A 115,343-nucleotide genomic window follows, 5' to 3' on the forward strand; every position below is an offset into this window, starting at 1 on the left:
CGCCCATTGTCCAATATTCCCCACTGCTGCCTCCCGTAGGAGTCTGGGCCGTGTCTCAGTCCCAGTGTGGCGGATCATCCTCTCAGACCCGCTACAGATCGTCGCCTTGGTAGGCCTTTACCCCACCAACTAGCTAATCCGACTTAGGCTCATCATTTAGCGCAAGGTCCGAAGATCCCCTGCTTTCTCCCGTAGGACGTATGCGGTATTAGCATTCCTTTCGGAATGTTGTCCCCCACTAAATGGCAGATTCCTAAGCATTACTCACCCGTCCGCCGCTAGGTTAGGTAGCAAGCTACCCTTCCCCGCTCGACTTGCATGTGTTAAGCCTGCCGCCAGCGTTCAATCTGAGCCATGATCAAACTCTTCAGTTTAAAATCATTAGTAGCTTATGGCTACAAATCTTGGCTCATCAATTTTCTGACTAAAAATTCGCTCAAATAAACTTCGAGAAATTTCTACTCTTCAATCAATGAAATATTTTCGATTGATCAACCAGTAAAAATCCACACAAGTTGTTCTTCTATTCTCTTAATGATCTTCTCGATGATTCGTCATCATCAAGCTAGGTCGGCTATATTACTCTCAATTTCTTAAAAGTCAACAGGTAATTTAGATATTTATCAAACTTATCAATCAACCCAAGAATTCAACCACTTTAAGCCAAATCCTTGTTTCTCAACAAGTTTTTATCTGCATCACCGCCGATGGATGTGCATTCTACAGCATTTCTGACCCGTTGCAACTGCTTTATTCAAATTTATTTAAATTATTGCATCGACCGATTATTTTTTACACAAATACGGCTGAAAATGTGCGATTTGGTCGATTATTTGCTCAGTTTTATTTTTTTCTTGCCAGTGTAACGGCCTGCAATCGATATATTCACAGTATCCAGTGCCCTCATAGTTTTCATTTCCCCATAAGAGTTGATAGTGAAAGCTGCCCACATAGCCTGCAGCCAAACCAAATTTATAATCGCCCCGACTTTGGGCTTTCAATTGAAAGACAACTTCATCCTTTTCCGAATATTGCCAGATAAATTCTCGTGGTAAATACATGTCACGTCCATTCGGTGTTTGCACCTTTGGATAAACACGGCTGACATCAAAAATCACTTGATGATCATAAAGTACAGAATGTTGTTCATTCGACTGAATTTCAATGCGAGAAAAAATGATGTTATTCCATTGATTTCTAAGTTCAGACAAGATGATCTGAAAGTCTGAATTGACCTGAATAATTTGATAGGTAAAAAAGTGAAAAGCAATAAAAGGTAAATAGATGGCTCGGGCATGTTTTAAAATTCCTTGCGCCTCAATTTGATATTTTTGTTTTTTATAGGTGATTTCACCTTCACATTGGCAACGCACATACCAGTAATCCCCGACTCCCCATTGCAAAGCCGAATGGTTTTCAATGTCTGTACCAATATTTACTTTGAGCTGGCAACTGAATTCTTCATCATCACGCTTAAAATAATAATTAGGGAAATCCACCTGAATATGATCGACATCCAAAAACTGATAACGATCTTGCTCTAATTGGCACTGCTCTTTGGCGCTATAACTTTTGAGATGTCCGACTGTTGATAAACTACTGGCAACTAAAACGGTCGCAGTATCAATTGCAGTCGTGGTAATGGCACTGGCGTTATAACAAATGGGGATGCGAGGTTGGCCGATTAGGCTAATAAAATTTAAATAATGAAAGGGTTCAGGTAAATTGGGCAAGATCAAAGCCTGATAGACGATCTTAAATAAGCCTTTAGGTGGGTGAAAGGTTAAAGCATCTGACTTATTGAGGTTCAGCTGCTTTAATTGATTGTTATTCATCAATATTGGCATACTGAACCTCCGTATTTTAACTTGTTATTTTGGCATCATTTTTTTTGGCAAATAGTGTCGTTACAAATCCTGAAAGGACGTAGATGATACAGACAATCAGTATCCCTACAGGAATGTTGTACGTGATTGCAGCAAAAATCAAGACCACAGGTAACATCACGACGAAAGGTACACGCTTACGATCCATTTGTTTAAATGAATAGTACTTGATGTTGGAAATCATCAATAAACCCACCGCAACCATGACCACTGAGTTAATCACCTGAATCACAATATCTTTTAAATCAAAGATGAATGGGTAATCACGCCCTACCCAGACCAATGAAATCACGGTCACCGCTGCAAGTGGACTGGCAATACCAATAAAGTAACGCTTATCGACCACACCAATCTGTACATTAAAACGCGCTAGACGGAAAGCTGCGCAAGCCGTATAGATAAAGCAGCAAGCTAAACCGATACGCCCCAGATCATGCAAACTCCAGCTATACATCAAGATCGCTGGGGCAACACCAAAGGCCAACAAGTCAGAAAGCGAATCGTATTGCTCACCAAATGCACTTTGTGCACCAATGGCACGGGCTACGCGACCATCTAAACCATCTAGCAATGCAGCCAAGAAAATGGCATAAATTGCTTGGTTAAAATTTCCATTCATACTGGCAATAATTGAATAAAAACCAGAAAGCAGTGCGGCCGTTGTAATTAGATTCGGCCATAAATAAATACCACGGCGTTTCACTTTTTGTCCTTCGTGCGTATGCTCTTCTTCTTCTACTTCAAAAGTGATTCCATCAAAAGAATGATCATCTTTATTTAACTCAGAATCAGGTTTAAGAGAATTTGTCATTATTTTCAATTCCTCGAGAATATTTGGATGTTGATGGGTTATTCACCCACCAACCAACGCACAGCAGCATGTCCACCAGTTTCATTCATACGTAGATGTGGAAATAACCATTGTAATGCTTGATCCGCATCTTCCGAGAATTTCCAAGGCGGGTTAATTACCAATAAACCACAACCATTCAATCCAACTGGCGTGTCATCTGGCCATACACAAATTTCACAAATCAACTGACGGCGAATTCCAGTTTTAAGCATTTTCTTTTCAAAACGCTCAATCATCGCGCGATCTTTAATTGGATACCATACGGCAAATACACCCGTTGGCCATTTTTTATGTGCAGCTTGGAGTATTTCAACCAATTGTGGAAAATCTTTACGCTCGATTTCGTAAGGAGGGTCGATCATGACCAATCCGCGCTTTTCTTTAGGCGGAATAACCCCCATCAGGCCTTCATAAAAATCACGTTCATGTAAGCCCGCACGTTTATCGCGAATATTAAAATACAACTGCTGAAACACATCACGCTGCATTTCAAATATAGTCGCTTTATCCATCTCACGCATGCCTTCAAGCGCAAACCAAGGTGAGCCTGGATAAGCACCTTTACCCGAACCTGCTCGCATATCTTCAACAATTTTGAGATATTGTTTTACACCTTCAGGCGCATTACGTTTAATCGAATCATCAAGCTTGACCAAACGATGGATACCCGTTAAGAATTCACCTGATTTTTGTGCTTCAGACGTAGATAAATCATATTTACCTGCACCACCATGGGTATCGATATATCGATAAGGTTTATCTTTAGCATTTAAACGAGCGAGCAGTTGAAGCAAAAGTACATGCTTCATAACATCGGCAAAGTTACCCGCATGGAAATGGTGACGGTAATTCATGTTAACAATTATTCCTCAATTCAGCAGGTAGTTTAACATGAAAATAGGGGCCGATGACATTTCACAGATGCTTGCGACTGTTGACATTTTTCAGCTGATACAAGGCATGGTTTTCGAAATTTAGCATTCTAAACGAGAAAAGCATAACGCCGAAGCAGCAAAAAATGTCGCAGTCCCGAAGGGTTATAGCTAAAACTGCCCTAAACTTCGTTATGAAACTTGACAAGGGAATCGCCATTGCCTACGTTCCTTGCCTTGTTTATGTCGTTTTAGCTTATAACGCAAGGCATGGTTGAAATATCAGCAGCCCCTAAATTATTCTTTAGCGTTGATGTGATCGTCTAAAATTGTCCTGTAATCAAACCGATGCCACTGGAGTGCCATGCAAGCAACCTCTCTTCCCCAAGCATTCAATCTTCAGTCCTGGAATTTGGACCAAGTCCTGAATGATTTAAATGAATTTGGTTTTGCCTTAATTGATCAAGTGTATTCAGATGAATATGTACAAGCACTTGCACATGAATGTAGCACTCATCTTGCCGAATTCAGAGCAGCAGGGATACAAAATGGCGTCGTCAGCCATATCCGCAGTGATCACATTTTATGGATTAATGAGCAACTACCCATTGCACAACAGCATTTACAAACTTTAGAACACTTATCTCAAGCATTAAATCAGGCCTTCTATTTAGGTATTCAAGAAGTTGAGGCTCATTTTGCCTGTTATAACGCAGGCGAATTTTATGCTTTGCATCGAGATAATCCGCAGCAAAAGAATGACCGAATGATTTCAACCGTATTTTATTTGCATGAAAACTGGCAAGAGGAATGGGGTGGGCAATTACGCTTACAAGATAAGCAGGATCAATGGCATATCATTCAGCCACAACCCAACCGTCTGGCTATTTTTCAAAGTGATGTTTTACACGAAGTATTGCTTTCCAAACAGCAACGCCTCTCGATCACCGCATGGTTACGAAGTGGCAGTTCAATCTGGAATAACTAGGCTGTATTCATTTTTCAGCCTTTAAATTACTAAAAACAACCTTATATACCCCGCATAACTGACGATTTTGGATCAATACATGTCGAATGAAACTAAACAAGTGATTGCTCGAATTGGTGAAACTGACCAACGCTTTTTAGAGGGCAATACGCCTGAACTTGCTTTAGAACGTGCAGACCTGCGTTTACAACTGGTCATGCTCAGTCATGTTCGTCAGGAACAGTTGCACTTCTTACAAGAAGCAATTGTGCTGCTTGAACAGGCACGCATCGAATATGACGAAATGCCGTTAAGCTTGTATTTAAATCTGTCGTTATATTTGGCCAAGGCCTATATGATTTATTTCGAGCTGACCAAGGAACAGCGTTTTGCTCTGATCACTCAGCAAATTTTGAAGCCTTTGGCACACCATGAGCATTTAGATGTTTATTTCTTTTTGGCTTATGCCTCTGCAGCCAAACAGGAACAAGCTTTAACTCGTCACTGGTTAAAGAAATATACATCTTGCCTAGACCATGACTTGGAGTTACTACAGCTTCATCCTGCGTTTATTCAACTTCGGCAGGAAGACTGGTTTAAAACCCTCATTCAAAATAAAGCTCACTAATGTGAGCTTTATTTTGATCTGAAAATGATTACTTGGTGCTGTCCACATGCAATTGCTGATTCAGCTCATCAATCACAATCGCCCATTCATCATCTTTATCCCAATGACTCTTGAGAAAATCACGCTGCCCTGCACTCCAAAATTCAGCTTCATGCAACTTCTGGTCGGCACTCAGTTGATGAGTTCTCACAAAGTTTTCGATTGCTGCCTCATCTGCCCCAAGCCCGAGTTGTTCAAATAAAAGCTCAAGTGTCGGTTGCTGTTCAAACATTGTTATTCTCCAAGTGATGTCCTTTATCAAAATAATCTAACAGTAAATCGCCTTGTGATGCAGCGATAGGTCTATCTTTTCTTGTTGTTTTTTGTTCTTAAACGACATAAAAAAAGCACTCTCTAAGAGAGTGCTTTTCAATTTATCAAAAAGATAAATTATTTAACCATGTCAGCAATTGCTGCACGTTCTTCTTCAAGCTCATTCAGCGTGAAGTTGATACGCTCACGGCTGAACTCATCAATTTCTAAGCCTTGAACGATTTTGTATTCACCGTTTTCAGTCGTCACAGGGAAACCGAACATTACGCCTTCTGGAATACCATAAGAACCATCAGATGGAATACCCATGGTTACCCATTTGCCGTTAGTGCCCAACGCCCAATCACGCATATGATCGATTGCAGCATTTGCAGCTGAAGCCGCTGAAGACAAACCACGCGCTTCGATGATCGCAGCACCACGTTTACCAACAGTTGGAAGGAACACATCTTTGTTCCATGCTGCATCGTTGATTTTGTCTTTTAAGCTTACGCCATTTGCAGTTGCAAAACGGTAGTCCGCATACATTGTTGGAGAGTGGTTACCCCAAACAGTCATGTCTTCGATGTCAGAAACTGCCACACCAGCTTTTTGAGCAAGTTGAGTCAAGGCACGGTTGTGGTCAAGACGTAACATTGCAGTAAAGTTTTTCGCTGGAAGATCTGGAGCCGATTTCATTGCGATGTATGCATTGGTGTTTGCTGGGTTACCAACAACCAATACTTTAACATCACGGCTCGCAACTTCATTGAGTGCTTGGCCTTGACCAATAAAGATTTCGCCATTCACTTTTAACAAGTCCGCACGTTCCATACCAGGACCACGTGGGCGAGAACCAACTAATAACGCGTAGTCAGCATCTTTGAATGCAACTTTAGGATCATCAGTCCCGATCATGCCTGCCAATAATGGGAAAGCACAGTCATCAAGTTCCATCATCACGCCTTTAAGCGCTTGTTGAGCTTTCTCAAAAGGAACTTCAAGCAATTGTAAAATGACTGGTTGATCTTTGCCTAACATTTCACCGCTTGCGATACGGAATAATAAGCTATAACCAATTTGACCAGCAGCGCCTGTAACGGCAACACGAACGGGTTGCTTCATGTGATATTCTCCAATGAGATGCGTTTGCACGATTGAACGCTATTATTATTCAATCGAATTATCATAAACGGCAAAGATTGTACTCTAAAGCGAATACAGATGCATGTAAAAGAGAATGAATTTCAACGAAAGTCTAATAGAAAATACAAATCAAACTAGGTAAATACCTAGTAACTGCCTTTAATTGTAAATTCACTTGGGCAGCCCGTCACAATATGGCTTGCGCATTGTTTATATTGACCATTTTTCTGATAGCACACCCGAATTTCGGTCAAGACCGAATCAAATCTCGATGACTGGCAAGTAAAGCGAATTCCATTCGGTGGTAATGAAGGATTCAATTTGACAAATTGCTGTCTGAGATTTTCTTTCTGTACTTCAATCGTATTGGGGCTGGTCAAATCTGCAGGGATTTTCAAACGTTCTGCAAAGTTAATAATGGTTCTAAAATATTGGCTGGCATTCATTGGCATACAACCACCCACATCTTGCCATAACTGTATGCGCGCATTTTCATCAGGCATGACACGTGCAACTACTTTTGCCTGCAACGGTGATAACTTGGCAGAAGTTTTAGTTGAGCAATCCCGGTTTAAAGGTACTTCAGGCAATAGGCTGGCAATGGTCAGTGAATAACCTTCCAGACATTTACGTTGCTTTTGTCTTGACGAGTCAAAAGAGCATGCTGCCGGTGTCATTTGTACATGCATGACATAACCAGCAACATCAGGATTACTCGCAGCGTGCGATGGCGCAGTAAAAGAGAAGATTGCAGCACAGCTTAATATCTGTGCCACGCTCATCAACTGCGTTTTGAGTAACTGGATTGATTTCATCAAATGCAAAAACTTCATTGTTTCACTTAAACATCTGGCTGTGTCTTAAGGCCCACTGCGTACCGGAATCGTGCTCATGCGTTTTTCCAACGATTGTGCACCTTGCCCTAATACCACACCATAATGGGTAGCATTGGTCATGACATGTTTGACATAGTCACGTGTTTCCAATAATGGAATGGTTTCTGTGTATTGATCCGCTGCCATATTCTGGGCATCAGGTTGCCAGCGACGTGCACGATTTGGGCCCGCGTTATAACCTGCTGTTGCCAATACCGCATTACCGCTCAACTGACTTTGAATCATCGAAAGATAATAGGTGCCATAACGAATATTGGTATTCATCTCACTCAAGGCTGCCGGGTTATAAGTTTCACCCATTTGTCTTGCGATCAGTTTTGCAGTATTCGGCATAATCTGCATCAAGCCTCCTGCCCCAACATGCGAACGTGCAGAAGTCACAAAACGGCTTTCTTGGCGCATTAAACCATAGGCCCATGCTGGATCAATACCTGCATTGTAACTATGGCTGGTCACATTGCTACGATGCGGTGTGGCAAAACGATAGGTATCATTATGGCGCGATGTGGTGCGATCAGCGGCATAAATGGCACGATCATACCAACCCATATCATGCGCACGTTTTGCAGCGGCTAAAAGCAGACCATCGTCGTGTTGCAAATACGCTTGACGCACTGCCCAGTTCCATTCACGGTTGGTATAGTTCGCAGGTGCATTAACATCTCTGAGTGCAAATGCACGTCTAAAATGAATATTTTGATTTAAACGTTGTATATCTTGCGTACTTGGCTGTTCGTTATATGGCTGATGATTATAACGTTCACCTAAGCGGTCTTTTGCCAGCAGGTTATGGTAATCATCGCCACCCTGTGCCAATTTGCGATAAATCTGTTGTGCAGCCTGTTTCGATCCGCCATCAGAACGTTGCTCAGATGCACGTGCCAACCAATACTGCCAACGATCTTCCTGCTTTTGCGTGACTGACATCGCATCAATCGCACGAATCAAACTTTCCCAAGCCCCAAAGCGAATCGCCTGACGCGCATAAATCTCTGCCTCTTCCGGACTCAATGGATAACCATAACTTTGGTCATAGGCATTTAAGACTTCACGATTAAAGCCATTTTTCATCACTGTCGTACCACCGACATAACCAATGGTACGGTACAAATACTGCTGGACTGGCTGCGGCACATCCTGAGCAGCACGCTGCACATTGCCCAAGGCATTGGTTAAATCGCTATCAGCAACACGGCCTAAAGCAAAAATCAAATAGGCATAATCGGCATCATTTGATTTCGGTGCACTCCACAAATAACCCAATGGATTGGCTTGAATTTGATTGAACTGTGCTAAAGAAAGATTCAAGCCCATGGTTTGAGCTGTGGCAATCGCTGGGCCTGATTGACCTGCTCGCAGTTGCCCCCAGAGTCTTTGTTGACGATCTTGAGTGGTCATTAAAGGACTAGACAACATCAAGCGACCTAAACCATTACAAGCTTCAGGCTGAGAATTGGTGGTAAGCCAAATGTCTTTATATTCAGCAAAAACCAGACTGTCGCCTGTTTTGGCACGGACTTGCGCAACAGCACAACTTTCTTCTTGATCTGGATTGGTGACATAACTCAGTACAGGCTTGGCATCAGCGAAGTTACCGAGCTTGACTTTTTCTTCGACATAATCGGCAGAAAGTTTTTCTGCCATCGCCGATTGTGGATAGCGTTGCGCATAGCTAATAATTGAAGATGCAGGTTGAAAACCCAGATTGGTATTCAGTTTCCAATATTCAGGGTAATAACCTAAAGCATCGTTCTGCATTTCGAATTGGTATTGATCAAGCAAAGCCGTATTATTTGCATTGGCAGCACGCAACGCATCATTAAATTGTTCATCTAAAGCATAGACAGACGAGCAGGCAATCACGCCCCCCACTGCAATAAAACAACGGAAGCTCTTCTTGTTATTCAATTTATGAGTTAGGGTTGTTCTAAAATCACGCTGCTTTTTCATCTTCATCAATATCTATGCTCAATTTTGCCCAGCCATTATAGTGTAATAAGTCTCGCCTTCCACTATTGTTGTGTTATGTAAATTACTGATTCATATTCATTAAAATTCACACAATTTTATTCACAAACTGTCCATTTTTGTCAGTTTTTTATTCTCTGCGTTCCGTTTAAAATACTGCTATAATCCGCCGTTTATTTAAATCCACCTTGTTTAGGAGCCTGCATGACGGTTCAAACATTCATTCCCAGTGCTGTAAAAGCTGCTTCAGAAAACACTGTTACCCAGCCAATGCACACCGCTGATGTTTCAATCAAGAAATTGTTTATTGAAACTCAAGGGTGTCAGATGAATGAGTATGACAGTCATCGTATGGCAGATTTGTTAGGTGATTCACATGGCTATGTGCTCACTGACAATCCAAATGAAGCAGACATTCTGCTGATGAATACCTGCTCAATTCGTGAAAAAGCACAAGAGAAAGTATTCAGTGGCTTAGGTCGCTGGCGCAAATTGAAAGAACAGAATCCCGATCTCATCATTGGTGTGGGCGGCTGTGTTGCTTCGCAAGAAGGCGACAACATTCAAAAACGTGCGCCTTATGTGGATATGATCTTTGGCCCACAGACACTGCACCGTTTGCCACAAATGCTAGATCAGCATCACGCCCAAATTGAAAAACCAAAGAAAGAAAAAATCAAATTGGTTGATATTTCTTTCCCCGATATTGAAAAGTTCGACTTTTTGCCAGAACCACGTGTCGAAGGCTTCAAGGCATTCGTTTCAATCATGGAAGGTTGCTCGAAGTACTGTTCATTCTGCGTGGTCCCTTATACCCGTGGCGAAGAAGTGTCTCGTCCATTGGATGATGTGTTGGCAGAAATCGCTGGCTTAGCTGAAAAAGGCGTACGTGAGATCAGCTTACTCGGTCAAAACGTAAATGGTTATCGCGGTGAAACCTTTGAAGGTGAAATTTGTACCTTCCCAGAATTATTACGCTTAGTGGCTGAAATTCCAGGGATTGGCCGTCTACGCTATACCACCTCTCACCCGCTTGAATTCTCTGAAGATTTAATTCAATGCTACCGTGATTTACCGCAAATGGTTTCGCACTTGCATCTGCCTGTACAAAGTGGTTCAAACGATGTACTGCAAGCGATGAAACGTAACCACACCATTGATGTCTACATTGATAAAATTGCCAAGTTACGTAAAGTCCGTCCGGATATGCATTTATCTAGCGATTTCATTATCGGTTTCCCTGGCGAAACAGATCAGCACTTTGCCGAAACCTTACAGTTCATTAAAGATCTAGATTTCGACCATTCTTATAGTTTTGTTTACTCTAAACGCCCAGGTACACCTGCCTCTGATTTACCAGACAGTACGCCAGAGCAAGTGAAAAAAGACCGTCTTGCTCAAGTACAAGACGTGATTAAACGCTCGAGTATCGATAAGACCGATGCCATGCTCGGTAAAATTGAGCGTGTGCTGATTGAGAAGGTTTCTGATAAAGATCCAAATGTTTTAATTGGTACAGCGGACAATACACGTTTAGTGACATTTATCGGTGATGCCACGTGGATTGGGCGTTTCGCAGAGATTGAGATCACGGAAATTAAAACTTTAAATTTAGTTTACGGAGAACTCTTGAATCTTGAACCTGACGTGGCGTAATGTAAGGGTATTCCTACAGAGCAACAAAAAGGGTTTATCTTGACTGCAGCGATTCGACGTACAGTAACGTTCCCTGAGATTCAATTGGAACGTTTGAAAAGCATGCTCGGTGCGTATAACGGGCATTTAAAACAAATCGAACAACGTTTAGATGTCAAAATTACTCACCGTGGCGATGCCTTTTATCTCGATGGTGATATAGAAGCGGTCGAAAGAGCCGAAGCACTATTGCAACGGCTCTATCAAGAATCAGAAATTTCCTCACAAATTAGTGCCGATGTGATTCATTTGATGATCCAAGGTTCACAGACGGATCGTGAACTGATGGATGATTCAGATCAGGAACATACAGGTCTCGACAGTGTTTGGTTACAGACCCGCAAAGGGCGAATTAACCCACGTGGCGCCAATCAAAAACGCTACGTACAACGTATTTTACAAAGTGATATTTCCTTCGGTATTGGCCCAGCCGGGACAGGTAAAACCTATCTGGCCGTTGCTGCTGCGGTTGATATGCTGGAGCGTAATGAAATCCAGCGAATCTTACTGGTTCGTCCGGCCGTTGAGGCAGGTGAAAAGCTCGGTTTCTTACCCGGTGATCTTACCCAGAAAATTGACCCCTACTTACGCCCACTTTACGATGCCCTGTATGAAATGCTGGGCTTTGAAAAAGTCGCCAAACTGATTGAACGTCAAGTGATTGAAGTTGCTCCGCTTGCCTATATGCGCGGACGCACCCTAAATCATTCTTTCGTCATTTTAGATGAAGCACAAAACACCACCCCTGAACAGATGAAAATGTTTCTGACCCGTTTAGGTTTTGGTTCACGTGCGGTGATTACAGGTGACGTGACGCAGGTTGACTTGCCTCGTGGGCAACAATCAGGTTTAGCACAAGCATTACGTGTCCTTGAAAATGTCCATGAGATTCATATCACCCGTTTCCATTCACGTGATGTGGTTCGACATCAATTGGTACAAAAAATTGTTGAAGCTTACGAAGGTTGGGATAGTGAACAGCAACGCCTGTCTGCTGAAGCCCGCGCCGAACGCAAAGCCAAACAAGAAGCACTGATTGCAGAAAATGATTCTGCAGCTGATGCGCAACACATTTAGCCCCCCACTCCCCCTAAGATGCTTTAGTCGCATCTTAGGGGGACGATTTTAAGGATCTACTTTGAAAATCAATTTAAGTCTTCAACAAGACTTTCAAGCTGCTGAGTTGCCACTCAAACGTGGTCAAATCAAAAAAAATATCGAAACTGCACTACGTCACGTCGGTTTTGATGTCAATTGTGAAATCGGAATTGCCTGTGTTGATTTAGCTGAAAGCCATGAACTCAATCTGCAATACCGTGAAAAAGACAAACCGACCAATGTGCTGTCTTTTCCAAGTGATATTCCTGAGGAAATGTTGAGTTTACTGGAGGCCGAGCCACTCGGTGACTTGGTGATTTGTATTCCTGTGGTTTTACAAGAAGCGGCCGAGCAACAAAAAACGCCAAGCGATCATTTCACCCATTTACTGGTTCACGGCGTTTTACACTTGCTTGGTTTCGATCATGAAACCAGTGAAGCTGAAGCTGAAGAAATGGAAGCTTTGGAAATTGAGATTCTAAAAAAACTAGGCATTGCCAATCCTTACCAAGCCGATGAAAGCTAATCCAAGGTCCTATGTATATCGTTATTTTTAAAGCCACCATCAAACAGCTTGATACAACTTACTCAGACATGGCTCAGAAGTTGAGAAATAAGGCTCTGAGTGAGTACCACTGTATCAAGTTTGAAGCCTGTAGTGAAAATGGCTTTGAAATTGCGTTGTCTTACTGGAACAGTCTTGAAGATATCAAGCAGTGGCAACGCGATGCAGAACATTTGGTTGCTCAGCGATTAGGCAAAGAAAAATGGTATCAGGATTTTAGTGTCGAAATCTGCACAGTTGAACGTGCTTATTCAAGTCAAAATGGCTTGTGAATAAACACAAACTTATCCACATATTGAATAAAAAAACGGCTAGATTCAGCCGTTTTTTATTTCTCAAACTCGAAGAAAGACTCAATGCTCTATTTCTACGTTATCACTCAAAAATGTTATTAATGCACTTCAAACTCAGCATCCACAGGATCAAAACGCCAGGTTCGAATGATCCGCAACTCAGAAATATCTTTTTTCATCGCTGCATCAAATGGACCAAAGGGTGCACCACGACGCACAGAAGCTTTCGCCGCTTCATCTAAAATTGTATGACCAGAGCTTTCAATCAGACGAATGGCCCGGATGCCTCCTTCGGCATTTAAAATCACCATCAAACGAACCTCACCGGCCAAATGCTGCTGTTTCGCCTCATCTGGATAGTAGCGGTTGCCATACAGCTCGACTTTTTGACGGAATTTATCCAGATAAGCGGCGGATGCATCTTGCTTGGCTTGAATGCCATCGACGGTTTTAATACGCTGTTTACGGCTAAAGTTTTGTTGCCGTTGTAAATATTGTGCTTCCAAGCTCGCGATCATAGCCGCTTTAGCCTGAAACTGACTTTGTAGATCATCCAAAGTCTTTTTACGCTCACTCTGTTCTGCTTGTTTTTGCCAGCTTAAAACCGTCATCAACACTTTTTCTTCAAATTTTAATTCTCGTTTTTGCTGAATTTTTTCCAGACTTTCTAACTCTTTCTCACCCGTGGTCGCATCGGCTTGCATCGGCGCAGGCATATCACTCGACATCCGATGCGCTTCGCGAAAGTCACCAGAACCGTGTTGATCTGCTTGTGCTAAAAAATCAGCCTCTTTAACTTTTTCTTGGCTCGGACGAACGGTTACCGCAATTTCTTTGGTTGAGGTGTCAGATGGCGATGGCATGGTAAATTGAATGGCGAGCACAGCAACATGCAGCAGCATCGCCAACACCACTGCCCCAATAAAAATGGGATCTTGCCACCAATAAGGAGACAGCTCTGAACGAAAATTTATTTTATTCCACATGGTATTTAAGTGACAAAGAATGTCCCATCCCCAACGGTAGCACCGTACAAAAACCCAACCAATATTCAATTTTTTACAAAAATGTGATCCACTTATGGTTACAGTGTTTCCATACCATCATTTTATGAAAATGTAGCAATTAATTTTGCTACACTGCAAGTTAGAAATTTATTTTTATTTTTTAGTGAATACAAAGATTGCGGCATTGTTTGGCTCATCAATTCACTTTCTGGAACAACTTTTATGCAAACGCTAATTTCATCCGTTGCTAAACGTCTACGTAAAGTTTACCAAAAAGCAGAAGAATTCATCGAAGAAGAAAGAGAATTTTCACTTTCGCAAGTTTTTGTAAATGCGACCATGGAGCGTTATGTCACCGAAAATGTCGGCATTATGCAAGACCTGCATGCCGATCTATATGATGGCTGGTTACGCTTATATACCACTTTAGATGTGAAAGGTTTGCATACCACGCTTTCGGTCGATTTAAAATTGATTCAAATGGAAATGAATCAAAATGTCCAGCTGATGGTATTCGAGCAAATCAGTAACACTCAAGTGATTGAAGCCAAATTCAAGAACATCTTGCAGAAGTGGGGCTTTTATGTGGCGATCTGGTACTACCAAAAATTTCGTGAAGAAGATCCACTCGGTAAAATATTAGAACACTTTGAAGTGGTCAAAGTGAAAGATGACTTGCTTTATCTTGACCTAAACCGCTGGTTGGGTAAAAAAGCCAGCATTATTGAAACGCTGAGCAAAGTCCATGTCAATCGCGCCAGAGTTCGTCCTGCTGAACTGATTGTCTGGGGCAACGTCAATCTCGCCGCAATTTTATCACCCTCCAATGAGGATGACTTTGATGAAGATGACTTAGCAGACAGTGAAGTCACGCCTATCCAGCAAAAAGACAGCAAAAAGTAAATTCGATGCTTTGTGGCATATCTTTATGGTGCACAATATGCCACGAAAAAATACACATCTTCATGATTTATACGAAAAATTAACATGCGCTCAGTAAAAAACCTGATCTTTTCTTCATAATCTACAGGCATAATATCTCTAAATCGTAATGATAAATGAATGATTCACTTTAGTATCATTCAAAGGATAGAGTGTTATGACAAAGAAATTATTAAAAGTACTGGGTATTACTTCTGCAACTCTTCTTAGTGCAGGCTTATCTAGTCATGCACTGGCAATGGCACCCTTCCAAGCCAGCTATCAATTCAGCTATAACAATAAAAATCTCGGCTCTGCCACACGTACCCTGTCACAGCAAGGCAATAACTGGACCTATCAATTCAGTGCCAAAGCAGGCGGTATCGCCTCTGCTTCTGAAACCAGCCAATTTAGTTTTGCTGACAATAAGATCAACTCACAAAAATTTAGCCGTAGCAGCAAAATCCTGATTCATAGCAATAGCATGAGTATTAATTTCAACCCAAGCACTAAGGTTGTGAATACGAAAAAAGATGATACGGCGCGCTCATTTGCATGGCAGGCCGGAGCGCTGGATGAGCTGAATGCAGAGTTGCAAATCCGTGAGGACTTGAAAAACAATTCGCTGAAAACCAAATATCTGATTGCCGATGCCAAAGCTATTGATGAACGTCGCTTTGTGAAACAGGGTACTGAAAACATCAAGACCCCTTATGGTACATTTAGCACCATCAAAGTGGTGATGCAGCACGACAAGCCTGAGCGAAATACCGTGTTCTGGTTAGCACCAAAGCTTGACTATCTTCCAGTCAAAATGGCACATAATGACGGAAAATCATCATATGGTTTGTTACTAACAGGCTATTCGGGTAAAACAAACTAAGCATCTGGTCAATTTTGGCTTGCATTTTTTTCGATGCTTTTTAAAATATGCCTTTGCTTGAACAAGCATCCGTTTAGAGGATTCTCCCGTGTACGCTTTAGAACAGAAAATCTTAAATGAAGGTATCGTTCTATCTGATCAGGTTTTGAAAGTTGATGCTTTCTTAAACCACCAAATCGATCCTGTGTTAATGCAGCTGATTGGTAAAGAGTTTGCCGCTCGCTTTAAAGATGCAGGTATTACTAAAATCATTACTATTGAAGCTTCAGGTATTGCACCTGCAATCATGGCAGGTTTAGAACTTGGCGTTCCTGTCATTTTCGCGCGTAAGTACCAGTCATTAACACTGAAAGACGATCTTTACCGTTCTAAAGTGTTCTCGTTTACCAAACAAACTGAAAGTACCATTGCCATTTCAAACAAGCACATCAGCTCAAGTGATAAAGCACTGGTGATTGATGACTTCTTGGCCAATGGTCAAGCAGCACTTGGCTTAATCGACTTGATTCACCAAGCCAAAGCAGAAGTGGTTGGTGTCGGTATCGTGATTGAAAAATCATTCCAGCCAGGCCGTGACGTACTGCTGGAAAAAGGCTATCGCGTTGAGTCGTTAGCACGCGTTAAATCTTTAGAAGGCGGCAAAGTTACTTTTGTTACTGAATAAGATTTAAGACCCATAAAAAAGCGGATGATTACTCATCCGCTTTTTTATTTAACAACAATCCCAGTTATACAGCACTTTGGAAAAATCTCGTTTCTTTAAGTCTTCAGGATGAATAAAGAAATTCCCCACGCCTGAATCCCCCCACATAATCTCGTTTTCGGCATCATCGGTATCGAGCTGGAATAGCAGCACATAATCTTGAACTTTTTCATTATATTGACGTGGATCAGTTTGGGTAAAATAAGGATAACCGCCTAAACGATGCCCACTTGCGGAAGCGACTTCATCATAAGGTTCGATAAAATCATCTTCGAAATCACCACCTTCAAATTGATCTTCAAAATCATAAAGGTCTTCAACCCCTAAAATTTTCGGCGCAAAAGCAAAATCGCCCAAACTGATCGGCTGAGTGCTTAAAGCAAACTCAATCGAGTATTGTCCCGTAAAGGGCAAATAATCATCTTCTCCCAACTGAACTTCAGCGAAGTCTTGTTTTAATTGTGAAGCATCGGCAATGACCTGATCAAAGTACAACACTTTAAAGCCTGATTGCTGCTGTTGGTCATCAAAGTTCATTCCATACAGATCATCAGCAGCGATATAAAACTGTAAAATCCCCTGATCTGGGAAATTGGGCAAACTTGGAATTTCGGCAAAATTCAATTGCGCCAATAAAGCCAATGGCTTGCCATTCGAATCGACTGGATAAGTCGCATCCAAAGGCAAATAGGGTACTCCCCCCACCTTGCTCTGCCATACACTCAAGTTATCGTTAGCGTTGAGTTGCATGGTGACTGTAGGTTGAATTGTGGACGAAATTTTTTCTAGATATGGCTGCAAACTGTTCGGCAAAGCCTCTACTTTAAAATTCATTCTGTTGGTGATCCCTCTACTTATTTATAGAATCTACTATAAAACAAGTAAATAAAATCAGATAGCAGCCAACCTGCTTCCCACGACAAAAGCTGACGCGTAATTGCAGCATTATTTCTGACATAAATTCTGATAAGATGAGCCCAGGCAAAATCTGCGGTAGGAATGACAATGCGTACATATTTAGACCTTTTACAACATATCTTGGACAATGGCGGCGACAAAGGTGACCGCACAGGCACAGGTACACGTTCAGTATTTGGTCATCAGATGCGCTTTGATCTTTCCAAAGGTTTCCCGCTACTGACCACCAAGAAAGTCCACTTTCGTTCGATTGTGATCGAACTACTCTGGTTCCTTAAAGGCGATACCAACGTTCAATATCTCAAAGACAATAAAGTAAGCATCTGGGATGAATGGGCAACTGCCGAGCAAACAGCACGTTTTGGTCGTCCTGAGGGTGAGCTTGGGCCAGTTTATGGTCATCAATGGCGTAACTTTGGCGCAGCTCAAAATGAAGATGGCAGCTATCAGCAGAATGGTTTTGATCAGATCAAATGGTTGATCAATGAAATCAAGACCAATCCAAATTCACGTCGTTTGATCGTGTCTGGCTGGAACCCCAATGAAGCAGGCAAAGTGGCCTTACCGCCTTGTCATACCTTGTTCCAGTTTTTTGTACAAGACAACAAACTGTCATGCCAATTGTATCAACGCAGTGCCGATGTCTTCTTAGGTGTACCATTTAATATCGCCAGCTATGCCCTACTCACCCATATGATTGCGCAAGTCTGTGGCTTAGGTGTAGGGGATTTTGTCTGGACAGGCGGAGATACTCATCTCTATGCCAACCACTTTGAACAGGCACAATTACAGCTGTCACGTGAACCTTTAGCGCTGTGTGAATTAAAATTGAACCCTGAGATTACCGATATATTTGACTTCAAATTTGAAGATATTGAAATTGTCGGTTATGAGTCACACCCTGCAATCAAAGCACCTGTCGCAGTTTAAATCGGTTAGTTAGAGAGAATATAAAAATGGCATGGCAAGGCACTGAAGTTGTCCACGTAGTCGCAATGGATAAAAATCACTGTATCGGCAAAGGCAATGCTTTGCCGTGGCATATCTCTGCTGACCTGAAGCACTTTAAAGCCATTACCCAAGGGGGTGTGGTGATTATGGGGCGTAAAACGCTTGAGTCGATGGGTCGTACTCTGCCAAATCGCGTGAATTGGGTCATTACCCGAGATCCCGCTTGGCAATTTGAAGGCGTTAAAGTTGCACATAGTATAGAAGCCGCTCTCAATGGCGCACTTACAGACGTGCAACATTCAGAAAAAGCCGCCTTATTTATTATTGGAGGTGGAGAGATTTTTACTCAAACGCTCGCCATTGCGGATCGTTTAGAATTAACTCACGTTGATCTCGATGTTCAAGGTGATGCGCATTACCCAGAAATCTCCGATGACTTTCGCAAAGTAAACTCGGAACAGCATACTGATGAGAAATCAGGGGTTACTTTTGAGTTTGCGACCTACCAAAAATAAAAATGGATCGCGCTTGCCATGCACAATATTGGATCACGTGAGTTTTTCATCGCTTTAGGCATCGGGCTTTTACACAGTCTGTTTACCTTGTGCGTGATCCTCTCAAGTGTCTGGCTCTGTCTTGCTTTATGGATTCAACAACCCTTAGGCAGTTTTTTCAGTCGAGCCGTCATTGCGCTATGGGCCTTATTTGCACTCAGCTTGATTGGTGTCTATGTCAGTGGTCATTTGATAAGTCGCCGCACCGACATCATTATTTATTGTGTCGCCTTTGCGTGTGCCTTAGTCTGGTATTTTTCCTTAGAGGCAAGACAAGATCGGGATTGGAATCCTGAGGTTGCAGAACAACTGAGCTATGAAAAGAAGGGTGATCTGGTCAAGCTGCATAATGTGCGAAATTTTGACTGGCATGCCGATGGCAGCTATGACATTCATTGGGAAGATCGCAGCATTAATCTGAATAAAATCACGGGCATCAATGTCATTACCTCCTACTGGATGGGACCACAGATTGCCCATACGCTGGTCAGTTTCGATTTTTCTGATCAAAAGCCATTGGTGTTCTCGATTGAAATTCGTAAGGAAAAAGGTGAAGACTTTTCTGCGATTGGTGGCTTTTTCCGTAAATACGAACTCAGTTTAGTTGCTTCAGATGAAAAGGATCTGATCTATACGCGCAGTAATGTTCGCCATGAACAAGTCTACTTATTCCCGATCAGGATGCCTACAGCTGAACGCAAAGCCCTGTTTATTGAATATCTGCATAAAGCAGATGAACTGCGTGCCGAAGCCAAATGGTACAATACCTTGACCAGTAACTGCACCACGCTGGTCTTTGACATGGTTCAAGCAATTAATCCACAGCGCTTACCTAAAGACTACCGGTTATTGGCTTCAGGTTATTTACCCAATTACCTCTACGATCTGAAAGCCCTCAATCAAAACTACAGCATGAAAGAATGGTATCGCTTGGCGCATATCAATCCACGTGCTGAGCAATATGAGCAACAAGCCAATCAAAGTAGTGAATACTTTTCTCAGATCATTCGCTCAGGCCTACCCAAAACTGAGTGATTTTCCCACCCATTTTATTAAAGGCATCTGGACATTTACAAAAGGATACGCAATATCCTGCTCCAGTCCATGTTGTTTTATTCTAATACCAAGCATAGAAACACAATGATTTGGACTTAAATTTTATGTTAAAGCCTTTTTTAACAACATGTACTTTAGCAATTGCAGTCGCAATGACGGGCTGTGCAACCACAGAATCTCTCCACACCTCACCGAATGCCTCACAAAAAGAAAGCATCGGCCTCTATAACCGTAATTGGATTGCAACCCAGATCAATGGTGTAGAAATTAAGAGCAATGAGCTTTCTAGCAAACGCCCTGCAATTCAGTTCGATGCCAAAGGCAAACGTTTCTTTGGTGCAGACGGCTGTAATCATATTCAAGGTAGCTTTGAAAGCCAAGGCGCTATCTTACGCCTAGGCCCAATTGCTTCAACCATGATGGCCTGTATCGGCAAAGACAACAGCGCGCTCTCTCGACAATATGCAAATGCTTTAGCAAGCACTACCAGCTACGAACTTAAAGGACATGAACTTAAATTCATGGACACATCAGGCAAGGTTCTTGTGAGTTTCGTTACAGTGATTCAACCACTGCCTTAATTTCCAAATCACAATAATGTAAAAGCTCGTTTCAAACACGGGCTTTTACTTTTTAACCACTTCGTTTAAGTTAATAGCATTCTTAGAATTTGGGGACTTATATGCAACAGGCACTATTTGGTGGTGGATGTTTTTGGTGTGTAGAAGCAGTATTTCTACAACTCAAAGGTGTAGAAAAAGTGGTGAGTGGTTATGCGGGTGGAGTCAGTCAAAATCCGACTTATGAGCAGGTTTGTCAAGGTACAACTCAACATGCTGAAGTTGTTCTGATTGATTTCGATGAGCAGCAGATCAGCTATACACAATTGTTAAATGTGTTCTTTACCACACATGATCCAACCACGCTGAACCGTCAGGGCAATGACATTGGAACACAATACCGCTCTGTGATTTATTACTTCAATGATGAACAGAAGCAGCAAGCTGAGCAGGTCATTCACAGTCTGGAAAATGAAGGACTGAATATCGTAACTGAGCTCAGCCCAGTACCGACGTTCTACCCTGCGGAAGAGTATCATCAGAACTTCTTTGCACGTAACCCGTCACAAGGCTACTGCAACTTTAGTATTCCCCCTAAGCTCTCTAAACTCCGTGCCAAGTATCTTGATCTGCTCAAAGATGAATAAGCATAAAAAAAGCAACTCAATGAGTTGCTTTTTTTATGTACGACGTTGTCTTAGTTTTCACTGACAAACGCAATATCACTTAAACCCGCTTCACTGGCACGAGACATCACTTGTGCAACCGTATCATATTTTGATTCTTTGTCAGCACGTAACTGCACCGTCGGTTTTGTCTCAGCCTGACCCGCTTCCTGGAAACGCTTTTCTAGCTCATCGAGGCTAATAATTTGCGCATCCCAAGCCACCTCGCCCTTGTCATTAATACTAATGGTAATGGCTTTTGGTGGAGGATCAACAATTTCAGCAGTTGTTTTTGGTAAACTTAGTGGAATTGATGGGTTAGCAACCGTTGCTGTGACTAAAAAGATAATCATCAATACCAACATGATGTCGATCAGAGGAATGAGATTCATCTCATTCATGCCAGTGTCGTGGTCTTCACCCAATTGAAAGCCCATCTTAAGCTTGACCTCCAACTAAACTTTGTTGAGTCGCTTTAGTTTCTGTCTTTGCCGCTGTTTCTTGCTGCAACATGGTGTCAATTAACAGGCTGTGTGCTTGATCTTGTAAATCATGCGCCAAGCCACGGTTGAAACGTACACAGATGTTATAGGCCATAACTGCTGGAATTGCGACTGCAAGACCAAGACCTGTCATAATCAGCGCCTCACCTACAGGTGTTGCCACTTGAGCCAAGCCTGCTTGGCCACTCTTACCCACTGCAACCAGCGCGTGGAAAATACCCCACACTGTACCGAACAAACCCACAAACGGTGCCAGTGAAGCAATTGTTCCAAGCACAGATACACCTTTTTCTGCTTGAGATTTTTCAGCAGAGATCTGACGAAGCAAGGCTTGTTCAGCAACAGCCTTACGTTGTTCAAACGATAAAGGCTGTAACTTTGATTTAAGTGCAGCCAGCGCTTGAACGAGTTGATTATAAGCCTGTTGTTTTAATTGGCGTGTTCCTAATAGGCGTAGAATGAAAATAGTCCACGTCGCAATCGACATTGCTAATAGGATGAAATACAGCGTTTTACTTACTGCATCTGCATGTTGCCAATAAACTGAAAAGTTCATATACGAACTCCTGATTTAATCTGTCGCAAGGACTCAAATTTATTAAGGACTAAGATCAAACGGTTGCTCTGCTCGAATTGGGTAAGCAACACCATTTTCCATATACGGTTTAAATTTCGCACTTCTGACAGCACGTAAAACTTTTTCATCTAAACTCGGTAAACCACTGCTACGAGTCACCCGTGCATTGGTAATTTTACCTTTTTCATCCGCTTCGATCATGACCATCACTGAACGTGTTTGGTTATCTAAATCTTTCGCTGTTACAGATAATTTCGGTGAACGACTCCACTGTACGCCTGAACCACCAATCGATACGCGTTTTGGCGATGGATCAGCAGCAGGTTGCGGTTTGGCGACTTCCTGAACAGGTTGCGGTTTCTCAACCACTTTTTCAGTCACTGTCGTCGTAATTTTTGTTTCAACTTTTGGCTCAACCTTAGGTTCAGTTTTCTGAAGCACAGGTTTTGGCGCCTCTTTGACCTGTTGAACCTTTTCAATCTTTTTCGGTGGAGGCAAAGGTTTTTCAACGACCTTCACTTCCTTCACTTCTTTTTTAGGTTCAGGCTTTGGCTTTTCTTTCGGTTTTGGCGGTTCCGGCTTAGGTGGCTCTTTAATTTTAACGAACTTTACCTTAAGCGGCTCTTTCTCGACTGGTTTTAACTCAATCGTTTTCATGTGGCTCACCGCCCACAGAACGCCTACATGTCCAATCACAACTGCAACTAAGGCAGCGATGATCTTCTTTTTCATCGGGTGTGGCGTGTTGAATGTAGCAGGAGATTGACTCATAAGAATCTAAGTACCTAATAGATGGTGACGCTTTCAAAAAAACGATTTCACTCATCGGATAGAACAATGAAAGTGTCGTAATAATAAATGAGAAGTGTTTTCATTTGCAACCGTTTTTTCTTGTATATTTGCTAAGCTTTTAAAAATAGGCATAAAAAAACATGCCTTTCGGCATGTTCTCTTTAAATAGAATTAAGGCTGTAACTTAGAAAACAACGGTCTTGTTGCCGTCGACAATAATACGGTCTTCTAAATGCCATTTCACAGCGCGTGCCAAGACATTACGCTCAACGTCTTCACCTAATTCACGTAGCTGTTCAACGTTGTAATCATGGCTCACACGTTCAACATCTTGCTCAATGATCGGGCCTTGATCGAGATCAGCCGTGACATAATGCGCTGTCGCACCAATCAACTTCACCCCTTTCTCATAGGCTTGTTTATATGGATTTGCACCCACGAAAGCTGGCAAGAATGAATGGTGAATATTGATGATCTTCATTTCCCATTGCGCTACAAAGTCCTCACTCAGGATCTGCATATAACGCGCCAAGATCAATAGGTCATTTCCTTGCATCATCTCATTGATCTGTGCATAGGCTTCGACTTTATTGTCTTTATTGACAGGAACCACATGGAATGGGATACCAAAATTTTCAACCGATTCACGTAAATCTGGATGATTTGAAATCACTTGGGTAATTTCACATGGCAATGAACCACGTGCATGGCGCCATAACAACTCTAACAGCGCATGGTCAACTTTAGAAACCAGAATACCAACTTTTTTCAGTTCACCGACAAAATTCAGTTTCCATTGCATACCATAGCGTTCAGCAACATTTGCAGCAAAAGTTTGCATTAATGCTTCTTTACGAGACGGCAAATTATCAAGTTCAAACTCAACACGCATAAAGTAACGCCCGCCTTGAGCTTCTGTCGCGTACTGATCAAGTGCGGTAATGTTTGCTCCCTGATGATACAAAAAGCTCGATACGGCTTGCACAATCCCCGGCTTGTCTTCACAAGTAATCAGTAATCGTGCTGTGTGGGCTGTAGTCGTGTTCATTTGGTTAATATCACTTATTCGAATCAAATTAAAATCAAGCCGAGCATTCTAACCCTTTTTTGCCCCTGACTAAATAGCTAAGGCTCACTCGTCATCATTTTTAAGATTAGATAAGCTGGCAAACAAATCCGATGGTCCCAGTGATTTAAGCAACTGTTCATAAGTCTGGCGACTTTCACCCATTAAATACGGACCTTCCAAGAACACCATTTGTCGCAATGCCTGCCAGACCCATTTTTCTTCGAGACGATTGTTATCGCTGATATGCCCCGACATATATAAGAAGTTGGTCCAGTTGGTCAGCACAATCCATAAATTGATGATCAAGGCTTCAATTTCCGAGTCAGTCATTTTCATCAGACCGGCATCCACAAAGGCACGATAAATTTTCTGGCCCTGTTGCATGACCTGACCAGCAAAACGCGGATAGATCTTCCGAAAGTCTTCATTATTTTCAACAAGATGATAAACATCACGATGAATAAAGCGATAGGCCCAAAGCTGATTACTCAGTACCTGAAAATAACTGATTTTATCGTTGGCATTTAAGGGACGATCTGTTGGTAAAGCCAACATTTCCAAGGTTTCAGCCTGATACTGCTGTGCCAGTTCCTTAATAATTTCCTGCTTATTACGGAAGTGATAGTACAGATTGCCAGGACTAATCCCCAACTCAGCCGCAATGTGATTGGTTGTAACCGAACGCTCTCCACGCTCATTAAACAACTGCAAACTGATTTGCAAAATTCTATCTTTTGTTTTGTTCGGTTTAGCGTGCGACATTGATTTTAACCATCTATAACATTATCAATAGGTTATAAAACGAACCTATAAAGCGACTTGACACTTTAGAGTATTTACTCTAAAAATTAAAAAATAATAAGCTTTCTTTTGGTCCACTCCTATGAACAGTCAAACAAAAACAACCGCTATGACACCTCATGCTGATGTGAAACGGCTACATGATTTGCTTGAGCAGCAAAAAGCAGCTTACCAACGCCATCCTGTGCCAAGCGCCAAAGAACGTATTGAACGCTTAGCTCGACTTAAAAGTATCTTGGTAAAATATCAAGATCAATTTGCTAACGCAATTAGTCAAGACTACGGCAATCGCGCCGTGATGGAAACCAAAATTGGTGAAGTTCTGACTTGTCTAGAACATATTAAATACTATAGCAAGAACTTAACCGAATGGATGAAACCATCTAAACGCCATATCAGCATGTTACACCAACCAGCAAAAGGGTGGGTAGAATATCAACCGCTGGGCGTGATCGGCATCATTGCGCCATGGAATTATCCTTTATTACTTTCAGTGGGGCCGTTGATTTGTGCCTTGGCCGCAGGCAACCATGCCATGATTAAAATTTCGAGTGCATCTTCAAACTTTGGCTATGTACTTGAAAATGCAATGGCAGAAGCTTTTCCTCAAGAATTGGTCGCGGTTGTTAACGGTGGTGGTGTTATTTCAGATGCATTCAGCCATCTGGCATTCGATAAAATGATTTTCACGGGCTCAACCTCTGTCGGTAAAACAGTGATGGCTGCTGCTGCTGAAAATCTTGTTCCAGTGATTCTAGAACTTGGCGGCAAGTCCCCTGCACTAGTTCATTCGGCCATGAACATTCGTGATGTGGCACAACGTATTGCTGTCGGTAAACTCTGGAATGCGGGTCAAACCTGTGTTGCACCAGACTATATGTTCCTGCCTAAAGGCAAAACTGCCGAGTTCACCAAGCACTACAATGACTTTGTGACCACCATGTATCCAAGCCTACGTGACAATAACGACTATACTTCGATTGTGAATGACAAGCAGTACAACCGCCTGCAAGGCTATTTGGAAGATGCGCGCGATCAAGGTGCGACCATTGTTGAACTGAATGCCAAAAATGAGTCTTTAACTGAAGTTCGTAAGATTGCACCAACCTTATTAACAGGTGTGACCACGGAAATGGAGATTATGAAGAATGAGATCTTCGGTCCAATTCTGCCTATTTTAGAGTACGAACATATCGAAGAAGCACTTCAATTTATTAATCATCGCCCACGTCCACTGGCTTTCTATTATTTTGATATTGATAGTGCGCGTGCAGATTATGTGGCCAGCCGTACCCATTCAGGGCACTTCGGGATCAACCAGACCCTGACTCATGTGGCACAGGATGACCTCCCATTTGGCGGCATTGGTGCATCAGGTATGGGCAAATATCATGGTAAAGAAGGGTTCTTTAGCTTCTCACATGAACGCTCAATGATGTCGAATCCAGTCAGCCCTAAACTTTACAGTTTAAAATTCATCCTTCCGCCGTATAATAAAGCCACACATAAACTGCTTTTGAAAACACTATTTCGCTAAGCTGGTTAAGGCATGAGCTATCACACCAGTTCATGCCTTGTTTTTACCAAATTCGCTTGTCTTTTAATCGTATTTTTGGTATAAAACGCCCCTTGAATGATTTCATCCGTTTACTTGAATGGCTAGTTGCACGAAATTGTGCTGTATAAACTAGCAATGGAGTTCACCATGTCTAAGGTTTGCCAAGTTACCGGCAAGCGTCCTATCGTTGGTAACAACGTGTCGCACGCAAACAACAAAACCAAACGCCGGTTCGAGCCGAACCTGCACCACCACCGTTTTTGGTTAGAAAGCGAAAAGCGTTTTGTACGTCTTCGTTTAACCACTAAAGGTATGCGTATTATTGATAAATTGGGTATCGAGAAAGTTGTTGCTGATCTCCGTGCTCAAGGTCAAAAGATCTAAGGAGTCTGAACAATGCGTGATAAGATTCGCCTCGTTTCTACAGCTGGTACAGGTTATTTCTATACCACTACTAAGAACAAACGTACTATGCCGGAAAAAATGGAAATCAAAAAATTTGATCCAAAAATCCGTCAACACGTCATTTTCAAAGAAGCTAAAATTAAATAATTTTAGTTCTTTAAAAAAAGCGGCTTCATTTGAAGTCGTTTTTTTTGCCTAAAAAAACAGCCATAATAAAAAACATGAAAGCACGATTTACATGATTTTTTTTGATAAATAAAAAAATTGTCATCAACAAATTCGATTTTAGTTGCTACACTTTATTCGCTGTTTTCTTGGCATGTTTTATGCTCATTTATTTCTACCTTAACCGCAACGATTAAGGAGCTCAAATGCCACATGATGTTGATTTAATTATATTACTTGCTGTTGGTTTTGGTATGGCCCTTATTTTTGGCTATATCGCAGCACGTTTACGCTTACCTCCTTTGATTGGTTATCTCGTTGCCGGCATTATTATTAGTCCAAATACGCCTGGTGTGGTCGGTGACATCCAACTCGCTAACCAATTGGCTGAACTCGGGGTCATGTTCCTCATGTTCGGCGTAGGGATGCACTTCTCTCTCAAAGATCTACTCCAAGTACGTCGTATTGCCTTACCTGGCGCCATTTTGCAAATTGCGGTTGCAACACTGCTCGGTATTGGCGTGTCCATGTTTTGGGGCTGGAGCTTTGGCTCAGCGTTAATCTTTGGCCTAAGCTTATCCTGTGCCAGTACTGTGGTGCTCCTGAAGGCATTGGGAGATCGCGGTTTACTTGACTCGGTGAACGGAAAAATTGCGGTCGGTTGGCTCTTGGTTGAAGATCTGGTGATGGTTCTGGCCTTGGTGCTTTTACCTGCAACAGCCGTGTTACTTGGCGGACAAGCACTGCCGGGCACAGATACTTCACAAAGTATCTGGATGACGATTGGCATCACCTTGCTTAAAGTCACAGGCTTTATTGCCTTTATGCTGATTATTGGTAAACGCTTAGTACCAATGATCATGCAATTCGTGGCACGTTTAGGTTCGCGTGAACTGTTCACCCTTACTGTCGTTGCCGCTGCAGTATCCATTGCCTACGGTTCTTATGCCGTGTTTGGGGTTTCAATGGCACTTGGCGCGTTCTTTGCCGGAATGGTGGTCAAAGAATCTGATTTTAGTCACCGTGCCGAAGAAGAAACCCTACCCTTACGTGAAATCTTCGCGATTCTATTCTTTGTTTCGGTTGGCATGCTGTTTGACCCAAGCATTTTAGTTGAAGAACCATTACGTATTTTAGCCGTGGTTGCCATCATCATGGTCGGCAAAACACTAGCGGCAATGGCTTTGGTGCTGTTCTTCCGCTATCCGATCAATACCGCCCTGACCGTTGGTGCCAGCTTGGCACAAATTGGGGAATTCTCCTTTATCTTGGCGACACTCGGCTTATCCTTAGGTTTATTAACCCCTGATGCACAAAACCTGATTCTTGCAGGCGCATTGTTCTCGATTACCCTAAACTCATTTGTGTTCTCTGCGATTGAGCCTGTGCAACGCTGGATTCGTGAGCGCTCGCATTTGGCGCGTATGTTAGAACGTAGTGGTGACCCACTGGCCATGTTACCCGATGAGGTCGATCAGGCTTACCTGCGCGATCAGGTGGTCATTATCGGCTATGGTGGCGTTGGTCGCCGTATCAGCGAAAATCTGATGCAACAGAATATCAAAGTGGTGATTGCCGAAGAAAATCGTGAAATCGTTGAAAAATTGCGTGCTGAAGGTATTGCTGCTGTGAGTGGTGAGGCAACCGAACCGAATGTCTTGATTCAAGCCCACATTCAACATGCTCGTCTGCTGGTGATTTCACCAATGGATATTTTGGATATTCATCGTATTGTCGATATTTCCAAACAGCTTAATCCTGAAATTCAGGTGTTGATCTGTGCAGAAAGTAAAGAAGAAGCGGTGGTGATTCGAGAAGAAAATATTGGTGAAGTCTTCTATGCCAAAGAAGAAATGGCCAAGAATATGAGTCATCATATTCTGAACCAGATCGAATTGGCACATCAGTCAGAAGCCCACTAGTTCATTTTGAAAGCATAAAAAAAGCGTACTTCAAATACGCTTTTTTTATATCTTAGGATTAGCTCAAATGAGTCGGCTGTTCGTCCATGACTTCCGCTTGCCATTGGTTCATCTGCTTTTCTAACAGACCGAACAAAGCTGCCTGAATCATGTGTTGTGCAACCGTTGGGGTCTGATCGCCCAAAATCGCTTTCACTTCATCACTAAACTGAATTTTGACTAAAGGCTCATTTTCTTCAGAACCCGCATTGCGCAAAGCCAGCTCACCACCCTCGAGTTGAACCAATTCAAGAACGGCTTCTTGATTACCAAATAATTCTTTTAACTGTTGCATTGACATAAATTTTCTCCATGCTTCAACATGGTGGCAAAGTATTTTGCGCTCACGTCTTATTTATATAAGTACTGTTGGCAAAGATTTCAAGTCATCTTCAAGATTTGACTTAGAACTCCACCATTTCATTACGAAAACCATCAATTAAATGACTTAACTCGCGATGCCATTCACGTAGAATTTTGGCATCAGGCAACCACGCCTGTGGACTTTGTGTCACTTTAATAATCAGATTGGAAGAAGTCTCGTTTTCCGGTTCTGGCGCTGTTGGCTCAGGCGCATATTGGCACATACGATAAGCACGCTTCAATTCAGCCACAAAACCATCTTTTGCCAATTGCTGCAACACCAGCACCTCAGGTGACACCTGCCCTTTATCTGCCATGTGCTCTTCAATGGACTTAAAGGTTGGCTGTAAATCATTGAGACGGTAATAGCGTACCAATTCTTGTAAGAAAGCTAAAATTGCGCCATGTAAATGAAACACTGCTGCTTCACGATAAGCTTGTGCCTGCTGGATATGTTCAGTTTGCTCCGCTTGTTGACATGCCAGACGAGCAAAATACAGTTTTTGATTGGTGCGATCAGCATGGTAACGAGCAACACGGGACATAATATTTTCCTTCAAGATCCTTTCGCTTGGATAGCTTAAGATTAAATGCTTTAATGATAAAATCAATATCTTTTGAGCCTGCCCATGCGTCATATTCAACAAGCCATACTGAGCTTAATATGCTGTATGGCTATTCCCGTCTCGCATAGCTGTGAACCTACTGCCTTGGATTGGGACAAGCTCTATGCCGATTACGATCTCAATCATGATCAAATGATTGATCAAAATGAATGGAAACAACTGATTCACTTAAAAGACCAACCCGTTTCTTGGCAGAAAAAAGCATTCGCAATTGACCCCAACCGAATGAAAATTTTTAAAGCACTCGATCAAGATCATAATGGTTTAATTGACCAACAAGAAATCAACAATATATATGGCTATTTCATCAATCCTTGTCTAGGCTGGGGTTCGACTTGGGGTAAATGAGACAAGGTCCATGAGCGAATCTCAAGGGTTTTAAGCCCTTGTATAATCCGCTCGGCACTTGGAGCGACAATTCGATAAAGCCGTATATTACTTGCGCATTTAAACTTAAGCGTTATCTTCTGCTATTTTCACACGGATGCCATAACCTTTGACTTTCAAAGTATTGAGACCTTTCACTGCTTTGATCGCTTCACGTGGATTTGGCATTTCAACAAAGCCAAAGCCTTTGGACTTACCTGTTTCAGCATCTTTGACCACCACGCAAGACTCGACTTTGCCATAGGCTTTGAATAAATCGAGAATCTCCGCATCAGTCACGCTACGATCTAAATTACGAACTAAAATTTTCATGCTAAAACCTAAAAGATGATTCATTCTGTCATGGAATAGTGCTGTATTTACTGCCCCACAACATCAATCAAGAAATTGAATCTGCTTAGTCTAATCGAAATCAATGCCAAAACCTAAATTGATTGCGGTTTGATGCGAACGCTTGGCTTGCGCATAAGCACGTGGGACATCTCGATGGATCTGCGTATCCACTAAATGTTGAGGTAAATCATTCAGAAAATAGCTTTCTATTTTTCTACCCAGTTCATCATATTGATCATGTGACCATAAATTTAAATTTTGTTTGGTCAAAATCAATTCATTCTCGGCACGGGTTAAAGCCACGTACAGTACACGGCGTTCTTCTTCGACATCATCAAAATCACCTTGCGCGCGTGCATGTGGATATTGATTGGGAGAGACATGCGGTACATAACAGACTTTTTGTTCCGCCCCTTTGGCAGAGTGGATGGTAATCAACGTCACTAAATCTTGATCTGGGGTTTTATCAATTTCTGACACTGAAATTGGATCGAGTACATATTCCTCCAAAAACTCTCCGAGTGAGCTATGCTTTCGTGCCAGTTGCTTGACCAGATCAAAGTCTTTGATCCGACGCGTCCAGTCTTTGGTTTTATAGTTATTTTCCAACTGCTCGTTCAAGGCATCCAAGGCCAGACCAATACAGGCTTCAACATGTTGCTGCAGCACATCCAGTTGCATCAAGATCAGAATTGCCTGTTGTGGCACTTTGCCATGTCGCTCTAATCGCTGACAACGTGCCTCAATATCAGGCAGTTGAATCAGCTCCTGTGCCAACTTGCTGGCACCAACATCCCCTACACCATCCCACAGCGTCAGAAAACGCATCCAGGCCAAGTCATCCTGCGGATTAACACTGACCCGGAGTAAGCTCAAAACATCTTTAACATGCGCTGATTCTAAAAGCTTCACCCCACCAATAAAGCGATAAGGGATATTCGCGGCAATTAAAGCCCCTTCCAAATAGCGACCACTAAAACCTGAGCGCAGTAACACCATATGTTCTGCCCAAGCTGCACCGTGCATATGGCGCCGATTCAAATCTTGGATAATCCAATTGGCCTCTTCAAACTCATTGCTCAGAATATGCAGTTGTGGTTTTAAACCTGTGCCACGATAAGCTTGCAAATGCTTGTCATATTCAATCTGGCTTTGATCCAGCAACCAATTGGATAAATCTAAAATGCCTTGCGTAGAACGATAGTTCATTTCTAGCGTCAAAACTTCGGCATCAGGTACACGTTCTTTAAAATGATGGATATTTTCAAAATCTGCACCACGGAAACCGTAAATCGACTGTGCATCATCTCCTACACAAAACAGTTTCACCTTCCCCACCAAGGGCTGTAAGAGTGCCCATTGCAGAGGATTAGTATCCTGCATTTCATCGACCAATAGCGCCGAACAGAAACTGGTGACCCACTTCACCAACTCAGGTGAATTCTGCAAATGCACTGCCACGATAGACAGGATGTCATCATAATCGAGAAAATTACGTTCTTGCTTACGTTGTTCGTATGCTTTCATCAACTCGGCAATCTGCGCCTTATACTCCACCGCTTGCGGTAATTGCTCAAGCAAAGCATCCGACAATTTGGTTCTGGTATTACGCGCATAGGAGTATAGATCACACAATTCTGCTGCTTTAGGCAACACATTACCCTTATCTTTACCGCGCAACAGCCGGAACATCAGCAATTGATCATCTCGATCAATAATACTGAACTGACTCAGACCAAAAGCACCTGGGTTGCGACGTAATAGATACATACAGAAGGTATGAAAAGTTGAAGCACGCAAGCCTTTGGCCTGTGATCCCATATGCTGTTCAACACGGGTAACAATTTCACTGGCCGCCCGACGGGTAAAGGTCAAAATTTGAATCTGCTGTGCAGGCAAGCCCTGATCAATTAAATAGGCGGCTCTGGCCACAATGGTCTTGGTTTTACCACAGCCTGCCCCTGCCAAAACCAGACAATTCTGTGCAGCCGTTGTGGCTGCTTGTTTTTGTTGTGGATTCAGTTCATCAATTAGCTTGGCAAGCGTCATACAATCGGTCAATTAGAAATGAATCGCTATTTTAGCAGACTCCAGCGATTGAATTGTTCTCGACTACAAAAACAAAAAGAGCATGTAAATACATGCTCTCGGGTTTAAACCAAGACTTTAGACGGTGGTTGAACTATGCGGCAACTGTTTGATTGCACCTGCAAAAGTAAGATAGTTAATCCCTTGGAACAAAATATCAATCGCAAGGAACATACCCAACACCCAAAATGGTGAATCAGGCGAGGATAAAATCAGAATCCCGGTTAATAGAGTCAAGATCCCTGAAAATAGTACCCAGCCCCAACCTGAAATCGGTCTTAAAATAAAGGCATTCACAGTACGAATAATTCCGGCAACAATTAAGGCAATGGCCAAGAAACTGGTGAGTACCACCGCAGTAATCACCGGTGTGGTAAAGGCAAAATAACCTGCGGCCAGATACAACACACCAAATAGGGCCCACAACCAACGTGTGCCCCCTTTAAACACCATAAATGCAGCCACAAAATGCAGAATACCGCCCAACATCATCAGCACACCAAACAACAAGACTGCTGATAATGTCGCAAAGGGTAAAGCGGCTAAAAGAACCAAGCCGAAAATCACCAATAATACGCCTAAAAGCAGATACCATTTACGATCAGCGTGCAGCTGGTTGCGAATCAGATCATTACCCACTGTTTTCATCATTATTTACTCTTTTATCATCAATGTTATATCTCTATATTGATCGTGTTTATCCGCAAGTTCTGTATAAGGCATGTTGAAAATTAATGACGGAATGTCAGAAAACAAGTGTTTTATTTGATCTTTTTCCAGCTGAATGATGTTGCAAAGATATGGATAAGTCGAAACTTATCCACAATTTATTTAATCCAGCCAATTTCTTTTGCCGTAAGTGTACCAATAAGCGTCTGTTCTAAATCATCAGGCATTTTACTTTTATGTTCGGACAGTGGAATCCGTCCACCCATAATTTCAGCTTCGGTTTGTGGATATCGGGGTTGTTTGCTGACCTGCGCGTAACCCATCGGGAAAATCGGCTCGCCATTGGCTAAGTTATATTTGTCAGTCGCGCCAAAACCATGCAGTAACTCATGTACCAATACCACATTGTTTTGTTGGGTCTGTTTTGCTGAGGCAAATAAATTAACAGATCCGATTCGCCCACGTTCCAACGCAGTGGAATGCTTGAGTTCCCGACTTTGCTTCGGATCATAGTAATTCAGATACAGGGTTAAACTTGGCGAGCCATCGATCGATTGATGTTGTTTCCATGCATAGAATCTAAATTTTAAACTCCATAGAATATTATTCAGAATACTGGATTGCTCTGACATCTTCGGCGGTGCTTGATTTAACTCACGCCCGATTTCAATGATAAAATAGCTGCTCTGTCCGCGATATTGCTGACTATTTTTTTCCAGATATTGTTTCACCCCAACAAAATCATCTTGCTGTAAGTGCTGGATATACTGTTGCGTAGCAGCTAAACCATCGGCATTAATCGGATGCAGTAGAACACGAATCGGCTGATTCCAATCCTGATTCTGATCCCGATAGGCATTGATCGCAACAATCAACAACAACACCAATAAGCATGCAACTCGGATATTTTTCCACATGTTGCTCCCCCAATTTAAAAATCATTGTTGTTTTTCTTTCTTCAATAAAAAATGCCAGCAATCGCCAGCATTTTTTCAAACTTAAAGGGTTAAGCCTCTACCCATTTTCCATCTTGGAACACCAGACTCCACTTGGTTTGTTTACCTTCAGCCGTCTCTGAGCCCACATATTGCGCTTGGTTCTTACGGCTGAATTTCACGACCGTTGGGTTGCCTTCAGGATCCACATCGGGTGCTTGTAACAAGAACTGATATTTCGGATCAAGTTGCTCTGCCACACTGCGTAGTTCAGCGACCTTCGGTGCACGTGTTTCACGAATTTTCGGGAATTTGCTTGCAGCCAAGAATAACCCTGCCGCACCATCACGTAACACAAAGAAATCATCATGTTTAGCAGAACGGAGATGTTCCATTTTGATTGGATCCACACGTGGCGGTGCAGGTTGCCCACTCTTCAATACTTTACGGGTATTGTCACAGCTTGAACAAGCGAAATACGGACCAAAACGCCCTGTCTTCAACTGCATTTCACCATCACATTTATCACATGGAATGGTAGGACCATCATAGCCCTTGATCTTGAATTCGCCTTCTTCAACTTCGTAGCCATCACAATCTGGATTATTACCACAGACATGTAATTTACGACCACCATCAACTACATAGCTGTCCATTGCGGTACCGCACTTAGGACAACGGTGTTTCGACATGAGGTCGGCCGTTTCAGCGCCATCATCATCAGACAAAGCAGCCAAAGACTCGACTGGGGTTAAGTTGAGGGTGCCTTTACACCGTTCTTTCGGTGGCAAGTTATAACCTGAGCAACCCAAGAATACGCCTGTCGTACCAGTACGCACCTGCATTGGACGTGAACATTCAGGACACGGCACATCCGGCACTTCCACAGGCTGATTGCGACGCATGCCGCTTTCACCCTGTGCATTGGTTAAACGATTTTTGAAATCACCGTAAAACGTATCCAACAGCTCTTTCCAGTTTCGCTCACCCATCGCGACACGGTCGAGCTGACCTTCTAAATCCGCAGTAAATGCATAATTCATCAGGTTATTAAAACTTTCATCCAGACGGTCAGTGACAATCTCACCCATCTTCTCAGCAAAGAGACGACGGTTTTCCAGTTTGACGTAACCACGTTCTTGAATGGTCGAGATAATCGCCGCATAAGTTGACGGACGACCAATGCCTTTCTTCTCTAATTCTTTCACCAAAGACGCTTCGGTAAAACGCGCAGGTGGCTTGGTAAAATGCTGACTTGGATCAAGTTTTTCCAGCTTAAGCACTTCACCCACCTTCACTGCAGGCAGTAAAATATCATCATCGGACTTGTTGGCCCCACGCACGCGGGTAAAGCCATCAAATACCAAGGTACGGCCTTTGGCTTTTAACTCAACATTTGATGCTTCAACCGTTAAGGTTGAAGACAGATATTCAGCTGGTGTCATTTGGCAAGCAACAAACTGACGCCAAATCAAATCATATAAACGCTGTGCATCGCGCTCTACGCCAGCCAGCTTGTCACCAGTTAAGCCAACATCAGATGGGCGAATCGCTTCATGGGCTTCTTGTGCCCCCGCCTTATTGCCGTAACGATTTGGCTTGGCTGGTAAGTATTTATCACCAAAGTTTTGCTGAATATGATTACGCACCATATTCACGGCGTCATCGCTCAAAAACGTTGAGTCGGTACGCATATAAGTAATAAAACCACCTTCATACAAACGCTGCGCCAACATCATGGTTTTCTTGACTGAGAAACCTAAGCGTGTACTGGCCGCTTGTTGTAAGGTTGAAGTGATATACGGTGCACTTGGATTAACCTTAGTTGGTTTATCTTCGCGTAATGCAACTTTATATTCCGCATCTTTTAATACGTTTAGTAACGCATCAGTTTCTGCTTTATTTTTTAGTTTAAGGGTTTTGCCCGCTTGCTTAACCGCTTCAAGGCGAATGTCATCTTTCTTGGAAATAGTGTCTGCAAACACTTGCCAGTATTCTTCAGGGATAAAGGCACGGATTTCACGTTCACGCTCGACCACCAGTTTCACTGCAACCGATTGCACACGACCTGCCGATAAACCACGGGCAATCTTTTCCCAGAGTAATGGCGAGACCATAAAGCCCACTACGCGATCAAGGAAACGGCGTGCTTGCTGTGCATTAACTCGGTTTAAATCGAGGCGTGTTGGCTGTTTAAACGCTTCTTGAATGGCATTTTTGGTAATTTCGTTAAACACCACACGGTGATAACGACTGTCATCGCCACCAATCACTTCTCTTAAATGCCAAGCAATGGCTTCCCCTTCTCTATCCAAATCCGTTGCGAGATAGATGGCATCGGCATCTTTGGCGAGTTTTTTGAGTTCGGCAACCACATGTTCTTTGCCTGGCAGTACTTCATAATGCGCAATCCAGTCATGCTCTGGATCAACCCCCATACGGTTGATGAGTGCAGACTGTGCTTTTTCAGCCTTCTGTTCATCGGTCAGTTTGGCGCGAGTTGCAGGCTTCTTTTCAGTGGATTTTGCCCCGCCTCCTGTAGGTAAGTCACGTACATGCCCTACAGATGACTTCACCACGAATTGTGAACCCAAATATTTATTAATTGTTTTCGCTTTTGCAGGCGACTCCACAATCACTAAGGCACGTTTCTTTGCAGCAGATGCGGGAGCTGCTGTGCTTTCTGAAGCAGAGCGTGGAGTTTTCGCCATAATAAATCGTTTTTCCTGTGTTCAATCAAATAATTAGCGTTGTGCTAGTTCATGTAAATAAGCTTTCATCGCTTCAAGCTGTGTGGCTTTTAAGTCAGTTTCTTCATCCCAATATAGCCCGACACAGTTTGCCTGCATATCAATAGCATAAACTCCTTTTAATGCAATGGTTAAATCATTAAATTTCTGATCACCTTGCACCACCTGAAGCTTGCCATCCACCACTCTTGCGCGCATTAAACTTAAACGAGCATCTGGAATCAATACACTATAATAGGCCACCATGCTGGCACGCTTTTCCGAGGCCATTGGGATCTTGGTCCATTCTGGCGCGGCAATTAAACGTGGATGCAACCCCATCTTGCGAGCTTGATCGCGCATCATGCCCAATGCTTTTTCTCGTGGGCTGACACGTAAGCCAAAAATTGAGCCAAGTACAAATAGTACAATCGCAACTGTGATCCAAATTCCAATATTACTCATAAAGCTGTCCAAAACTTTCTTTTATTAGCGTTACATAAGTTGAATCCAAAAGGCAAGTTTTCCTTACATGTAGCTATTCAGGACATTGGTTTAAAATTCAAACTTGAATACATCGCCATAATCTAACCTTATTATTCTAAAGTTTAAAATATTATTCATATCTTAAATACATAATAAATACATCACTTAATTTTGACTGTAAATCATTCATCAAAATAATCACAGTTTGAATGACATTAATAATGTGGTGGTTTATCACTCATTGGGTCAAACGGAGCAATGCCTTCGGATAAATCTGAAGCCTCGACAAGTTGATAAAGTATCTGCATTTGTTTTTTCAAATCTGCAATCTCTTTGGCCTGAATCGCGAGTTGATCATTCAATTGTTCAACTAATTCATCCAAAAATGCAATTCGGACTTGCAAATCTTCAATGGGTGCGGAAAATGACGCGTGATCATCAAAATTTTGTGGTTTAGTCATTTCAGACCTCATCTGAACTTTTAGGAAACATTATGGCCTATATTACTTTAAGGGATGTCCATCTCGCATTCGGCGGACCTGCCTTACTCGACGGCGCGAACTTTAACCTGGAACGTGGCGAACGAGTCTGTTTAATTGGTCGTAATGGCGAAGGTAAGTCTACTTTATTAAAACTGATTGAGGGAAGCTTGTTACCCGATAACGGTGAAGTTTCGATTCAAAATGGTTTAACTGTTTCAATGTTAGCCCAAGACGTGCCAATGGACTCGGGCAAAGTTGCCGATATCGTTGCCGATGGTGCTGGTGAAGCTGCCATTGTATTGAAAGAATACCATGAAGCAAGTGATGCCTGTGTCCTCGGTGATATGGATGCTTGCGACCGTATGGGTATGTTACAGCACAAACTGGATCAACTGGATGGTTGGGCATTAGAAAACAAGGTTAACTCCATTCTAAGTAAAATGGGGCTTGATCCCAATGCCGATTTAGCCGATCTCTCAGGCGGTCGTAAACGCCGTGTACTGTTGGCGCGTGCCCTACTCACTCAACCTGATGTGTTGTTGCTGGACGAACCAACCAACCATTTGGACGTTGAAAGTATCGAATGGCTAGAAAAGTTCCTGCTCGATCAAAACAATCTCACGTTATTGTTTATTTCGCATGACCGCTCATTTGTCGACAGTATTGCGACCCGCATTGTCGAACTTGATCGTGGTATTTTACGTGGCTACGAAGGTAACTATTCGCGCTATCTCGAACTGAAAGCGCAGCAAATGGAAGCAGAAGAAAAACAAAATGCTTTATTTGATAAAAAGTTAGCGGAAGAAGAAGCTTGGATTCGTCAAGGCATTAAAGCACGTCGTACCCGTAACGAAGGCCGTGTCCGTGCCTTAAAAGACTTACGTGAGCAGTCTAAAGCACGTCGTTCACAACAGGGCAAAGTCAGTATGGCAACGCAAGAAGCCAACCGCTCTGGTAAGTTGGTGTTCGAGATTGAAAACTTAAGTGTCGGCTACGACAACAAAGTACTGATTAATGATTTCTCTGCAATCGTGTTACGTGGTGACCGTATTGGTTTGGTCGGTGACAACGGTGTCGGTAAAACCACCTTGATCAAAGCCATTTTAGGCGAGATCGAACATGGCGGGTCAGTGAAAACTGGTACTCAACTGGAAGTTGCCTATTTTGATCAGTTGCGTAATGCACTCGACTTGGAAAAAACCGTGATGGCCAACGTGTCGGAAGGGTCTGACTTTGTCGATGTAAATGGTAACCGTCGTCATATCTATAGTTATCTGCAAGACTTTTTGTTCTCACCAGAACGTGCCCGTACACCGGTTAAAGCCCTATCAGGTGGTGAGAGAAACCGTATTCTGTTAGCAAAACTGTTACTCAAGCCATCAAACTTGATCGTGATGGATGAGCCGACCAATGACTTGGATATGGTGACACTTGAGTTGCTTGAAGAAATGCTGTCTGACTACAAAGGCACGTTGTTACTGATCTCGCATGACCGTGCTTTCATGGACAATGTCGTGACTTCAACATGGGTATTTGATGGTAAAGGTCAGATTGATGAATACATCGGTGGCTATCAAGATTACTTGGAACAGCGTCCTGACCAAAAAGTAGTTGACCAAAAAAGTGATGTAAAAAAAGCGCAAGCCAAAGCTGAAGCAGCGACTGCCGCAGCAGCACCGAAAAAAGTGAAGCTCAGTTATAAAGATCAGCGTGAGCTTGAACAACTGCCTGCTGAAATTGAAAAACTGGAAACCGAGCAAGCAGAGTTGTCAGCGAAACTGGCGGATGGTTCATGGTTTGTTTCAGATGCCAATGCAGCAACAGCAGCCAGCCAACGTTTAGCAGAAATTGAAGAATTGCTGTTGGAGAAGCTAGAGCGCTGGGACATTTTAGAAAATATGTCGAAAGGCAGCTAAGCAGAGTAAGCATTTATCCTTTCGAGGGTAAATGCTTATTTCCCATATATTCGATTTACTCTAAATTAAAATCATCTTTAATTTGTTGGTAAATATTCAAGTTTTCATCATCAAAACAAACAAAAATCACTTCTTGTACAAACTGGCTTTGACTTAATTCTTTACTGATTGTAGTTAAGGCAATTTGAGCAGCAAGTTGCTTAGGGAAACGATAGATTCCTGTTGAAATATTTGGAAAGGCAACATGCTCCAGTTCCAACTGCTCTGCCAATTTAAAGCAATTCCGATATGCATTTTCGAGCAATCTGGCTTCCTGATGTTGTCCATCCACCCATGTTGGTCCAACAGTATGAATCACATATTTTGCAGGTAGATTCCCAGCCGTCGTCACGACAGCTTCTCCAACAGCACAGCCCCCTTGCTTAGCACGAATCTTCTGACAATCAGCCAAAATTGCAGCTCCACCCTGCCGATGAATCGCACCATCAACACCCCCACCGCCTAATAGTGAAGTATTCGCTGCATTGACAATCGCATCGACAACAATTTGAGTAATGTCACCTTTTATAATATTGATGGTTTTCAATCTTTTCTCCATTTATTTTAGCTAAACAATTATAAAAACAAACTTCATTTAATATGACATTTAAAGTCGCCACCCACACTTCATGCTACACTGCTGCAAAATTCAACGTTATACATTTTTCGAATTTATGAGTCAAAAACAGCCTTATACCCCTGGCGAATTTCAATGGAAATTTCTCTTACCCAAGTATTGGAAAATCTGGATCGCCATTACTTTTTTAATGCTATTGGCCGTCTTACCTTGGGCAATTCAGTGGCGCTTGGCTCATGGCTTGGCGGCTTTGTGCTGGCGCTTACTCAAATCACGTCGTAAAACTACACTTCGGAATTTAGAACTCTGTTTCCCAGAGTGGTCCCCAGCGGAAGTTGAAACACAAGCCAAGCAGGTTTTTGTGGATATGATGCTGGGGGTATTTGAAACCCTGAATGCATGGTACTGTCCAAAGTGGTTTAAAGGTCGCCACAGTGTTGAAGGCTTAGAACATATCACCCATGCACAGGCGCAAGGCAAAGGCGTATTATTACTCGGTACACACAGTACTTTGCTCGATGCAGGCGGTTATATTTCAGCTCAATACTTTGAACCTGATGTCGTATACCGACCACAGAATAATCCGCTGTTAGATATGCTGATTTATCGTTGCCGCGCGACTATTTATCAACATCAGATTGACCACGATGATATGCGTGGCTTAATTCGTCGCCTCAAAGACGGCGGTGCAATCTGGTACAGCCCAGATCAGGATTTTGGTTTAAAACAAGGTGTGATGGCGCCCTTCTTTGGTGTGCCGGCAGCAACCGTAACAGCACACCGCCGTTTGTTAAAAATCTCAAAAGCAGTCGCAATTCCCTTGTATTTCTACCGTTATGGCGATATTCGCAATCCGCAATATAAAGTGTTGATTGAGCCAATGGTGGAAAATATGCCAAGTGAAGATGAAGTGGATGATGCAGTTCGCGTCAATCAGATTATTGAAGCCCAACTACGCATCGCACCTACCCAATGGATGTGGTTCCACCGTCGTTTTAAAACCCGTGCCGAAGGTTACGACAAAATTTATTAATACAAAAAGAGCCGCTTCATTAAAGAATGAAGCGGCTCTAAATTCAACTAAGGACAACAATTAATTCGGGAAAATCACACCGGTATTTAAATCAAAATAGGTTGGCGTGTTGCTATACACTGAACCCAATTTAACATTAATGAACCAGCCTAAATTGCCCTGATCTTGTAAACGGTTTTGGATTTCACTTGGTAGATCCAATTTATAAATCGCATCTGCTTTAAAGACTTTTGATTCGATGCTGGTTGTGCTTTCACTATCGCGTTCAAATAAATAGCCTTTGGTATTGAAGAACTGAATCGCATTGTCCTTATCAATTAGATGATAACCTTCAGCAGCTTGTTGCTTCAGCAATAAATCAAGTTTGGTTGGATTGTCATCATAGAATCCAGCATCTGACGTCGGCATTTCAAAATAACGATAACTATAGGTTCCATTATGAGCACTACTGTTGACACAGGTCGGTACATAAAAAGTCCCATTGCTAGAACCATTATTGGTAAAAGTACTTCCTGCATAAATTAATTTACAACCTTGCGCTCCGAGTTCATTGAAGGCTGCCAAAATATTGGTGCGATTTGCATTACTATTCAAAATAAAGCGATTATCATAACTATAGGTTACTGATTTTTTATCGTTTTTCACGAATAGATATTTATAATTGTTGCTTGGGTCTTCACCTAATGAAGACTTATAGGCAAAACCAGACTCACCTTGCTTTTTAATTTCAGCCAACCAGAACAAATAAACATTGGCGACCACATTGGTTTTAACATCCGCAATTTTATAACTATAAGTATCGGTTGAAGCATTATTTTTTATATATAAATTCTTAGGCTCAGGGAAATCACTATTGGCTTTTTTCACATCCAAAGAGCTACCCGCTAAGGCAAAACCTTGCCCCCCCTGCTCATTGGCTTGCGCCAAGAAATTGGCCCAAGACGTTTGATTATCGAGTAGACGATAACTTGCAGTTGCCTTAGCCACCGTCGGTTTTAATAAACTATAGCCTTCAACATTGGTACGGGTATAACACGTGACAACTTTAGATGGATCGACTGAATCCATATAAGTTTGAATATCTTTGATACTCGCTGTTTCACTCACAGCACACATCCCATCGCCTTTAAAGGCATAAGCCGAAGCGACAGCATTACGGTATCGATCGGTATATTTCACTCGATTCGCTGTGGTTGTGCCACTGGTTTCAGTCGGAGCAATCTCAGTCAGCAATGCATCATCCGTAGCAACCACATAGGTTTTAATGACAGCCCCTGTACAGTCCTGTTTTTCGAACTGACGGGTTTCCGTGGTAAAGCGAACACTATTATCTGAAGCTTTATAGACCGTCAAATTTGAACGACGCCCTTCAAAACAAAAACCTCCCAACCAAGACCCCACAAAACGATCTGCCACAACAGGCGTTGGAGTCGGTGTAGGCGTTGGAGTCGGTGTAGGTGTTGGAGTTGGAGTCGGTGTAGGCGTTGGTGTTGGTGTTGGTGTTGGTGTTGGTGTTGGTGTTGGTGTTGGTGTTGAGTCTGAATCATTATCAGATCCACAACCAACTAAAAGTGCGCAAGTTACGCTAAGTGCAAGTTGAGTCCATATATTTTTCATTGCATCACCCTCTGTGTGATTTTTTCACATATTGTGTATGTGAAAATTTAACACTTTTATTCTTGAGTGCAAATATGTTTATGCGTAAATTAATAACGAAAGGTAAAATCATTTTTTATTAATGGTTCGAAGGTATGGATGCTCAAGAAAACTTAGCAAGACAATTTAGTTCTTTACCGAAAGAATGGCAGGCATGGTTAGAGGAGAATTTAGCGCGCGGCTGTGCTCCGATCGACTTAGTCAATATTTTGTTGCGTGAAGGTTTAATTGACCTGTATAAGGATTTCTCTGCTCCTACACAGGCTGAAGAGCAACATTACAGAGAACTTGAACAGGCTGCAGCAGCAAAGCAAACTCAACTCAGCAGTGTGTTTACTCCTGAACAAAAGAAATGGCTGGCTCAGGCGGTACTCGATGGTTTAAGTAAAGCGGATATTTATCAAACTTTAACCAAACAAGGACTAAGTGAAATTGATATTGCGCTGGAATGTGTGCAACTCAAGCAAGATCCTTATTTTCAAATTGCTCAAGAACAACATTTTCTGCTCAAAAAACGCAATTGGCTCTTGGAGACCCTCGATCGTTTTGCCCGTTTAAATCCTGACTATCAGCAGATTAAGCGAATTTCAAAACCTACCTTCTCAGAATTTATTCAAGATTATTACAGCCGTAACCTCCCTGTGATTTTGACCGATGCCATCCAACATTGGCCTGCTTTGCACAAATGGTCGCCCCAATATTTCAAACAAACTGTCGGTACGCAAGAAGTCGAAGTCCAATTCAATCGGGAACAAGACCTTTTATTTGAACGAAATTCAACTCAACATAAAACCAAGATGCAGATGAATGACTTTGTCGATTTAATCGAGCAGAGCCAACATTCCAATAATTTTTATATGACCGCAAACAATGCCAAGGCCAGCCACACCAGTCTGGCAGCCTTGTTTCAAGATATTGATCATTTTCATGGCTATACTGACCATACTCAGGTCTATGATCGTAGCTTCATCTGGTTCGGGCCCAAAGGGACATTTACGCCCCTACATCATGACTTAACCAATAATGTTCTGGTGCAAATTTATGGGCGGAAAAAAGTTACCCTGATTCCAGCCTTACAAACACCGCATCTCTATAATGATGTGGCCGTATTTAGTAAAATTGCCGACCCTCTTCAACCCAATTTAGTTGAAGCATTCCCTGATTTTATCCATAGCAGTAAAATCGAATGTGTCCTGAACGAAGGGGAATCCTTGTTCATTCCGCTGGGTTGGTGGCATTGTGTTGAGAGTCTGGATATTTCGATGAGTGTTTCTTTTACTCATTTTAATATCGATAATGGGGGCGCTGAATCGTTCCCATCCCCAAGCTGATGCTTAAAGTAATTTATGTCGAATCCATTGTTAAGGTGATTTAATGGTAAAACCCGTAGCCCCAGTCATAATAAACAATGAGCAACCTCTGCCGAATGCATCTGGCGTGATTCCACAAGATGCAGAAACCACATTGGAAAGCATTTTTCCAATGATGCAACATATTGCGCGTTGGCTGATTCATTCGGGTGTCGGTTATACTGATTTTGTTGCTGCACTGAAACCGATTTTCTATCAACAGGCATTGGTTGAATTAGAACGCATCAAACAAAATAAAACCGATTCAGCGGTCAGTTTATTATCAGGATTGCATCGCAAAGATGTCAGTGCCTTTAGACAGCAAGCCAATCAAGCCAGCACTGAAGCCCCTAATTTTGCCATTAGTGTCCCTGCCCGTGTGATTGCACGCTGGATTGCCTTGGATCTTCCTCATCAAATTCCGATCTCTGGTGAGGAAAATAGCTTTGAGGCGTTGGTGAAACATATTTCTACTGAAAAACATCCTCGTTCAATTTTATTCGAATTACAACGCTTAGGTGTCGTGGAGCAAATTGATCAGCAAGTTGTATTACAACAAAATAGCTTTACTCCTGATAATCAGATGCAAGAAAGCAAAGCCCTCTTCTCTGCAAATCTCAGCGACCATTTGGCCGCAGGGATTGATAACTTTATTAGTGAAAAGCCTTTTACCCATCTCGAACAGGCCGTACATGCCGAAAAATTAACAGCAGCATCGGTTGAAGCACTTCGACAGTTGAGTATCCAGCTTTGGCAAGACATGGCAAAACAACTCTTAAATGCCGCGATCCAGCATTGTGACCAAGACCAAGGAAAAGATGATGCGGATTATCAATTTCGCTTTGGTGTCTACCAGTACGATACTCAGATAACACTACAAGTGCCTTATATTTTTAAGGATAAATAACAATGAGAAGCTTATTGCTCGTTACGATTTCTTTCATTTCAGTGGTTGTGTTAACTGCGTGTGGAGAAAACTTTTCTGTTGCCAATGTCAGTCTGGGTGGGAGCGGATCTGGTACACAAAAACCCTTGCCTGGTGGCGGCAATGGTGGGGGTTCTAATCCTTCGACTGGCGACAAAGATGAAGCTTATGAATATGTGGTCACTGTTCCACAAGAAACCCAAGATACCTGTATGGGAATACAGCGCAATTTGCGACTGATCGATGCAGAGTCAAAACAACCTCTGCCTCTTGGTCATGTTCAGCCACTCAACATCACCCCTCTACAAATCGAAATTAAAAACACCACACCGAATTATGTCTATCAACTGACTCCACTCTGTCGCCCAATTGAATATCAAATTGATCAAACCACCATGTTTCATGGCCAAGCTCTACGGTGTGGCGCAGATCAAGACGAACTTCAAGTCTTGCGTCCATATGAAACACGTATATATGAGCTCGATCTTAACTTTGCACAAACCGAACTTCCCTTCACTGTAAAATATAATGCTTTTTATCAGACTGAATTGCCGAAGAATGATATCCCTTGGGAAAAATGTGATGTAGCCAAAATTACTGTTCCTATTCACAAACGCCGTATTTCAAAAGATATTGGAACAGAGCAGCCTCCTATCACACTTCCTGAAGTGCCAAATGGTGAACACCCTGAAATACCGAAGGGAGAAAAACCCGAATAGAATATTGTCATATCACAAAATTAAAACCCGAGTTCTGCATCCTGCAAAACTCGGGTAAATGAGGTTGTGCTTTCAAACTACTTTTATTTTCCTGCGTCCATCGCATGCATCATATCCATGATGACTGTTCCATCTCAGCGTCGCTATCCTTAAACGGAAATCCATTCCTGCGTCCTTGTGCTGATGTATTTAGAATAAACCTTTTAGTCATGTCCGACTATTCGTTGCAGACTTAAATCTATGTACGAAATAACGTACATTAATTAGTTAAACTTTAAAATCAAGCCATTGCCCAAGCCCCTCTCGCATAACATCAGTTTTGCATGCGTTGCTTATGCGGTTGAGCTAAAGAATCGGTCACTGCTTTCTCTTCTTGTTCAGCCTTTTCAATCCCCTCCTGTATTGCTTCTTGCGCCTCTTGTTCATCCTCAACAGACTGCTCCAACGACTGTTGTTGTTGCTCAAACACCCGTCCTGTTTGTAAGACCACATACACGGGGAAATGATCTGAACCAATATGAGCGACGCGTTTCATTTCCACCAACCCAAAATCAGTGCTATGAAAGATATGATCTAGCGACCATCTCAATAATGGATAATCTGCATGGAAGGTATTTATAAAATAACGCCCGACGCGTGGATCAAGCAAACCACTGATGCGCTGAAATAAACGTGTTGTTCTCGACCACGCCACGTCATTTAAATCTCCCATCACGATACAGCTCTGATCAATATCTTTGATCTGATCCCCTACAATCAGCAACTCGGCATCTCTTAAAGTTGAGTCTTTGGCTTCTGTTGGACTCGGTGGTTTCGGATGTAAACAATACAACTGCACTTGTACGCCAGAAGGCAATGTCACCGTGGTATGAATTGATGGAATTTCATCACTCAGAATAAATTTAACTTCCGTATCATTTAAGGGCAAACGACTATACAAATGCATGCCATATAGATTTTCTAAAGGTACAGGGACACGGAAGGGATAATCAGCTTCAATTGGACTGAGGGCTTGCTGCCACGCTGCATTCGATTCAAGCGTCAGTACCAGATCGGGTTTCAAGCGATTAATCTGCTCAATCAAAAGATGGTATTGATGGTTTGGGGTTAAGACATTCGCCACCAGTAAAGAAATTTGTTGCTCAGGATTGAGTTGAGCCTTTTTGACTTTCTTCACCTGTTTGCGCCATAACGGTGTATAAGGCAATACCATTTTGAGTTGATAGGCAATTGCCGCTACTAAGCCTATAAACAGCAACTCGGTACTTAAAGTCCAATTGGGGAGTACAAATAACATCAGAAAAAATACGATGATCCCCAATGCCAATATTTGTAATCTAGGAAAATCTGCTCCTCGAATCCACCATTCATCTCGGGGAATCAAGGACCAAAATGAAAGCCATATCACCAGCACCGCACCAATCTGAATCCCGATCATGTTGTTTTTTCTCTTTGGGGTAGCATACATTTACAATAAAGTTTTCGCTTTATCAATTTTCTATCTAATATAAACAAGTTATTTCACTCAATAAACGCACTGTTTTATTTCAGTAAAGCTTGCAGTTGTGGGCACTTTTGATACACTCAAACCCCTTTTAATTTTTTTACATACCGAGGCACAATGACATGAAAGTAGGTCTGGTCGGTTGGCGTGGGATGGTTGGTTCTGTCCTGATGCAACGTATGGTTGAAGAGAATGATTTTGCTCATATTGAGCCATTCTATTTCTCTACCAGTAATGCAGGTGGTGAAGCACCTTCATTTGGTGGTAAGACTGCCCCAGCACTTATGGATGCAACGGACATTAACAGTCTGAAGCAAATGGATGTCATTTTAACCTGCCAAGGTGGTGATTATACCTCTGAAGTTTTTCCAAAGCTGAAAGCTGAAGGTTGGAATGGTTACTGGATTGATGCAGCATCTACACTGCGTATGGCAGATGATGCCATCATCGTTCTTGATCCAGTCAACTTAAACGTGATCAAAGATGGTTTAGTCAATGGCACTAAAACTTTCGTGGGCGGTAACTGTACCGTTTCATTGATGTTGATGGGCTTAGGTTCACTGTTCCAAAATAATTTAGTGGAATGGGCGACTTCAATGACCTATCAAGCTGCATCGGGTGCGGGTGCGCAGAACATGCGTGAACTGATCACTGGCATGGGTTATTTGTATAACAATACCAAAGAATTATTGGATGACCCTAAATCTGCAATTCTTGATATTGACCGTCAAATCGCAGATTTGCAACGTGGCGAAGGCTTCCCGAAAGCCAACTTTGGTGTGCCACTGGCAGGCTCATTGATCCCTTATATCGACAAACAACTCGAAAGCGGTCAATCGAAAGAAGAATGGAAAGGTCAGGTTGAAACCAACAAGATCTTAGGTAACCAGCAGATCGTTCCGATTGATGGTCACTGTGTTCGTATCGGTGCAATGCGTTGCCACTCTCAAGCGATTACCTTGAAATTGAAAAAAGATGTTGCGCTTGATGAAATCGAAGACATGATTCGTAACTCAAGCCAATGGGCAAAAGTAGTTCCGAATACTCGTGAAGCATCTATGACAGATCTTACCCCTGTTGCCGTTACCGGTACTTTAACTGTTCCTGTTGGTCGTTTACGTAAGCTCAATATGGGTAAAGAGTATCTTGGCGCATTTACAGTGGGTGACCAACTGCTTTGGGGTGCTGCCGAGCCATTGCGTCGTATGCTTCGTATTCTGGTGGAATACAAGAACGCTTAAGCAAAAATTGCTAAAAATCAAAAGCCGATCACATTTGATCGGCTTTTTTCATGTGATGAAAGATGAATAATTTACAATTCATTTACATCACGGTAATGTATACTTTTTCCAGACCATAACATCACTTTTTCATGGATCGAGATGACTGTTTATAACAAATTAAAAATTGCCATTTTAGCCATACTTTCATCGCAACATCTTTATGCAATTACACTTGATCCATTACAAATCCAGTCTGCACCTGGTGAATTACTGTATGCGGAAATGGGCTTTCACCAAGCCGATAACAACTCGAAATTAGAGGTGAGTCTGGCAACCCCAGAAGATTTACTGATGCTTGGTGCTGCACATCAGCCACCATCTAGTCTTAATTTTTTTACCCGTCGAAATAATCAGGGTGAAGGTGTGATTGTGATCACCTCTTCACGCCCCATGACTGATGCAGAACTGAATATTATTGTAAAAATTCAAGAAGGCGGCGCATCTCATTTAAAACATATCCGCCAGCCGATGCGTCAAATTGCAAAAGCGCCCTTAGCCAAAAATACCAATGAAAAATCACTGACTCCTCAATTTATTGTCAGTGAAAAAGACATCGCCTTAAATCTACCGGAAAGCACCCGCTTTAATGTTGCAAATACAGGCCCCCAAGAAGTCAATAAAAAACAAGAAACACTTTTAAATGCCCCATTTGCACTCCCCCCTGTATTAGAAACATCGAAATCTTCTGCATCGGTACCTGAAGTTAGTGCTGTTTCAATTGCCGCACCTGTTCAAGTCCAAACAACCGCACATTCTGCAGCTGTACCACAGCCAGCAATGCCAGCCCCAGAAAAAGTAAAACAGCAGCCAGAAGCAGCCCCTCTCAAGCAAGAAACCGCTCAGACTGCGAATGCTGCAACCCACAGCAAACCCAATACGGCATTGGATGAAGAACTGAAAGTAGCTCCAATCAAGCCAACAGAAACCAAAGAAAAAAATAAAATAGCAGATCAGGTCAAAGAAACGGCCAAAACGGTCAAAAAGAAGACTCCTGCAACCCCAGCACCAGACACTGAAAAAAATCAACAACATGTGGTGCAGCGCAATGAATCGTTATGGAGTATTGCTCAACGTATTGCGGGACAAACGCAGCAGCCTGTTGCTCAGGTGATGAACCAAATCAAACTACAAAATGAGCATGCCTTTATTGGTGGCAATGCCAACCGACTCAGACAAGGTTCTCATTTAAACTTTAATCTTAGCGCAACATCTGCTCAGCAAAATAAAAACAGCAATCAAATTGCAGCACAAACACAGCGTCCTGTCACAGGAAAAGCCAAATATCGTTTGCAACAGGCAGAAATGTCATTGGTTGCAGAAAGTAATCAAGATGCGAGTACTGGAAGTGCCAAAAAAGACACATTACAGCAAAAAACTAGTGCTGACTTATCATTAAAAGTTATGACAGCACGGGAAAAAACCGTTACATTACAAAGAAACGTAACACAGTTAGAATCGGCACTACGTCAGAAGGAACAACGTATTCAGCTGTTAAATGCCCGGCTTGCCGAGTTACAAGATCAGTTGAAAGCGCAGCAAGAAACTAAAAAGCCAACACACTAGGTTACGAGAAGATTCTCATAAATTTGCTTAAAAGCGGCTCTATCTTTAAGGGGTATAGATCATGTCAACGATAATTATTGTACTGCTGGTCATTGTACTGGTCGTTGCGATCGTTTTAAAAAAACGTGAAAGCAGTCAAGCCAATGCAACACCAAAGAAAGGTGCGACGAAAGCCACTAAAAAAACAGCAACAAAAACGGCTTCACGCACCACGCTGGTTCGTGAGGAGCAAGAACTTGCCCCTCAAGTCACAACTGCAATTTCTGAAAACCTACGCCAACAACTTGAACAGCAAATTCAAAGTGGTCATTTTCAGTCTGCCGAAGCACAAATCAATCAGGCTTTAAAACAGGATAACTCTCAGCATGAGCTCTATCTGTTTTTATTGGATATCCATTTAAAGCAAAAAGATGATCTCGCAATCGATCAGTTGATCAAGCACATTCATGCCTTAAAACTAGAAGATATTGCACAAGCGGCTGAAACAAAACATCGAGAATACGAACAGAATAAACAACCTGATTCACTCGAATTTAATTTAGCTTCACATAGCTTTCAACAAGCACCTGCTTCACCAGAACCGCAGGCACAGAGTAAGGTCGCTGACTTCGATGCTTTAGTGCAAACACCCGCAACACAATCATTTGACAACTTACAGTCAGAATATGTTGCTCCTGCAATCGAAGAACCCAAGCCAGCCGAGCCTGTGCCAGAAGTTCAGCCGCTGGACTTTAATTTTTCCTTCGAGCAGAAAACAGCTGTTGAGCCTGCGCCTACGCCTCCTACAGAAACACCTGAAAGTAAAGAACAGCAACCACTTGAGTTTTCTTTCAACTTAGAACCAACAGCGCCAAATACGGAAGAAGCGAAAGTTGAGGAAGCAAAACCTGAACTTGATTTTAACTTTGCCAATTTAGAGCTGGCATCACAACATACTGCAGAAAAAACACCTGTTGAAGAAGCTGCGCCAAGTTTAGATTTTAATTTTGAACCTACCCTAGAAAAAACTGAACAACCCGCTGCACTTGAAACAACCGAATTTTCATTTGACCTTGCAGAACCTGCCACAGTTGAAACACAACCCGAGGTTACTGCTGCTGTTACTGCAACACCAGCCACTACGGTTCACGACCCATTGGCACAGTCATTCCCTGATCTGCAACAGCTTGATGAAGTACAGCTGAATTTAGAACTTGCAGCGCAGTATATTGAACTGGGTGCCTATGACTCTGCCCGAGAATTATTAAAAAACACACCGTCGTTGAATGCAGCACAACAACAACATGCAGAAAATTTACTGAATAAAATAGCTTCCTGAATTTGATCAGTCTAATATAAGCAGTCTCTCAGACTGCTTTTTTTATGATGAAAACAATCGCTTTAATTTATATGGGTGGGACGTTTGGTTGTATTGGTGAACCGCTGATGCCAATGCCTGAACACGATTTTTTGCCTTTATTAAGTAAGGTGATTCCGCCTCATTTACAAGTGGAATGTTTTGCTGCACCCAGCATTCAAGACAGTAGTGCCTGCACAGCAACAGATTGGTTAAAACTGGTACAACAAATTCAACAATTACAGCTGCAAGGTTTCCATCATTTTGTCATTATTCATGGAACCGACACCTTAAGTTATGCCGCAGCGACCTTGGCACGTTTCCTTGGGCACTCTTGCCATGCCATTATTACAGGTAGCCAATATCCATTATTGAATATTGAAGGCAATGATACCCGCGAATTCACCGACGCCATTGGCAACCTCTATCTCGCATTAGAACAAGTTCTTGCCTTGCCAACGGGTGTTTATCTCGCCTTCCATGAACAGGTCTTTCATGCGCAAACGACGTTAAAAGCCCACACCACTGAATTAGATGCCTTCGTTGGCGTTAAAGCAGAGCAAAGCTGTGACACCACAGCCGATTCTTTTATTGTCCAAAATGAACACATTGAGCAAGCCGCTCGACTCAGCATCTTGAATCTGATGTTGCAGCCAATCGCAAAAGAACAGCTCATTTTACAGTTAAACAACCTTTTACTTGCCCCACCCAACTTTCTCGTCTTACAGGGTTTTGGTACAGGGAATATTGCCGTAAATGATGAAATACTCGAATTATTCGAGGCATGCTATCAAAAACAGTGTCTGCCAATCATCAGTACGCAAGTCACTTTTGGACAACTTGATCAACGCTATGCCGTGAGCTCATGGATTCAATCTGCTAAAGTTTTGGTCAATGATTGTCATAGCCATGCTGATTTGTATGCAAAAGCCTTGCAAATGTATTTAAAATACCCGACCCATGAACAATGGTTCGAACATTGGCATCAACATTAATTTTTGAGGTTAAAACATGCAACGTTATGCAATTGGTATTGAATTTTGCGGTACTCAATACCGTGGTTGGCAAACCCAACAGGCTGGCGTTGTAACTGTTCAGGAAACCCTCGAACAAGTCCTGAGCCGTATTGCCAATGAGCCGATCATTTTGCATGGCGCTGGACGAACTGACGCAGGCGTACATGCGACCAATATGGTGGCGCACTTCGACACCGAAGCCATTCGCCCGGAACAGGGCTGGATTCGCGGTGCCAATAGCCAACTGCCCAAAGATATTTCAATCCAGTGGATCAAGCGTATGGATGAAAATTTCCATTCACGCTTTAAAGCCGTGGCGCGCCGCTATCGTTATGTGGTGTATAACGCACCGACCCGCCCAGCCTTAATGTACAAGCAAGTCACCCATCTTTACCAAACCCTTGATGTACAAAAGATGATTGCGGCAGCTGCAAAATTTGAGGGCACGCATAATTTTGAGACCTTCCGCGCAGCAGCCTGTCAGTCCAACCAACCTGTACGCCATGTAAGCCACTGTCGCTTATTCGAGCATGGCCGCTATCTGGTCTTAGATATTCAAGCGGATGGCTTCTTGCACCATATGGTACGCAACATCATGGGCTGTTTACTTGAAATCGGGCAAGGCCAGTATGAAATCGACCATATTGATAGCATGTTTGCCGCTGAAGATCGGACGGCTGCAGGCATTACCGCCCCACCTGATGGCTTATATTTTATTCAGTCTTATTATCCAGATGAATTCGACTTACCGCAGCTGCCTTTGGGCCCACACTGGTTGAATCTGCCTGAATAAAAAAAAGCCTTATCAGACCGATAAGGCTTTTTTCTTTAGAAGCATTTAACGTTGTTTACGCTTACGATATTCAACAGGTGTTTCATTGGTCCAACGCTTAAAGGCACGATAGAAAGTACTTGGCTCAGAGAAACCAGTTAAATACACAATCCGCTCGACACTTTCATTGGTATTCGCCAATAGCTTTTTCGCCAAACGGCAGCGATAATCGGAAAGAATTTGCTGAAAGCTGGTATTGGCTTCACTGAGTTGGGTTCTTAAACGACGTGGCGTGATATTGAGCTGTGCTGCAACTGTTTCTAACGTGGTTTCACCACTTTCCAGTGTTGAACCAATGGCACGACGTACTTCACCCACCAAGTCATAACGCGCCAATTCTTGTAATTTTTCAATCGCCAATTGCTCATGCAATTGTAGTAATTCTGGCTCTGCTTGCCACAATGGATAATCCAGCACTGCCGCATCAAAATAAAGGCGGGTTTCTTTTTGTCCTAGACTGACAGGACAGCCATAGACACGGAAGTATTCATCATCCGTCGCACCTTCATGGAAGTTAAAGTCGATATAAATGGGGTGAAACTGCCCTTCAGTTATAAATTTAAAGAAGCGTAAAATCCCTGACATGGCACATTCAGAAAAATGGCGATTCACCAGATTATCAGGCCAATACTGCTCACCATTACTTAAATAGCAGCGGCCATCTTCAATCACTAATTTAGCATCAAAGGCATCACTAATCAGACGTTGATAGGCCAAGGCACGTTTTAGGCCTTCGCCAAAAGTTTCACTGCTGATAAATAAATGTTCAATCACCTGACCACGATAAAGGGGTAAGTGTTCACCGAGATGAAGTCCAATATCAGGATCATTACTGACATCCTGTGCAGCAATCCAAAAGGCATTCTGTGCACTTAATGGCGTTCTTGCATTGGTATCTACCTGATTTAATGCAACCCCCGCCTTTGTTAAAATCTCTTCAGTTGGTAATCCTGCTTTACGAATTGCCTGATAACCAAAGCGCAATACAACTGATGCATCTGTTAGCTGACCCACGCAATGCCCTTCCCTGTAGATACGTTATTATGACAATGAACAACAATTTTAGATTAACGTTGATTGACCAAAGTGACAACAATATTCTGCTTATTTTGTTAAAAAAATTCCTAAATTGTCTGACAGTTTCTTTCGGTTAATATCTGACAGCCTCTCACCGACTTGATCTTGTAAATTTTAAATAAATTGACTATAATTTGCGCCTTCCCAATTTGATCATCAGGTAGGCTATGGCCAATAAAGAGGAACTCATTGAGTTCGAAGGCGTTGTCACCGAAACGCTTCCTAATACGATGTTCCGTGTACGTTTAGAAAACGGTCACGAAGTTATTGCTCACATTTCTGGTAAAATGCGTAAACACTATATCCGTATTTTAACAGGTGACAGTGTAAAAGTTGAAATGACTCCTTATGATTTGACCAAGGGTCGTATCACTTATCGTGCGCGCTAAGTCAGATTAGTGAATGCAAAAAAGCCACATTATGTGGCTTTTTTTATTGCGCTTATGTCGATTTATTCACTTAAACGCGTGGTTTTACAGCTGATCGTCTGACACTCACGGATACGTTCCTGTAACCAGTTATTCCGCTCTTGTGTCGTAGTAAGACGGCACTGTACATTGACTGAGCTTCTTTCATCATTGGTGCATTCAGCATCGCGATGGCGAATCCAGGCCAGTTGTGATTTTTTCAAAATTTTTTGTTGTGTTTCATTGAGCTGTTTACGTAATTGCTGATAATTTTTATTTAAATCAGCATCCGCACTGGCATAAATTTTATTGGTACAGTAAATGTCATCATAGGTGTTGCGCGCATTGTCGCAATTATCTGCATAGCTGAATGTTGCGAGAGCCCCACAGATCAAACCAAATATTATTTTGCGCATGAATTTATCCAAATCATTTAGTTATAATTACTATGAAAGCATATTTTTGATCGCTTGAACATTCCCCGAAAGTGGACAAGTTCGTATCTTTTTATCTTTGCATTATTAGAATATTCACGTACATTTATCACTGATAAATAGGAAAATTAGGATGAAAAATTATAAAATGTATCTCGCTGCTACACTCCTTATCTTGCAGGGATGTGCAACGCCAGGAATGCAATCTGTTCAACTACAGGATTATTTACAACCTTATCTAGGTCAGCCTGCCGATCAGATTCAGCAGAATCTGGATCTTAGAAACTTAGGCTTTCAGACGTTAAAACAACCGCAGAGAAACAATCAAAATTTAATTTTTACCATACTTCGTCCAATTAATATCCCTGTACCAATGAATATGGGGATTTCAGATGGCTCCCGTCTTTCAACTAACATGACTTATGGCCAATCTTATGATGTTAACTTTTACTGCCATATTATTTTCGAGCTTGATCAGCAGCAAATCGCACGCGCGATTCGTTATGAAGGCAAAGCCTGCTAATCAAAGCAATAAAAAAACGCAGCTGTTGCTGCGTTTTTTTATGATCAGGGCTCGTTAGTTCAATGCCGCAACCACAGCCTCACCCATGGCATCGGTACCTACCTTGGTCATGCCTTCAGACATGATATCTCCAGTACGTAAGCCCTGATCTAAAACCTGCCCCACTGCATCTTCAATGGCTTTAGCCGCAGCTTCTTCACGGAAGGTATAGCGCAACATCATCGCCACTGAAAGTACAGTTGCCAATGGATTGGCAATATTCTGCCCTGCAATATCCGGTGCAGAACCATGACATGGTTCATACATGCCTTTACCCTGTTCATCCAATGAGGCTGAAGGTAACATGCCAATTGAGCCTGTTAACATTGCCGCTTCATCTGACAAGATATCACCAAACAAATTGCCTGTAACAATCACATCAAACTGCTTGGGTGCACGAACCAATTGCATCGCAGCATTATCCACATACATGTGCGATAACTGGATATTCGGATACTGTGCCTGCTGAAGGTCAGTAACGGTTTGTTTCCATAATTCAGTCACTTCAAGTACATTGGCTTTATCAACTGAACATACTTTGCCGCCACGTAATCCCGCCAGCTCAAAAGCCACTTTGGCGATACGCTTAATTTCACTTTCTGAATAAACGTCAGTGTTATAACCTTGCTTCTCACCATTCTCGAGTTCACGAATACCACGCGGTTGACCAAAGTAGATCCCGCCGGTTAATTCACGAACGATCAGAATATCCAGACCAGCAACGATTTCTGGCTTTAGGCTTGATGCATCCGCCAACTGTGGGTAAAGAATTGCAGGGCGTAAGTTGGCGAATAAATTCAATTCACTACGGATTTTTAATAAGCCACGTTCTGGACGGATTGAGCGTTCGATACCATCCCACTTGGGACCACCAACCGCCCCCAGTAAAATCGCATCGGCTTTTTTTGCCTGCTCGCTGGTTACCGCGGGATAAGGTTCACCATGCGCATCAATTGCAGAACCACCGAGTAGCCCATGTTCCCATGTCAAACCTAGATTAAATTTATCATTGACCTTGGTTAAAACTCGTTCAGCCGCAGCTACGATTTCAGGGCCAATGCCATCACCCGCCAAAATTAAAATATGTTTAGACATTTATTGTTCCAGTTTCCCTATGCGCAGCGTTGATACTGCGAGCCGATTAAATCTTTTTCTCAACAAATTCGCCTAAACCTGTACTGACATCAAAAGGACGGCAGAAACGGCGAATCGTATGTTGCCCTTGTTGTAAATCTACACATAACGGATCAGGCACAGAAACGTTAATTAAACTGCCTGAACGACGTGTTCGGTCTCGGTACATTTTAAAGGTATAGTTCACATGCGGTTTAAATGCATGAATCACATGAAAAGTCTCAGCACGATCAGGAGAAATCGGATAAAAGCGAATCACAACTTCATATTGCTTGGCGGGTACACTCAGGTAAACCTGCTGTTTACGGCTAAATACGGAACCATGCAAGCGTACAATGCCTCGTTCCATCGCCTGTTTGCTAATCCGATGATTTTTAGCATCAATGACTGCAATATCACCGATTCGCTCAAACTCACAATTCTCAACACCTGAACAATATAAAGTTGTGTTGTCCGCCTTACTTTCCAATGTGTTTTGTGCGATACGAACCTGATCCACCACATTGGGTGCGTTTTGACATGCAGTCAAAGCCGTAGCAACACCTAGACACAGTAAAATACTGCGAGCGAGTCTTCTTTTCATTATTCAAGCCCAGTCCTCATGTCTTGTTAACATGTAAGCAAAATATTATCCGCTAGCATGTTAACAAGAGTTCAATCTCTGCGCTATGCCTATGTTAAAAATGTCCAAAACGCAATCTTGTTTCGTTTACCCAAACCTAAGCCTGAATATCTTGAAACACCCATGGACGCGCTTGTTTTGCCTTGGCTTCAAAAGCACGAATATCATCTGCAACCTGTAAGGTTAAGCCAATATCATCCAATCCATTCAATAAACAGTGTTTACGGAAAGGATCTATTTCAAATTGAAAGGCTTCACCTGTCGGGGTTCGTACTTGCTGTGCATCCAGATCGATGGTCAATTGATAGCCTTCTGTCTCGGCACATTCCTTAAATAACTGATCGACCGTTTCCTCAGATAAAATCACAGGTAACATGCCATTTTTAAAACAGTTATTAAAGAAAATATCGGCAAAGCTGGGTGCAATCACCGTGCGAAAGCCATACTCATTCAACGCCCAAGGTGCATGCTCACGGCTTGAACCACAACCGAAATTGCTTCGTGCCAATAAAATGCTTGAACCTTGATAACGCGGTTTATTCAATACGAAATCAGGGTTTTTCGGGCGTTTGCTAATGTCTTGGCCCAAATAGCCCTCATCCAAATAACGCAATTCATCAAATAAGTTATCGCCGAAACCTGTACGTTTAATCGATTTCAAAAACTGTTTTGGAATGATTAAATCAGTATCAACATTGGCACGATCCAAAGGTGCGACAACGCCTTGTTCTACAGTATATTTTTTCATGCTTGTGCTCCCTTAGAATGAACGGACATCAACAAAATGGCCCGCAATCGCTGCGGCAGCGGCCATGGCTGGGCTGACCAAATGTGTTCGCCCACCATTGCCTTGACGACCTTCAAAATTACGGTTCGAGGTCGATGCACAATGCTCGCCTGGCTGTAATTTATCAGCGTTCATTGCCAAGCACATTGAGCAGCCTGGTTCGCGCCATTCAAAACCGGCTGCCAAGAAAATTTGATCCAAACCTTCCTGTTCAGCCTGCTGTTTGACTAAACCAGACCCTGGCACAATCATTGCCTGTTTAATGCTCGACGCAACCTTACGGCCTTTCACCACATCCGCCGCAGCACGAATATCTTCAATCCGCGAATTGGTACATGAACCAATGAAAACGCGGTCTAACTGAATATCTTCCAAAGCTTGCCCAGCGGTTAAACCCATATATTGATAAGCACGGGTCCAGTCATTGCGTTGTACATCATCTTTGGCCTGCTCTAAAGTTGGCACAGCCTGTGATACTGGAATCACCATTTCTGGAGAGGTTCCCCAAGATACTTGCGGTTCAATCTCTGCACCATTCAACACGACCACCGCATCAAAGACGGCATCTTCGTCTGAATGTAAGGTATTCCAATATTCGACGGCTTGATCCCACTGTTCGCCTTTTGGTGCATAGTTACGGTCTTTCACATAGGCAATGGTTTTATCATCGACCGCTACCATACCAACACGTGCACCCGCTTCAATTGCCATGTTACACACCGTCATACGCCCTTCAATCGACATATCACGGAATACTTGACCACCAAACTCAATGGCATAACCTGTACCACCCGCAGTACCAATTTTGCCAATAATGGCTAACACCACATCTTTAGAGGTTACGCCTTTGCCTAATACACCATCGACACGCACTAACATGTTTTTCGATTTTTTCTGTACCAAGCACTGGGTTGCCAATACATGTTCAACTTCCGAAGTTCCAATCCCATGGGCCAAACAACCAAAGGCACCATGCGTTGCGGTATGTGAATCCCCACAGACCACCGTCATCCCCGGTAAAGTCAAACCTTGCTCTGGACCAACCACATGAGCAATGCCTTGACGGATATCATTAATCCCAAATTCAACAATATTAAAGCTTTTACAGTTGTCATCTAAAGTTTGGACCTGAATACGAGAAGTATCGTCTTCAATCCCAGCAATCCCCTGTTCGCGCTCTTTTTTAGAAGTTGGCACGTTATGGTCGGGGGTGGCTACATTGGCACTTAAGCGCCAAGGCTGACGGTCCGCAAGTTGTAGACCTTCAAATGCTTGAGGGCTGGTTACTTCATGTAATAAGTGGCGATCAATATAAATTAAGCTTGAACCATCATCACGTTGCTTGACTAAGTGGTCGTCCCATAATTTGTCATATAAGGTTTTGCCTGCCATGTCGTCGCCCTCCATCGTGCTTGCCATCGGACTGGGTATTTTTGATCTTAACTTGATTATAGCGATGCTTTTGCATAAATCTAATTTATCATTTTTATAAATTAACAAACTTTTTGGAATGATAAATTGTGCTTTTTAATTACTCTTCCTTTATGAAATTAAAACGATGATAAATCAAGCTGTTCCACTCTATCCTTATTCTTGCATGTGGTTTTTTTAGCCAAATTTAATCAAATCCTCGACTCATTTATAAATTCAATCAGCATAAATCAAAATTTCTTTTTTACATTTTAAATGATAATGATTATTATTTAATTAAATAGAGATTCTGTAGGGTGATCCTCATGTCAAATATTCAACAATTTGTACTCAACAATAAACGGACTTTGAAAAAAACCTTGAGTTATTACATCATGCATATTAGTGTGGCGATGATGGTTGCCTACCTGATTACAGGCAACTGGCTTATGGCAGCCACCTTAAGTTTGATCGAACCAACAGTGCAAGCCTTTGCTTTTTTCTTCCATGAAAAAGTTTGGAATTACTTCTAATTCAAAAATACTGCATATAAAACTAATTTTAAAATCTCCTTGGACAAGCCTGTATGAACCTCGCTGCTTTTGAAGCATTTGTCAAAGTGATGGAAACTGGTTCAATTTCTATCGCGGCAGAACAATTATTTATTACCCAGCCTGCGGTCACCAAACGGATTCATAGCTTAGAAGACTATTTTGGGGTCAAACTGTTTGAATCCGCAGGGCGAGGTATTCAACCCACCCATGCAGCACATTCTCTATTGCCTAAAGTTCGTACATGGCTCAACGAGTTGGGAGAAATCCACCATACATTGAGTCATGAGCAGGCTCAGGTTCAAGGTCGTTTAAAGATTGGTACCAGTCATCATATCGGCTTGCATCATTTGGCAGAGCCACTTAAAAACTTTGTGCAGCATTTTCCTCAAGTCACTTTAGATGTCCATTTTGTCGATTCAGAACAGGCTCATGAACAGGTCTTGGCGGGTGAACTCGAGCTGGCTTTTTTAACCTTACCGCCAGTTGGAGATGATCGACTCAACTATGTCACAATCTGGAATGACCCTCTGGTATTTGTGACTGCGCCCTTCCACCCCTTAGCCCAGCAAAGCCAACTAAAACTCGAAGATTTGATTGCCTACCCAAGTTTATTGCCTGCCGCGCAAACCTATACCAGCCAGATTACACTCGCCGAATTTGAAAAAAATAATCTAAAACCGAAAATCACCATGAGTAATAATCCGCTAGAGTCAATCAGGATGCTGGTATCGATTGGCCTCGGCTGGTCAGTCCTCCCGAAAACCTTGGTCAATCGTGATTTAAAACAACTCGATTTAAAACTGGATATGCAACGCCAGCTCGGTATGGTCTGGCACCCTGCCCGAATTCAGTCCAAAGCCGCTGAAGAACTTGTTCGCATGATGCAGGTCGGCTAACGCGATGGGCTAATCCCCTCCTCCGCTTCCACAGCTGCTGCAACTACTACAGCTATTGCTGCTACTGCTACAACCCGAAGATGATGAAGATGACTGAGCCTGCAGATAGTGCATATAATCTTTGGTCATCAACTCAAGATCAAAATACTGGCCATCTTGCCAATTTAAAACCTGATCAACCGCAAAAAGTCGTGGCAATAACAGGGTATTTCTAGGCTGATAAGCATGCAGACCACAACTGACTCGCCATGCTTCAAAAAATTGTTGGGTCTGCTGTTTTGGGGTTGTGCTACTGTCATTGGGTTGATGATGTAAAGGTCGGCCTAATGTTTGCTTACATAAGTCCTGATATTGTTTTGGAAATTCCAGCATGACGTGCCACAAGGCATCAACTGCATGTGAAGGCATGGCATAGGCCTGCTTTCGAATCACATGCAAAGCTAAATAATCCTTAAAACCGGCCTCGACCAATTGTCGTTGCTTGAGGCTCACCTCTGGATAACGAAATCTAAATCTTTCCCAGAACACAGGATCAAATTTGAATTGATCAATCTTTTGTAATTTTTTAGATTTGGAACGTGCAATCAAGGCAAGATTCAGCACAATCACTGTCCACATGAAGGGCAAGATGACCCAAGCGCTAAAAAACTGTTGCTGCCAACTGTACGTGAAGATCAACAACAAGATCGGAACAGCAATCCATCTGGTTTTGATCATCGGCTGCTGCCGTTTTAACTGTAATAATCCATCCAGCAAGCGAGCCGTCTGCACGTTCTGATTTATTGTTATTTGCATGCTTTAATCTTAAAAATGAAAGATGACCATCATATGACAAAAAAGCGGTCTTTTCAGGAGCATCATTTGTTATACCCACAGGTAGGCTTGCAGCGATACTTAAAGATCTTGGGCAAGCTGAATCTTTGCATCTGCAATTGCATTCATAAACTGCTGATAATCATTTAAATTACGCTTGGCAGACTGAGTTGCATAATCCTGCAAGATCTGGGTAATAGTATTCCCTTCCCCTAAATAGCCCTTCAATACATCGACATTACCTGCTTTGGCATGCGCATGAGCCAGCGCAAGACCGCAGCTATCGGCATATTCATAGAAAAATGCTTCATCCATCCCAGACAAATCAATCGAAATCTTCATATCTCGTAGTTGACGCACCAGATAATGCTGCTGTCCTTCTGTTGAAAAACCTAAGAAGATATCACTTGCCGCCTGCATCAGTTGCTGCCCCCGTACAACCCGTTCACCTTCATGCACAACAGGGGCTGGAAAAAGCGGACTCAAAATCGAAGGCGTCGATTCCTTCATTTGCAAAATCAGCGGATCTCGATCTGCATCTTCAAATAGTGCAATCGCTGCACGTGTCCCAACACTGCCTACGCCCACCACCTTGAGTGCAACATCTGTCCGTTGGTAACGATCAAATAAAACTTGTCGATCATATTTTAACGAATCACGATATAACTGAAAAAATGCATCTGCATGCTGACCAAACGGTTCATCTGCTTTGGGATGCCACAATAAGGGTTCATCATCAATAAAATGCCGGAATCCAGATTCACCCTCTTGCTGTGTCAATTTCGGTAATACCGAGGAACTATCACGAGAAGGTGCACTATTTACTTTCTTTTCTAGTTTTTTACGGACTTTTTGGTTTTCCGTTTTTTCTAATAAGGTTGTCGCATCAATGCGTTCATACCAGATTTGCACAGGAGATAAGGCAATTTGTTGATCCAGATGTGAGATATACGCACTGATCATATTCTGAATGGCTTTCAAGCCTGAACTTTCCTGCAAACCAATCTCTTTTGCCGCAATCACCAGACTGGTCACCAGACGTTTTAAATCCCATTCAAACGGTGCAACCAAAGTTTCATCAAAATCATTAATACCGAATAACAGATTACGCTCTGGGCTGGCAAAACCACCAAAATTACTTAAATGGCAGTCACCACAAATTTGCTGGAATAAGCCAGAATTATAGGGTTCCCATGCCTGATCAAACAGCATGAGTGCAGGCATTCCCCGATAAAAAGTAAAGGGCGAGACACTCATCCGTTTGGCACGAATCGGTTTAAGTTTCTCTAAACGTCCCTGATTACTCCAGTCATAAATGGTGAGTGCCGTAATTGCTTTGGGGCGTTGAGACAATTGTGCCAGTTGTTCTCGCGGGATCTTTTTACGTTGTGCTTTGCCTAAGGCCAAGCCTTCACTCTTGGTCAGTAATTTACCTTGATAACGATGTCTGGTTAAATCAATGCTCTGTTCAGTCCAGAGTTGTTTGGGTAATTCAATGCGTTGTTCTGCCATATCACGCTCTCAATCTATTCGTTAATATTTTCTATATTTGTCTAAAATATAATAGGTCATTCAATATTTTTTATTGTTGTTGATAAATAGCCAAATATCCCGTTACTCAGGCGATATTTGGCATTAATGCATCAGCTTATATTGACCAGTCTTGAATCTGCCAAGCTTGCGCTTGCGCCAGTTTTTCCAGACGGTCATCTGGATTGACTGCGATCGCATGCGTCGCATATTCAAGCAAGAAACGATCATTGATTGAATCCGAGTACGCCCATGACTCGTTCACGGTTCGTCCAGCCAACCATTGATCCAAACGTGCGAGCTTGCCCTGTTGGTAGCAAGGAATACCTGCCACCTTTCCAGTATACTGTCCATCCAGCACTTCAGCACTGGTGGCAATAATCTCGGTAATCCCAAACTCTCGGAAAATCGGTGCGGTAATAAAATCGCTGGTGGCGGTTATGCCCACAATCGCATGGCCAAGATCCTGATGCTTTTTAATCGCATCGAAGCCTTTGGGGCGCATTTGTGGTCGAATCACCTTCTGCATAAATAACTGATGTAACTCAGTTAAATAAGTATTATCGTGCTGAGTGAGAAATTCAAATACAAATTCATTATAGGCGATCGGGTCGAGCTGGCCAGCTTTATAATCTTCATAAAACTTGTCGTTCATTTGGCGATGATGAACTGGATCAACCAAAGCTTCATTGACCAAAAACTCTCCCCATGAATGGTCAGAATCGGTATTTAACAGCGTATGATCTAAATCAAACAAAGCCAATTGCATAGAATTTCTCGTTTAAACTGAAAATTAAGAAAAAAAATGTAAATCTATCTCCGCTAGTCGATAGAAATTCGTTAAGATCATAGCAATTTTTAAACATTTTACTTTGACCTTTTTCGAGTTGGACAAGAAGAGTGACTGTCCCCGAGATCAAAGTCAACGATACAGACAAAATTTAGGTAGCCAAATGATCGACTCAGAAGGTTTCCGACCCAACGTCGGGATCATTTTGGCAAACGATGATGGACAAGTTTTATGGGCAAAGCGCATTGGTCACAATGCTTGGCAATTTCCACAAGGAGGGATCCAATTTGGTGAAACCCCTGAACAGGCACTTTTTCGTGAACTGAGAGAAGAAGTCGGTTTATTGCCCGAACACGTCCAAATTATAGCGCAAACAAAAGGTTGGCTGCGTTATCGTTTGCCGCATCGGTACATTCGGTCAGATTCAGATCCGGTATGTATTGGACAAAAGCAAAAATGGTTTTTACTGAAGTTAACGGCATCGCCCCATCATATTCAGTTAAACCTGTCAGACCCACCCGAATTCGATGAATGGCAATGGGTGAGTTACTGGTACCCATTGGGTCAAGTGGTCAACTTCAAACGTGATGTTTACCGTAAAGCCATGATGGAATTATGTTTACAATTACCTCAGCGTTAATTGTTGAAAAATCATCATTTTAAGCAATGATTTTTAACAAGAGAGCTGTTATAACTAGGCCTATAACGATTCAATAAATTGGAGTAAACATCCATGTCAAACATGCAGCTCGACACCCTTAGACGCATTGTGCAAGAAATTAATGCGTCCGTCAGTTTGCATGAATCCTTGGACATTATGGTCAATCATGTGGCCGATGCCATGCATGTGGATGTTTGTTCTATTTATCTGTTGGACGAACGTAATCGCCGCTATGTTCTCATGGCGTCCAAAGGTTTAAAACCAGAAGCTGTCGGTAATGTCGCGTTAAATGTTGGCGAAGGTCTCGTTGGTTTGGTGGGGCAACGCGAAGAAATCGTTAACCTAGACAACGCCCCTAAACACGAACGCTTTGCCTACTTGCCTGAAACAGGTGAAGAGTTATTTAACTCGTTCCTAGGTGTCCCTGTGATGTACCGCCGTAAGGTGATGGGCGTGCTCGTCGTACAAAATAAAGAATCCCAAGATTTTAGTGAAGCAGCTGAATCCTTTTTGGTCACACTCTGTGCCCAGCTTTCAGGTGTGATTGCACATGCCCATGCCGTGGGTAATATCGATGTCTTCCGTAAACCCACCACGGGTTCGACCTATAAAACATTCCAGGGTGTTTCAGGTGCAGGTGGGATTGCTTTAGGCCGTGCCATTGTGCTCTATCCACCTGCTGATCTTGCTGCGATTCCAGATCGTGAGGCAGAAGACATCAGTGACGAATTAGATTTACTTGATCAGGCGATTGCGGCGGTTCGTTTGGAGATTCAGTCTTTAGACGAGAAAATGCAAGACTCCCTGATGTCGGAAGAACGTGCTTTATTCAGTGTCTTCCTTCGTATGCTGGATGAAAATGCCCTGCCAAGTGAAATTAAAGACCATATTCGTGCTGGCAGTTGGGCCCAAGGTGCCGTACGCAAAGTGATCGACAAACATGTGGTTCTGTTTGCACAAATGGAAGACGATTACCTGCGTGAACGAGTCTCTGACCTCAAAGACCTCGGCCGCCGAATTTTGGCTTGCTTGCAAGAAAACGATACCAGTCACCGTGAACTGAGCCCAGACAGTATTTTAATTGGTGAAGAAATCAGTACTGCGGCCTTGGTTGAATTGCCCGTGGATAATATTGCTGCGATTGTCACTTCGGAGGGCGCAGCCAACTCACATATGGTCATTGTGGCACGTGCGCTGGGGATTCCAACCGTGGTGGGGGTAACCGAGTTACCCATCACCACACTGGATGATATCGAGATGATTGTGGATGCCTATCAAGGCCGTGTCTTCGTCAATCCACCACGCCGTTTACGCCAACGTTATAAAGAAGTGCAAAAAGAAGAAGAGCAAATCGCCAAAGATTTAAAGCAATACGAAACCAAAGATGCGATTACCCCAGATGGCGTATCCATTCCGTTATTCGTCAATACAGGTTTGATGATTGATGTGGTGCGTGGCGTACAACGTGGTGCCAAAGGTGTAGGACTCTATCGTAGTGAAATTCCTTTTATGCTACGTGAACGCTTTCCTGGTGAAGAAGAACAACGTGCCATTTATCGTCAACAGCTCAGCCATTTTGCCAACAAACCTGTGATTATGCGTACCCTCGATATTGGTGCGGATAAAGATTTGCCTTATTTCAGTATTGAAGAGGAAAACTCGGCTTTGGGTTGGCGTGGCTTACGCTTTACCCTTGATCATCCTGAAATTTTCTCCGCACAAATTCGTGCCATGCTCAAAGCCAGTATTGGCCTAAATAATTTGCATATCTTATTGCCGATGGTCACCAGCGTCAGTGAAGTCGAAGAAGTGCTGTATCTGTTGGAACGTGACTGGATTGCAGTACAGGAAGAAGAACAGGTCAAAATCACCAAACCAAAAATCGGCATCATGGTCGAGGTGCCTAGTGTGCTGTTACAGATCGATGAGTTTGCTGAATTGGTTGATTTTTTCTCGGTCGGCTCTAACGATTTAACCCAGTATTTACTGGCAGTGGATCGTAATAACCCGCATGTGGCCAACGTCTATTCGCATTTCCATCCATCAATCTTACGCGCTTTAAAACGCTTAGTAGAAGACTGCCACATTCATCAGAAACCCGTCAGTGTCTGTGGTGAAATGGCAGGTGATCCGTTATCAGCAATCTTGTTGATGGCCATGGGCTTTAATACCCTTTCCATGAGTTCGAGCAACATTCTCCGAGTCCGCAAAGCGATTTGCCATGTCCCGATGAGCGATGCCAAAAAACTATTGGATGATGTGCTACAGATGAATAACCCGCTGGTCATTAAAAGTTGGCTGGAACATTATTTCAAAACGCACGGTCTAGCAGATATGGTCAAATCCAACCGTTTGGTGAGTGCATAAAACATCAAGCATTCAAATACAAAAAGAGCGATTATTTTTAAATAATCGCTCTTTTTTACGGGGCTGATTTATTATTTTAAATAGATCTGCTGTTTGCTACGACCTGGCGTAACGCTCGGGAATTTACGATCATAATCAATCACAATCGCATCTTTACCCGTTAAGTTTTTAGCATCCGATTCCCAAGTCACATAATAGCTAATTTCGGCATCATCACGTACAGGGGGCTGAATGCGCTGACGGTGATCCGCTGGAATGGTAAATTCCACTGAAAATGGCACTTGCGACACTTGCACTTTCTTTTTCTCGATCAGGGTCGCCGGGACATCCGCCATCCGTTTTTCTACGGCGTATAAACTCACAGTACCCTGCTGTTGTGCCACCTGATGTGTACTTGGGCCAATAAACTCAACATTCAATGTTTGTGAAGCATGTGCTTTGCTGTGATCGTTATGAGACATCGATGTACAACCTGCGAGAACTGTTAAGGATAACCCGAAGCCCAAAGCTAACTTTTTCATTGTTTTAATCTCTTAGATAAAGATATGCCCAAAATAGCATAACAAATGCTGAAATTCTGATGACTTACATATCTCCTACTGAGTCTCATTTTTTTGAAAAAACAATTTAACTACGGACGATTGCATCTATTTTGCCACAGCGCCCACCGCCATTAATCATACATAAAAAACCATTAGAATTACCCATACGGGTCTTTTTACATAACTCCAACATGCAAAATAGGCATACTTCAGGAAAACCATTGTTTTTTATTTTGCCGAATTCAATCGCCTTTTCATACCTAAGCAAATCTGAGTAATACAGTAAGTCTTTATCTTTTATCTTTTTTTAACAATTTTCATATCCACAAAAACCCAACTCATGTTTAAGATTTAGTCAGCTTCAATCGAATAAAGCATTTATGACATCAACTTTAATCCATTGGAAAAAAAGCTTTCATCAACCTAGAGTAAAAATACAAAGGATGTGAACTCAATCATTGTAAATCGCACTTAGGCATCTGAAGTTTCGATACCCAATTTACATATGAGCCAGTTAAACATTCATATCTTTGAACGGTCAAACAATTGAGGTGACCTAGCTCACAGGTCATCTTGATGGAGATAGAACATGAGCCAAGACGATAAAAAATGTCCTTATAGCCACTTAACTACTGATTTTGGTGCTCCTGTCGTTGATAACCAAAACAGTATGACAGCTGGTGCAAGAGGGCCCTTATTAGCCCAGGATTTATGGCTAAACGAAAAACTTGCTAACTTTGTCCGTGAGGTCATTCCAGAGCGTCGTATGCACGCCAAAGGTTCAGGTGCATTTGGTACTTTCACGGTCACTCATGATATTACTCAATATACCCGTGCCAAAATCTTTAGCGAGATTGGCAAAAAAACTGAAATGTTTGCACGTTTTACTACGGTTGCAGGTGAACGTGGAGCGGCAGATGCGGAACGTGATATTCGTGGTTTTGCTTTAAAATTCTATACCGAAGAAGGTAACTGGGATATGGTGGGCAATAATACCCCTGTATTCTTCTTACGTGATCCACGTAAATTTCCCGATTTAAACAAAGCGGTAAAACGCGACCCTAAAACCAATATGCGTAGTGCAACCAACAACTGGGATTTCTGGACCTTACTGCCTGAAGCTTTACACCAAGTCACGATCGTGATGTCTGATCGTGGTATCCCTTCAAGCTACCGCCATATGCATGGCTTCAGTAGTCACACTTATAGTTTCATTAATGCAGCCAATGAGCGTTTCTGGGTCAAATTCCACTTCAGAACTCAGCAAGGCATTCAAAATCTGACAGATGCTGAAGCAGGTGAACTGGTCGGCCAAGATCGCGAAAGTCATCAACGTGATTTATTCGATGCAATTGAGCGCAAAGATTATCCAAAATGGACACTTTGCGTACAGATCATGCCAGAACAAGATGCAGAGAAAGTTCCATATCACCCATTTGATTTAACCAAAGTTTGGCCACATGGTGACTATCCATTGATTGAAGTTGGTGAGTTTGAGTTAAACCGCAATCCTGAAAACTTCTTCCTTGATGTTGAGCAATCTGCTTTCGCACCAAGTAATCTGGTGCCAGGTATCAGTGCTTCACCAGACCGGATGTTACAGGCCCGTTTGTTTAACTACTCCGATGCACAACGCTACCGCTTAGGTGTGAACTACCAGCAAATTCCGGTCAATGCTGCACGCTGTCCTGTACACAGTAATCACCGTGATGGCCAAGGCCGTATCGATGCCAACTATGGCGGTTTACCGCATTATGAACCCAACAGCTTTGGCCAATGGCAAGAGCAGCCTCAGTACAAAGAGCCTCCATTGAAAATCAATGGCGATGCAGATTTCTGGGATTATCGTGAAGATGACAACGATTACTTTAGTCAACCACGCGCCCTGTTCGAGTTGATGACCCCTGAACAGCAAGATGCGTTATTTGGCAATACTGCACGCGCCATGGGTGATGCTTTGGACTTCATCAAGTATCGTCATATCCGCAACTGCTATGCTTGCCACCCTGCTTATGGAGAAGGTGTTGCAAAAGCACTCGGTCTTACTGTTGCAGATGCTCAGGCAGCACGTGAAAGTGATCCAGCACGTCACTTACCCAGCTTTCTCTAAGCGTTAAAATGCTAAAACAAAAGCCATCCTCGGATGGCTTTTTTAATGCCGTTAGGTGACAATTTATTTAATCTCCTATTAGAAAAATAACCATGTCAAAACCATTACAGCAACTGATTCAAAGCCATAGCATCATCCTGTTCGATGCAGTGTGGGTACTCTGTTCTGCTTGGGCAGATTTTATGATCAGGCATGATCAACACTGCCAATTCAAATTGGTGTCGGTACAATCCAATTTAGGACAACAGCTCCTTGCCTATTGCCATCTTCCTACTGATCATTTTGAAACGATGGTTTTATTGGAAAATGGTCAATGCTATACCGAATCAACTGCTTTTCTCCGTATCATTCGGCGCCTCGATTTTCCCTATTCCAGTTTGAGACATGCCCGTCTTGTGCCTAAAACCATCCGAGATTTTGCTTATCGCTGTGTCGCATTAAATCGTTATCGCCTTTTTGGTAAAACTGAACAATGTTATGTGGTGACCCCAGATATTCAGCAGCATTTTCTCTTGGATGAGGTTGTCACATGAACAGCGAAAAACAAACCATTCAACAGATCTTAACGTTTTGTCAGTGGGTGATTGCCAGCCTTTGGATTTATCAGGGATTGATTCCCAAGTTAATTTTTCAGGTGCCAGATGAGCAATATCTTTGGCAGCAACTCAATATCGCACCATCTTATATGGCATGGGTGATTTCACTTTCAGGTCTCGCCGAAATCATTTTTGGTAGTCTTTTTTTCTGGATCCAGCATAAAGATTTGCACTGGCTCAATATCATCAGCCTAATTGGCTTACTTATTTTGGTTTTACTGATTTATCCAGACAAGATCTATCAGGCATTCAATCCTGTTGTCATGAATATTGCGTTGGCAAGTCTTTCGGTGATTTCACTTCATTGTATTCAAGCACTACAACATGCTAAGCCCGAATAAAGTGTCCTTCACGGATGCAATAAAATGGACTCACCAATTTAGATGAAGACTTCATGGCCTGCTGGAGTTCATGCTCAGGTGCATCACGATCTTCATCGGTCAACTGAAAAGTACGATAATGAATTGCCAGCGAACGATGAGCATGTAGATCCAGATGTGCGTGAAATGCATCTTGCGGATTCATATGCACATAACGCATCAGCAACCGTGGCTCATATGCACCGATTGGCAATAAAGCCATTCTGGCATCGCCATAACGTTCATGAATGTGTTTAAAGTGTCCTGAATACCCAGTATCCCCTGCAAAGAAACAATGTCCTGTTTTTGCAAGTAAAGAAAAACCACCCCACAAGGCACGATTTTGATCTCGTACACCTCGTCCAGAAGTATGCTGTGCAGGTGTATAGGCAATCTTTAATTCATCATGAAACGGAATTTCCTGCCACCAATCCATTTCGATGACATGTAGATGCTTCGGCATGTAATAAGCGTTGCCAAGCCCCGTATAAATTGGCATTTCGAATTTTTGATGTAGCCAGTCTAAAGTCGCCAAATCCATATGATCATAATGATTATGGCTTAGCAATACGCCATGAATGGTCGGCAGATGTTCAAGTGCAATGCCTGCAGGACAAACACGGCGCGGGCCATTGCCCTGTTTCGGGCTGACATATTCACACCAGACTGGATCGGTCAGGAAATTATAGGGGCCAATTTGAATCAGAACAGTCGCATGCCCAACAAACCAAATCTGCCAGTCATTGAGATCCGCATGTGGACGGTTTTGTGGCAATTCCAGCATTTGATTACGCAGGTTGGACTCATGATTATGGTCAATCTTCCAAGTAGAAGACTGACGTGTGGCTAACCATTTTAATAAACCTTTACGATCAAATGGGGTTAAAGGTTTTTCCAAATTATAAAAACGATCAATCCCACAGTGATCAGAAGCCTCATGCGGAAAAGGAGGTTTTCCCCAAGTGTGGCTCAAGCAAGATTGTGTCGGCAATTGGTAGGTTAATGTCGGCTTATCTTTCATGTATTTCTTCTTTGCTGGAATCGTATCGCATGAGGTAGCTAAGGTTATATCCCGTTTAAATCCTGGAGGTATTTTGATGCGCCAGTCTTTAAAATCATGATGATTTTTCTACTATTATCGCCTCATTCCAGATTCCTGTAACTGGTCTTTGATCCTAACATAAGCTTATTAGTTATGCTGATTTTCTCCCGCAGAGTCAACACAATTTTACCGAACTAATAAGGCTTGATGACAATTCGGTTCAAATTGAAAAAATGGGTTTTCTATCTATTTCCATATTTTATAAAAAAGCATATTGTATATAAAACCACCTCAGATATAATGCGCCCATTACATGATGTTGTGATCACCATAACCAAAAGAACAATAAGACATTTCTGGACCAGTCTTATGGAATTACGTCATTTACGCTATTTCATTAGCGTTGCTGAGGAACTCAGTTTTAGTAAAGCAGCACTAAAACTACACACAGCACAACCCTCGCTTAGTCAACAAATTAAAGACCTCGAAAATGATGTTGGTGTACAACTCTTACACCTCTTACACCGGACCAAACGAAAAGTTGAACTCACTGATGAGGGGCAAGTTTTTCTGGAACACGCCCGTTTAACTCTGATTCAAGCAGATAAAGCCATCGCCATGGCGCGCCAAGTTGCTGCAGCTAAAGTCCAATGTTTAAGTATTGGTTTTGTTCCCTCGGCAGAAATTCGTATTTTCCCCTCTCTATTGCCACGCCTGCGGGTCAAACTGCCGAAACTGCAAATTCGAACGCTCAACCTGAAAGAAAGTGATCAAATCAGCAAACTCCAAAAAGGTGATTTAGATATTATTTTTATTAATCAAAAGTTTGAAAATGAGACTTTCGCAAGCCAACTGGTTTTAAAAGAACCCTTGGTATTCATGCTGCCCAAACAACACCCTTTGGCCCAATGTGTGGAAATTGGCCTCGCTCAACTGCACAGTCTCTCCCTCACGATTTTGACGGCTAAGCTTTCCCCTGCCTTGGCGCACAGCATTACGCAGTACATTAAGCAGCAACAGATTCATTTTCAACGTATTGATGAAGCCGCAACCATCGCAGAAGTGCTGCAAATGGTACATTCAGGTCGACACTGTGCCATCTTGCCTGCTTATATCCAAGCCTTGGCCACCGAGCACGTCGTTGTTCGTAATTTAAGCCATGCCCTTCCATTTCTGGAGGTGTTTATGAGCTATCCAAAACGTGAACCAAGTCTAGCAATAAAGCGACTCCTTATCGAAATCAGCCGTATCTTTGCTTTAGACACCTCATTCACGCGCAAATCGAATGTTCTAAAATAAAAAAAGCCGAATTCAGTCGGCTTTTTAACGCGACACAGGTTTAGACATTACTAAAAAATGCAGCAAATTTTTGATAGCTTGGACGCTGTTTAATGTTTTCTAAATAATGCTCAATTGCAGGGTGTGATTCGATCTCCCCCACTTTTAGCTGCCAAAATAACATCGCAGCAACCGTCACATCCGCAGCAGTAAACTGCTTGCCACATAAATAGGGATCAACTTCACTAAGGCCTTGCACAAAGGCGTTATAGGCATCTTGATAATCACCATACCCCACAGAGCCTTTCTGATCGGGCTTCACCTCAACACCGAGCATTTTATTGGTTGAAGCAGCTTCCCAAGGCCCAGAAATAAAGAATAACCAACGATAATACACGCCACGTTTTGGATCATTCAGTGCAGGTGCCAAACCTTTGTCTGCAAATTTATCAGCCATATAAGCACAAATTGCATCAAGTTCATAAACCACAATATCACCATCGACCAATACGGGTACTTTGCCAAATGGATTGATTTTTAAATATTCAGGCTCTTTCATCTCAGTTTGAAAAGCAACCTCGATGCGCTCGCATTCAATGCCAAGCTCGATCAGTAACCAGTCGACAACGACGCCACGTGAAAAACTATTGGTATAAAGTTGAAGTGCCATTTTGATATTTCCTTGGTGAGTTATTCTTATTTCAATGTAATTGTTTTGATTGTCAGTTTTTGTCAGTAGTGTCACGACACATTTCCTGTGCCCACCATTGCTGAAATAACTGTTGTTTGAATTGTGGATAGAGTTCTTGGCTCAGGGTCAATTGCTGAATACGGTCAATCCTAAAATGTCGAAACCCTTGGCGTAATTCACACCATGCTGCCAATACAATCCGATCATTAAAATAACCTAGCGCAAATGGCCACAAAATACGAGAACTGACGCGTTGTTGTTCGTCGGCATAATCGACCAAGATTTTGACTTGCTGACGAATCGCCAAACGCACTTGCTCCACCAAGGTTTCATCGACAGGTAACCAGACATTGATCGATCGTAAAGTGGTTTGTTGCAGTTGATGCTGACAATGTTGAGGCAAAACGGCATTCAGTTTGGCCAATACCGAAGTTGAAGCCGACTTCAATGCCAGATCAGGAATGTCATTCAGCCAGTTCAAAGCCAAAAAAATCGCTTCAATTTCAGTTTCATTCAGTGTCATTGGCGGTAACAAAAAATCTTGTTTGAGTTGAAAACCCAAACCTGCTGCCGCATCAATCCCAACCCCTTGTTCACGTAGGCTTTCGATATCACGATAGATACTACGCTGACTAATCTGCAAACGTTCTGCCAACACCTGCGCAGTCACGGGATAACGGTATTCTCGGAGCAGCTGTAATAGATTAAGTAAACGGATTGAACGACTCATACGGTCCCTATTGTTATTATGCAGAAAGGGAAAGTAGACCTCCCCCTCCTTGTCGTTTCAGCTGATTTGAAGCGCTTAACTTTCAGTTAAAGCCGCCACATTGAGCACACGCTGCAAATACACATGCAGATCTTGCACCGTATGCGCGACAGTTAAAGGCTGATATTGCTGCAAAGTCTCAATACTATGCACGCCATAACTGACCCCGATCCGTGGCATCTTCAGGTTTTGCGCCATTTCCAAGTCATAACTGGTATCACCCACCATAATTGCACGATCAGCTGCCACATCCAGTTCAGTCAAAATCTCCTGCAACATCAAGGGATCAGGCTTGGATTTGGTTTCACTGGCCGCACGGGTAATATCAAACAGCGCAAGACTATTGGTTTGCACGAGCACACGATCTAAACCTTTACGACTTTTGCCTGTGGCAACTGCGAGTTTTAAACCTTGTTGCTTTAAATCAGCCAATAACTCGGCCACACCGGCAAACCAGACATCACTTTTCGAGTTTGCCACATAGTGATCAGCATAACACTGCAAAATATCTTGGTGTAAATCTGGAACTTGTGGAAACAGGATTTGCATGACTTCAGGCAAACCCAAACCGATGATACTTTTAGCCGCCTCATCCGTCAGCGGTTGTTCAAACTGTTGCGCCGCATATTGCAAACTTGCCACGATTTGCCCAACCGAATCGAATAAAGTGCCGTCCCAATCAAAAATCACTAACTCGATATTTGGACTCATTTCTGTTTTCTCAACTGTTCAATCACCTGCTGCATATCCTCAGGCATTGGCGCTTCAATACTTGGATAATTAGGGATATCCAAACGCATGGCATGTAAGCACAAACGACGTGCCTCCGGACCTGTATACGCCGTGTTATGACCGTATTTATCATCTCCAACCAGAGGATGACCAATACTGAGACCATGCACACGAATCTGGTGAGTACGTCCCGAGAGTGGTGATGCATGGATCAAAGTTGCTGATTTAAAACGTTCAACTACTTTCCAGTCGGTTTTACTTGGCTTGCCTTCTTTGGTCACACGCACACGACGTTCGCCATTGGCTAATTCATAACGCAGCAAAGGTGCATCAATCATCTGCCGATCTAAACTGACCTGCCCTTTCACAATTGCGGCATAGGTTTTTTGAATTTTATGTTCACGTAGCAAGTCCTGTAACAGTTTTAAGGTACTGCGCTTTTTACTGATCATCACCAGACCCGAAGTATCACGGTCAATACGATGGATCAGCTCTAAATATTTTTTGCCTGTGGCTGCACGTAAGGCCTCAATCAGACCATAGGCCACACCACTGCCGCCATGTACCGCAATGCCTGATGGCTTATTGACGACCAATAAACCTTCATCCTCATATACCACACGGCTTAGCAAACTTTGCGCCACGTCATCGCTAACAGGTGCAGCCGTTTCATCCTTTTGTTCATAGCGGATTGGGGCAACCCGAATCTGGTCACCAATATTCAAACGTGTTTCTGCTTTTATTCTTTTTTTGTTTACGCGTACTTGCCCTTCACGAATCAAACGATAAATTCGACTCTTCGGTACACCTTTTAATCGGGTAAATAAAAAATTATCTATTCGCTGCCCGTCTTGATGCTCATCCACGTCAAACCAAGTGACACTTTGCCATTGTTGTGTAGAATTCATACGCTCGATTTATCCAAGATTTGCTAAATATGATTAAAAAATGATCATTTAGCTAAGTTATTTCACAAGAAACCTAAACTTAGCCCATAGGCAGATGCTGCAAGGTTTGATATATTCAGCGCACGGATACCGCCGTAAGTGAGCATCAAATCAGAAATTTTATTTAGATAAAATTTTAAATCGATGAGATATTCACCCACAACTCGGATAGGTCCTAAAGAATTATGCCGACGCCGAAGGCTTATTATATCGGCAAAATGGCAAACTGTTGCGTTTAATTGTGCATCAGCACATACAGTTTGTTCAGAAAAAATATGTCGCCAGCAATTTGCTGGTTATTAAACGTAAACTGATCCACATCAGACAATTTGCTCCCTGATGTCGCATTCAGGCTAAAGCGTTGATGCATTGGAACTGCTAAGCAGAGATACGATGATCATTCCGTATCAAGACTTCCAGATGGATCGACTTCAATGCTTAATGACAGTGAAAGTCACCATCCAATGCACCGCTCACCCGCCAGTGAAGCGTACAGGAAACTTTGATTATGTCGGATCTAGTGATATTTCACAGATGGAAGACATGCCATGAAATATCAACAGATTCCAGATTGAAGCAATATTGCTGACATCGAAATAACCGTATCAGAGCCCCAGCTGGATATTTACAGTCAGTGGTTTCAGAGCTTCCTACACAAAGTTGCTTCTGAGTCTTGATCGCGCCAATGAGATGTTTGCTCAAAAATATTGGGCTTGTTGTTTGTGTGCATCACTATTAGGTGTCACACCCATGAAACGTATGTTGATTAATGCAACCCACGCCGAAGAAGTTCGCGTTGCACTTATCACTGGTAATCGTCTTTACGATTTCGATTTAGAGAATCGTACGCGCGAACAAAAAAAATCAAATATCTATAAAGGTCATGTCACTCGCGTTGAACCGTCTTTAGAAGCGGTTTTCGTTGAGTACGGCGCACAGCGTCAAGGCTTTTTGTCTATGCGAGAAATTGCAAACTCGTATTTCAAAGCTGACCCTCGTCAAACTTCAAATATTCGTGAACTCATTACTGAAGGTACTGAGTTACTGGTTCAAGTTGAAAAAGAAGAACGTGGCAACAAAGGCGCTGCGCTTTCTACTTTCATTTCACTTGCTGGTCGTTACTTAGTGCTGATGCCAAATAATCCGAAAGGTGGTGGTATCAGCCGTCAAATTTCAGGTTCAGTGCGCGAAGAACTGAAAGAAATTTTAGCCTCTTTAAATGTACCACGTGGCATGAGCGTGATCGTTCGTACCGCGGGAATTGGCCGTACTCAAGAAGAACTACAACTCGACTTGCAACACTTACTTGACCTTTGGGCACAAATTCAAGGTTCAGCAAGCTCTGGTCCATCGCCAATGTTGGTGCATCAAGAAGCAGGCGTGGTGACACGTGCGATCCGTGATTATTTACGTGACGACGTGGCTGAAATCCTGATTGATAGCGAACAAGCCTATAACGAAGCCTATAACTTCGTAAAAGCAGTAATGCCGCGTCAGTTAGACAAATTAAAAACCTATACTTTGAATGAGCCGTTGTTTGCTCACTTTGGAATTGAAAGCCAAATCCAAACCGCTTATGAACGTGAAGTTAAACTTCCATCTGGCGGTTCAATCGTGATCGATCAAACTGAAGCTTTGGTTTCAATTGATATTAACTCGGCAAAATCAACCCGTGGTCACGATGTTGAAGAAACTGCGTTAAACACCAACTTAGAAGCAGCCGAAGAAATCGCACGTCAACTGCGTTTACGTGATATTGGCGGTTTAGTGGTGATCGATTTTATCGACATGACCAAAGACCGTAACCAACGTATGGTTGAAGCGAAATTACGTGAAGCGACTCAAAGTGACCGTGCACGTATCCAATTCGGTCAATTGTCACGTTTTGGCTTGATGGAAATGAGCCGTCAACGTTTACGTCCTTCTTTAGAAGAAGCGACAGGTTACGTTTGCCCACGCTGTCATGGTACGGGTATGGTGCGTGACTTACGTTCGTTGTCACTTTCAATCATGCGTAAGGTTGAAGAAATTGCTTTACGTGAACGCCAAGGTGAAGTTCAAGTTGAAGTGCCTGTTGAAATCGCAGCATTCTTATTGAATGAAAAGCGTCACAGCCTAGTTTACTTAGAACAAACTTCAAATGTTCGTGTGACGGTATTACCTCACCCGCACTTAGAAACACCACACTACCAAATCCAGTTCAATCCAGATGGTTTTGCACCTTCAAGTTATGAACGTACTGAAGCTACCCGCTCTAGCGAAAAAGAATTGGGTTATGAATCTTCAGATTGGCATTTGGAAGATGCAGAGCATCACCATGCACCTGCTGCGCAAAACCAAGCTGCTGCACCACAGAAGAAAGGCGCTGCTCAGCAACAGGCCGCTCAAGCAAAACAACCACAAGCAAGTACGCAAAAGTCAGCTAGCCCTTGCGCTTGGTTAGAGAACCTATTTGTTCAAAAACAAGCACAAACCACTGATCAATCCCGTTCTGCACAAAATGCAGCGGCAGCGATTGAACAAATGGTGAATAACGGCGCGGTAAGCCGTGGCCAGTTTGGTCAAGTCAACGTGCCCGTTGTCACTGAAACTGCTGCACCAGCGACAGCAAACAATGCTTATATTTCACAAAATCCTGTGAAACAAGAAGCGCGTGAAACTTTTGAGAAAGACGAAAAATCTCATCGTCCAAATCAAAACCAGAAGAAGCGCAAACACAAAGAGCAACGTGAACAACACGCACATGCACATGAACAGCAAAACCAAGTGCATGAAGAAGTCGTTCAACTGTCACGTCAGGAACAGCGCCAAGAGCAACGTGAGCTGAAACGTCAACAAAAACGTCAACAGTCACAAGAGCCTCAAAACCAGCAACAACATCATGATACGGCTCAAGGCAATGACAATGCGCCATTACCGCGTCGTGATCGCAATCAGCAACGTCCAAATCGCCCAAATCGTCATCGCGACCAAAGCGTGTTGAATGAAGCTCCTGCTACTACTGAAGCACCTGCGAATCCACAGCAAGTTAAAGTAGATGTGGTGGATGCACCTCGTGCAGAACCGATGAACACGGCATTGATCGTGAACATTGATCAAGGTCAGAGCGAAATTGTTGCTTTGAATCCTCAGCAAGCTCCTGCGCCAGCAGCAAAAGCTGAGACTGCACCTGCTGTCGTTGAAAAAGCTGCAGCAAAAGCACCTGCTCAAGCAGCACCTGCGGCTGTTGAAGAAGCACCTGCTGCTGTAGAAGAAACTGCTGAAGCGCCAGTAAAACGTGCCAGCAATGACCCACGTTCACGTCGTCGCCAACGCGGTGCACAATCAGCGCCAAAAGTGGTTGCACCTAAAGTTGCGCCATCGCAAATCCCGGCCTTGGGTCAATATACAATGGGTAGCTTGATTCGCCATGTCTATGGTGAAGATTGCACGATTCTCATTGATCAGTTTGGGTTAATTACCACCTTTAACCGTGCACTACAAAAGTTTGCTGAGCAATATGCAAACGCTACCGTAGTAGAAACAGCGGTTGAAGAAGAAAAGCGCCCTGTAACACGTGATGCTGAACTTCCAAGCCAAAAAGCAACAGAAGAAGCTGAACCAGCACCCGTGTTAGCATTAACACCGCCTGAAGCAGCAAGCATTCGTGTTGCCAATGACCCGCGTGAACGTCGTCGCTTGGCAAAACTTGCCGCTGAACAAGCAAAAGAAGCACATATTGCATCGACTGCTGCTCCAGCACCTGCTGAAAACACTGAACCGAAAGAAGAAGTGAAGAAAGCGGAAGCTGCTGTTGCAGAAGAAACTGTCGCTGTAGCCCCAGAACAACAACCCTTAGAACTCACCAATACAGATGCTACTCTAGCAGAAGTAACGCCAGTTGAAACGGTTGAATCTGCTGTGGTTGCTGAAGTTGAGCCCGCTGTCGAAGCAGCAGCTGAAGTTACTGAAACAGTTCAAGCTGTAGAAAAAGCAGAACCTGTTGCAGCCGAAGCAGATGCGGAAGATGAAGCAGCGAAAGCGGAAAAAGAGAAATCGAGCCGCCCTCGCCGTCCGCGTGGCCGTCCACCTAAAAAAGCAACTGCCAGCAATGAGTAATTTGCTAAATTGCACTCAATAAGGCTAAGCCTAGTCATTTCGGTGACTAGGCTTTTTTGTTATTTTGTCAAATTAGGTTGATTGCTCTAGGGACTTACCATTACAAAACAGCATCAACATCAATGGTGTAAATGGTTGTGCTCTAACGGATAGCCATTTTTGGATTGATCGAAAAATAAACAGGATTGATATGAGCCAGACTACGCAGACCGATATTATTACTCTTGGTGATGTCGCTACTCGACTTCCAAACTTCATCACTAAAGTACCTCATATCCTTAATGGTCTTAAACAGGCATATTTACGAACGCCATCTTCTCCCGCAGGTTTAGGTATTGCCTTTGAAAAAGCAGTCAAGCGCAACCCTCAAGGCATCGCACTGTTATTTGAAGATCAAAGTTACAGTTACCAAACATTAAACGAATGGGCAAACCAGATTGCACATTACTATTTGTCACTCGGTGCGAAAAAAGGTGATGTAATTGCGGTGATGGTTGAAAACCGTCCTGAACTGATTGCCAGTATTGTTGCCTTGGCCAAAATTGGCGTCACTATTGCACTCGTCAACACCTCTCAGGTGGGTAAAGTTCTCGCACATAGCATTAACTTGGTCAATCCGATTGCTGTGATTGCGGGTGAAGAAGTGCGTGCTGCCATTGATGAAGCGCGTCAAGATTTAAAAGTTGCCCAAGATCGTTTTCACTGGTTTGCCGATCAGGAAACCCGTAAAAATGCGGGGACTGCGCCACAAGGTTATCTCAACCTTGCGCAACAAATTGATCAGTTCCCAAAATTCAACCCATCAACCACACGCACCGTAACGGGTAAAGATGGTTTGTTCTATATTTACACCTCTGGTACCACAGGCTTACCAAAAGCCGTCATCTTTACACACAGTCGCTGGACGCTTGCTTATGGCACCTACGGACATATCCTGAACTTAGGTAAAGATGATGTGATGTACGTGACCCTACCGCTCTATCACGCAACTGGCGTGGTTGTATGCTGGTGTGGTGTTATCGCAGGTAGTGCAACCCTGGCGGTACGTCGTAAATATTCAACCAGTGCGTTCTGGAAAGACGTACAGAAGTTTAATGCCTCTGCGATTGGTTATGTGGGTGAGCTCTGCCGTTACTTAATCGATGCACCAGCAACTGAACAAGATCGTGCCCATCGCGTCACCAAAATGATTGGTAATGGCATGCGTCCAAATATTTGGAGCAAGTTCAAAGAACGGTTTGGTGTCGAAGAAGTACTCGAACTGTATGCATCAAGTGAAGGAAATGTGGGCTTTAGCAATATATTCAACTTTGACAATACGGTTGGCTTCTCTCCAACCCCGTATGCGATCGTTGAATTTGACAAAGAAAAAAATGAGCCAGTCCGTGACAAGAAAGGCTATTGCAAGAAAGTGAAAACCGGTGAAGTCGGCTTACTTATTGGTAAAATCACCAGCCGTTCTCCATTTGATGGCTATACCGACCCTGAAAAGAATAAGTCTGTGATCTTGAAAGATGTGTTTACTCAAGGGGATTCCTATTTCAATACCGGTGACTTGGTTCGTGACATTGGTTTCCGTCATGCCCAGTTTGTGGATCGCTTAGGTGATACCTTCCGCTGGAAAGGTGAAAACGTTTCGACCACAGAAGTTGAAAACATGGTCTGCGAATATGAAAAAATCGCTGAAGCCGTGGTCTACGGTGTTGAAATTCCAAATACCAATGGTCGTGCTGGTATGGCTGCAATTACCTTGGTCGATGGGGCAGAACTCAATGATGCGGATTTAAGCGAAATGGTCAACGTATTCCAGAAATGCTTACCATCTTATGCAATTCCAGTGTTCTTACGTGTTCAAGAAAAAGTCGAAACCACAGGCACATTTAAATATCAGAAAAATAAACTGAAAGAAGATTCGTTTAATCCAGGCAAAACTTCTGAACGTTTGCTGGTTTTATTACCAGGTGCAAATCGCTATTCTGATGTAAATACTGAGATATTTGACAATATTCAAAGCTATCAGTACCGTTTTTAGTTTATTTTTTAGCTAAACAAGAGGAAATCGTGCTTTTTATAAACAATCATGCAGATGTTTTTAAATTTCCTCTTGTGTTAGCTGAATAAGTTGCTAGAATACGCAACATCAAAACGAAGACGCATTTAGAACCAATTAGTTTCTGTTGCGTAGCATGTTTAAACACTTGCTTATGGGTCGTTAGCTCAGCTGGTAGAGCAGCGGACTTTTAATCCGTTGGTCCCGCGTTCGAATCGCGGACGACCCACCATCTTATGTTTTGATCTTCCTGAATAAGGGTTGATAACCGAAAGTTATCAAGATTTGTAAGACTACGCGCTTTGCTTGTCTTGCAATAATTTTAGAGTGTTACTCTAAAATTCTTTCAGGGTCGTTAGCTCAGCTGGTAGAGCAGCGGACTTTTAATCCGTTGGTCCCGCGTTCGAATCGCGGACGACCCACCAAATTCTAAAAAGCCTCATCTTAGTTGATGAGGCTTTTTTATTGTCTACTTGGTTTCTTTCAGAAAAATGACAATACCATTTGAATCGCCTGAAGCATCCATGCTGCAAGCATCACGATAGTTTAATTATAGAAATTGTTCTAAAACCGAATTTAAAAAGATGTGTCCCTGCTCGGTACAGGCAATCCGACTCGGATCAGCAAGCAATAATTTTTTCTGGCGTAATGGATTAAGCCTCGCTTCCAGCTCACTCAAATCCAATCCGGTACGCTGGGTATAAAATTCGGCAGCAACGCCTTGATTTAAGCGCAATGCATTCATCATAAATTCAAAAGGTAATTCCTCTGTCTCGATACGCTTCATTTGCACATGTTCAGCAGGCACTTTAGCTAAATAGTCCTTCGGTAAGCGGGTCTTCTGAAAACGATAAACGCCATCTGGTCGGGTAACTTTGCCATGTGCACCTGCACCAATCGCCAGATAATCACCAAATTCCCAATAATTTAAATTATGTGCTGATGGCTTTTCCTTACGCCATGCTGAAACTTCATAATTCACATAACCATTGGCTTTTAAATAAGCCTCACCTTGCGCTTGAATATGCTCCAAAATTTCATCTTGTGGCAATACAGGCTGAGTACGGAAAAAAACGGTATTCGGCTCAATGGTAAGTTGATACCAGCTAATATGCGTTGCACCCTGCTCCACAGCCAATCTAAGATCCGTTAACGCCTGTTGTTCCGTCTGTTGGGGCAAACCATGCATGAGATCGACATTAACGCGCTCAAAGCCAGCCTGACGCGCCTGTTGAATTGCATCCAGTGCATTATTGGCTGAGTGGATACGACCGAGTCGCTGTAAATGGTCTGGATCAAAACTTTGTACACCCAACGATAAACGATTAATCCCCACTGCCAGATAATCGGCAAATGGATCATGTTCCACCGTACCCGGATTGGCTTCCAAGGTAATTTCACAGTCGGCTTCAAAGTCTAAACGTGCTTTAAGTTGATCAAATAACCATTGATAACCTTGCGCAGAAATCAGTGACGGCGTCCCCCCACCAATAAACACACTATGAATCGATCGACCTTGTGCCATTTCAACCTGAGTCTCAAAGTCAGCCACCAAGGCAGCCAAATATTGCTGTTCCAGATCTATCGACAATTGTCCATCGGGAACGGCGTGCGAGTTAAAGTCACAATAAGGACATTTACGTACGCACCATGGCATATGGATATACAAGGACAGTGGGATATTTGCAGGATTTAACAGACTCAAGATACAAGCTCAATGAAAGAACCTGATCATTTTAACATGACTCGGCTCGGCACGGTTGCAGCTTCAATATTGCATACCGCTTATCATCCCTGACTTATTCAGTTAGACTGAAAACATAAAAAACAATTAGACCGATAATATGATGAAAATTTCCAGCCAATTGCTCTTTATTCTGCCCCTTGCTTTAGGGATCGGGATTGCAATGGCCTTTCAAACGGCAATTAATGCACAACTCCGAGAGTATCTGAATTCCCCACTGCAAGCCGCCTTACTTTCATTTTTGATTGGGACGATTATTCTGGGCCTGCTTGTTTACTTCCAAGGCGCAGCAAAACCCAGTTTAACTGAACTTTCACAAATTCCATGGTTTCTCTGGTTAGGGGGATGCCTTGGGGTTTATGCAATCAGCATGAGCATTTATACTGCACCTAAACTTGGATTTTTAACTTTCTCGGGTTTGGTTATTTTTGGACAGTTGGTGATTTCCATGTTCATCGATCACTTTGGCTGGTTAGGTACTGAAAAAACACCGATTAACTGGCAACGCCTGCTGGGCAGTATCGTGATTTTTATTGGTGTGTTATTCACACTGCAACGCTAATTCTCCCTCATTTTAATAAGAGTATTTTTTTGTGTCCCATGCCACAACCAAGCGCTTTGAACTTAAACAGCTGTTCCATTTGATGTTTCCGATCCTGATCACACAGTTTGCCCAAGCTGGATTAGGATTAATTGATACGATTATGGCAGGGCATTTGTCTGCCACTGATTTAGCCGCGATTGCCGTGGGTGTTGGTCTATGGATTCCGATCATGCTGCTCTTTGCAGGCATCATGCTGGCAACCACACCTTTGGTGGCCGAAGCCCGTGGTGCAAGAACCCCTGAAAAAATTCCAACCATTGCCCGCCAGTCTTTATGGGTCGCTGTGATTCTCGGGATTGTAGCGATGTTGATTCTGCAATGTATGCCCATGTTCCTACCACTATTGGGTGTGCCTGAAAGCTTAATCCCGAAAGCGAGCCTGTTCTTACATGCGATTGGCTTTGGTATGCCTGCTGTGATGATGTATGCGGCGCTACGCAGTTATTCTGAAGCATTGGGACATCCACGCCCTGTGACCGCAATTAGCTTGATTGCCCTGCTGGTCTTGATTCCGCTGAATTTTATTTTTATGTATGGCTTTGGGCCAATCCCGGCATTGGGCAGCGCAGGCTGTGGTTTTGCAACAGCGATCTTGCAATGGCTGATGTTTATCACTTTGGCGACTTATATTTCCAAAGCCAAAGCCTATAAGCAAGCACCGATCTTCACCAAATGGGAAAAACTTGATCCCGTTTGGATTAAACGCATTTTAAAGCTGGGTTTACCGATTGGTCTGGCAGTATTTTTTGAGGTCAGTATTTTTAGTACTGGAGCGATTGTACTGGGTCCGCTCGGTGAAAATGCCATTGCAGCCCATCAGATTGCCATTTCAGTCACCTCACAGCTGTTTATGATTCCGTTGTCCTTAGCAATTGCCTTGACGATTCGTGTTGGCATGTATTATGGCGAACAAAACTGGCATGCGATGCGTCAAGTACAAATTGTGGGGCTGATCACTGCCACGATCTTTGCGGCCTTGACCATGACTCTAATTGCACTTGCACGCCCCCATATCGTGGCGATTTATACCACGGATATCAACGTGATTCCGGTGGCGATGTACCTGCTCTGGTTCGCAATGGCGTATCAATTGATGGATGCATGGCAAGTCAGTGCAGCAGGTTGTTTACGTGGTATGCAAGACACTCAGGCCCCAATGTGGATTACCTTAATGGCCTACTGGGTCATTGCTTTCCCAATCGGCTTATATCTGGCGCGTTATACCATTTGGGGTGTGGCAGGCGTTTGGCTCGGCCTGATCATTGGTTTAAGTATTGCCTGTGTATTACTAATCGCCCGTTTATATTTAAATAATAAACGTTTGGCACAGCGTGCCCTCAGTACATAAAAATTAACCCGCATTGAGTGTTATTGATTCAGGGCAGCATGGACGCTGCTCTTAAACTTATCCTCTCATTCAATACCTCCATTTACCCCCTTCACAGCATACTTACATCACTTAACATTTTGGTATAGGCAATTTAAGTTTTGTCGCCTATGATCAAAGCATCACTTTGAAACTGGATCACCCGAGGTCAAGTCCATATGGCAAAACATGCAAGCTCTCCCAGTAAGCGTTTTTTAAAACTGGCTGGCATGACCGCAAGTATTGCCAGCAAAAGCGTTGCCAATTCCATCCGCAATCTCACCGCAGATGAAGAACAAAAAAATGCAGCGCGCAGCAAACTGTTTCAAGATATTGGTTTGCAGATTGCAGATACCTTGGGCGAAATGAAAGGCGCAGTGATGAAAGTCGGGCAAATTGCCTCGCAATATAAGGATATCTTCCCACCAGAAGTCGCCAAAGCCATTGCCAAACTGCAACGCCAAGCCCCCGCCATGCCTTTTGCTTCAATTCAGCAACAAGTTGAAAAAGAGTTGGGCAAACCGTTAAACCAGATTTTTAGTTCCTTTGAAACAGAACCCTTTGCGGCTGCTTCAATTGGTCAAGTCCATCGCGCGGTGCTGCCGAACGGTCAAGCTGTGGTGGTGAAAGTACAATATCCAGGAGTGGATCAAGCCTGTGAAAGTGATTTAAAACAGGTTCGTCTGGCTTTACGCTTAATGGGTGTATTGAAGATTGATAAGAAGCTGCAAGATCAATTATTTCAGGAAATCCAAGACAGCTTATCTGCCGAACTGAATTATGAAATCGAAGCACAAAACCTAGAAGTCTTTAAAACCTTCCATGAAAAACTGGATGATCAGATCATCATTCCGACTGTATATAAAGATTATTCATCGCGTCGGGTGCTGACCCTAAGTCTTGAACAAGGTGAATCGATTGAAACCGCCAGCACTTGGTCTGTGGAAACCCGTAATCAAATCGGTCGTCGCCTGATTCGCGCCCTAGGGCAGGAAATGTTTTTCTTGAAACGGTTCCATTGTGACCCACATCCCGGCAATTTTGCTTTCCGTGAAGATGGCAGCGTGATTATCTATGATTACGGCAGCGTTAAGACCCTTTCACCTGAAATCATTCAGCACTTCAAAGCACTGGTGAATGCCGCTCGCCAAGAGGATATTGCTCAAGTGGAAGATTTACTGGTGGAACTTCATTCAATTGCTGAAAAGCAGAAATTCCCAAGTGAACTCTATACACAATGGATTGAAATCCTGTTACGCCCGTTAAGCACCCATTATGACTTTGCCGAGAACTCATCACACCACGATGGCATGCTGTTGGTGAAAAAATCGTTGAAATACTGGGATGTGTTTAAGCCTTCTCCAGATACCTTAATGGTCAACCGAACCATTTCAGGACATTACTGGAACCTGATTCACCTCAAAGTACATGATAATCTCAACGATTTATTTGAAGAACTGGTTCCGAACTAAACATATAAAAATGCCAATCAAATGATTGGCATTTTTATTTCAATTATATTCAATGATTTAATCAATTAATAGGCTTGTACAAAGCTCCATTTTCCATACTTGCTGATTCATTTTTTACACATAAATTCCAAAAAAACTTGAAATGAATAAGATTGACGGCATATATTGTTATGTTATAACATTTCTATCAACAATAGGAGTCATTCAAAATGCGTAAAGATATCCACCCTGCTTATCAACAAGTCTTGTTTCACGATACCAATGCCGATGCTTACTTCTTGATTGGCAGTACGCTTCAGACCAAACAAACCAAAGAATATCAAGGTCAGGTCTATCCTTACGTTACCCTTGATATCTCAAGTGCTTCGCATCCATTTTATACAGGTGAAGTTCGTCAAGCCAGTAATGAAGGTCGTGTGGCAAGCTTTAACAAACGCTTCGCGCGTTTTAACCGCAAAGGTTAATCTTCATTTAAGTTTTACTTATTAGGCTGTAAGCATTAGAAGTCTAAGGCTATCTCTCCTCCACTTAGACTTCTTTTTTTATGCCTCACCTTCAAGAATCCGTCTTGGCCTGCCCCACCACACCAAATTCAATCGGCGTTTTGACATAAAACAAAGAAATTTCTTTGTCATTTAAATAGTTCAATAATTCAGTCGCCTGTTGATTGCTTACTGCAAACTGAATCTGTACAGGACGATCAGCCAACTCAAAAAAACTGGCGGAATGAAATAAGCCTTGATGGTCAATTCCTTCCATGCCTGCCAGTACCGTCGCGCCACGTAAATTCATCTGCTTCGCCACAGCCAATAACCATTCACTCATCGGTTGTCCCTGATAAGTCCGATTTTGTGCCGTGTAAAAACTCAGTAAAAATCCATTCATTGTCATCACTCCAAAGCTATGCAGCACTCAGCCATTGATGCAAACTCATGCCTAAAATGGTAAACAGCAATGACCCAATCACATGAATCAGAATCGCTGCACAGGCATAGCCCAATTTACCACTTTGTAATAAGGCAATAATCTCGGCAGAAAAGGTCGAAAATGTGGTTAATGCACCGCAGAAGCCTGTAATCACAAACAGTTTGTAATTGGGACTCAGTGAGCTTTGAGAAAAATAAGAAATTGCAAAACCAATAATAAAGCCACCGACAAAGTTAACTGTGACGGTTCCCAAGGGAATATTAGGAAAAATTGGATTGAGTTTTAAACCCAAGAACCAACGCAACCATGCGCCGAGTACTGAGCCTAAAGCAATAGAGAGCAAAGGATAGTACATAACTTACTCCAAACACAGCGTTGGAGCTAAAACGATATTCAGCATGGATTTATAGCTATTTTTCTGAGGATGATTCATTTGCGAACTCCAAAAGAGGAACAGAGCGCGCACAAACCTACGTCCCTGTTCAGGGTAACGTAGGCATCATTAGCCACAACGGCGGTTTGTAATAGGAGGAATGCCATCTCCTTTGTTCTAAAATAACATAATTTTTAGACAACTCAACCGCTGTTTTTAAGCTTCAAGCAACTGTGTATAAACATAAAGTTATCCACAATTTATGTGGCCTTAAATAAAACTTGCTCACCCAGCACTTCAAAATCCAGTGCAGGAACCACAAAAGCAAAAGCTTCAGCATCATGATCTAAACCGAATTGTTGCAACAATTGAGGAGCCTGTAATGTACAAACCTCAGCGGCTTGAATCTGTTGAAACTGAACTGGCATCTGAATATCCCCTTGCGACATGCGTGTCGGTTGATCCACCCATTCTGCCCATGCATGATCTTGATCAACCAAGAATTGAACGGCTTCGTCCCATGTGGAAAATAGACACTGCCATGCAGCAGGTAACTGTTTTTCACCTTTGATTTGCACATCACTCTTCAAAGCATAATTCTCATCAACACTCATTTCAGTATGAATGACTTGTTCATCCCGTTGATGCTGAAACGTCGATGCATATTGTGCTGGCATCACATCACTGGCCAATCGGCCACCCATTACATATAAGGCTTGATCAACAATCATCTGTTCAAAGATCACGGTCTTGGGCTGTGAGTCATCCAGATAAAAGCGCCAGTTACTTTGCAGGGGGGAAGGCATAAGCTGGCGTAACTTGCCGAGGAAAGCAAAACCAAAATGCTGATGCTGATACGTCAAAATGGTAAAAATAGTTTTGCCGTCTTTTTCCCATAAAGTCACAGGGTCTGGATAACGCTGCCGAACCTGCTCGACATCGACCAACCAAGACAAGTAAACAATATTACGTACCTGACTTTGTAAAGGCATAAACGCCAATATTCGCATGATCATACGGCGGAGTTGCAACAGCAAACCCCAACTAAAAATAGGCGCTAGAAGTCGAAGCAAAGTGGTGGATGTTGATAACTTTAAACGATGTCTATTCATTATTATTCAATAGATTAATGTTGTGTTTGAGCATAAACCGCTGACTCCACGACGTCCAGTTCAAATCACATCCAACTTCTCTTCTGCCTTTTCAATGTTATGATGCTGACATTGATTGACCCAACATGGAATTTTTTAAAATGGCTCAAAGCTTATTGGCACAACTTAAAGATGGCACGGCAAAATTTGCTGATGTATTGGCATTTATCGAAGCTCGTTATCACCATACACCAACCGCTTTTCAAAATGGTGCACAATCGAATGCTGCAACCGAAAACCAAGGCAGTGCCAAAGTACTCAGCTTTGCCAAAATTGAAGGCTTGAATCAAGCGGATACACTCAGTTTATTTGCGGAACATTATGCGTCTGTATTGGCAACACCAGAAGCCACTGATCATCAGAATATCCGTCAGTTTATGCAACATGGCTGGGATGGCGTTAAGTTTGAAGGTGAAGCACTTACTGCAAAATAAAAAAGGAGGTTTAGCCTCCTTTTTTGCTTTAATGTTTTAAGCTTCAGGGGCGTGACAATTTTCGTAAGTCCGTGGTGAGGCTATAAAAATCGCCACCCATTTTGCCCACACTCTGAAGTTGTTGCTGATCGATCATCTGCCCATCCCACAAATGATCCGCCACATAAATCGATTTCACATCCAGTAAGGCGACAGTTCCCCCTGAGGGAAGCGTACTTAGTTGCATGACCTCCCTTAGCTGGCATTCGTAGCGAACAGGCGCATGCTTTACCGCTAACGCCGCAACCGCATGGCTGGGTTCAGACTCAATCTTAGCAAAATCAAATTCGCTTTGCTCTGGCGGCAATAAAGCACAGGATAAATTCATCTTTTCAAGCAAGTCAGTATGGGCAATATGCACCACACATTCTTTGGTTGCGATGAGATTTCTAATGGTGTCTTTATCCTGCCCATTTCTTGGATTAACTTGTGAATACCATAGAATAGGTGGATTGCAACTGGCAACATTAAAAAAGGAATAAGGCGCAATATTGGCCACCCCATCCACCGACAGCGTACTGATCCATGCAATCGGCCGAGGAGTAATCCCTCCGACCAAAAGTCGGTAGATCTCATTGGGCTCTAAATCAGCAGTTTCAAAAATCATCGCAAAAATAAATCCGATTTAAGGACGTTCAGCATATTGTGGTAAATCATCAGCGATACAATCCCATTCTGCTTTAGAAGCCGCAAAAATATGCATGCTTGGTTTTTGCTGTAATGGCGTATCTAAAGTCCCGATACGTAGACGATAATGCGCTGGTGTATCGGTCTTGATACTCATAATCGGCGAACCACATTCTGCACAGAAACAACGTTGTGTCGTTTCAGTCGACTGAAACTTTTTCAGTAAATGCTCACCTTGGGTAATCTTGAAATCACTAATTTTAATCGGTGCATTGGTCGCAAAAGCCGTGCCGTTTGCTTTACGGCAGCGCTGACAATGGCACTGTATGATCTCGCCGATTTCACCATGAATCTCATAATGAATTCCATCACATAAACAACTGCCACGATACACGGGTGAAGCTTGAGACATATCCCTATTCCTGATGAGTATTTACTCAAAACTAGCATTTTTAAACGCCGTATAACAAGGTAAATATGCTCAAGCAATGCAATGACATTTTAATGCGCTTTGCTCAAACTGAACGGGCTACCCGATGACCTCACTCAACTGATCAAGGCAGAAAATACCCCAATGATCATCACGTAGAACAGGATCGGTAAGCCTAAAAACCAAAATTTTGCCCATCCATTGGTCTTAAACACTTGAGTCGCACCGCGATAGCTGACCCAACACGATAAGAATAAAAATGGAACAGGAATGAATCCTAAAAAAGTCGAGTAATTATAGGCGTCCAAATAATTTGGATATAACACGGTTTGAATCGCCGTTGTGATAATAATCGGCAGTACTAAGACTAAGGATTGCAATACATACACATGTCGAGCAAGCTGCGGATCAGCCTCTTTTGCACCTGAAAACTGTAATCTTTTTTTATACCACCAACCTTGAATCAACCATGCAATCACGGCAGAAATAACTCCTATGCCCAACACCCATAACCAATAACTCAACCATGATGTGGTAACCCAATGGATCAGTAGTCTAATCCCACCTGTTTCAGCACTCAATAATTTTTGATCAACCCGATCCATGACCCCAACGATACCAATCAAATAAGCTGCAAAAATGATGCTTTTATGATGGTAAATCGTAGACTGAGCAAAAAATTTCTTAGGTTGGAAAAACAGGCGGAATAAGTTGCTCAATTGAAATGGTTTGATGATCTCGTTGTTTTGTGTTCCCACCGTTGCTTCTATATTCATATGCCCTCTCCATCATTTGATTTAGATTATTTTTATTAATGCGCTATGGCTCATCGCCTATGAAAAAACATGGCATGATCTTATTCGATAAAAGCATGCACCCCTTCTGCTGCTGCACGTCCAGTGGCGAAACAGGCCGTCAGTAAGTAGCCTCCTGTCGGTGCATCCCAATCCAGCATTTCACCACAGCAAAAGACTGAAGGATTAGATTGCAATTGCAGTTGTGGAGATAAGACCGCTCGCCTTACCCCTCCCGCACAGCTAATCGCTTCTTCAATGGGGCGAAACCCCTCTAAAGGAATACACAGTTGCTTGATCTGCTGAGCCATTTGCTTGGCATCCGACCATAGGTTTTTTGCCACGATTTCACGTAGCAAATTAATTTTCACCGTATCCAGACCTGCTTTACGCCATAGATTGGTTAAGGATTGCTTTTTATTGCCCTGTAATTTCTTTTCTAATTGCTCAAGACTCAGGTCTGGGAGTAAATCTAAATGGAGTTGCAGCGTTTGCTGTTGTGCTATCTGCGCTCTTAGCTCACGACCCAATTTATAAATCACACCACTTTCAAAACCATAATGGGTAATGATGATATCGCCATGCGTCTGCTGTTCAGGTCTGACCCATGCATTGACACGTTTTAAAGGTTGGCCAAAGCACTGCTGCATAAATGGCGACCATGTTTTCAGCACGCCTGCATTACTGGCTTGGAACGGCTCAATTTCATTTTTTGAGAGCCATGGCTGCCATGCCCCATCACTGCCTAACTGCGACCATGATACTGCGCCGCAGGCCAAAATAATCGCATCATAAGTTACACAAAAGCGCTGAGTTTGGTTCTCAATCGTGAGTTGATTTTCAGATAAATCCACACAACGATGACGATAATGGAACTTCACCCCATCGGCCATTAAGCGTTTCAGCCAAGCACGCAGTAATGGGGCTGCTTTCATTTCAACCGGAAAAATCCGACCTGAACTGCCGACATAGGATTCAATGCCCAAGCCCTGCATCCAGTCCTGAATCCACGTTGCATCCCATTGCCTGACCCAAGGTGCTAACCATTGAGTCTGATCATAACGCTGTATAAACGCCTCAACAGGCTCAGCATGGGAAATGTTTAACCCCGTTTTGCCTGCCATTAAGAACTTACGTGCCGCCGAAGGTTTCTGTTCAAACACGTCGATTTCATAATCATATTGACTGAGGACTTCAGCAGCCATCAGACCTGCTGGGCCAGCACCAATAATCGCAACACGTTTAGGCATCAGACTGCTCTTGTGCATTTTGTCCTTGCAACGGCGCAAAATCATCAAAGCGGGTTGTATAACCTTCTGGCTTGCGAATAATCAACTGTTGGCACAGTTCGTCTCGCTCCAGATATTTAATTTCAAAATGGGTTCGCGCGGAGTCCGCAGCAATTTTTTGCTTTTCAAAGGGCAGTTTCCACAGTTCAAGTAACTGCTGCTCAGCTTCATCAATATATTCAGGAATATTACTTGCGAGTGTAATCGTGCCATTCGGCTGAAGGCGTGAAAGTAAAAATTCGAAGAATGGCATGTTTAACCAGCGCTGCGCGGGATTATGCGGCTCTGGATTCGGATACAGAATAAAGAACTGCTCCACTTGTGCAGGGAACAAGGCATGCACCACCCAAGGCAGTGCATCGGCATGAATCGGGTGCAGGTGCTCACGTGGTTCTAATTGATGCTGCTTCTGCATCGCCACAAATTTTTCTTTGGTTCGCTCAATTGCATACAACGTGTTGTGTGGATTTTGCCCTGTAAAGAGTAAGGCATGTTTACCTTTGCCCGCCCCAATTTCAACGCAAATTGGCGTATTGGGAATGGCAATAAAATCACGAGGGGCTTGCATACGTTGTGCTTGAAATTGACGAATCGACATAATCTCATCAAACTATCTAGAAATCGGCATAAGTCTAACAACTCACCTTACTTTTGCCTAATCTATTTATTTTATGTTTTAGGAATTTTCTATGCCACGTACATTTCCCTGCCCCCGTTGTGGTGAAGCCAGCACTTGGGAAGGTAACGAATTTCGTCCGTTTTGCTCAGAACGTTGCAAGTTGATTGATCTCGGTGCCTGGGCCAGCGATGAATACAAACTCCCAACTCAGGATGCACCCCAAGCAGATCTCAAACGCCATGAAGATGATTATGAAGATTAATCATCTTCTTCTCTGTAGCTAAGACCAGATTCGATTCAACACATTTAACCAGTTATTCCAGCAGATTTTCTCAATCAGTGCAGCTGAATAATGACGCTGTTGCATGGCTGCAACCAGCAGGGGTAAACCCGCCACATCCTTCAACTCGTTACTGACCAACGCCCCATCAAAATCTGAACCCAGCCCAATATGATCTTCTCCGAGACGATCCATCATATATTCCAGATGATCGAGGATTAACTCTAATGGCGTATCTACATTCCGCTGCCCATCGGCACGCAAAAATGCCACATCAAAATTCACCCCGACCATACCTTGGCTGTCACGGATAGCGTTGAGTTGCCTATCGGTTAGATTACGTGCCTGCGGGCAGAGTGCGTGTGCATTGGAATGCGTCGCGACCAGAGGTTGCTGTAAAATATCCACCGTGTCCCAGAATGCTCGTTCATTCATATGTGACACATCCACCAGCATTTTTTTCTCGGCGCAGCGTTTGATTAACGCTTTGCCTTCGATCGTTAGTCCCTCGCCTGTATCAGGTGAATGCGGAAAACGGGCATTTAAACCATGTCCAAATCGGCTGACCCTGTTCCATAGAGGACCAAGACTGCGCAGTCCTGCTTGGTAAAAAATATCGAGCAAGTCTGGGTTGTACTGTAGGGCTTCCGCACCTTCCATATGCAGTACCACGGCCAGTTTGCCTTGTGTACGGCAATCCTGAATTTGTTGCACCGAAGTACACAGTTGAATCTGCGCCGAAGCCAGAACCATTTGTTGTGCCAGCCCGAGTTGCGCCAAGCAAATCTGCTCCATCTGCTGTTGGCTAAAATCATCGGCCTGAAGCTCAAATAACTTATCAGGATGATGTTGCTTGACATAGGCAAAAGGCGGTAGAAAAATCGCAAACATGCCCCCAACAAAACCTGCTTGCTGGCAGCGCTTTAAATCAAGTTGTCCTGCCAACTGCGCATGAGTAAAAGCATGTACAGGATCAGTTGCATCGCTAAGCCATAAGCGGGTCAGTAGATCATTATGCCCGTCAAAAACTGCAACCTTGTGGTGATTCAAGCCATACGTCATGACCCAGACCCATCGCTCAGACTGTGCACCGGAATTTTTTGTTGAGCTGCCAATTGTTTTGAGTTTCTACTATTGCGGAATACCAGTTGAGCCAATGCGACATCTTGTTCACTTTCATGACGTGCTTGCTCAATCAGATGATGGTACGCAGATTTACCACATACTGGATCGGCATTGGCAGCATCACCCGTCAGCATATAGGCCTGACAACGGCACCCCCCAAAGTCCTTCTGCTTGTCCGGGCAACTACGGCAGCTTTCTGGCATCCATGTATCACCACGGAAATGATTAAAGCCAGAGGACTGGTACCAAATCTCTGACAAGGTATGATCTCGGACATTCGGAAAAGCAATCGGTAACTGCCGTGCTGCATGACAAGGCAGCGCCATACCGTCTGGTGCCACCGTAAAGAAGATTTTGCCCCAGCCGTTCATACAGGCTTTAGGCCGTTGTTCATAATAATCAGGAACCACAAAGATCAACTTACACGGATGATTTTGCTGACGAAGTTTGTCACGATAGGCATTGGTCACTTGCTCTGCACGTGTCAACTGCGCTTGTGTCGGTAACAGGCCTTGCCGATTTAAAAAAGCCCAGCCATAGAACTGACAAATAGCCAGTTCAACCGTATCGGCATTCAGTTCTAAACACAGTTCAATAATCTGTTCAATCTGGTCGATATTATGCCGATGGATCACAAAGTTCAGTACCATCGGATAGTCATATTGCTTGACCAGACGGCACATCTCATATTTTTGTGCAAAGGCATGCTTTGAACCCGCCAAAGCATCATTAACCACAGGATCACTGGCCTGAAAACTGATCTGGATATGGTCTAGACCGGCCTGTTTGAGTTGGGCGATACGTTGCTCTGTCAGTCCCATTCCAGACGTGATCAGATTGGTATAAAACCCTTTTTGGTGGGTATGGGCAACCAACTGCTCCAGATCTTGTCGAACCAAAGGTTCTCCCCCTGAAAAGCCCAGTTGAACTGCACCCATCTGGCGTGCCTGATCAAACACATCACACCATTGTTGCGTGGTCAGCTCATTTTTATGTTGAGCATAATCCAATGGATTGGAGCAATAAGGACATTGCAACGGGCAACGATAGGTCAACTCGGCCAAAAACCAGAGCGGTAAGCCAACGCCCTCGGTCATCGTAAATCAATCCAGTATTGTTGTTGGGCAACCTGCATATAATCGACCACATCCTGCTCGATTTCAGCAAGATCCCCAAATTGCTGTTTTAACTGCGTAATAATGGCAGAAACCGTTTGCTGTCCATCAATATGTTGTCCAATGGCGCCAGCACTGTCATTGAGCTTGATCATGCCTTCCGGATATAAAATGACAAAGGCATTTTGGGCAGGTTCAAACTGAAAACGGTAGCCTTGGCGCCAGGTCGGTATCTGATTTAAATCAAAAGCTGGATTAGTCACGAAATAGCCCCTTATGCCAAACAGGTTGTGATGTTACGGTGTGATACGGCGCTTGCTCATGCACATAGGCCAAAGTCAGTGCATCCAAAATACTCCACAGAATATCCAGCTTAAACTGCAAGATTTCCAACATACGCTGTTGTTGCTCATACGTTGTGAAGGAATCTAAGGTAATACTCAGTCCATGCTCCACATCACGACGCGCCTGACTTAAACGCGAGCGGAAATATTCATAGCCCTGATCATCAATCCACGGATAATGTTGTGGCCATGAATCAAGCCGTGACTGGTGGATTTGTGGTGCAAACAATTCGGTTAGGGAGCTGCTGGCTGCTTCGCGCCATGACGCCCGGCGGGCAAAATTGACATAGGCGTCCACAGCAAAACGCACCCCCGGCAAAACCAACTGTTCCGAAATGACCTGTTCACGGGTCAGACCTACTGCCTCTGCCAAACGCAACCATGCCTCACGACCACCACCATCAGGATATTCACCATCCTGATCAAGCATGCGTTGGATCCATTCCTGACGGACGCGCTGATCTGGGCAATTGGCCATAATCGCCGCGTCTTTCAGGGGAATATTAATTTGATAATAATAGCGATTGGCAACCCAAGCTTGAATTTGCTGCTGAGTCGCTTTGCCTTCATACATCATCACATGAAAAGGATGGTAGATATGATAATACTGACCTTTATCCAGAATGGCCTGTTTAAACTGTTCTATACTTAAAACTGCTGTTGCTGGCATCAACATCTCCTTAAAGTTCGATCTGCATGCCATCATAGGCAACTTCAACAGCATTGGCCTTGAGTTCAGCCAATTCAGCCGAGTTTTCGTTTAAAATCGGATTGGTATTGTTGATATGAATCAGGACTTTTCGTGGTCGACTCAATTGCTTTAAATACGACAATGAGCCGCCTTCACCACTGATATATAAATGGCCCATTTCACGGCCTGTTTTGGTTCCGACGCCCGTTTGTTGCATTTCATCATCCGTCCAGAGCGTACCATCAATCAAGACACAATCAGACTGCTGCATAATTTGCATGATTGGCTCATCAATCTTTCCAAGTCCCGGCGCATAGAACAATTGTTTCTGTGTTTTATGATCCTTGATTATCAAGGCAATATTGTCACCTTCATGCGGATCATGACGATGTGGTGAATACGGAGGCGCTGCACTTTGAATAACCCAAGGTATAAACTCCAATGTCTCAAAACCAGCAATCTTAAATGCCTGTTGAGGGTCAATCTTCTGGTAGCGCAGCCCGCCATTCCAATGCTTAAGCATATTAAAAACTGGAAAGCCTGTGCTCAGGTCCTGATAAACCATCTCGGTACACCAGACATTCATTGGGCAACCTTCCCTCAAGCTTAAAAGACCCGTGGTGTGATCCAGTTGGCTGTCCATCAAGATCACATCACGAATCCCCGTATCTCGTAATTTTCGGGCTGGCTGAGCGGCCTTAAAATCAAATAATTGCTGACGAATATCTGGCGAAGCGTTTAACAATATCCAGTCTGTGCCATTTTCAGAAAGGGCAATGGATGATTGTGTGCGTACTTTGGCTTGAATACGACCTGTACGAAGACCATGACAATTGGGACAATTACAGTTCCATTGCGGAAAGCCTCCACCAGCAGCGGAACCTAAAATATAAATATACATAAAGATGATTTCTTATTAGAAAAAGATAAGCCCTAGACGTGACTAGGGCTTAGTATAAATTTAGTGATAAAGCATTAACGAACTTCGAAGTACATGGTCACTTCGAATCCAATACGAACATCGGTAAAAGCAGGTTTCGTCCATTGCATAAAATCGTCTCCAATCTGTTTTCATCGTATAAAAATAAACGACATGTTCAATTTGAATAAAACGTTCACGATTCGATTCTAATTAAAAAAGGTGAATTTGTAGACATTCCCAGTCAAAGATATTGTTCGATAATTGTGAGTTTTTTCTACGCTTCGGTATCTTTTCTTGTTATGCCTTCTGCTCATGTTCAGTCATGCCCAGCAGCAGAGGACTTATTCTTACGCACTACACATAATTTGTTGATTTAGCAATGAAACTGCTAAGCGTGCTTCATCGAAAAAATAGCACTATGCCTGCTGAGAGAACAAACCTCTGTATAAAACAAGCGTTATACAGAGGAACAATTACGACTAAACTTAACCAGCCTTGCTTGCCACAAACGGATTGAATTGCTTTTCATAGCCAATGGTACTCATCGGTCCATGGCCTGAAATAAACTGGGTTTCATCGGGCAAGCTAAAGCATTCACGTTGGATGGAATCCAATAACTGCTGATGATTGCCTTTTGGGAAATCAGTACGACCAATCGAACCTTTAAACAGGACATCACCCGTCCACAATAACCCATGCTTGGCATTATAGAACATGACATGTCCTGGGGTATGACCTGGAGCGAACCGCACTTCAAATTCATCTTCACCCAATTTTAAGACCTCTCCACCTTCGAGCCATTGATCCACTTTAACGGGTTGTGGAATGGGGAAACCATAACGCGCTGAGACTTCTTGAATCATGTCCAACCAGAATTGGTCTTCTTTATGCGGGCCAATCACTGGGATTTTCCAAGTTTCAGCCAATTCGCCCACAGCTCCAGCATGATCAAGATGTCCATGGGTTAACCACAGTGCCTTGACCTTGAGGCCCAAAGCCTCGACTTCTTTTTTCAATACCGCCGCATCACCACCGGCATCAATCAAAATCGCTTCTTTGCTGTCACTATCCCAAAGAATGGAACAGTTTTGGGCAAATGCAGTAACAGGGACAATTTTGACTTGCAGCATAGAAACCTCTGGCGAAATAAAGCGTCGATTTAACGATGGGCTAAGGTATGGGTCAGTGCGTCAAGATTAGCCTGAACCAGACTCGCAAGCAAATCTATATGTGCCTGATCCGTATTCAAAGCAGGAATATAAGCATAATCGCCTCCACCTGCATGCTGGAAAATTTCTTTATTCTGCATCGCCAGCTCTTCCAGCGTTTCCAGACAGTCTGCGGAAAAGGCCGGACTGATCACCTGAACCGATGGTACTTTTTGCTCCCCCCATTGTTGCAATAGCTGATCGGTATAGGGTTTCACCCACTCTTGCTTACCAAAGCGGGACTGAAAGCTAATTGCCCATTCATCATCGCCCAAATGCAAAGCCTCAGCGACCAATCGTGCCGTCACACGACAACGATCTGCGTAGGGATCGCCTTTATCGGCATAGGGCTGCGGAATCCCATGAAATGACATCAGTAGTTTTTCAGGTTTACCGTGTTGCATTTGATAATTCAACACACTATCGGCTAAGGCCTGAATGAACATCGGATGCTGATAATAATCTTTAATCAGGGTCATCCCGGGTAAATGACGTTGCTGTGGAATCCACTTGGCAAAGGCATCATATAACGGTGCAGTCGAAGTTGCCGAATACTGAGGGAAAAGCGGCAGTAGAATGACATGTTCTTGTGGGGTCTGCGCCAGTTGATCAAGCACCGCAGCAATCCCCGGTCGACCATAGGTCATGGCGGGAACAACAGTAAGATCAAACTGATGATTTTCTTCTTCTAAACGCTGTTTGATCAACACACTTTGTTGCAACACAATTTCACGCATCGGCGAGTCATTCGACCAGACCGAAGCATAGGCTTCAGCCACACGTTTTGGGCGGAAGGTCAGCACAAATAGATGCAGGATGATCCACCAAAGCAATTTGGGAATCTCAATGACACGTGTATCAGATAAGAACTGCTTTAGAAAGCGTCGTACAGCTGGCACAGTGGCTTCATCTGGTGTTCCTAGATTTGCCAGAATCACCGTCACTTTGGGTTTTTGTGTCGCTAACATAGACCGCATCCGCTTTTCATTGAATTCATTCAATTACTTTAGCAGTTTTGACGCTTTTTTCTAAATTGGATTAATGCATGGTCTTAAACTGAAAAACCCGATTGCTATCCAGCACATTACTTTCCAACAGCTTCTGCCCTTTCGCCGTCAATTGCCACAGCATACGTTGGCGATCATCTCGTCCCGTCGGCATAATCCATTCATTTTGACGCATTTGCAACTTGATCTCATGCAAAGCACGAATATTGACTTGTGCACGAGATACTGCATGAGCTCTCGGCATTTCTTTACGTGCGTCCTCCAAACCCGTCTCATTTAAATATTCATTTATTTTCTTTGAGAAGAATTCTTCAGGTGTCGGGATCACAAAGGCTGAACCCAAGACATTAAGCAATTGCGCCCATGTCATTTTACGATGTGGTTTGACTTCCTTGAAATTACCATCCTGATAAGCATGCATGCGATATTCAAAGGAGTACAATTCATGCATCGAGACTTTGGCGACGCTGGTCAGCGGGTCTGCTTCACGATTGCCCAACTCAGTTTCCAGTTGTTTGACTTTAGCTCGTAAGGCATCAATTTCATCACGCAATACTTGCGTGTTTTGTGGACGTACCCAACCCACCACAGGGTAGCGCTCCAACATCTGCGGCATGCTTGAGCGAACAGCAAGTTCCAAGTCTCTTAAAGTGCGATAACAAAAGACTTGATCCACTTCATGTTGTAACTGCTTTCTAAACTCTTTGAATTTTTCTTTGAGTTCAACTTTGGGATCATGCAACTTGGCATCCCGTGATTCTGGATCTTCATGCATAAACACAATCACAGGCTTCTGTTTGGTCATGGCATAAATATATTCCAGATGCATATAGCCCACACCTGAAACGGATTGCTCGCCATACTGGCTGCCTAATAGAATCACCACATAGTCACAATCATCAATCTGGCGACGGGCAATAGAGGTACTTAACGGCGTGCGCTGTTCCAAACCCCACGACAGGAACCCCATTCCCACCAGAGTTTGTGCCAAAACCGCTCGCTCTGGTTGCATTTCATTACCAGAGGTAGAAACAAAGACTTGATAACGAGTATCTTGCATAGGCGAAGCCCCAATTCATTTATCAATAACATCAAGTATGCATCTTGATTTTTATTAACAGCTAACCCCAACTCAATCTATAAAAATGGCCCGATTAGTGATTTTCCATCCTAATATCGTCCAAATTTTGAATCTTCCATGTTAATTGTTCTGAGATAAGGTGCTGTAAGACTGATTCCAACTCTACAGCATTGTTACCACTGACATAACATTCAATACGTGTAATATTATGACGTATTTTGTCACATAATAACCCATTTTTAATTAAAATATACGCGGTTTGTCGCGCAACTGCTTGTCCAGAATCAATTAATTTTAATTTTTCATCAAAAATCTGACGAATCGCATCTTTTAAGAAGGGGTAATGGGTACAGCCCAATACTAAAAAGTCGGCACCCTGCGCCACCACAGGCTGCAAAATCTGTTGTAACACAGACAAACAAGCGGCACTCATCTGTTGTCCAGCTTCAACAAAAGGCACCAATTCCAGATTGGTCACCGTCAATACTTGAACCCCCGCAGGCTGTGCAAAGTTTGCCATCACATCTTTAATCAGTTGCCCGCGGAAGGTTGCAGGTGTTGCCAATACCGCGACAACTTTCGATTGGGTTTGAATCACCGCAGGTTTTAAGGCTGGGACTAATCCCACGATCGGAAAACGCTCGCCATAGTGCTCACGTAAATAGTCCAGACTGAATGCAGACGCAGTATTACAGGCAACCACCGCAATTTTACAGCCTTGACGATATAGCCATTCAATCGCTTGAGCCGTTAGTTGGCGAATTTCCTGATCTGAACGTGCCCCATAAGGCACATGCGCTGTATCGGCATAATAAAGAATGCGCTCATTGGGTAAATGGCGGGCAATTTCTTGTGCAACCGACAATCCACCAATTCCTGAATCAAAAACACCAATGGGAGCATCAGCCGATGCATGTGGCATTGGATTAAGTAAAAGAGGCAACGATTGGACAGCGGTCATACACACACAGGTACTAGTTTATTTGCTCTTTTAAGCTTAAACCTCAGGTGCTCAAATGCAAGACTAAATCACCACTTTTTAATGTTAAAACCGCCTCACCTTGCGCATTTTCAGACAAACTGCCGTAGTTGACGAGATGATAAAAACTCTGACGTTGAATCAAGGCATTGATCCCAAATCGAACGTGCACATAAGGTCGTAATTCGCCCTGATATTCGCGCATAAAAATCGGATGCGCTTCATCGACAATCACCACATCCTGATTGCTGGTGGTCAGTTGCAAATAGGTCTTGCCTTCAATCTCGACCTGATCGGCCTGATTGATCAATAAAGGCTCATCTTCAACCTCAATTTCAATCTGTTCAACCGGGGTTTTGAGGTAGAATTTGTCATCCTCTTTCCAGAGTACCTTGGTGAACAGGTCCAGAAGCGCTTGGCGTTTGACCAATTGACCTTCGTGCCACCATTCGCCATTGGCTTTTACGCGTAAATCCATTTTGCCGCAATGCTTTGGATGCCATTGCTCTAAAGGGGGAATTGACCTTTTGTGACTTTGCTGTACATCTTTTATGTATTGTGCAATGCCCATTAAGTTTTTATCATCAGAAAACATGATTTTTCCCTGATTTTCTAAAGGGTTTTGTGGAGAATCATTTTCATTTATCATAGTTTATGCCTTGCTGACGAGAAAATATGACCGCTCAGCCAATTGGCGAGATCAAGGTTTAAAACTATACTAGCCCAAACGTTTGCAAGCACATACTATCATTTGTGTTTGGCAATTCAGAACACTCATGGCAGCACCGAATCGCAATATTACGGTTGCCACCCCTAAAAATATGAGGAGTCCTACATGGAACACATCGAACGTGAAGCGATGGAGTTTGACGTAGTGATCGTAGGCGCAGGTCCTTCGGGTTTATCTGCTGCGATTAAAATTCGTCAATTAGCGATTGAAAACAACCTGCCTGATCTTTCTGTATGTGTTGTTGAAAAAGGCTCTGAAGTAGGTGCGCATATCCTTTCTGGTGCTGTACTTGAACCACGTGCCATGAATGAATTGTTTCCAAACTGGAAAGAAGAAGGTGCACCACTGAATGTACCTGTAACAGGTGACGAAACGTATTTCCTCACATCTGAAACCAATTCACAAAAAATGCCGTATTGGATGGTACCGAAATCCATGCACAACGAAGGAAACTATGTCGTTTCTTTAGGTAACGTAGTACGTTGGTTGGGTCAAAAAGCGGAAGAACTTGAAGTTTCAATCTTCCCGGGCTTTGCTGCTGCAGAAGTGCTTTATCATGAAGACGGTACGGTAAAAGGCATCCAAACAGGTGATATGGGCATTGGCAAAAATGGTGAGCCAACGCATAACTTCACGCCTGGTTATGAACTACACGCCAAATACACTTTATTTGCTGAAGGCTGCCGTGGCAACCTCGGTAAACGTCTGATTGCAAAATATAATCTTGATAAGGATGCTGATCCACAACATTATGGTATCGGGATTAAAGAACTTTGGGAAATCGATCCAGCAAAACATAAGCCGGGCTTGGTAATGCACGGTGCTGGTTGGCCTTTGTCTGAAACAGGTTCTTCTGGCGGTTGGTGGTTATATCACGCAGAAAACAACCAAGTGACTTTGGGTATGATCGTGGATTTATCGTATGAGAATCCGCACATGTATCCATTCATGGAAATGCAACGCTGGAAAACACATCCAACCATCAAGCAATTCCTTGAAGGCGGCAAACGTATTTCTTATGGTGCACGTGCAGTAGTCAAAGGTGGTTTTAACGCTTTACCTAAGCTTACTTTCCCAGGCGGTTGCTTGATTGGTGATGATGCTGGTTTCTTGAACTTCGCAAAAATCAAAGGCTCACACACGGCCATGAAGTCAGGTATGTTATGTGGCGAAGCAGTATTTGAAGCGATTGCTGCGGGTGTTGCCAAAGGTGGTGATCTTGCGATTGCACGTGTGCTTGAAGGCGAAGACCACTTTGACAAAGAGCTTACCGCTTATACTGATAAATATAACAATTCTTGGTTAAAAGAAGAGTTATATCGTTCACGTAACTTTGGTCCAGCGATGCACAAGTTTGGTCAATGGGTAGGTGGTGCATTTAACTTTATCGATCAAAACATCTTTAAAGTGCCATTCACGTTGCACGATCTTAAACAAGACTTTGCCGTGCTGAAAACAGTGGATGCATCAACGTTTAAACCGAACTATCCAAAACCAGATGGCAAGTTGACCTTTGACCGTTTATCTTCTGTATTTGTATCAAATACCGTACATGAAGAAAACCAGCCAGCGCACTTGAAGCTGACTGATCCGTTAATTCCAGTAAATGTTAACTTACCAAAATGGGATGAGCCAGCTCAACGCTACTGCCCTGCAGGTGTTTATGAAATCATGGAAAATGATGATGGTTCTAAACGCTTCCAGATCAATGCAGCCAACTGTGTCCACTGTAAGACTTGTGATATCAAAGACCCATCACAAAACATTACTTGGGTAACGCCTGAAGGTGGTGGTGGTCCGAACTATCCAAACATGTAATATAGGTAGCCACCTTCCCTGCAAAAGCATAGCTTTTACACTTGCGGCAGGACAAAGCGCTGCTTTGTTCTTCCTGCCTCAGGTGGCGGTGGTCCGAACTACCCGAACATGTAATTGAAAATAAAAAATCCGAGTTTAGACTCGGATTTTTTATGCTTTCTTGTTTATTTGGTCGTAACTCAATCTTAGCCTTTCTGCACTAAATAACGATATTCAGTATTGCTGTTTTCATCCAGACTTTCTTCTTTCAACACCAACTCATGCCCAAGATGCATACAAAACTTTGGAATATCCCATGAGGTAGACGGATCTGTGGCAAGCACCTCAACAACATCACCTGACTTGGCTTTGCGAATGGCTTGATGCAACATCATCACCGGCTCAGGGCAACGTAAACCTCGCGTATTGATTTGAACAGTAGGAAGTTTGGGTTGTTCAGACATCATAAAACTCAAATATTCGAATTTTCACATTTTAGCATAAACCGCTCATATAAAAATCATCTGCTCTATTTTGGGAAACTGTACGTTTTTTACATAGTATTATTGGTGCATATCCGCTTTATCTTCGGTATGATGAAAATCATCTAATTGATATAGAGAGTCTTTAGGAAAGATCATGGTCGAGGAATCCAGTCCGTCGTGGGGTATGCGTGGCTTAAGAAAATGGTTAGGTACCGCACCAGAAACCCGCGATGAATTACTCAAGTTAGTTCAAGACTCACGTCGCTTTTTAGAGCCAGATACTGTTGCTATGCTTGAGGGTGTTCTCGATCTGCCAGCAACCAAGATTCGAGAGGTCATGACACCTCGTACAGCAATCATCAGCTTGCAGGAAGACGATCAATTACTTGATATTCTGCATGTACTGATTGATTCTGCACATTCACGCTTCCCTGTGTTTTCAGCAGATCAAAGCGATAATGTCGTGGGTATCTTACTGGCAAAAGATCTTTTACCGTTTTTAACTGAACGCAATGTCAAAGTTGATATTCGTTCACTGATGCGTCAGCCTGTATTCGTGCCTGAAAGTGCACGTTCAGATCAAGTACTGCGCATGTTAAAAAACACCCAAACCCATATTGCGATTGTGATTGATGAATATGGTTCAACCGCGGGTTTGGTCACTTTGGAAGATATTCTCGAAGAGATTGTAGGTGAAATTGAAGACGAGCATGATATTGCCGATGAAGAGGCGCTCTATATCGTGCCAGACAATGATCCAACCACAGCCAATACTTGGATTGTGCAGGCACTTACACCAATCGAACACTTCAACACTATTTTAGATGCAGATTTTTCTGACGATGAAGTTGAAACTATGGGCGGCTTACTGCTGCAAGAGATTGGTTTAGTGAGCGATTTACAAGGTCAAACTATTGAGCTTGGAGATTGGCAATTTACCATTATTGAAGCAGATGCACGCACCATTCATCTGATTCGAGCTGTCCGTCAATGAGAACCTATTTTGAGAAGCTGTTAAATTCATCTCAGATACAAAAGCAGCTTCCTTTTATTTTTCCACTATTGATTGCACTCATTTCGGGTGCAATCTTTAGTTTAGCTCTAGCCCCTTATTATTTTTGGTGGCTTGCGATTTTATCGCCTGCATTACTGTACGCGGTATTGCGTCAACGCAGCCCGCGACAGGCTTTTGCACTAGGTTGGGCTTATGGTTTTGGTCTATGGTTTGTCGGCGCATTTTGGCTCTATACCTCGATCCATACCTATGGTGACACCAATGCCTTTTTAAGTGTGTTGATGATTGTCATTATGGCCGCCGCAATGGGCTTATTTACTGCGTTTCAAACGTGGTTGTATCGTCGTTTCTTCCCTGAAACACCACTGACCTTTGCCCCACTCTGGGTATTATTTGAATGGGCGAAAACCTGGGTCTTCACTGGTTTCCCGTGGTTGTTTGCAGGTTATGCTTTCACCGAACGTTTACTCGATGGTTATGCACCACTCTTTGGTGTCTATGCCGTTTCATTCGTCGTGATCGTATTGGCCTGTGCTTTGGTCGAAATCCTCAATCGCCGCTGGTTTTGGGCTATTCCTTCGGCACTGCTCGTTGCAGGCGCTTGGGGGGTTGGATTTATTCAATTTGTACAACCTAAAGCAGCGAAGCCGCTGAGTGTGTCTTTGATTCAAGGCAATATTCCGCAAGATCTGAAATGGTTGACCGAATACCAGATTAAAACCTTAGAAATCTACGCGACTCTCACCCGTGCTGAATGGGGTCGTGATCTGATCGTCTGGCCAGAATCATCGATTCCGATGTTCCAGAGTGATATTCCTGAGTTCTTGGATGCCATGGCGGCACAAGCAAAAAAAACGGACACCGCTTGGGTAACAGGTATTCCTTATTGGGATATGGCCAAATCACAACAAGTCGGTGAACCGCTGTATTACAACAGTATTATGGCCTCAGGGAGTGACTCCTATGGGTTGTATAAAAAACAACGTTTAGTGCCCTTTGGTGAGTATATTCCATTGTCAGGTGCGCTGAAATGGGTACTGCCAGCTCTGCAAAATGACGTCAGTATGAGCGGGTTTTCACGTGGTGAAGCCAATCAAAAACCTTTAACAGTAAAAGGCCATGCACTAGCAGCTGCGATTTGTTATGAAGTGGCGTATCCCAACCTGACCCGTCGCAATGCATCAAATAGTGACTTCTTAATTACTGTTTCCAATGATGCATGGTTCACGGGAACCGCAGGCCCTTGGCAACATCTGCAAATGGTACAAATGCGTGCCAAAGAAAATGGACGTTGGTTTATTCGCGCCACCAATACAGGTGTAACGGCATTTATTGATCAGAATGGGCATATCGTGAAACACGCCCCCATCGATCAAGAAGCGGTACTCCGTGGCGAGTTACCTGCCATGCAAGGGCAAACGCTGTATAACCGTTTAAGCGATTACCCAATCTTGCTTTTCTCCCTGTTGTTATTGATCGTTGGCTGGATCTATCGTCCACGTAAAGTCGATATTTCCTTTAAATCACGTCGATAAATTACAACAACTTTGTGCCCAGAGGAACATCAAACTCTGGGACACAAAGTGCAACATTCCCTTCAGCATTATGAAAACCTGTGACCAAACATTCTGACTGAATCGGCCCAATTTGTTTTTTCGGAAAATTTACGACGGCGACCACCAGCTTTCCAATTAAATCATCAGGCTGATACAGCTTGGTAATCTGCGCACTGGATTTTCGAACCCCTAAGTCCTCACCAAAATCTACTTGCAGAATATAAGCGGGTTTTCGGGCTTGTTTAAAGACCTCTGCTTGAATAATCCGTCCAACCCGTAATTCAACCTTGCTAAAATCATTCCACTCAATCTGTTGCATCTATTTATTCTCTTTTGGTTAAGCTCCGTTTGCAGCATAGGTGATCTACTATCTTTAATAAACAGGCTGAGTTTTTATTTCCAGTGAGATGGTGATTCATATAAACAATCATGCGGATGAGCAAGCTCATTTCTGATTCAAAAGTGTGCCGAGTTCATTACAATCGATTCAAGCGAGTCAAATAAAAGTCATAAAAAAACGTAGCGCTTGGGTCTACGTTTTTTGAATATCTTCGGCTTAGAAATTTATCGACAATTGCACTGATATATAGGCCACGAGGCTCGATAAAAACAGCATCGGAATATATCGGTAGGCTTTAAATAAAAGCTGTTCATAGTTAGAAATCAGCTTATGATTCATCCAGACACTGGTTTTCAAAGCGCTTAAAAAACACAATACAAACCATGCACTCAACAAACTCAAAGCAAAAAAGCCAATCATGATTTGACTGCTGCCTTCCGACGCTTGCCACATGCTTAAAGCAGCTTCACTAAAAGGCAATAGGCTTAAGATGAGCAATACAGATTTAAGCATTGCCCAATGAAACTGATTCAGCTCATCTAACACAAAAAATGCTTTCATCTGATCTCCACAACTGATTCCAATGGTCTGAATTTATTATGCAAAGCTTTGACCAGAAGAAAAAGTCTATTTTTCTGCATAATTTATTTTTCTTGTAACCATTAAATATGGGAATAATTCTTATTATAACTCTCAAATCTTTAATATTTTATTTAATCTTTATTTTACAATAAGTTGATTTAATATTTATAATTAAGAAATATTATCATTTCACTCTCGAGTTATTTAAATCAAAAGTGAAATGATATTTTCATTTAAACATTATGGTTGATAGTAAATATCGGCATCGTTACCTTCACCGCCTTCTTTACCATCTGCACCAAACGAATATAAATCAAATGCGCGACCCTCACGACCCGGAATGACATACTGTAAATCGTTGTCCCAACTGTCCTTTGGATAACCCCCTTTAACATAACCACCCGGTAACCAATTTTTCGCAGAAGCAGGCTGATGTACCAATGCATCCAACCCACCATCCTGCATTGATGGGTAACGACCATTGTCTAGCTTATACTGATCCAAAGCACCCGCAACACCTTTTAAGGTGATACTGGTGGTATCGACTTTGGCTTTTTCACCACGGCCCATCACATTCGGAACAATCAGTGCAGCTAAAACACCTAAAATTACAATAACAACCATCACCTCAATAAGGGTAAATCCTGAGGCACGATTCATTCGAGCAACGCTCGAACGTGCCGTAAGAGAAGAAGCTAGGCTTTGAGTGCAAGTATTCAAGCTATGTCCAACATTTTGTTTATCCATTGAATTATTCATATTCATCTCTTTCATGTCACTCATCAAATCATATTGTTCATATTAATAATTGGCAACATTACCGCAATCACAATCACCAATACAATTGCTGCCATAAAAATCAGCATCAAGGGTTCAAGTAAAGCCAGCAAAGTTGAAATAAAGGTGGTCACTTCACGGTCCTGCATGGTGGATGCGCGATCGAGCATACGATCCAGCTCACCTGATGCTTCACCGCTTCGAATCATTTGTACCATCATTGGGGGGAAATAACCGCAACGCTCCAATTGTGTTGCCAAATTACCACCTTCTGTTACACGCTCCATTGCCACTTCAATGGCATCACGAATCACCCAGTTATTACTGACTTCCGCCCCAATACGCAGGGCTTCAACCAGAGGCACACCAGAACGGGTCAGAATCGATAAAGTACTGGCAAAACGTGCCGCATTTATACCACGCGAAAGTTTACCAAATAATGGCAATCTGAGCGTTAATCGGTCAAATGCATAATGCCCTGCAGTCGTTCGGAGGAAACGGGTAAATAAAATGACGGCAACAACGGCAAGAATGAGCATGCCAATCCAGGTATGCCGAATAAAGGCACTGGCTTTCATCAACGCAACCGTAATCCAGGGCAATGCTTCTTTGCTTTGCTCAAAGGTTTTGACGATTTCTGGTACCACATAAGTCATCAAACCCATCACAATTCCGAAAGACATCAGCATCAGGACAATCGGATAGATCATCGCGCCTTGAACTTTCTTCTGCATGGCAAACCTGTTTTCAGTGTAGTCAGATAACTGATCCAGAATCAGATCCAGATGACCTGAGCGCTCCCCTGCAGCGACTGTTGCAATATACAACTCAGGAAAGCGACCTGATTGCTGCATACTTTTTGCCAGTGAATGCCCTTCCAAAACCTTGGAGCGCACGGCAATCAACAGGTTTTGAACATGTGATTTTTCACTTTGTTTACTGACTGCACGCAGTGCTTCCTCGAGTGGAATCCCTGCCGCCACCAATACGGAAAGTTGACGAGTCATCAAGGCCAGATCATAGGCACTAAAGCTTTTTTTAAACCATGAACGCTGTTGTTGTTTGTCTTTTTGCTCAACCGCATCGACCGCAATCGGTGTCCATGCTTTGTCGCGTAACTGTTGGCGAATTTGGCGTGCGGAATCCCCTTCCAGCACACCTTTATGTTGCTTTCCAGAAGCATCAATAGCTGTAAATTGATAAGCAGGCATGGTTCTGTTCTAATTGTCCCAAAATAGTAGTCGTTAAGTTGCATCCGTGTATGGGATGAGGAACCTTGTTCCACAAGAAATTCATCGACATATTGCACAGCACTTTAGCATAATTCTATGAGATGCAGTCATGCCTTATTTAAGTTGTTTGAAGCGACCATACAACTCAAAGGCTACAAATATCAACCAACACTTTAATGAATGAAGCCTCTATGCCGATCCAGAATTCTAACGCAATCCTTTACCGTATCCGAGTTGCCATACCTGTCTACCTGTATGACACCTTTGACTATACGGTCAGTGCTGAGCAATATGCTCAAGCACAGGTGGGAGCACGCGTTGCCATTTCTTTTGGACGGCAAAACCTCGTGGGAATTATTACCGAAAAGGTTGATCCAAACGAAGCGTTTACAGGGCAGTTCAAACTTAAAGCCATTACCGAACTTCTCGATGAAGAAGCCATTTTAGACCAGCAAGTTTTAACTTTGTTGACATGGTCAGCCCAATATTATCAATTTCCAATTGGGGAGGTGATGCAAAGTGCCTTACCGACCTTATTGAGACAAGGGCGTGCCTTAGATATTCTGTTTCATTTATGGAAGATTATTCCCCATGATGACCCCAATGCCTTATTAAAGCGTTCTCAAAAACAATATGATGCTTATCAGGTTTTGAAATTACATCCACATGGCACCACTGAAAATGTACTCAATCTCAGTGGTGTCGAAAGCGCGACCCTAAAAGCCTTAGAAAAAAAGGGGCTGGTTGAATGTTGTCTGGAACCGCATGATTTCACGCCGACACCTGTGCAACTGGCACAAGTGCCTCTGACTGCGAACGAAGATCAGAAGAAAGCGATTCAACAGATCCTCAAAGCACAGCATCATTATCAGGCCTTCTTACTTGATGGCTTGACGGGTAGCGGTAAAACCGAAGTTTATCTGCAAGTCATGTACGAGGTACTCAAACAAGGTAAACAGGTTCTGGTTCTGGTACCTGAAATTGGCCTCACCCCGCAAACGGTCGCTCGTTTTAAATCACGTTTTCATTGTGATGTGGCCTTATTGCACTCAGGCTTAAATGATTCGAAACGCTTACAGGCTTGGCAACATGCGCAAACGGGCAAAGCCTCTATTATCATTGGCACACGTTCTGCGATTTATACCCCATTGCCAAATTTGGGTCTGATTATTTTAGATGAAGAGCACGATCTATCTTATAAGCAGCAAGAAGGTTTCCGTTACCATACCCGTGATGTGGCCTTATATCGTGGACATTTGCAAAACTGTCCCGTGATCCTTGGTTCTGCCACCCCCAGTATCGATAGTTATCATTTGGTGGAGTCAGGCAAGTTACAGGTACTCGAATTGAATCAGCGTGCTGGCGTTGCAGTACTGCCCAAGATATATGTCGTCGACTTAAAAATTGCCAAAAAGCAGCATGGTCTGAGCCAGACTTTAATTGAACAGATCAAGCACACTCTAGAACGTAAAGAACAGGTGCTGATCTTTTTAAATCGACGTGGTTATGCACCCATCCTGATGTGTGAAAGCTGTGGCTGGCAAGCCAATTGCCCGCATTGTGATGCGCATTTCACCTTACATTCGCAGCCCTACCATTATTTGCATTGTCATCATTGCGGTACCATCAATCGTCTCCCCGACCATTGCCCTGCATGCCAGAAACAAAGTCTAAAAACCATTGGTGCAGGAACAGCAAAACTTGAAGAGCATTTACAAGAATTATTTCCTCACAATGACGTGATTCGGGTTGATCGTGACAGTACCAGTCGAGTCGGCAGCTGGCAGAAGATTTATGATCGCATTCAGCAAAATAAGCCCAGCATTTTGTTGGGCACGCAAATGCTGGCCAAAGGTCACCATTTCCCACATGTGACGCTTGTTGCGATTCTGGATATAGATGCAGGTCTGCTCAGTGTCGACCCGCGTGCACCTGAACGGACTGCACAGCTGATTGTGCAGGTGGCAGGGCGCGCTGGACGTGGCGAACATAAAGGCAGTGTCTATTTACAAAGTCTACGTCCTGATCACCCGATGTTGACCACCTTAATCGAGCATGACTACCGTACTGTGGCCAAACAAATGCTGACGGATCGTAAAATCGCCATGCTTCCCCCTTATCGTTATGCCGTTCTGGTTCGGGTCGAATCTAAAGATCGTGACTATAGCCAACAGTTCTTGGCTGATATAGCCCAACAGTTAAGGGAAATGGCTGGCGATTTGGTTGATATCTGGGGACCAATCCCTGCCCCGATGGAACGTAAAGCGGGACGTTATCGCGCGCATATGGTGATTTTGTCTGCTGATCGAGCAAAGCTGCACTTTTATTTACGGCAATGGTGGCAACAAGTGGTACATTTACCTCGTCAGCACCAACTGAGACTCTCAATTGATGTTGATCCCCAAGAGTTTAGCTAAAAATCAGGTTTGAGCTAACTCAAATAAGCATAGGTTTCTAAATATCATCTATTCAGATCATATTTTTAACCACGGCTCATTTGAGTTAGTCTAGACAGAATAGAAAAATTGAGGCATTCAATGTCTTTACTGCTCCCGATTATTTTTTTACTGGCCGCGACTTTAATTTTTGCGCCCTTAGCAAAACGCTATGCCTCAACCACTGTTTTGGGTTATCTCGTTGCAGGGCTTTTGCTTGGTTCCAGTGTTTCTGGCCTGATTGATGACCCTCAACTGATCAGCCAACTTCTGCATTTCGGCATGCTGGCTGTCATGTTCTTTATCGGTTTTGCTTTTCGCCCCCTACAACTATGGGCAGAACGTCGGGCTGTGCTAAAAAACAGTGGTATACAATTTGTCATCATTAGCCTACTGATCACCAGTATCTGTTTCGTCCTGTTCAATGAGGTGCTGCTCAGTCTGATTCTGGGAGGAGCTTTA

General features: G+C 43.0%; 119 protein-coding genes, 2 tRNA genes, 1 rRNA gene and 1 riboswitch (1 of these 123 running past the window's edge). Of the genes, 55 read left to right on the forward strand and 67 right to left on the reverse strand.

Going from position 1 to position 115,343, the window contains the following annotated elements:
* From F907_RS0118210 to F907_RS02510, 4 genes are all read right to left on the reverse strand, one after another.
* Nucleotides 1-374 (reverse strand): 16S ribosomal RNA (locus F907_RS0118210); the annotation flags it as partial.
* A 411-nt stretch (nt 375-785) separates the two neighbouring features.
* Entirely contained in the window at nt 786-1,847 is a 1,062-nt protein-coding gene (locus tag F907_RS02520) for a DUF6670 family protein (RefSeq protein ID WP_016653119.1), read from the reverse strand.
* Nucleotides 1,848-1,863: 16 nt separating this feature from the next.
* Entirely contained in the window at nt 1,864-2,697 is an 834-nt protein-coding gene (pssA, locus tag F907_RS02515) for a CDP-diacylglycerol--serine O-phosphatidyltransferase (RefSeq protein ID WP_016653120.1), read from the reverse strand.
* A 38-nt stretch (nt 2,698-2,735) separates the two neighbouring features.
* Nucleotides 2,736-3,593, reverse strand: coding sequence for a 23S rRNA (adenine(2030)-N(6))-methyltransferase RlmJ (locus F907_RS02510; RefSeq protein WP_005239816.1), 858 nt, complete (start codon nt 3,591-3,593; stop codon nt 2,736-2,738).
* A gap of 382 nt (nt 3,594-3,975) precedes the next feature.
* Here F907_RS02510 and F907_RS02505 point away from each other — a divergent pair, with 382 nt between their 5' ends.
* Together F907_RS02505 and F907_RS02500 are read left to right on the forward strand one after the other, a co-directional pair.
* Nucleotides 3,976-4,599: a 2OG-Fe(II) oxygenase gene (locus F907_RS02505; protein ID WP_016653121.1), complete on the forward strand. Its 624-nt coding sequence runs from the start codon at nt 3,976-3,978 to the stop codon at nt 4,597-4,599.
* Nucleotides 4,600-4,678: 79 nt separating this feature from the next.
* Nucleotides 4,679-5,206: a hypothetical protein gene (locus tag F907_RS02500; RefSeq protein WP_005278895.1), complete on the forward strand. Its 528-nt coding sequence runs from the start codon at nt 4,679-4,681 to the stop codon at nt 5,204-5,206.
* 28 nt (nt 5,207-5,234) lie between these two features.
* Here F907_RS02500 and F907_RS02495 read toward each other — a convergent pair whose 3' ends face one another.
* The 4 genes from F907_RS02495 to F907_RS02480 all read right to left on the reverse strand — a co-directional run bounded on the left by F907_RS02495 (nt 5,235) and on the right by F907_RS02480 (nt 9,495).
* Nucleotides 5,235-5,477 (reverse strand): DUF2789 family protein, encoded by a 243-nt coding sequence (locus F907_RS02495; RefSeq protein ID WP_016653122.1) that lies wholly within the window; start codon nt 5,475-5,477, stop codon nt 5,235-5,237.
* 158 nt (nt 5,478-5,635) lie between these two features.
* Nucleotides 5,636-6,622, reverse strand: a complete 987-nt coding sequence (locus tag F907_RS02490; RefSeq protein WP_004655942.1) for a malate dehydrogenase — start codon at nt 6,620-6,622, stop codon at nt 5,636-5,638.
* A gap of 167 nt (nt 6,623-6,789) precedes the next feature.
* Complete coding sequence (locus F907_RS02485; RefSeq protein WP_005239824.1) at nt 6,790-7,458, reverse strand: ribonuclease T2 family protein; 669 nt, start codon at nt 7,456-7,458, stop codon at nt 6,790-6,792.
* A gap of 45 nt (nt 7,459-7,503) precedes the next feature.
* Complete coding sequence (locus F907_RS02480; protein WP_016653123.1) at nt 7,504-9,495, reverse strand: lytic transglycosylase domain-containing protein; 1,992 nt, start codon at nt 9,493-9,495, stop codon at nt 7,504-7,506.
* 216 nt (nt 9,496-9,711) lie between these two features.
* On the opposite strand from F907_RS02480, the gene miaB reads away from it, so the two are divergent.
* From miaB to F907_RS02460, 4 genes are all read left to right on the forward strand, one after another.
* Entirely contained in the window at nt 9,712-11,163 is a 1,452-nt protein-coding gene (gene miaB / locus F907_RS02475; protein ID WP_016653124.1) for a tRNA (N6-isopentenyl adenosine(37)-C2)-methylthiotransferase MiaB, read from the forward strand.
* Nucleotides 11,164-11,202: 39 nt separating this feature from the next.
* The gene (locus tag F907_RS02470) at nt 11,203-12,279 is read left to right on the forward strand and encodes a PhoH family protein (protein WP_004655946.1); all 1,077 of its coding nucleotides are present in this window, start codon (nt 11,203-11,205) and stop codon (nt 12,277-12,279) included.
* A gap of 61 nt (nt 12,280-12,340) precedes the next feature.
* The gene (gene ybeY / locus F907_RS02465) at nt 12,341-12,826 is read left to right on the forward strand and encodes an rRNA maturation RNase YbeY (RefSeq protein WP_016653125.1); all 486 of its coding nucleotides are present in this window, start codon (nt 12,341-12,343) and stop codon (nt 12,824-12,826) included.
* 11 nt (nt 12,827-12,837) lie between these two features.
* The gene (locus F907_RS02460; RefSeq protein ID WP_016653126.1) at nt 12,838-13,137 is read left to right on the forward strand and encodes an antibiotic biosynthesis monooxygenase family protein; all 300 of its coding nucleotides are present in this window, start codon (nt 12,838-12,840) and stop codon (nt 13,135-13,137) included.
* 119 nt (nt 13,138-13,256) lie between these two features.
* Here the strand turns inward: F907_RS02460 and F907_RS02455 are convergent, their stop codons facing one another.
* Complete coding sequence (locus F907_RS02455; protein ID WP_016653127.1) at nt 13,257-14,144, reverse strand: energy transducer TonB; 888 nt, start codon at nt 14,142-14,144, stop codon at nt 13,257-13,259.
* A gap of 243 nt (nt 14,145-14,387) precedes the next feature.
* Here F907_RS02455 and F907_RS02450 point away from each other — a divergent pair, with 243 nt between their 5' ends.
* The 3 genes from F907_RS02450 (at nt 14,388) to F907_RS02440 (ending at nt 16,633) form a co-directional block, all read left to right on the forward strand.
* The gene (locus tag F907_RS02450; RefSeq protein ID WP_005278880.1) at nt 14,388-15,068 is read left to right on the forward strand and encodes a hypothetical protein; all 681 of its coding nucleotides are present in this window, start codon (nt 14,388-14,390) and stop codon (nt 15,066-15,068) included.
* A 196-nt stretch (nt 15,069-15,264) separates the two neighbouring features.
* A complete protein-coding gene (locus F907_RS02445) occupies nt 15,265-15,969 on the forward strand; it encodes a DUF3108 domain-containing protein (protein WP_016653129.1) in 705 nt (234 codons plus the stop codon).
* A gap of 88 nt (nt 15,970-16,057) precedes the next feature.
* Entirely contained in the window at nt 16,058-16,633 is a 576-nt protein-coding gene (locus F907_RS02440; protein ID WP_005239835.1) for a xanthine phosphoribosyltransferase, read from the forward strand.
* Nucleotides 16,634-16,681: 48 nt separating this feature from the next.
* Here F907_RS02440 and F907_RS02435 read toward each other — a convergent pair whose 3' ends face one another.
* The gene (locus F907_RS02435) at nt 16,682-17,506 is read right to left on the reverse strand and encodes a YwqG family protein (protein WP_016653130.1); all 825 of its coding nucleotides are present in this window, start codon (nt 17,504-17,506) and stop codon (nt 16,682-16,684) included.
* Between the two features lie 171 nt (nt 17,507-17,677).
* On the opposite strand from F907_RS02435, the gene thyA reads away from it, so the two are divergent.
* The 5 genes from thyA (at nt 17,678) to msrA (ending at nt 21,358) form a co-directional block, all read left to right on the forward strand.
* Nucleotides 17,678-18,520: a thymidylate synthase gene (thyA, locus tag F907_RS02430; protein WP_016653131.1), complete on the forward strand. Its 843-nt coding sequence runs from the start codon at nt 17,678-17,680 to the stop codon at nt 18,518-18,520.
* 26 nt (nt 18,521-18,546) lie between these two features.
* Complete coding sequence (locus F907_RS02425; RefSeq protein ID WP_016653132.1) at nt 18,547-19,056, forward strand: dihydrofolate reductase; 510 nt, start codon at nt 18,547-18,549, stop codon at nt 19,054-19,056.
* An 18-nt stretch (nt 19,057-19,074) separates the two neighbouring features.
* Nucleotides 19,075-20,130 (forward strand): Lnb N-terminal periplasmic domain-containing protein, encoded by a 1,056-nt coding sequence (locus F907_RS02420; RefSeq protein WP_016653133.1) that lies wholly within the window; start codon nt 19,075-19,077, stop codon nt 20,128-20,130.
* Between the two features lie 125 nt (nt 20,131-20,255).
* Entirely contained in the window at nt 20,256-20,732 is a 477-nt protein-coding gene (locus tag F907_RS02415) for an META domain-containing protein (RefSeq protein ID WP_016653134.1), read from the forward strand.
* 101 nt (nt 20,733-20,833) lie between these two features.
* The gene (msrA, locus tag F907_RS02410) at nt 20,834-21,358 is read left to right on the forward strand and encodes a peptide-methionine (S)-S-oxide reductase MsrA (RefSeq protein WP_016653135.1); all 525 of its coding nucleotides are present in this window, start codon (nt 20,834-20,836) and stop codon (nt 21,356-21,358) included.
* A 50-nt stretch (nt 21,359-21,408) separates the two neighbouring features.
* On the opposite strand, the gene F907_RS02405 is transcribed toward msrA, so the two are convergent.
* From F907_RS02405 to F907_RS02385, 5 genes are all read right to left on the reverse strand, one after another.
* Nucleotides 21,409-21,813: an ExbD/TolR family protein gene (locus tag F907_RS02405; protein WP_005278858.1), complete on the reverse strand. Its 405-nt coding sequence runs from the start codon at nt 21,811-21,813 to the stop codon at nt 21,409-21,411.
* Nucleotide 21,814: 1 nt separating this feature from the next.
* Nucleotides 21,815-22,435 (reverse strand): MotA/TolQ/ExbB proton channel family protein, encoded by a 621-nt coding sequence (locus tag F907_RS02400; RefSeq protein ID WP_005278855.1) that lies wholly within the window; start codon nt 22,433-22,435, stop codon nt 21,815-21,817.
* Nucleotides 22,436-22,477: 42 nt separating this feature from the next.
* Nucleotides 22,478-23,227: an energy transducer TonB gene (locus F907_RS02395; RefSeq protein ID WP_016653136.1), complete on the reverse strand. Its 750-nt coding sequence runs from the start codon at nt 23,225-23,227 to the stop codon at nt 22,478-22,480.
* Nucleotides 23,228-23,432: 205 nt separating this feature from the next.
* Entirely contained in the window at nt 23,433-24,296 is an 864-nt protein-coding gene (gene purU, locus F907_RS02390; RefSeq protein ID WP_005278850.1) for a formyltetrahydrofolate deformylase, read from the reverse strand.
* Between the two features lie 84 nt (nt 24,297-24,380).
* Entirely contained in the window at nt 24,381-25,079 is a 699-nt protein-coding gene (locus tag F907_RS02385) for a TetR/AcrR family transcriptional regulator (RefSeq protein ID WP_004655980.1), read from the reverse strand.
* Between the two features lie 121 nt (nt 25,080-25,200).
* Between F907_RS02385 and F907_RS02380 the strand changes: the two genes are divergently transcribed.
* The 4 genes from F907_RS02380 (at nt 25,201) to F907_RS02365 (ending at nt 29,168) form a co-directional block, all read left to right on the forward strand.
* Nucleotides 25,201-26,655, forward strand: coding sequence for a coniferyl aldehyde dehydrogenase (locus tag F907_RS02380; RefSeq protein WP_016653137.1), 1,455 nt, complete (start codon nt 25,201-25,203; stop codon nt 26,653-26,655).
* 168 nt (nt 26,656-26,823) lie between these two features.
* Entirely contained in the window at nt 26,824-27,060 is a 237-nt protein-coding gene (gene rpmB, locus F907_RS02375) for a 50S ribosomal protein L28 (RefSeq protein ID WP_004649871.1), read from the forward strand.
* Between the two features lie 12 nt (nt 27,061-27,072).
* Nucleotides 27,073-27,228 carry a 50S ribosomal protein L33 gene (rpmG, locus tag F907_RS02370; RefSeq protein WP_003654787.1) on the forward strand — a complete coding sequence of 52 codons (156 nt, stop codon included), beginning with the start codon at nt 27,073-27,075 and terminating at the stop codon, nt 27,226-27,228.
* Between the two features lie 224 nt (nt 27,229-27,452).
* The gene (locus F907_RS02365) at nt 27,453-29,168 is read left to right on the forward strand and encodes a cation:proton antiporter (RefSeq protein WP_016653138.1); all 1,716 of its coding nucleotides are present in this window, start codon (nt 27,453-27,455) and stop codon (nt 29,166-29,168) included.
* 58 nt (nt 29,169-29,226) lie between these two features.
* Here the strand turns inward: F907_RS02365 and F907_RS02360 are convergent, their stop codons facing one another.
* Together F907_RS02360 and F907_RS02355 are read right to left on the reverse strand one after the other, a co-directional pair.
* Nucleotides 29,227-29,508 carry a hypothetical protein gene (locus F907_RS02360; RefSeq protein ID WP_005239863.1) on the reverse strand — a complete coding sequence of 94 codons (282 nt, stop codon included), beginning with the start codon at nt 29,506-29,508 and terminating at the stop codon, nt 29,227-29,229.
* 103 nt (nt 29,509-29,611) lie between these two features.
* Complete coding sequence (locus F907_RS02355) at nt 29,612-30,115, reverse strand: DUF6586 family protein (RefSeq protein ID WP_004655987.1); 504 nt, start codon at nt 30,113-30,115, stop codon at nt 29,612-29,614.
* An 84-nt stretch (nt 30,116-30,199) separates the two neighbouring features.
* Between F907_RS02355 and F907_RS02350 the strand changes: the two genes are divergently transcribed.
* Nucleotides 30,200-30,544, forward strand: a complete 345-nt coding sequence (locus F907_RS02350; RefSeq protein WP_005239864.1) for an EF-hand domain-containing protein — start codon at nt 30,200-30,202, stop codon at nt 30,542-30,544.
* A gap of 105 nt (nt 30,545-30,649) precedes the next feature.
* Here F907_RS02350 and F907_RS02345 read toward each other — a convergent pair whose 3' ends face one another.
* The 7 genes from F907_RS02345 to F907_RS02315 all read right to left on the reverse strand — a co-directional run bounded on the left by F907_RS02345 (nt 30,650) and on the right by F907_RS02315 (nt 38,284).
* Nucleotides 30,650-30,895 carry an RNA recognition motif domain-containing protein gene (locus tag F907_RS02345; protein ID WP_004655993.1) on the reverse strand — a complete coding sequence of 82 codons (246 nt, stop codon included), beginning with the start codon at nt 30,893-30,895 and terminating at the stop codon, nt 30,650-30,652.
* A 90-nt stretch (nt 30,896-30,985) separates the two neighbouring features.
* Nucleotides 30,986-32,965: an ATP-dependent helicase gene (locus F907_RS02340; RefSeq protein WP_016653139.1), complete on the reverse strand. Its 1,980-nt coding sequence runs from the start codon at nt 32,963-32,965 to the stop codon at nt 30,986-30,988.
* A gap of 117 nt (nt 32,966-33,082) precedes the next feature.
* Complete coding sequence (locus F907_RS02335) at nt 33,083-33,655, reverse strand: HdeD family acid-resistance protein (RefSeq protein ID WP_005278825.1); 573 nt, start codon at nt 33,653-33,655, stop codon at nt 33,083-33,085.
* Between the two features lie 176 nt (nt 33,656-33,831).
* A complete protein-coding gene (locus F907_RS02330; protein ID WP_016653140.1) occupies nt 33,832-34,590 on the reverse strand; it encodes a hypothetical protein in 759 nt (252 codons plus the stop codon).
* 89 nt (nt 34,591-34,679) lie between these two features.
* Entirely contained in the window at nt 34,680-37,319 is a 2,640-nt protein-coding gene (gene topA / locus F907_RS02325) for a type I DNA topoisomerase (protein WP_005278819.1), read from the reverse strand.
* 33 nt (nt 37,320-37,352) lie between these two features.
* Nucleotides 37,353-37,802, reverse strand: a complete 450-nt coding sequence (locus F907_RS02320; protein WP_005278815.1) for a hypothetical protein — start codon at nt 37,800-37,802, stop codon at nt 37,353-37,355.
* 236 nt (nt 37,803-38,038) lie between these two features.
* Entirely contained in the window at nt 38,039-38,284 is a 246-nt protein-coding gene (locus F907_RS02315) for a SlyX family protein (protein ID WP_016653141.1), read from the reverse strand.
* 32 nt (nt 38,285-38,316) lie between these two features.
* Here F907_RS02315 and F907_RS02310 point away from each other — a divergent pair, with 32 nt between their 5' ends.
* Nucleotides 38,317-40,221 carry an ATP-binding cassette domain-containing protein gene (locus F907_RS02310; protein ID WP_016653142.1) on the forward strand — a complete coding sequence of 635 codons (1,905 nt, stop codon included), beginning with the start codon at nt 38,317-38,319 and terminating at the stop codon, nt 40,219-40,221.
* Between the two features lie 55 nt (nt 40,222-40,276).
* Here the strand turns inward: F907_RS02310 and F907_RS02305 are convergent, their stop codons facing one another.
* Nucleotides 40,277-40,807, reverse strand: a complete 531-nt coding sequence (locus tag F907_RS02305; protein ID WP_016653143.1) for an O-acetyl-ADP-ribose deacetylase — start codon at nt 40,805-40,807, stop codon at nt 40,277-40,279.
* A 127-nt stretch (nt 40,808-40,934) separates the two neighbouring features.
* Between F907_RS02305 and F907_RS02300 the strand changes: the two genes are divergently transcribed.
* The gene (locus F907_RS02300; RefSeq protein ID WP_032862419.1) at nt 40,935-41,870 is read left to right on the forward strand and encodes an LpxL/LpxP family acyltransferase; all 936 of its coding nucleotides are present in this window, start codon (nt 40,935-40,937) and stop codon (nt 41,868-41,870) included.
* Nucleotides 41,871-41,930: 60 nt separating this feature from the next.
* On the opposite strand, the gene F907_RS02295 is transcribed toward F907_RS02300, so the two are convergent.
* Nucleotides 41,931-43,487 carry a PT dipeptide repeat lipoprotein gene (locus F907_RS02295; protein ID WP_016653145.1) on the reverse strand — a complete coding sequence of 519 codons (1,557 nt, stop codon included), beginning with the start codon at nt 43,485-43,487 and terminating at the stop codon, nt 41,931-41,933.
* 134 nt (nt 43,488-43,621) lie between these two features.
* Between F907_RS02295 and F907_RS02290 the strand changes: the two genes are divergently transcribed.
* The 3 genes from F907_RS02290 to F907_RS02280 are packed head-to-tail and all read left to right on the forward strand — an operon-like array spanning nt 43,622 to nt 46,519.
* Entirely contained in the window at nt 43,622-44,857 is a 1,236-nt protein-coding gene (locus F907_RS02290) for a cupin-like domain-containing protein (RefSeq protein ID WP_016653146.1), read from the forward strand.
* A gap of 43 nt (nt 44,858-44,900) precedes the next feature.
* Nucleotides 44,901-45,782, forward strand: coding sequence for a DUF6502 family protein (locus tag F907_RS02285; protein ID WP_016653147.1), 882 nt, complete (start codon nt 44,901-44,903; stop codon nt 45,780-45,782).
* A 2-nt stretch (nt 45,783-45,784) separates the two neighbouring features.
* A complete protein-coding gene (locus tag F907_RS02280) occupies nt 45,785-46,519 on the forward strand; it encodes a hypothetical protein (protein ID WP_016653148.1) in 735 nt (244 codons plus the stop codon).
* A 313-nt stretch (nt 46,520-46,832) separates the two neighbouring features.
* Here the strand turns inward: F907_RS02280 and F907_RS02275 are convergent, their stop codons facing one another.
* Nucleotides 46,833-47,957: an endonuclease/exonuclease/phosphatase family protein gene (locus tag F907_RS02275; RefSeq protein WP_016653149.1), complete on the reverse strand. Its 1,125-nt coding sequence runs from the start codon at nt 47,955-47,957 to the stop codon at nt 46,833-46,835.
* Between the two features lie 188 nt (nt 47,958-48,145).
* Between F907_RS02275 and asd the strand changes: the two genes are divergently transcribed.
* The 5 genes from asd to truA all read left to right on the forward strand — a co-directional run bounded on the left by asd (nt 48,146) and on the right by truA (nt 54,014).
* The gene (gene asd / locus F907_RS02270) at nt 48,146-49,264 is read left to right on the forward strand and encodes an aspartate-semialdehyde dehydrogenase (RefSeq protein WP_005278794.1); all 1,119 of its coding nucleotides are present in this window, start codon (nt 48,146-48,148) and stop codon (nt 49,262-49,264) included.
* Between the two features lie 141 nt (nt 49,265-49,405).
* A complete protein-coding gene (locus F907_RS02265; RefSeq protein ID WP_016653150.1) occupies nt 49,406-50,869 on the forward strand; it encodes a FimV/HubP-related protein in 1,464 nt (487 codons plus the stop codon).
* A 61-nt stretch (nt 50,870-50,930) separates the two neighbouring features.
* Nucleotides 50,931-52,187 (forward strand): FimV domain-containing protein, encoded by a 1,257-nt coding sequence (locus tag F907_RS02260; RefSeq protein ID WP_016653151.1) that lies wholly within the window; start codon nt 50,931-50,933, stop codon nt 52,185-52,187.
* A gap of 44 nt (nt 52,188-52,231) precedes the next feature.
* Nucleotides 52,232-53,200 (forward strand): asparaginase domain-containing protein, encoded by a 969-nt coding sequence (locus F907_RS02255; RefSeq protein ID WP_005278784.1) that lies wholly within the window; start codon nt 52,232-52,234, stop codon nt 53,198-53,200.
* Nucleotides 53,201-53,216: 16 nt separating this feature from the next.
* Nucleotides 53,217-54,014: a tRNA pseudouridine(38-40) synthase TruA gene (gene truA / locus F907_RS02250; RefSeq protein WP_016653152.1), complete on the forward strand. Its 798-nt coding sequence runs from the start codon at nt 53,217-53,219 to the stop codon at nt 54,012-54,014.
* Nucleotides 54,015-54,059: 45 nt separating this feature from the next.
* On the opposite strand, the gene F907_RS02245 is transcribed toward truA, so the two are convergent.
* The gene (locus tag F907_RS02245; protein WP_005239905.1) at nt 54,060-55,067 is read right to left on the reverse strand and encodes an AraC family transcriptional regulator; all 1,008 of its coding nucleotides are present in this window, start codon (nt 55,065-55,067) and stop codon (nt 54,060-54,062) included.
* Between the two features lie 230 nt (nt 55,068-55,297).
* On the opposite strand from F907_RS02245, the gene infA reads away from it, so the two are divergent.
* Nucleotides 55,298-55,519, forward strand: coding sequence for a translation initiation factor IF-1 (infA, locus tag F907_RS02240; protein WP_001284370.1), 222 nt, complete (start codon nt 55,298-55,300; stop codon nt 55,517-55,519).
* A gap of 62 nt (nt 55,520-55,581) precedes the next feature.
* On the opposite strand, the gene F907_RS02235 is transcribed toward infA, so the two are convergent.
* Entirely contained in the window at nt 55,582-55,953 is a 372-nt protein-coding gene (locus F907_RS02235) for a lysozyme inhibitor LprI family protein (protein ID WP_016653153.1), read from the reverse strand.
* Between the two features lie 151 nt (nt 55,954-56,104).
* Between F907_RS02235 and F907_RS02230 the strand changes: the two genes are divergently transcribed.
* A complete protein-coding gene (locus F907_RS02230; protein WP_010589773.1) occupies nt 56,105-56,494 on the forward strand; it encodes a hypothetical protein in 390 nt (129 codons plus the stop codon).
* Between the two features lie 54 nt (nt 56,495-56,548).
* Here the strand turns inward: F907_RS02230 and leuB are convergent, their stop codons facing one another.
* The 4 genes from leuB to leuC all read right to left on the reverse strand — a co-directional run bounded on the left by leuB (nt 56,549) and on the right by leuC (nt 60,468).
* Nucleotides 56,549-57,628: a 3-isopropylmalate dehydrogenase gene (leuB, locus tag F907_RS02225; protein WP_016653154.1), complete on the reverse strand. Its 1,080-nt coding sequence runs from the start codon at nt 57,626-57,628 to the stop codon at nt 56,549-56,551.
* Between the two features lie 46 nt (nt 57,629-57,674).
* Nucleotides 57,675-58,250, reverse strand: coding sequence for a hypothetical protein (locus F907_RS02220; protein WP_005278764.1), 576 nt, complete (start codon nt 58,248-58,250; stop codon nt 57,675-57,677).
* Nucleotides 58,251-58,386: 136 nt separating this feature from the next.
* On the reverse strand, nt 58,387-59,037 hold the full coding sequence (gene leuD, locus F907_RS02215) for a 3-isopropylmalate dehydratase small subunit (RefSeq protein WP_016653155.1): 651 nt from the start codon (nt 59,035-59,037) through the stop codon (nt 58,387-58,389).
* Nucleotides 59,038-59,049: 12 nt separating this feature from the next.
* Nucleotides 59,050-60,468 carry a 3-isopropylmalate dehydratase large subunit gene (gene leuC, locus F907_RS02210; RefSeq protein ID WP_016653156.1) on the reverse strand — a complete coding sequence of 473 codons (1,419 nt, stop codon included), beginning with the start codon at nt 60,466-60,468 and terminating at the stop codon, nt 59,050-59,052.
* Nucleotides 60,469-60,806: 338 nt separating this feature from the next.
* Between leuC and F907_RS02205 the strand changes: the two genes are divergently transcribed.
* Nucleotides 60,807-61,019 carry a DUF2061 domain-containing protein gene (locus F907_RS02205; RefSeq protein WP_227501348.1) on the forward strand — a complete coding sequence of 71 codons (213 nt, stop codon included), beginning with the start codon at nt 60,807-60,809 and terminating at the stop codon, nt 61,017-61,019.
* Between the two features lie 53 nt (nt 61,020-61,072).
* Entirely contained in the window at nt 61,073-61,936 is an 864-nt protein-coding gene (locus F907_RS02200) for a LysR family transcriptional regulator (RefSeq protein ID WP_016653157.1), read from the forward strand.
* A gap of 9 nt (nt 61,937-61,945) precedes the next feature.
* On the opposite strand, the gene F907_RS02195 is transcribed toward F907_RS02200, so the two are convergent.
* The 3 genes from F907_RS02195 to F907_RS02185 all read right to left on the reverse strand — a co-directional run bounded on the left by F907_RS02195 (nt 61,946) and on the right by F907_RS02185 (nt 65,048).
* A complete protein-coding gene (locus tag F907_RS02195) occupies nt 61,946-62,731 on the reverse strand; it encodes a glycine-rich domain-containing protein (RefSeq protein ID WP_016653158.1) in 786 nt (261 codons plus the stop codon).
* A 99-nt stretch (nt 62,732-62,830) separates the two neighbouring features.
* Nucleotides 62,831-64,261, reverse strand: a complete 1,431-nt coding sequence (locus tag F907_RS02190; RefSeq protein WP_016653159.1) for a DUF2252 domain-containing protein — start codon at nt 64,259-64,261, stop codon at nt 62,831-62,833.
* Nucleotides 64,262-64,397: 136 nt separating this feature from the next.
* Nucleotides 64,398-65,048 carry an HAD family hydrolase gene (locus F907_RS02185; RefSeq protein ID WP_016653160.1) on the reverse strand — a complete coding sequence of 217 codons (651 nt, stop codon included), beginning with the start codon at nt 65,046-65,048 and terminating at the stop codon, nt 64,398-64,400.
* A gap of 184 nt (nt 65,049-65,232) precedes the next feature.
* Between F907_RS02185 and F907_RS02180 the strand changes: the two genes are divergently transcribed.
* On the forward strand, nt 65,233-65,709 hold the full coding sequence (locus F907_RS02180; protein WP_004656060.1) for an RNA pyrophosphohydrolase: 477 nt from the start codon (nt 65,233-65,235) through the stop codon (nt 65,707-65,709).
* Between the two features lie 93 nt (nt 65,710-65,802).
* Nucleotides 65,803-68,097, forward strand: coding sequence for a phosphoenolpyruvate--protein phosphotransferase (gene ptsP, locus F907_RS02175; protein WP_005278748.1), 2,295 nt, complete (start codon nt 65,803-65,805; stop codon nt 68,095-68,097).
* 71 nt (nt 68,098-68,168) lie between these two features.
* On the opposite strand, the gene F907_RS02170 is transcribed toward ptsP, so the two are convergent.
* Entirely contained in the window at nt 68,169-68,618 is a 450-nt protein-coding gene (locus F907_RS02170) for a hypothetical protein (RefSeq protein WP_016653161.1), read from the reverse strand.
* Nucleotides 68,619-69,228: 610 nt separating this feature from the next.
* On the opposite strand from F907_RS02170, the gene F907_RS02165 reads away from it, so the two are divergent.
* The 3 genes from F907_RS02165 to F907_RS02155 all read left to right on the forward strand — a co-directional run bounded on the left by F907_RS02165 (nt 69,229) and on the right by F907_RS02155 (nt 71,686).
* The gene (locus F907_RS02165; RefSeq protein WP_016653162.1) at nt 69,229-70,749 is read left to right on the forward strand and encodes a catalase; all 1,521 of its coding nucleotides are present in this window, start codon (nt 69,229-69,231) and stop codon (nt 70,747-70,749) included.
* Between the two features lie 92 nt (nt 70,750-70,841).
* Nucleotides 70,842-71,282 (forward strand): thiol-disulfide oxidoreductase DCC family protein, encoded by a 441-nt coding sequence (locus F907_RS02160; RefSeq protein ID WP_016653163.1) that lies wholly within the window; start codon nt 70,842-70,844, stop codon nt 71,280-71,282.
* Nucleotides 71,279-71,686 carry a DoxX-like family protein gene (locus tag F907_RS02155; protein WP_016653164.1) on the forward strand — a complete coding sequence of 136 codons (408 nt, stop codon included), beginning with the start codon at nt 71,279-71,281 and terminating at the stop codon, nt 71,684-71,686. The genes F907_RS02160 and F907_RS02155 overlap by 4 nt, the downstream gene beginning before the upstream one ends.
* On the opposite strand, the gene F907_RS02150 is transcribed toward F907_RS02155, so the two are convergent.
* A complete protein-coding gene (locus tag F907_RS02150; RefSeq protein WP_016653165.1) occupies nt 71,673-72,725 on the reverse strand; it encodes an MBL fold metallo-hydrolase in 1,053 nt (350 codons plus the stop codon). The genes F907_RS02155 and F907_RS02150 overlap by 14 nt on opposite strands.
* Before the next feature lie 390 nt (nt 72,726-73,115).
* Between F907_RS02150 and F907_RS02145 the strand changes: the two genes are divergently transcribed.
* Nucleotides 73,116-74,045 carry a LysR substrate-binding domain-containing protein gene (locus F907_RS02145; protein WP_016653166.1) on the forward strand — a complete coding sequence of 310 codons (930 nt, stop codon included), beginning with the start codon at nt 73,116-73,118 and terminating at the stop codon, nt 74,043-74,045.
* 40 nt (nt 74,046-74,085) lie between these two features.
* Here the strand turns inward: F907_RS02145 and F907_RS02140 are convergent, their stop codons facing one another.
* From F907_RS02140 to F907_RS02125, 4 genes are all read right to left on the reverse strand, one after another.
* On the reverse strand, nt 74,086-74,694 hold the full coding sequence (locus tag F907_RS02140) for a glutathione S-transferase family protein (protein ID WP_016653167.1): 609 nt from the start codon (nt 74,692-74,694) through the stop codon (nt 74,086-74,088).
* A gap of 52 nt (nt 74,695-74,746) precedes the next feature.
* Complete coding sequence (locus tag F907_RS02135) at nt 74,747-75,445, reverse strand: helix-turn-helix transcriptional regulator (RefSeq protein ID WP_016653168.1); 699 nt, start codon at nt 75,443-75,445, stop codon at nt 74,747-74,749.
* A gap of 75 nt (nt 75,446-75,520) precedes the next feature.
* Complete coding sequence (locus F907_RS02130; RefSeq protein WP_016653169.1) at nt 75,521-76,195, reverse strand: HAD-IA family hydrolase; 675 nt, start codon at nt 76,193-76,195, stop codon at nt 75,521-75,523.
* On the reverse strand, nt 76,192-77,124 hold the full coding sequence (locus F907_RS02125; protein ID WP_005239955.1) for an RluA family pseudouridine synthase: 933 nt from the start codon (nt 77,122-77,124) through the stop codon (nt 76,192-76,194). The genes F907_RS02130 and F907_RS02125 overlap by 4 nt, the downstream gene beginning before the upstream one ends.
* A 432-nt stretch (nt 77,125-77,556) precedes the next feature.
* Between F907_RS02125 and F907_RS19060 the strand changes: the two genes are divergently transcribed.
* The 5 genes from F907_RS19060 (at nt 77,557) to F907_RS02105 (ending at nt 83,736) form a co-directional block, all read left to right on the forward strand.
* Nucleotides 77,557-77,715, forward strand: coding sequence for a hypothetical protein (locus tag F907_RS19060; protein WP_164743243.1), 159 nt, complete (start codon nt 77,557-77,559; stop codon nt 77,713-77,715).
* Between the two features lie 198 nt (nt 77,716-77,913).
* On the forward strand, nt 77,914-81,261 hold the full coding sequence (locus F907_RS02120) for an Rne/Rng family ribonuclease (protein WP_016653170.1): 3,348 nt from the start codon (nt 77,914-77,916) through the stop codon (nt 81,259-81,261).
* A 190-nt stretch (nt 81,262-81,451) separates the two neighbouring features.
* A complete protein-coding gene (locus tag F907_RS02115) occupies nt 81,452-83,293 on the forward strand; it encodes a long-chain-acyl-CoA synthetase (RefSeq protein ID WP_016653171.1) in 1,842 nt (613 codons plus the stop codon).
* A 174-nt stretch (nt 83,294-83,467) separates the two neighbouring features.
* Nucleotides 83,468-83,543 (forward strand) — tRNA-Lys (locus tag F907_RS02110).
* 117 nt (nt 83,544-83,660) lie between these two features.
* Nucleotides 83,661-83,736: transfer RNA gene (locus F907_RS02105), tRNA-Lys, on the forward strand.
* 125 nt (nt 83,737-83,861) lie between these two features.
* Here F907_RS02105 and hemW read toward each other — a convergent pair.
* Nucleotides 83,862-85,016, reverse strand: coding sequence for a radical SAM family heme chaperone HemW (gene hemW, locus F907_RS02100; RefSeq protein ID WP_016653172.1), 1,155 nt, complete (start codon nt 85,014-85,016; stop codon nt 83,862-83,864).
* Nucleotides 85,017-85,155: 139 nt separating this feature from the next.
* On the opposite strand from hemW, the gene F907_RS02095 reads away from it, so the two are divergent.
* The 4 genes from F907_RS02095 to F907_RS02080 all read left to right on the forward strand — a co-directional run bounded on the left by F907_RS02095 (nt 85,156) and on the right by F907_RS02080 (nt 88,961).
* A complete protein-coding gene (locus F907_RS02095; protein ID WP_016653173.1) occupies nt 85,156-85,617 on the forward strand; it encodes a DMT family transporter in 462 nt (153 codons plus the stop codon).
* Nucleotides 85,618-85,648: 31 nt separating this feature from the next.
* The gene (locus F907_RS02090) at nt 85,649-87,007 is read left to right on the forward strand and encodes an MATE family efflux transporter (RefSeq protein ID WP_016653174.1); all 1,359 of its coding nucleotides are present in this window, start codon (nt 85,649-85,651) and stop codon (nt 87,005-87,007) included.
* Nucleotides 87,008-87,204: 197 nt separating this feature from the next.
* Complete coding sequence (locus F907_RS02085; RefSeq protein ID WP_016653175.1) at nt 87,205-88,497, forward strand: ABC1 kinase family protein; 1,293 nt, start codon at nt 87,205-87,207, stop codon at nt 88,495-88,497.
* A 209-nt stretch (nt 88,498-88,706) separates the two neighbouring features.
* Nucleotides 88,707-88,961 carry a type B 50S ribosomal protein L31 gene (locus F907_RS02080; protein WP_005239968.1) on the forward strand — a complete coding sequence of 85 codons (255 nt, stop codon included), beginning with the start codon at nt 88,707-88,709 and terminating at the stop codon, nt 88,959-88,961.
* 91 nt (nt 88,962-89,052) lie between these two features.
* On the opposite strand, the gene F907_RS02075 is transcribed toward F907_RS02080, so the two are convergent.
* The 3 genes from F907_RS02075 to F907_RS02065 all read right to left on the reverse strand — a co-directional run bounded on the left by F907_RS02075 (nt 89,053) and on the right by F907_RS02065 (nt 90,909).
* Entirely contained in the window at nt 89,053-89,382 is a 330-nt protein-coding gene (locus F907_RS02075; protein WP_016653176.1) for a DUF190 domain-containing protein, read from the reverse strand.
* Nucleotides 89,383-89,398: 16 nt separating this feature from the next.
* The gene (crcB, locus tag F907_RS02070) at nt 89,399-89,779 is read right to left on the reverse strand and encodes a fluoride efflux transporter CrcB (RefSeq protein ID WP_004802433.1); all 381 of its coding nucleotides are present in this window, start codon (nt 89,777-89,779) and stop codon (nt 89,399-89,401) included.
* A 131-nt stretch (nt 89,780-89,910) separates the two neighbouring features.
* Nucleotides 89,911-89,977, reverse strand: a riboswitch (Fluoride riboswitch).
* 80 nt (nt 89,978-90,057) lie between these two features.
* Nucleotides 90,058-90,909, reverse strand: coding sequence for a DUF2071 domain-containing protein (locus F907_RS02065; protein ID WP_016653177.1), 852 nt, complete (start codon nt 90,907-90,909; stop codon nt 90,058-90,060).
* 140 nt (nt 90,910-91,049) lie between these two features.
* Here F907_RS02065 and F907_RS02060 point away from each other — a divergent pair, with 140 nt between their 5' ends.
* Complete coding sequence (locus tag F907_RS02060; protein WP_016653178.1) at nt 91,050-91,382, forward strand: HopJ type III effector protein; 333 nt, start codon at nt 91,050-91,052, stop codon at nt 91,380-91,382.
* Nucleotides 91,383-91,425: 43 nt separating this feature from the next.
* Here F907_RS02060 and F907_RS02055 read toward each other — a convergent pair whose 3' ends face one another.
* From F907_RS02055 to F907_RS02035, 5 genes are all read right to left on the reverse strand, one after another.
* Entirely contained in the window at nt 91,426-92,028 is a 603-nt protein-coding gene (locus F907_RS02055) for a flavin reductase family protein (RefSeq protein ID WP_016653179.1), read from the reverse strand.
* Between the two features lie 18 nt (nt 92,029-92,046).
* Nucleotides 92,047-92,460, reverse strand: a complete 414-nt coding sequence (locus F907_RS02050) for a GFA family protein (RefSeq protein WP_005239973.1) — start codon at nt 92,458-92,460, stop codon at nt 92,047-92,049.
* Nucleotides 92,461-92,594: 134 nt separating this feature from the next.
* On the reverse strand, nt 92,595-93,254 hold the full coding sequence (locus F907_RS02045; protein WP_016653180.1) for a hypothetical protein: 660 nt from the start codon (nt 93,252-93,254) through the stop codon (nt 92,595-92,597).
* Nucleotides 93,255-93,334: 80 nt separating this feature from the next.
* Complete coding sequence (locus F907_RS02040; protein WP_016653181.1) at nt 93,335-94,522, reverse strand: TIGR03862 family flavoprotein; 1,188 nt, start codon at nt 94,520-94,522, stop codon at nt 93,335-93,337.
* Nucleotides 94,515-95,159, reverse strand: a complete 645-nt coding sequence (locus F907_RS02035; RefSeq protein ID WP_016653182.1) for a class I SAM-dependent methyltransferase — start codon at nt 95,157-95,159, stop codon at nt 94,515-94,517. The genes F907_RS02040 and F907_RS02035 overlap by 8 nt, the downstream gene beginning before the upstream one ends.
* 91 nt (nt 95,160-95,250) lie before the next feature.
* On the opposite strand from F907_RS02035, the gene F907_RS02030 reads away from it, so the two are divergent.
* Nucleotides 95,251-95,442: a DNA gyrase inhibitor YacG gene (locus F907_RS02030; RefSeq protein ID WP_005239977.1), complete on the forward strand. Its 192-nt coding sequence runs from the start codon at nt 95,251-95,253 to the stop codon at nt 95,440-95,442.
* Nucleotides 95,443-95,460: 18 nt separating this feature from the next.
* Here the strand turns inward: F907_RS02030 and F907_RS02025 are convergent, their stop codons facing one another.
* The 11 genes from F907_RS02025 to F907_RS01980 form a co-directional block, all read right to left on the reverse strand.
* Nucleotides 95,461-96,522 carry a dipeptidase gene (locus F907_RS02025; protein ID WP_016653183.1) on the reverse strand — a complete coding sequence of 354 codons (1,062 nt, stop codon included), beginning with the start codon at nt 96,520-96,522 and terminating at the stop codon, nt 95,461-95,463.
* Nucleotides 96,519-97,682: a pyrroloquinoline quinone biosynthesis protein PqqE gene (gene pqqE, locus F907_RS02020; RefSeq protein ID WP_016653184.1), complete on the reverse strand. Its 1,164-nt coding sequence runs from the start codon at nt 97,680-97,682 to the stop codon at nt 96,519-96,521. Before pqqE ends, F907_RS02025 begins: the two co-directional genes overlap by 4 nt.
* Nucleotides 97,679-97,963, reverse strand: coding sequence for a pyrroloquinoline quinone biosynthesis peptide chaperone PqqD (gene pqqD, locus F907_RS02015; RefSeq protein WP_005278683.1), 285 nt, complete (start codon nt 97,961-97,963; stop codon nt 97,679-97,681). The genes pqqE and pqqD overlap by 4 nt, the downstream gene beginning before the upstream one ends.
* Nucleotides 97,956-98,714 carry a pyrroloquinoline-quinone synthase PqqC gene (gene pqqC / locus F907_RS02010; RefSeq protein ID WP_016653185.1) on the reverse strand — a complete coding sequence of 253 codons (759 nt, stop codon included), beginning with the start codon at nt 98,712-98,714 and terminating at the stop codon, nt 97,956-97,958. Before pqqC ends, pqqD begins: the two co-directional genes overlap by 8 nt.
* Nucleotides 98,715-98,724: 10 nt before the next feature.
* Nucleotides 98,725-99,636 carry a pyrroloquinoline quinone biosynthesis protein PqqB gene (pqqB, locus tag F907_RS02005; RefSeq protein WP_016653186.1) on the reverse strand — a complete coding sequence of 304 codons (912 nt, stop codon included), beginning with the start codon at nt 99,634-99,636 and terminating at the stop codon, nt 98,725-98,727.
* 74 nt (nt 99,637-99,710) lie between these two features.
* Nucleotides 99,711-99,785 (reverse strand): pyrroloquinoline quinone precursor peptide PqqA, encoded by a 75-nt coding sequence (pqqA, locus tag F907_RS18670; RefSeq protein WP_009514286.1) that lies wholly within the window; start codon nt 99,783-99,785, stop codon nt 99,711-99,713.
* Nucleotides 99,786-100,142: 357 nt separating this feature from the next.
* Complete coding sequence (locus F907_RS02000) at nt 100,143-100,787, reverse strand: MBL fold metallo-hydrolase (protein ID WP_016653187.1); 645 nt, start codon at nt 100,785-100,787, stop codon at nt 100,143-100,145.
* A gap of 29 nt (nt 100,788-100,816) precedes the next feature.
* Nucleotides 100,817-101,833, reverse strand: coding sequence for a ferrochelatase (hemH, locus tag F907_RS01995; protein ID WP_016653188.1), 1,017 nt, complete (start codon nt 101,831-101,833; stop codon nt 100,817-100,819).
* A gap of 70 nt (nt 101,834-101,903) precedes the next feature.
* Complete coding sequence (locus tag F907_RS01990) at nt 101,904-102,932, reverse strand: DUF4062 domain-containing protein (protein WP_005239993.1); 1,029 nt, start codon at nt 102,930-102,932, stop codon at nt 101,904-101,906.
* A 94-nt stretch (nt 102,933-103,026) separates the two neighbouring features.
* The gene (murI, locus tag F907_RS01985) at nt 103,027-103,914 is read right to left on the reverse strand and encodes a glutamate racemase (RefSeq protein ID WP_016653189.1); all 888 of its coding nucleotides are present in this window, start codon (nt 103,912-103,914) and stop codon (nt 103,027-103,029) included.
* Between the two features lie 43 nt (nt 103,915-103,957).
* A complete protein-coding gene (locus tag F907_RS01980) occupies nt 103,958-104,581 on the reverse strand; it encodes a DUF1285 domain-containing protein (RefSeq protein WP_016653190.1) in 624 nt (207 codons plus the stop codon).
* Nucleotides 104,582-104,767: 186 nt separating this feature from the next.
* On the opposite strand from F907_RS01980, the gene F907_RS01975 reads away from it, so the two are divergent.
* The gene (locus F907_RS01975) at nt 104,768-106,480 is read left to right on the forward strand and encodes an electron transfer flavoprotein-ubiquinone oxidoreductase (protein WP_016653191.1); all 1,713 of its coding nucleotides are present in this window, start codon (nt 104,768-104,770) and stop codon (nt 106,478-106,480) included.
* Nucleotides 106,481-106,665: 185 nt separating this feature from the next.
* On the opposite strand, the gene tusA is transcribed toward F907_RS01975, so the two are convergent.
* Entirely contained in the window at nt 106,666-106,923 is a 258-nt protein-coding gene (tusA, locus tag F907_RS01970) for a sulfurtransferase TusA (RefSeq protein ID WP_016653192.1), read from the reverse strand.
* A 175-nt stretch (nt 106,924-107,098) separates the two neighbouring features.
* Between tusA and F907_RS01965 the strand changes: the two genes are divergently transcribed.
* Complete coding sequence (locus F907_RS01965; protein WP_005278657.1) at nt 107,099-107,938, forward strand: HlyC/CorC family transporter; 840 nt, start codon at nt 107,099-107,101, stop codon at nt 107,936-107,938.
* Nucleotides 107,935-109,494 carry an apolipoprotein N-acyltransferase gene (lnt, locus tag F907_RS01960; RefSeq protein WP_016653193.1) on the forward strand — a complete coding sequence of 520 codons (1,560 nt, stop codon included), beginning with the start codon at nt 107,935-107,937 and terminating at the stop codon, nt 109,492-109,494. Before F907_RS01965 ends, lnt begins: the two co-directional genes overlap by 4 nt.
* A gap of 1 nt (nt 109,495) precedes the next feature.
* Here the strand turns inward: lnt and F907_RS01955 are convergent, their stop codons facing one another.
* The 4 genes from F907_RS01955 to gspF form a co-directional block, all read right to left on the reverse strand.
* A complete protein-coding gene (locus tag F907_RS01955) occupies nt 109,496-109,834 on the reverse strand; it encodes a tRNA-binding protein (protein ID WP_016653194.1) in 339 nt (112 codons plus the stop codon).
* 237 nt (nt 109,835-110,071) lie between these two features.
* Nucleotides 110,072-110,416, reverse strand: a complete 345-nt coding sequence (locus tag F907_RS01950; RefSeq protein ID WP_016653195.1) for a hypothetical protein — start codon at nt 110,414-110,416, stop codon at nt 110,072-110,074.
* A 261-nt stretch (nt 110,417-110,677) separates the two neighbouring features.
* Nucleotides 110,678-111,220, reverse strand: a complete 543-nt coding sequence (gspG, locus tag F907_RS01945; RefSeq protein WP_016653196.1) for a type II secretion system major pseudopilin GspG — start codon at nt 111,218-111,220, stop codon at nt 110,678-110,680.
* Complete coding sequence (gene gspF / locus F907_RS01940; protein WP_016653197.1) at nt 111,220-112,425, reverse strand: type II secretion system inner membrane protein GspF; 1,206 nt, start codon at nt 112,423-112,425, stop codon at nt 111,220-111,222. Before gspF ends, gspG begins: the two co-directional genes overlap by 1 nt.
* A 212-nt stretch (nt 112,426-112,637) precedes the next feature.
* Between gspF and F907_RS01935 the strand changes: the two genes are divergently transcribed.
* Complete coding sequence (locus F907_RS01935) at nt 112,638-114,863, forward strand: primosomal protein N' (protein WP_373279038.1); 2,226 nt, start codon at nt 112,638-112,640, stop codon at nt 114,861-114,863.
* A gap of 120 nt (nt 114,864-114,983) precedes the next feature.
* A protein-coding gene (locus tag F907_RS01930) for a cation:proton antiporter domain-containing protein (protein WP_016653199.1) crosses the window boundary here: on the forward strand, nt 114,984-115,343 show its beginning. Its footprint extends 1,467 nt past the window's final position; only the first 360 of its 1,827 coding nucleotides appear in the window; it begins with the start codon at nt 114,984-114,986; its stop codon lies off the right edge, out of view.

Source organism: Acinetobacter colistiniresistens (assembly GCF_000413935.1).
GTDB classification, from domain to species: domain Bacteria; phylum Pseudomonadota; class Gammaproteobacteria; order Pseudomonadales; family Moraxellaceae; genus Acinetobacter; species Acinetobacter colistiniresistens.

What these genes read in the sequence shown, in the direction of transcription:
- tusA (WP_016653192.1), bottom strand. Translation starts at nt 106,923, where the DNA reads ATGTCTGAACAACCCAAACTTCCTACTGTTCAAATCAATACGCGAGGT.
- F907_RS02455 (WP_016653127.1), bottom strand. Translation starts at nt 14,144, where the DNA reads ATGTGGAATAAAATAAATTTTCGTTCAGAGCTGTCTCCTTATTGGTGG.
- F907_RS02300 (WP_032862419.1), top strand. Translation starts at nt 40,935, where the DNA reads ATGAGTCAAAAACAGCCTTATACCCCTGGCGAATTTCAATGGAAATTT.
- F907_RS02145 (WP_016653166.1), top strand. Translation starts at nt 73,116, where the DNA reads ATGGAATTACGTCATTTACGCTATTTCATTAGCGTTGCTGAGGAACTC.
- F907_RS02000 (WP_016653187.1), bottom strand. Translation starts at nt 100,787, where the DNA reads ATGCTGCAAGTCAAAATTGTCCCTGTTACTGCATTTGCCCAAAACTGT.
- thyA (WP_016653131.1), top strand. Translation starts at nt 17,678, where the DNA reads ATGCGTACATATTTAGACCTTTTACAACATATCTTGGACAATGGCGGC.
- F907_RS02350 (WP_005239864.1), top strand. Translation starts at nt 30,200, where the DNA reads ATGCGTCATATTCAACAAGCCATACTGAGCTTAATATGCTGTATGGCT.
- F907_RS02035 (WP_016653182.1), bottom strand. Translation starts at nt 95,159, where the DNA reads ATGTCGATTCGTCAATTTCAAGCACAACGTATGCAAGCCCCTCGTGAT.
- F907_RS02460 (WP_016653126.1), top strand. Translation starts at nt 12,838, where the DNA reads ATGTATATCGTTATTTTTAAAGCCACCATCAAACAGCTTGATACAACT.
- F907_RS02120 (WP_016653170.1), top strand. Translation starts at nt 77,914, where the DNA reads ATGAAACGTATGTTGATTAATGCAACCCACGCCGAAGAAGTTCGCGTT.
- F907_RS02095 (WP_016653173.1), top strand. Translation starts at nt 85,156, where the DNA reads ATGATGAAAATTTCCAGCCAATTGCTCTTTATTCTGCCCCTTGCTTTA.
- rpmB (WP_004649871.1), top strand. Translation starts at nt 26,824, where the DNA reads ATGTCTAAGGTTTGCCAAGTTACCGGCAAGCGTCCTATCGTTGGTAAC.
- leuD (WP_016653155.1), bottom strand. Translation starts at nt 59,037, where the DNA reads ATGAAAAAATATACTGTAGAACAAGGCGTTGTCGCACCTTTGGATCGT.
- F907_RS02380 (WP_016653137.1), top strand. Translation starts at nt 25,201, where the DNA reads ATGAACAGTCAAACAAAAACAACCGCTATGACACCTCATGCTGATGTG.
- gspF (WP_016653197.1), bottom strand. Translation starts at nt 112,425, where the DNA reads ATGCCTGCTTATCAATTTACAGCTATTGATGCTTCTGGAAAGCAACAT.
- F907_RS02220 (WP_005278764.1), bottom strand. Translation starts at nt 58,250, where the DNA reads ATGAAAAGAAGACTCGCTCGCAGTATTTTACTGTGTCTAGGTGTTGCT.
- F907_RS02180 (WP_004656060.1), top strand. Translation starts at nt 65,233, where the DNA reads ATGATCGACTCAGAAGGTTTCCGACCCAACGTCGGGATCATTTTGGCA.
- F907_RS02170 (WP_016653161.1), bottom strand. Translation starts at nt 68,618, where the DNA reads ATGAAAAAGTTAGCTTTGGGCTTCGGGTTATCCTTAACAGTTCTCGCA.
- infA (WP_001284370.1), top strand. Translation starts at nt 55,298, where the DNA reads ATGGCCAATAAAGAGGAACTCATTGAGTTCGAAGGCGTTGTCACCGAA.
- F907_RS02290 (WP_016653146.1), top strand. Translation starts at nt 43,622, where the DNA reads ATGGATGCTCAAGAAAACTTAGCAAGACAATTTAGTTCTTTACCGAAA.
- F907_RS01935 (WP_373279038.1), top strand. Translation starts at nt 112,638, where the DNA reads ATGCCGATCCAGAATTCTAACGCAATCCTTTACCGTATCCGAGTTGCC.
- F907_RS02140 (WP_016653167.1), bottom strand. Translation starts at nt 74,694, where the DNA reads ATGGCACTTCAACTTTATACCAATAGTTTTTCACGTGGCGTCGTTGTC.
- F907_RS02450 (WP_005278880.1), top strand. Translation starts at nt 14,388, where the DNA reads ATGCAAACGCTAATTTCATCCGTTGCTAAACGTCTACGTAAAGTTTAC.
- F907_RS02340 (WP_016653139.1), bottom strand. Translation starts at nt 32,965, where the DNA reads ATGACGCTTGCCAAGCTAATTGATGAACTGAATCCACAACAAAAACAA.
- F907_RS02420 (WP_016653133.1), top strand. Translation starts at nt 19,075, where the DNA reads ATGCACAATATTGGATCACGTGAGTTTTTCATCGCTTTAGGCATCGGG.
- F907_RS02125 (WP_005239955.1), bottom strand. Translation starts at nt 77,124, where the DNA reads ATGAATTCTACACAACAATGGCAAAGTGTCACTTGGTTTGACGTGGAT.
- F907_RS02135 (WP_016653168.1), bottom strand. Translation starts at nt 75,445, where the DNA reads ATGAGTCGTTCAATCCGTTTACTTAATCTATTACAGCTGCTCCGAGAA.
- ptsP (WP_005278748.1), top strand. Translation starts at nt 65,803, where the DNA reads ATGTCAAACATGCAGCTCGACACCCTTAGACGCATTGTGCAAGAAATT.
- F907_RS01955 (WP_016653194.1), bottom strand. Translation starts at nt 109,834, where the DNA reads ATGCAACAGATTGAGTGGAATGATTTTAGCAAGGTTGAATTACGGGTT.
- F907_RS02365 (WP_016653138.1), top strand. Translation starts at nt 27,453, where the DNA reads ATGCCACATGATGTTGATTTAATTATATTACTTGCTGTTGGTTTTGGT.
- F907_RS02075 (WP_016653176.1), bottom strand. Translation starts at nt 89,382, where the DNA reads ATGAATGGATTTTTACTGAGTTTTTACACGGCACAAAATCGGACTTAT.
- F907_RS02050 (WP_005239973.1), bottom strand. Translation starts at nt 92,460, where the DNA reads ATGTCTCAAGCTTCACCCGTGTATCGTGGCAGTTGTTTATGTGATGGA.
- F907_RS02495 (WP_016653122.1), bottom strand. Translation starts at nt 5,477, where the DNA reads ATGTTTGAACAGCAACCGACACTTGAGCTTTTATTTGAACAACTCGGG.
- F907_RS02030 (WP_005239977.1), top strand. Translation starts at nt 95,251, where the DNA reads ATGCCACGTACATTTCCCTGCCCCCGTTGTGGTGAAGCCAGCACTTGG.
- F907_RS02395 (WP_016653136.1), bottom strand. Translation starts at nt 23,227, where the DNA reads ATGAGTCAATCTCCTGCTACATTCAACACGCCACACCCGATGAAAAAG.
- F907_RS02335 (WP_005278825.1), bottom strand. Translation starts at nt 33,655, where the DNA reads ATGATGAAAACAGTGGGTAATGATCTGATTCGCAACCAGCTGCACGCT.
- F907_RS02260 (WP_016653151.1), top strand. Translation starts at nt 50,931, where the DNA reads ATGTCAACGATAATTATTGTACTGCTGGTCATTGTACTGGTCGTTGCG.
- F907_RS02520 (WP_016653119.1), bottom strand. Translation starts at nt 1,847, where the DNA reads ATGCCAATATTGATGAATAACAATCAATTAAAGCAGCTGAACCTCAAT.
- F907_RS02255 (WP_005278784.1), top strand. Translation starts at nt 52,232, where the DNA reads ATGATGAAAACAATCGCTTTAATTTATATGGGTGGGACGTTTGGTTGT.
- F907_RS02190 (WP_016653159.1), bottom strand. Translation starts at nt 64,261, where the DNA reads ATGGCAGAACAACGCATTGAATTACCCAAACAACTCTGGACTGAACAG.
- F907_RS02330 (WP_016653140.1), bottom strand. Translation starts at nt 34,590, where the DNA reads ATGTGGAAAAATATCCGAGTTGCATGCTTATTGGTGTTGTTGTTGATT.
- F907_RS02080 (WP_005239968.1), top strand. Translation starts at nt 88,707, where the DNA reads ATGCGTAAAGATATCCACCCTGCTTATCAACAAGTCTTGTTTCACGAT.
- crcB (WP_004802433.1), bottom strand. Translation starts at nt 89,779, where the DNA reads ATGTACTATCCTTTGCTCTCTATTGCTTTAGGCTCAGTACTCGGCGCA.
- F907_RS02505 (WP_016653121.1), top strand. Translation starts at nt 3,976, where the DNA reads ATGCAAGCAACCTCTCTTCCCCAAGCATTCAATCTTCAGTCCTGGAAT.
- F907_RS02295 (WP_016653145.1), bottom strand. Translation starts at nt 43,487, where the DNA reads ATGAAAAATATATGGACTCAACTTGCACTTAGCGTAACTTGCGCACTT.
- F907_RS02045 (WP_016653180.1), bottom strand. Translation starts at nt 93,254, where the DNA reads ATGAATATAGAAGCAACGGTGGGAACACAAAACAACGAGATCATCAAA.
- F907_RS01965 (WP_005278657.1), top strand. Translation starts at nt 107,099, where the DNA reads ATGGTCGAGGAATCCAGTCCGTCGTGGGGTATGCGTGGCTTAAGAAAA.
- F907_RS02360 (WP_005239863.1), bottom strand. Translation starts at nt 29,508, where the DNA reads ATGTCAATGCAACAGTTAAAAGAATTATTTGGTAATCAAGAAGCCGTT.
- F907_RS02025 (WP_016653183.1), bottom strand. Translation starts at nt 96,522, where the DNA reads ATGACGTATGGCTTGAATCACCACAAGGTTGCAGTTTTTGACGGGCAT.
- F907_RS02435 (WP_016653130.1), bottom strand. Translation starts at nt 17,506, where the DNA reads ATGAATTTTAAAGTAGAGGCTTTGCCGAACAGTTTGCAGCCATATCTA.
- F907_RS02065 (WP_016653177.1), bottom strand. Translation starts at nt 90,909, where the DNA reads ATGAATAGACATCGTTTAAAGTTATCAACATCCACCACTTTGCTTCGA.
- F907_RS02490 (WP_004655942.1), bottom strand. Translation starts at nt 6,622, where the DNA reads ATGAAGCAACCCGTTCGTGTTGCCGTTACAGGCGCTGCTGGTCAAATT.
- murI (WP_016653189.1), bottom strand. Translation starts at nt 103,914, where the DNA reads ATGACCGCTGTCCAATCGTTGCCTCTTTTACTTAATCCAATGCCACAT.
- F907_RS02425 (WP_016653132.1), top strand. Translation starts at nt 18,547, where the DNA reads ATGGCATGGCAAGGCACTGAAGTTGTCCACGTAGTCGCAATGGATAAA.
- F907_RS19060 (WP_164743243.1), top strand. Translation starts at nt 77,557, where the DNA reads ATGATCATTCCGTATCAAGACTTCCAGATGGATCGACTTCAATGCTTA.
- F907_RS02060 (WP_016653178.1), top strand. Translation starts at nt 91,050, where the DNA reads ATGGCTCAAAGCTTATTGGCACAACTTAAAGATGGCACGGCAAAATTT.
- F907_RS02265 (WP_016653150.1), top strand. Translation starts at nt 49,406, where the DNA reads ATGACTGTTTATAACAAATTAAAAATTGCCATTTTAGCCATACTTTCA.
- F907_RS02510 (WP_005239816.1), bottom strand. Translation starts at nt 3,593, where the DNA reads ATGAATTACCGTCACCATTTCCATGCGGGTAACTTTGCCGATGTTATG.
- F907_RS02315 (WP_016653141.1), bottom strand. Translation starts at nt 38,284, where the DNA reads ATGACTAAACCACAAAATTTTGATGATCACGCGTCATTTTCCGCACCC.
- F907_RS02355 (WP_004655987.1), bottom strand. Translation starts at nt 30,115, where the DNA reads ATGTCCCGTGTTGCTCGTTACCATGCTGATCGCACCAATCAAAAACTG.
- F907_RS02055 (WP_016653179.1), bottom strand. Translation starts at nt 92,028, where the DNA reads ATGATTTTTGAAACTGCTGATTTAGAGCCCAATGAGATCTACCGACTT.
- F907_RS02320 (WP_005278815.1), bottom strand. Translation starts at nt 37,802, where the DNA reads ATGAGTAATATTGGAATTTGGATCACAGTTGCGATTGTACTATTTGTA.
- truA (WP_016653152.1), top strand. Translation starts at nt 53,217, where the DNA reads ATGCAACGTTATGCAATTGGTATTGAATTTTGCGGTACTCAATACCGT.
- msrA (WP_016653135.1), top strand. Translation starts at nt 20,834, where the DNA reads ATGCAACAGGCACTATTTGGTGGTGGATGTTTTTGGTGTGTAGAAGCA.
- F907_RS02155 (WP_016653164.1), top strand. Translation starts at nt 71,279, where the DNA reads ATGAACAGCGAAAAACAAACCATTCAACAGATCTTAACGTTTTGTCAG.
- F907_RS02400 (WP_005278855.1), bottom strand. Translation starts at nt 22,435, where the DNA reads ATGAACTTTTCAGTTTATTGGCAACATGCAGATGCAGTAAGTAAAACG.
- F907_RS02115 (WP_016653171.1), top strand. Translation starts at nt 81,452, where the DNA reads ATGAGCCAGACTACGCAGACCGATATTATTACTCTTGGTGATGTCGCT.
- F907_RS02415 (WP_016653134.1), top strand. Translation starts at nt 20,256, where the DNA reads ATGTTAAAGCCTTTTTTAACAACATGTACTTTAGCAATTGCAGTCGCA.
- asd (WP_005278794.1), top strand. Translation starts at nt 48,146, where the DNA reads ATGAAAGTAGGTCTGGTCGGTTGGCGTGGGATGGTTGGTTCTGTCCTG.
- F907_RS01950 (WP_016653195.1), bottom strand. Translation starts at nt 110,416, where the DNA reads ATGAAAGCATTTTTTGTGTTAGATGAGCTGAATCAGTTTCATTGGGCA.
- leuC (WP_016653156.1), bottom strand. Translation starts at nt 60,468, where the DNA reads ATGGCAGGCAAAACCTTATATGACAAATTATGGGACGACCACTTAGTC.
- topA (WP_005278819.1), bottom strand. Translation starts at nt 37,319, where the DNA reads ATGGCGAAAACTCCACGCTCTGCTTCAGAAAGCACAGCAGCTCCCGCA.
- F907_RS02385 (WP_004655980.1), bottom strand. Translation starts at nt 25,079, where the DNA reads ATGTCGCACGCTAAACCGAACAAAACAAAAGATAGAATTTTGCAAATC.
- F907_RS02275 (WP_016653149.1), bottom strand. Translation starts at nt 47,957, where the DNA reads ATGATCGGGATTCAGATTGGTGCGGTGCTGGTGATATGGCTTTCATTT.
- F907_RS02185 (WP_016653160.1), bottom strand. Translation starts at nt 65,048, where the DNA reads ATGCAATTGGCTTTGTTTGATTTAGATCATACGCTGTTAAATACCGAT.
- F907_RS02285 (WP_016653147.1), top strand. Translation starts at nt 44,901, where the DNA reads ATGGTAAAACCCGTAGCCCCAGTCATAATAAACAATGAGCAACCTCTG.
- F907_RS02150 (WP_016653165.1), bottom strand. Translation starts at nt 72,725, where the DNA reads ATGAAAGATAAGCCGACATTAACCTACCAATTGCCGACACAATCTTGC.
- F907_RS02345 (WP_004655993.1), bottom strand. Translation starts at nt 30,895, where the DNA reads ATGAAAATTTTAGTTCGTAATTTAGATCGTAGCGTGACTGATGCGGAG.
- F907_RS01990 (WP_005239993.1), bottom strand. Translation starts at nt 102,932, where the DNA reads ATGCAAGATACTCGTTATCAAGTCTTTGTTTCTACCTCTGGTAATGAA.
- F907_RS02200 (WP_016653157.1), top strand. Translation starts at nt 61,073, where the DNA reads ATGAACCTCGCTGCTTTTGAAGCATTTGTCAAAGTGATGGAAACTGGT.
- gspG (WP_016653196.1), bottom strand. Translation starts at nt 111,220, where the DNA reads ATGAGTGACATGAAAGAGATGAATATGAATAATTCAATGGATAAACAA.
- F907_RS02165 (WP_016653162.1), top strand. Translation starts at nt 69,229, where the DNA reads ATGAGCCAAGACGATAAAAAATGTCCTTATAGCCACTTAACTACTGAT.
- F907_RS02280 (WP_016653148.1), top strand. Translation starts at nt 45,785, where the DNA reads ATGAGAAGCTTATTGCTCGTTACGATTTCTTTCATTTCAGTGGTTGTG.
- lnt (WP_016653193.1), top strand. Translation starts at nt 107,935, where the DNA reads ATGAGAACCTATTTTGAGAAGCTGTTAAATTCATCTCAGATACAAAAG.
- F907_RS02230 (WP_010589773.1), top strand. Translation starts at nt 56,105, where the DNA reads ATGAAAAATTATAAAATGTATCTCGCTGCTACACTCCTTATCTTGCAG.
- F907_RS01980 (WP_016653190.1), bottom strand. Translation starts at nt 104,581, where the DNA reads ATGATAAATGAAAATGATTCTCCACAAAACCCTTTAGAAAATCAGGGA.
- hemH (WP_016653188.1), bottom strand. Translation starts at nt 101,833, where the DNA reads ATGTTAGCGACACAAAAACCCAAAGTGACGGTGATTCTGGCAAATCTA.
- F907_RS02160 (WP_016653163.1), top strand. Translation starts at nt 70,842, where the DNA reads ATGTCAAAACCATTACAGCAACTGATTCAAAGCCATAGCATCATCCTG.
- F907_RS01975 (WP_016653191.1), top strand. Translation starts at nt 104,768, where the DNA reads ATGGAACACATCGAACGTGAAGCGATGGAGTTTGACGTAGTGATCGTA.
- pqqB (WP_016653186.1), bottom strand. Translation starts at nt 99,636, where the DNA reads ATGTATATTTATATTTTAGGTTCCGCTGCTGGTGGAGGCTTTCCGCAA.
- F907_RS02485 (WP_005239824.1), bottom strand. Translation starts at nt 7,458, where the DNA reads ATGAAATCAATCCAGTTACTCAAAACGCAGTTGATGAGCGTGGCACAG.
- F907_RS02130 (WP_016653169.1), bottom strand. Translation starts at nt 76,195, where the DNA reads ATGAGTCCAAATATCGAGTTAGTGATTTTTGATTGGGACGGCACTTTA.
- pqqC (WP_016653185.1), bottom strand. Translation starts at nt 98,714, where the DNA reads ATGCCAGCAACAGCAGTTTTAAGTATAGAACAGTTTAAACAGGCCATT.
- pssA (WP_016653120.1), bottom strand. Translation starts at nt 2,697, where the DNA reads ATGACAAATTCTCTTAAACCTGATTCTGAGTTAAATAAAGATGATCAT.
- F907_RS02445 (WP_016653129.1), top strand. Translation starts at nt 15,265, where the DNA reads ATGACAAAGAAATTATTAAAAGTACTGGGTATTACTTCTGCAACTCTT.
- F907_RS02500 (WP_005278895.1), top strand. Translation starts at nt 4,679, where the DNA reads ATGTCGAATGAAACTAAACAAGTGATTGCTCGAATTGGTGAAACTGAC.
- F907_RS02195 (WP_016653158.1), bottom strand. Translation starts at nt 62,731, where the DNA reads ATGCAAATAACAATAAATCAGAACGTGCAGACGGCTCGCTTGCTGGAT.
- purU (WP_005278850.1), bottom strand. Translation starts at nt 24,296, where the DNA reads ATGAACACGACTACAGCCCACACAGCACGATTACTGATTACTTGTGAA.
- pqqE (WP_016653184.1), bottom strand. Translation starts at nt 97,682, where the DNA reads ATGACCGAGGGCGTTGGCTTACCGCTCTGGTTTTTGGCCGAGTTGACC.
- F907_RS02480 (WP_016653123.1), bottom strand. Translation starts at nt 9,495, where the DNA reads ATGAAGATGAAAAAGCAGCGTGATTTTAGAACAACCCTAACTCATAAA.
- rpmG (WP_003654787.1), top strand. Translation starts at nt 27,073, where the DNA reads ATGCGTGATAAGATTCGCCTCGTTTCTACAGCTGGTACAGGTTATTTC.
- F907_RS02085 (WP_016653175.1), top strand. Translation starts at nt 87,205, where the DNA reads ATGGCAAAACATGCAAGCTCTCCCAGTAAGCGTTTTTTAAAACTGGCT.
- F907_RS02405 (WP_005278858.1), bottom strand. Translation starts at nt 21,813, where the DNA reads ATGGGCTTTCAATTGGGTGAAGACCACGACACTGGCATGAATGAGATG.
- F907_RS02310 (WP_016653142.1), top strand. Translation starts at nt 38,317, where the DNA reads ATGGCCTATATTACTTTAAGGGATGTCCATCTCGCATTCGGCGGACCT.
- miaB (WP_016653124.1), top strand. Translation starts at nt 9,712, where the DNA reads ATGACGGTTCAAACATTCATTCCCAGTGCTGTAAAAGCTGCTTCAGAA.
- F907_RS02235 (WP_016653153.1), bottom strand. Translation starts at nt 55,953, where the DNA reads ATGCGCAAAATAATATTTGGTTTGATCTGTGGGGCTCTCGCAACATTC.
- F907_RS02040 (WP_016653181.1), bottom strand. Translation starts at nt 94,522, where the DNA reads ATGCCTAAACGTGTTGCGATTATTGGTGCTGGCCCAGCAGGTCTGATG.
- leuB (WP_016653154.1), bottom strand. Translation starts at nt 57,628, where the DNA reads ATGTCTAAACATATTTTAATTTTGGCGGGTGATGGCATTGGCCCTGAA.